The organism is Pseudomonas sp. NS1(2017) (assembly GCF_002269425.1).
GTDB lineage: Bacteria > Pseudomonadota > Gammaproteobacteria > Pseudomonadales > Pseudomonadaceae > Aquipseudomonas > Aquipseudomonas reactans.
On the sequence record NZ_CP022960.1, the window covers coordinates 1516021 to 1629648 of the forward strand.

Consider the following 113628-nt stretch of genomic DNA (forward strand, 5'->3'; position numbering starts at 1 on the left):
ATTGGCAGCGGTATGCGGGTAGTGAGCCCCGAGCGGTTGGGGCGGATGTTGTTAGCGGCGTTCCACAAGTGGTAGATCCGAAGTCCTTAATTGGAAGGCAGGGCCGAGATGAAATATCAGGTTCACAGGTGAAACGAATGACAAAGGACATGAAGGCCAATGGGTTTGATGCAAATCACCCTATCGAGGTGGCTAACGTGAACGGGAAGTTGATCATCCTTGATGGCCACCATCGCGCGGAGGCTGCTGCGAAAGCTGGGATTAAAGATGTACCTATCAATGTGCACAGCGTGACCAAGGAACAGGCTGATCAGCTCATGCGAGAAGCTGCTGAAGCTCGGGTGAGGTACTAATTTATGAGGCCAACTAATATGGATTATGCGTTTCTCTTTGCAACGCTTCAGAGTCAGTTGGTTCTTGCGTTCGCCGAACTGCACCCCAATGCAAAAGATTCTACCTGGCTCCTCGACTTCCCGAAGAGGGGAGACATGCTTGTTGATGGTGATCAATGGCAATTTCTCAGGCATGGTGCAGGTATTCGTTTTGAAAGAGTGTCGCGTAAACCCCATTGGGTCGTGGATGTTCATAAACGCTTTGATGAGCCGAAAATAATCGATAATTGGCGATTACTTCATTTTCTTGAATCGTGCGGGGTAAGCATGGATGAAGGCCAAGTGTCATCGTTATTAAATGAGTTGTGTTTAAACGGTCATTTGCTTGACCAAGGTAATGGGCAGTTTCTATTTGTCGACTGATCACGAGCAAGGAGTTCTTGATGAGTTTGAAAAACGACTTGAATGATGTGCTTCATGATATTTTTGAAGGGCAAAAAGAGGTGGCTTTATTTGTTGTAAGTGGGAAATATTATTATGTTGTTGATGATAAAGAAAATTATTGCATCGATGTTGGGATGGAGTACAAAGCCTATATAGATTCGGGTGACATGAATGCGGATCTTTATGACGAGGCAGTCGCTAATTTCAGAAGTAGCATCCCTGTGCTGGATGTCAATACCTTTTCTCAGTACGTAGATGCTGGAAGTGTGATTGAGTTCTCTGTTGAGGACATGCGGGGCTTTTTCCATTTTGGCTATTCCCCGGAATATCTTCTTGAGATTTATCGGCATGTCGGAGCTATTGTGTCTAATGACGCGGAGGGGCGGCTGGATGAACTTGGCAAGTTGAGAATGAGGCTTCCGAAATTCTTTATCGATCTTGATAATAAGGTGCTGCGGCATACTGATTGGGATAGAGCTCATGAGGATTATGCTACTTTAGGTTGGGATGCAAAGGCATCCAGCGATTTTGATAAGTTAATCCCAGCTGAAAATAAATACTGGGTGGTCAATGATATGGATTTCTGGATTCTCTACTCATAAGATTTTGATGAAGTAAGGGGCGGCGAAACAAGGGGCGGATTTATTTAAGTGTGGCGCTGGCCTGTCACACTTGGTTTTTTAGGATTGACACGATACGTTTAAATTTTTTTACTGACACGCGATGCTTTTTACCCTCACAAGGATGATCAATGAAATCCGCAAAATTCTCGCTCCTGGCGTTCCTCATGTCCTGCCTGGTGGCCGGTTGGGGCTTGGTGTATGTCGGCCGTATCAAGTGGGGTATCTGGGTCGCCGTGTTGTTGTATGGCGGGTTCGCGCTACTGGGGGCGCTGGGTCTGGTTGCTACCCCCTTTGGGCTGTATGGGCTCTTCGCCTTCTTGATCACCGTCAAGCTGGGCTCAGCCATCCTGTCCGCCGTGCTGGCGCGTCGCTACAACGGACCGCCCAATGTGCCACGCAAGCGTTTCCACGTTCTTTACGTCGGTGTGATGGTGATTGCGGTACTGATGCTCGATGTATTGCGGGTACCCGTGCTGGGGTTCAAGAATTACTACATCCCATCCGGATCGATGGTGCCGACGCTGTCCATTGGCGACTACATCCTGACGGACCTGCGGGCCGGTCCGCCCAGGGTGGGGGATATCGTGGTGTACCGCTGGAATGGCACTGAAGCGGTCAAGCGCGTGGCCGGTGTTGCCGGGGATACGTTAGCCCTGGTGAACGGTGAACTGATCCACAACGGCGAAAACCTCGGGTTGTTTCACGCACCGGCCGACCGCGTAAAAGGACCTGAATCCCTTGAAATGGCACCGGTCACGGTCGAGCCAGGGCACCTCTTTTTGCTGGGCGACAACCGCTGGAGCAGCAACGACAGCCGCTTCATGGGCCAGGTCGCGGTTAAGGACGTGGTGGGCAAGGTGACGGGCATCTGGTTCTCAAATGAGCGGGCGCGTATCGGGACGACGTTCCCATGAGCCTTTCGAGTGGGGCGTGTCGGGTTGTGCAGTGGCTGTGCCTGCTGGTGATGTGCTGCAGCGCCAGCGCATTCATGGGGGCCTGGCTCTATCTCGATCGCAGTTCGTCGATGCTGGGCGTGGCGGCCGGCGCCTTTGTGTGGTGCGGCATTGGCCTGTTGTTCGCGTTTGTGTTTGAGCGGTCTCGCACTGCCGCAGCCACGCTCCGGTTTATGTTGACTCGGACAGTGGCGCTGCTGATGCTTGCGGCGGGTGCGACCTACCTGGTTGGCCTGCTGTGGGTCGAGCCGGAACATGATTTTATGGAGGCTCAGTTAAAAGGGGCATCGTGCGGCAAGTACACAGGTGTGATTGAAAAAGGGTGGGAGCAAATTTGCGCTGATTCAAGGCAGCCGCAAACGCCTTGAAGCTGGCTGTGCTTGGATAGGCAGTCGGTTTGGCCCTTTTGATTTTTTCAATGTTCATTGAGCGTTTTTTGATGATGAATCGATATGCAGGAAAGCCCTTTCTCCGACTTCTTGAATGCTACGTCCTGTCGGCCATTGGTGCGCTGTCCGACCAGCAACGCGCCGATTTGACGGCACTCGAACCCAAGTTGCACGAGCTGTATGGGACGCAGGGCAGTTGGTCTGATGTCGTCGCCTCTCAGATGGATTTTCCGCCCTCGTTGGAGGAAAAAATTCGAGCCGTGTGGCGCACAAATTCGGAAAAATTCGCCCAGGCCGGTGTGCCAATAATCGCCGAAGACTTTGCCAGAAACTTTGTAGACACCAATTTTCCTTCTTAAAGCTGGAGCAACACCGCATGGACGCAAGCAACACCGCTAAACGCCCGACCATTCTGGCCAGCATCGGCCACCGCCTGGCCGACATGTTCGCCAAGACCATCGTGATCCAGACCGGCAACCTGACGAGCGTGCGCGGCCTGGCGCATATTTATGACAACGGCAGGGGGTAAGCACGTCATGAGCGATTCAGTATCGGCTGCACAAACCTGGGACCTCGCCAGCCCGTTCAGACGTTTGCTCGGCTATTTCATTGATATGGCCGTTGTGTTTTTCCTGCTGTTTTTGCTGCGCAATCTGGACTACGCGTATCTCTATTTGCACTCGGTGGCAGGTCCGAAGTTGTTTGAAGGCTTGCGCTATGTGCTGTTGTTTTCAGCCTTCGGGTACTTTTTGTTTTGCGATGCCTTACCCAACGGCCAGAGCCTGGGTAAACGGGTGTGCCGCACGGCGGTGGTGGGTTACCCGTATCCTACGAACTGCACGCTGTTCCAGTCGTTTCTGCGCAATGTGCCGAAGCTGTTGTTCAGTGTTCTGGACGGTCTTTTTGCACTGTTCGGTTTGCGCCGTCGCTTGGGCGATATGTTGGCCAAGACGATTGTGATCAACACGTGAGCAGGGCGGGGAGGGTGCAGCCGTGGCCGGTTAGTAGAATGAGGCTGATTGGCGAACCTTTTTATTTATTACGTAAAGGCCAATAGCCACTATCGTTTTTGTTTCCCTGACAAAGCCTTAGGAGATTTCGCCAGAGGCTTGCACGCAAGCGCCAGTAAAACGGCGCTGCCAGGGCGTCAAAACAACTTGAGAACGGCTTTCAACTCCGTAAAATGCCGCGATTGTTTAAAGCACGATACTTTTCAGGGACGAATTCATACATGCGTGTGTTTGCCATATTTCTCGCGGCCTGCCTCATGGCGGGCTGTGCCTCCAAGCCGGATTACTACATCTCCCCGGCGCCGGTGACCATTCCCAAGACTGCGACCTACTGGCTCGACACTTTCGACGTAGAGGTGGTGGGCAAGAACGAACGTTTCCTGCCGGATGACAAAGTGCGCCAGCAACTCGGTGTCGATCTGGTCGACCGCCTGCTCAAGTCCAAGCGCTATGCCACCAGCAAGGACAAAGCCGATTACCTGCTGGATGTGAACGTCATCTATACCCGGCGCATACAAGACACCCAAGGCGGTTTCATGACGGCCATCGTCGATGACAAGACCATCCTCGCCAGTGTCGACTTCAACTACCAGGTCAAGGTCAAGAAAGCCGGCGCCGAAGTGCTGCATTTCTCTCAGGCTCGCCAAGGGCTGATGCCAGGCGGGTACAAGGGCGACTGGCAGAACATGAAAACGATGGCCGGGGTGCTGACCAACTCTGGCAACTCCAGCGTCGAGACCTTCTACACCGGTTTGTTGAGCCGATTCATCGTTGACGACCTGCGCGGCATTCCGTCCCGCTAGCGTTAGCTGCAGCACCCGATTTCCCACTTAGGAGCACCCTGTGAAAATACTGTCCAAAATCCTGCTGTCCGGCCTCACCGCCGCAGCGCTGTTGACCGTGGCCGGTTGCGCCACGGAGAGCAACCGCGCCATGCCGGTGGAGCAAGTCGCCAGCGCCAACGTCGCCTATTCCGGCGTACGGGTACCGATTGCCGTGGGCAAGTTCGACAACCGCTCCAGCTACATGCGCGGCATCTTCTCCGACGGCGTTGACCGTCTTGGCGGCCAGGCCAAGACCATCCTGATCACCCACCTGCAGCAGACCAACCGCTTCAGCGTGCTGGACCGCGACAACATGGGCGAGATCTCCCAGGAAGCCGCGATCAAAGGCACCGTGCAGAAGCTCAAGGGCGCTGACTACGTGGTGACGGGCGACGTGACCGAGTTCGGTCGCAAAGAAACCGGCGACCGCCAGCTGTTCGGCATCCTCGGCCGTGGCAAGACCCAAGTGGCCTACGCCAAAGTCGCGTTGAATATCGTCAACATCAGCACCTCCGAAGTGGTGTATTCCACCCAGGGCGCCGGTGAGTACGCGTTGTCCAACCGTGAAGTGATCGGCTTCGGCGGCACCGCCAGCTACGACTCCACCCTCAACGGCAAGGTCCTCGACCTGGCCATGCGTGAAGCCATCAACCGCCTTGTCGACGGCATCAACGCCGGCGCCTGGAACCCACGCAACTGATCAGCAGCACCTCAAGGAGCAGTACAAGGATGAGCAAGGCAGTCAAGTTGGCGCTGGTGCTGACAGCAGTGGCGACGGTCGCGGGGTGCCAGACGGCGCCCCAACCCCTGTATCAGTGGGAAAGCTACCAGCCGCAGGTTTACGAGTACTTCAAGGGCGAGCCCAAGGAGGCGCAGGTCGAGGCGCTGGAGCGGGATCTGCAGAAGATCAACGCCAGTGGCCGCAAGGCCCCGCCGGGTTACCACGCCCACCTGGGTATGCTGTACCTGAGCATGGGCAAGGATGACCAGATGGTGCAGGAATTCCGCACCGAGAAAGCGCTGTTCCCTGAGTCCGCCTCGTACATGGACTTTTTGCTGAAAAACGCCAAGACCGGAGTCGCCACCAAATGAGCCTGTTGAAACTCACTGGCGCCTTGCTGGCCCTGGCCTTGCTCGGCGGTTGTGCAGCCCCCAAGACCATCGATTACACGGCCTATAAACAGGCACGACCGAAGTCGATCCTGGTCCTGCCGCCGATCAATGAATCGCCCGAAGTGCAAGCGTCCTACAGCATGGTCTCGCAAGTGACCTACCCGCTGGCCGAAGCCGGCTACTACGTGTTGCCGATCGCTCTGGTCGACGAAACCTTCCGCCAGAACGGGCTGACCACCGCCAATGATATCCAGGCGGTGCCACCGGCCAAGCTGCATGACATCTTTGGTGCGGATTCGGCGCTGTACATCACCGTGACCAATTACGGCACCAAGTACATGCTGATCTCCAGCGACACCTCCGTGACGGCCTCGGCCAAACTGGTCGACCTGCGCACCGGCACCACCCTGTGGACCGGCTCAGCGCATGCGTCCAGCGAGGAAGGCAACAACAACGGCGGCGGTATCGTCGGCATGCTGATCACGGCGGCGGTCAAGCAAGTGATCAACAGCTCTACCGACGCGGCGCACCCGATTGCCGGTATCACCAGTGCGCGCTTGCTGTCTCCGGGCCAGCGTGCGGGGATTCTGTACGGTCCGCGCAACCCGAAATACGGTACTGACTAAGCCAGTACGCTGCACAGCTTGAAAAGGGCCCTCCGCGACCAGGCTGTCGGGGAGGGTTTTTTGGTTCAATCCCTGTACGCATCCTGCTTTACCAGACCATCGACATCTTCGGGTTTAATCGGTCGGGTGCTCTTCACCAGGAAATCGGTTCTACCGTTGCCGGTGAGGTCCACGCCAATGAAGTAACGGCCCGTTTGAGTGTTGTACTTCACCACCGTATCGCCGATACGACCGGTGTAGGCCTTAACCAATGTGAACGGCGAGCCAGCATCTTTGCTCACACTGGTCAGGTCGATCCTGTCCGTGCCACTGACAAAGTCCTTGAGCACTCGGGCGTTGTGGTAGGTCGAGTCACTGGCTTTTTCAAAGGAGAACCGTGCGTTGCTCGGCGTGGGGGCCGGCGTTGGAGTGACGGGCGGCGTTACCTGCGTGTCGGGGTCTATGCGGGTGTCACGCCTGTGGCGCGTTTGCGTTGGGGTGCTGACAATATCCCCTGCCTTGACCTGCCCTTGGGTCTTGATCAGCAAATCGGCTTTGCCATCGCCGGTCAGGTCGATGGAGACCGAGCCGGTCTGGCTCTTTTCATCGTAGGTCAGCACCGTGTCGCCGGCTTTGCCGCTAAAGCTGTCGACAAATGCCAGTGCCGGCGTGTTGGCGCTCTTTAAGGCGGCATGTACGTTGATAGTGTCGGTGCCGCTGGTGAAATCACTGATCGTATCGGGTGCTTGTGGCGTGGAGTCGCTGGCTTGGTTGTAAATGAAGGTATTCGCGCCCCCGCCGCCTCGCAGCCGGTCAGCGCCCCCACCCCCGGTGAGCTGGTTATTGGTGGAGTTGCCGATCAGCGTGTCCTGGCCTGAACCACCAATGGCATTTTCGATGATGCAGTCACGGGCGATGGAAAGATTTCCCTGTAGCCCGCCGACATCGGAAAACGAGCCGGCTTTGAGGTTGATCACTTGGTTAGCGTTGTAGCCTGACATATCCACAGTGTCGTTGCCTGCGCCGTCCCAAATGCAACCGACGAATTTGTCCCGGCTGGAACCGAGTGTGTAGTAGTCGCGCTGGGTGTTGGAATTGAAACCGTACGTGTTGTCTTCCTTGCGAGTCTCTCGATTGACACCGTATTTTTTTTGGATGGCGGTGATGTCATCCATCATGGGGGCCTTGGGTTTGGCTCCGAGATTTTTTCCGCTGCTGCGATCGCCGAAGTAACTCATTACCGTGTGTGCGGTAGAGTCCTGGGCATAGGCGCGTTGGCTTTCACTAGCGCTGCCATTGTAGTTGCCGGGGTGGCTCAACCCCAGGGCATGTCCGATCTCATGGGTGATGACCACCCGTGTCGCCATCCGCCGGCTATAACGGGTCCTGCCACCGCCACGGCCATTGGGCGTTGGGTAGGTCCCGTCTGCGGTTGGGACGTTGGCAATCTCAAACGTTAACCGGCCCTCTGCTGCACCGCCGTTTTCGGTGAAGGCCAGGTTGGCCACATCACCCCAGGATTCAATGGAGCGCCGCGCTTCCTGCTTCTGGGCTTCGTTAAAACCGCCATTGTTGAACGAGTAGGAAATTTCGGTCTGGTTGTTTTTGTTCTTGTCTTGCCAGGAGGATGTTCTTTGAGTCAGTTGCGCGATCATTTTTTGTTCGTTGAATGATTGCTTTCTGATCTTGGCAATATAGGGGTCGTCTGGACGCTGGGTCGTGTCATCGGTATAGCTGTTGCGGGGGAGTGAGGCGTATTCGTTCCTGCTGTTACGAGGGGGGGCGAATGTGACGGAGTGCCAACGCGGTGCGGCGTCATGGGGCGGCGCGGTGTCCTGATGTTTAGGCACGGGTATGTCGGGTGGGAGAAGCGTGGAGGGGGCAGCCTGTATTTTCATTGTCGTGAGTCTCTAGGCGTGGCTCGGCTTTATCCTTGTTCAATGTCTGTAGGCAATGTCCGTTTGCTGATCGCTAAGTTCGCATTGGCGTTATTGCCCTGCCAATTGCCCATGTGTTTCCTGATCAGCGTCAACTGAACGCATTCATATGGCGTTGCGACGATTAGTTTGTTGGTTCGTGTGTGGCTTCCACCCAAGGCCTGAGCCAGAGCGGGTGTGTTTTTGTTTAGGTAGCAATTGGTTTCTAAAAAGCCATACGGACAAGTAAAGAAAGACTTATGGGGTTACTTGGGAACATATTTTCTTTCCAATTGAAAAAAATCTTCGCTGAACCCGAATACGACATGTCGTGCGTCTGATGCTATGAACGCATCATTCATGCCTGAGGTTCAGCCCTATGTTCCGTCCTACTTCGCACCTCATATGCCGTGTAGCACAAGGCGTTGCTGTGACCGCACTGGTGACGCTGGCCGGGTGTGAGCGGCCCTCGTCACGGGACACAGTCAGTGCAGACGCCCTTACTGTCGAGTCGCAAGACTTGCCCGCTACCACCGAAGGCGCTTTGGTCAAACGCGCTGCGCCGCCCGCGCCCCTGTCGTCGCGCCTGATGCTGAATGAACTGGTGGCCAGGGAATACCGCAGCGAACCCCGCGAACAGTACGAAAACCTGCCAGACAACCCGGTGCATCGCGTGGCTGAAACGCCGGTGTCAACCCTCAGTGTGGACGTCGACACCGGAAGCTACGCCAACGTAAGACGCTTCCTCAATCAAGGTAGCCTGCCGCCCGAAGGCGCTGTGCGTCTGGAGGAAATGGTCAACTATTTCCCCTACCACTACGCACTACCCACCGACGGCTCGCCCTTTGGCGTAACCACCGAAGTGGCCGCCACACCGTGGAACCCTCACACCCAGTTGCTGCGCATCGGCATCAAGGCCTCCGACCGCGCTGTGGCGCAACTGGCGCCGGCCAACCTGGTGTTCTTGGTGGACGTGTCCGGCTCCATGGACCGTCGCGAAGGCTTGCCCCTGGTGAAAAGCACGCTGAAATTGCTGGTGGACCAGTTACGCGATCAAGACCGTGTTTCTTTGGTGGTCTACGCCGGGGAATCCCGTGTAGTGCTCAAGCCTACTTCGGGTCGTGACAAAGAGAAGATCCGCAACGCCATTGATCAACTCACTGCCGGCGGTTCAACGGCGGGTGCATCCGGCATTGAACTGGCCTACCAGATGGCCCGCGAAGGGTTCATCGACAAGGGCATCAACCGCATCCTGCTAGCGACCGACGGTGACTTCAACGTGGGCATCAGCGACTTCGACAGCCTCAAGCAAATGGCGGTGGAGCAGCGCAAAAGTGGCGTTTCCCTGACCACCCTCGGCTTTGGTGTGGATAACTACAACGAACACCTGATGGAACAACTGGCCGACGCCGGTGACGGCAACTACGCCTACATCGACAACCTGCGCGAAGCGCGCAAAGTACTGGTGGACCAACTCAGTTCGACCCTGGCGATCGTAGCCCGGGATGTGAAGTTGCAGGTGGAATTCAACCCGGCGCGTGTCAGCGAATATCGCCTGCTGGGCTATGAAAACCGCGCTTTGAAGCGTGAGGATTTCAACAACGACAAGGTCGACGCGGGTGAGATCGGTGCAGGGCATACGGTAACCGCGCTGTACGAAATTGTGCCCAAGGGCGAGAAGGGTTGGTTGGAACCTTTGCGTTACGCGGCTGTGCCGGCCGCCGAGGATAAATCCGCAGAGCTGGCGATGCTGCGTGTGCGCTACAAGCCGGCGGCGGGTGGCGACAGCCAGTTGATCGAGCGGCCCATCAGCACTGTGTCGAGCAAGGCCAGCGATGACCTGCGTTTCGCGGCAGCAGTGGCGGCCTTTGCCCAACAGCTCAAGGGCGATGGCCGCTACACTGGCAGCATGCGCCTGCAGGACACTGCCGCATTGGCCCGCTCGGCCCGCGGCGACGACCCGTTCGGGCTGCGCAATGAGTTTGTGCAACTGGTGGAATTGGCGCAGAGCCTTAAACCTGCGGCCAAATCCCCCCTGTAGGAGCGAGCTTGCTCGCGAAGAACTTAAGACCAACGCGGTAAACCAGGCTTGACCCAATAAGGAGTTCGCCACCTACATGCCCGCTCCAGACAATTTACCCAGCGACGAATCACTGCTGGCCCGCTACCGAACCGGCGACAGCGCCGCGTTCGAAGCCCTGTACGCCCGGCACCGCCAGGGCCTGTACCGATTCCTCGTGTCCTTGAGTAACAAGACCGAACTGGCCGAGGAAATCTATCAGGAAACCTGGCTCAGCCTGATCCGCAGCGCCACCCAGCCACAAGGCCGGGCGAGTTTTCGTACATGGTTGTTCCAGATCGCCCGCAACCGCTTGATCGATTACTGGCGCAAGCACGGCATCCACAACCCGCTGCACGACAGCTACGACGAGCAACTGCACGCCCAGGCCGACGACAGCGCCGGCCCCGAGCAGCAGCTGAGCCTGAGCCGCGACCAGGCGCGGCTCGACGCCGCGCTGCAAGACCTGCCCGAGGACCAGCGCGAAGTCTTCCTGCTGCGCTTGCACGGTGACCTCGAAGTCCCGCAAATCGCCGCCCTCACCGGCACCCCGCTGGAAACCGTCAAAAGCCGCCTGCGTTACGCCCAGCAGAAACTGCGCCGCCTGCTGGCCGAGGAGATACCCGCATGACCGACTCCCGACACACCCCGGACCCCGACGACGTGCTGCTCCAGCACATGCGTCAACACAGCACCGGCGAGCCGCCCGCGTCCCTCGACGCCTTCATCCTCAACGCCGCCCGCCGCGAAGCCCCGGCACCGCAGCCGAGCCTGTGGCAACGCTGGCTGCAAGCCTGCCAACGGCCACGCTGGCAGTTGGCATTCGCCACGGTTGCAGGCTTGGCGCTGATGATCGGCGTGGTGATGCGCTCGCCTGTGCCGCAGCCCGAAATCTCCACGGCGACCTTCTCTGCGCTGCATGAGCAAGCCGCCCCTGCCGCTGCGCCACCGATGTCCGCGCCGGCGCCCGTGGTCCGACTGGCCATCGCGCCTAAGGCCGAAAGTGCGCAAGTCATGGGCTCGATGGCGGATGAGTCGAGCGCCAAGCTGAGCAAGCGCGCGCCGGTGGCATTGCCTTCGTTGGAAGAGGGGTTGCAGGAGATTGTGAACCTGCGCCTGGCAGGGGAGAGCAAAGCGGCGGATGAAAAACTGCTGGCTCTGCACAGGCGCTTTCCCAATGAAGATTTGCCGGAGCGGTTGGAGGTGCTTAAACGGTAATGCTGAACAGCTGAATCTAAGCGACGGTTCGGTGTTGCCGTCTATTTGAAAACAGTCCTCACCCGCCTGCGTGGGCGAGTGAGGGGCCTCGGGCAATTGTTGCTGCATCGCGGGCTACTGTATCAGTGGCTCAAGATGGGATGTGCGGAGGCTTACGATGAATCAGATAAATTGGTTTTTCCTGTCATCCACGCGCTGGGGATCCAGAATATCGAGGACGTCGTCATAGCTTTTCGACAGTGGCACCTGGTCGTCGACCTCTGACAGTTCCGATACCTTCCTCCTGACTTGGTCCCAACCAAAGGAAAATCTGTCCACGTCAGCGGGAATCTCTTTCAGGAGATACTCCGGGGCAGACTGCCACAACAACACATAGGTCGCGGCATCTGCTAATTCGGGTGTTGTTCGGCCTGTATCTACCAGATGCTGTTTTAGCCGAGAGAACATATTGGTTGCTTTTGTGTCGGAGGGGGTTTGTCCTCGTGAGTTGAAATCAAATCCAGCTATTTCACCTGGGTCGCCATGTACCCCTTTGGTCAATAGAACAGTGAGTGCGGTGCCCGCCCAACTCAGTTCAGACTTGCCGGGGAAAAAATCGCCAAATTCCTCCCGCAGCTTTAGACCCATTTCCTTAGCCAGGGGAGTCTGAAGCAGTTCATCCAACCCATAGCTTGGTTGGCCTTGTTTGGCGTTCCAAGCATCGTCTGGTACCTGGGCGCGAATAGCATCAAGAGTAGGTGGCGGCTTCAACTGTTGAAGGGCGTTGTACATTTCCACGTACATTTCGTCGTGCATTTTGGCATTAAGAGGGGCCGCCGAATTACCCTGTACGTGTTGCGCTGTGCCTGTAGGGGCGTTTTCATGACGGCTCCTGGTGGTGGAATAATCCGGTAGTGAACGGGTTGGGAGCTGGCTGTGAATCGATGTCATTCGTGTAATTCCTGAGAAATGGGGAAGTGCGTGTTGGCGACCATTTGACTCGATGCTCGCTAACAGCAATTAGTCTGTGAGGATTAGACCTGCTTCGGTTCCTTCACCCATATCTCTAGATGTATGAGAATTAGACGATGAATGTTGTAGTTCCTATCTGTTTTTAATAAGGGAAGTACGGTGCTGAGGAGCGCCCACAAAAAAGCCCCAGGCCTTTCGACGTGGGGCTTTCTCATCATATGGTGCACCCGGCGGGATTCGAACCCACGACCCCTGCCTTCGGAGTCCTAAAAGTCGATGTTTAGATTCAAGACGTTAGCCGGGATGAGCTAGGAAATCAATGAGTTTTGATAGCTAGGGTTAGCGAAATTTCGCCATGTTTAGCGGGGCGAGTGTGGCAAATTTGTGGCATTAAAGTCGCACTGACCGTTAACCAAATCCCCCTGATGCTGATGATCCATATAAGTGAAGCTTCTAGTCGCTTCCCGATCTTTATTCGTGCGCCCCTTGCCGCCTGTACATCGATTTTTGCCATAGGTGAAGCGCTGTTGGAGGTCTGGCTCACCCAGGCATTTTTTCGCTGCTCACGTCATAGGAGCCTATTAGGCAAAAAAGTTGGTTAACTTATGGCTTAGGCCCGCAGATATGAGTTAATAACGTCGGATAGCTACCTCATTGGCTCGCTTACACCGACCTCCCGGTGACGACGCTACGGCTGACAGCGTATGGTGAAATACGGCGGCTGAAAGCTGGTCGGACGTTCTATATCACGAAGCTGCACCTTTGCGGCCTCCAAGCATCAGCACGTCGCGATACACCCGGACAGTGGCGGCACACATCTGTTCGGCTGTGAATAATTGGTCGAAGCGAGCCTTGGCCTGGGTGCCGAAGCTCTGGGCTTGGTCAGCGTTGTTCCACAACCTGCGGAGCGCTTCACGCAGCGCCAGCGGCGACGCGGGCGGCACTGCCAGTCCTGTTTTTTCGTGGATATTGACGTACGTAGTGCCGGTGCCTATCTCGCAGGAGATCAATGGCTTGCCATACATTGCCGCTTCGAGCAGCGAAATACCAAACGCTTCAGATCGCAAGTGGGACGGGAAAATTAGTGCATAGCACAATTGCAATAAGCAGGCTTTGTGTTCGTCGTCCAACCTGCCCAGAAAGTGAACATTGCGCAGCCTCAAGCGCTCAGCTTGGGCCTTGAGTGCCTGCTCTTCTGGCCCGCTGCCAATGATTACCAAAGGATAGTCCACGCTCTCGAGGGCGCTGAGCAAGCTGTCTAGGCCCTTGTAGTAACGCAACACGCCTACGAATAGGAAAAACTTTTCGGGAAGTAGCTTACGCCAGTGAGCCGTGCGTTGCTCCGACACCTGCGGATAAGCCGACCGATCCAACCCGTAGGGCACCACCACTGTTTTGTTGGCAAATGGCTTAAGTGCCTCACTTGTACGCTGATAGTTGGGCGATGCGACTAGGATGCGGTCCATGCTACCCAGCATTAGCTTCATCAGTGGCGTATAAAGCTTCAGCAGAGAGCGCTGCTTAATGACGTCTGAGTGATAGCTGAGTACAGTTGGTTTGCGATGGCGGGTAGCAAAATGAACGACGTCCATCCAAGGCCAGGGAAAGTGGAAGTGTATAAGATCCGCCTCCGCAGCCATGGCCTTGAACGTTGAAAACACTTGCGCTGAAAAGCCTGTAGACGCCAGGTGGAAGTTCTCGTTGGCCCGCGTAACCGTATGGTCGGCGATCTGGATGCGCGCTGGCGAGGGGGTCCTGCTCAGCGTGAGGACCTGACCCTCCACACCGAAAGCGCGACTGCCCTGGCAGAGTTGATACATCACCTGCTCGATTCCGCCCGTGGTGTCCGGATAATATGTCTTGAAGAAATGAAGAACGCGCATAGGGGCCCATTGGTAATGCTGAGGTCTTGCTGGTCGGGAATCAGACTGATTTTGTCAGGCTGCCTTCAGGCGTAAGCCTCACACCCGGCTAGAGGTACAGAGGAAACCCAGCGAATGTAACTTCCGGTGAGTATATCGCCAACAGTCATAAGAAAAAATTCTAAAAAAAGAACGTACAAACCACCCTTCATTTAGGCGGTTTTTTCATTTAACAAGTGAAAGCCAGTGTTACACTCCCGCGCCTTTCAATACCTGTGGCAGTTAGGTAACCATGCAAAAATCTCATGAAAACAGCTTGCAGGCTGCGCTGAAAGCTTGTAAGAGCAGTTTCATATCGGTCGGCATTTTCAGCATGTTTGTCAACGCCCTAATGCTAGTTCCTACCTTCTACATGTTGCAGGTTTATGGACGAGTCATAACCAGCGGCAGCTTGACCACGCTGTTGATGCTAACCCTTATCATGACCGTTCTGATGGTAACCATGGGTGCGCTTGAGCTGGTACGTTCGCGCATCATGGTGCGCGTCAGCACCAAGCTCGACATCCTGTTAAGCCGTAATTTGTACCGTGCCAGCTTTAAGCGCGCTCTGGAAAGCGGCGGCATGGACGCTTCAGCTCAGGCTATGAACGACTTGACTGGGCTGCGCCAGTTTATGACCGGGACTGGCCTTTTCGCTTTTTTCGACGCGCCTTGGCTGCCGATCTACATAGCCGTAATGTTTATGTTCCACCCATGGTTTGGCTGGATGGCTATAGGTTGCGCCATCATCCTCACGGTTCTGGCGGTCGTAAACGAGCGTCTTACCGGCAAGCCATTGGCCGCCGCCAACAAAGAAAACATCGCCGCCAGTCTGTACACCAGCAAGAACCTGCGCAATGCCGAAGTCATCGAGTCCATGGGGATGCTCGACACCCTCATCAATCGCTGGGCCCAGCGCCAGAAAAAGGTGTTGATCCTGCAGTCGGTCGCCAGTGATAAAGGCGGCGCAATGACCAACGTCTCCAAGACTTTCCGCATGTTGGTGCAATCACTGATCCTGGGGCTGGGCGCGTTTCTGGCGATCGAACACGAACTCAATCCCGGCTTGGTGATTGCTGGTTCCGTCCTGCTGGGGCGCGCCCTGGCGCCCTTGGATCAAATCATCGGCAGTTGGAAAGGTTTCATTGGCGCACGTGCCCAATACGCTCGTCTCAGTGAAGTGCTCGCCAAACAGCAAAGCGAACCTGAACGCATGGCATTGCCAGCGCCGTTGGGCAATATACTGGTGGATAACCTGTTCATCACCGCGCCAGGTGGCAAAACGCCAATTATCAAAGGTATGAGTTTCTCGGTGCCAGCAGGCCAAGTAGTCGGGATCGTGGGCCCCAGTGCTTCGGGTAAATCCACTCTTGCACGGGCGCTTATGGGGATCTGGCAACCGCAGCATGGCGTGGTCCGACTCGACGGTGCCGATATTGCCAACTGGGACAAAAGCCAGTTGGGGCCCTACGTAGGATACTTGCCCCAGGACATCGAACTGTTCGAGGGCAGCATCAGCGAAAACATCGCGCGTTTCTCTGAAATCGACCCGGAGGAAGTTATCAAGGCGGCCCGCATTGCCGGCGTGCATGAAATGATCCTGCTCCAGCCCGACGGGTATGACACGGTCATTGGCAGCGACGGTGTCAACCTGTCGGGCGGCCAGCGCCAGCGCGTTGGCCTGGCACGTGCCTTGTATGGCTCGCCGCGGCTGATCATCCTTGATGAGCCGAACTCTAACCTCGACGAAACGGGTGAGCAGGCGCTCGCGCAGGCAATCACTCAGATGAAAGCCACTGGCTCAACCGTTTTCGTCATTACCCATCGAACCAATATTCTCTCGCAGGTTGACCGGCTAATGGTGATGAGCGGTGGGGGTATCAGTCTGTACGGTCCGCGTGATCAGGTCATGGTTGAAATCAACAAGCAACATCTCGCCGCTCAACAACACACCGCCCCGGCGGCATCAGGCGCCGCGCCTATCCGCGCCTGACAGGAATAATGTCGATGACTTCGAATGCATCTGCTACAACCGCCCATCAATTTGACGGGGTCCCGGTATCGGACAAAAGTGTGCGCCGTGTAGGTTTCTGGATTGTTTTCCTGACCTTCGGCGTCTTCGGCTCTTGGGCCGCTTTCGCGCCGCTTGACAGCGCAGCCTACGCGCCAGGCGTGGTCACGGTGCAAAGCTACCGCAAGACCGTTGAGCACTTGGAAGGCGGTATCGTCAAAGATGTGTTGGCTCGTGATGGCGACATCGTCAAGCGCGGCGATCCGATCGTGATCCTGGACGATTCGCAGCTTAAGGCCGAGTACGAAACTACTTACAGCCAGCTAATCGCGTCGAAAGCCATGGAGGCCCGTCTACGCGCAGAGCGTGACAATCTGTCGACTATAGACTTTTCCGCCCTGCTGCCGGCCAGTACGCCGCGTGGGCAAGAAGCGCGCGACAGCGAAACCCAAGTCTTCAACGCCCGTCGCGGTGCGCGCTTGGGTGAGGTGGCAGTGCTCAAAGAGCGCATTGGCCAGTTGAACCAGCAGATCAAAGGCACCGAGGCCATGATCGGCACCAAGCAAAACTTGGGAAAATCCTACACCGGCGAGATCAGTGAGCTGGACGAGTTGCTCGCCCAGGGCTTCGTCGACAAACAGCGCTTGCTTGAACAACAACGCAAGCTCGACATGCTCAAATCGGAAATGGCCGACCACCGATCGTCCATTACCAAGACCCGATTGCAAATCAATGAGACCGAACTGCAGATACTGCAGATCAACAAAGACTTCAACTCCGATGTGGTCAAGCAACTGGCCGAGGTGCAAACCAAGGCCTATGACCTGCAGGAACGCACGACAGCTCTCAGAGACCGCCTGAGCCGGATTGTCATTCGCGCGCCTGAAGACGGCATGGTCATCGATATGAAAGTCCACACTATCGGCGGTGTGATCCGACCCGGCGCGCCCATCATGGACATCGTACCGTCGGTATCCAGGTTGATCGTCGAAGCTCACGTTCCGCCCGTGGATATCGACCGTATCGGCGTCGGCAAGCTGGCAGACATGCGTTTCAGCGCGTTCAGTGCTGCGACGACGCCGGTTATCGAGGGCGAAGTTATCCAGGTGTCTGCCGACCGTATGACCGAAGAGCGTACCGGCCAGCCGTATTATCTAGCTCGCGTGCAAGTAACGGAGGCAGGTCAGCACAAGCTGGGCGACCGCAAGCTGCTGCCCGGCATGCCCGCCGATGTACTGATCAAGACCGGCACGCGGACCATGCTGCAATACATTCTGCAGCCTGCACGCAACGCTATCTCCCAGTCGATGATCGAGGAGTGACCGTGCGCCTTTTGTCATGTTTGATATTGGGCATGCTTGCGGTGCAAGTGCAGGCGGCAGAGCCCAAAACGGCTGAGCCGAACAGTCCCAAACCTGAAGCGAAGAGCGTCAGTGCCAACCTCTACTCCGCTGACTTGTTGCAATTGTACGGCGAATCGCGCCTGGAAGACCCGCGCGTACTCGCCGCTTATGCCCGCAAGCAGCTTGGCGCGGAGCAGGAGCGGGAAGCGTTTGGTTCATTGTTGCCGCAAGTTACGGCCAGTGCGGGCGCCAATCGCATCAAGCAGGTCAATGAACAGGTAAACCAGATCTACAATAGCGAAAACTACAGCATCGGCCTCAGCCAAGTGCTGTACAACAAAGCCAGCTGGGAGAATTACAAGAAGTATCAGAGCATGGCAAAGCAATCGGCGTCAGAGGCAGATGAAGCTCAGGCCGAAGCCACCGTAGATTTGGCACAACGATATTTCGCAGCCCTTGCGGCGGATGACGAGCTGGAACTGGTCCAGGCCGAGCGTCGCGCCACCCAGAAAAACCTCGACCAGATCGAAGCGATGTATAAGCGACAATTGGCGATGATCACCGATCTGCTCGACTTGCGCGCGCGGGTCGATTCGCTGGCGGCCCAAGAGGTTGACGCAAGCAATCAGGTGCGTCTGAGCCGCGCTGCGCTCTCAGAAATTGTCGGCCGTCCGGTTACCGAGCGTCTGAGTCGTGTGCGCAACGATGTGCAATTGAAGGTGTCCGAGCAGAGCCTTGAAAGCTGGGTGCAATTGGCCCAGACCCAGAACCCCAATATCCAAGCCAACCTCAGCGCCGTTGAAGCTGCCGAAGCCGGTGTGCGCGGTGGCAAGGGCGGACACTACCCGACGTTGAGCCTGAACCTTAATGCTCAGAACACCAACGAAGGCTACAATAATTCCCTGGCTCCAAAAACGGACAGTTATGTAGCGGGGGTCCAGCTGTCTGTCCCTATCTACAGCGGCGGGTCTACCTCGGCGCGAGCCCGGGGGTTGTACCAACAGCAAGTCACCGCTGAGCAGCAACTGGAGGCGGCGCGGCGCCAGGTAGTCAAGGAAACCATTAATGCATACCTGACCGCAGATTCAAGCGTCGAAAAAATTCGTGCCAATCGCAACGCATTGGCATCGGCCGAGCAATCCAGAGTCGCGTCGGAAAAAGCCTTCAAGTACGGCGTAGTCAACGCCGTTGACGTGCTGACGAGCGTCCAAAACGAATTCAAGGCGCGCCGTGACCTGCTCAAAACGCAATATGACTTCATTACCAATTTGTTCATTCTCAATCGCTGGGCCGGGAAGCTGTCGTCCGAAAGCGTAAAGAGCGTGAATGTATGGCTGAGCAATAACAGTAAAACTGAGCCAGTCCTGGAGCGGGAAACTACACAATGACGAGCAATCAAAAGAAAGCCATCATCACTGGCATCACCGGGCAGGATGGCGCCTACCTGACCCAACTGCTGCTGGAAAAAGGCTACAAGGTCTGCGGCACATACCGTCGCACCAGCTCGGTTAATTTCTGGCGCCTGGAAGAAGTTGGCGTGCTGAACCACCCCGACCTGGAACTGGTCGAGCACGACCTTACCGACCTGTCTTCAAGCATCCGTCTGATACAGCACGCAGCCCCCGTCGAGGTTTATAATCTGGCGGCGCAGAGTTTCGTAGGTGTGTCCTTCGACCAGCCCCTGACCACCGGTGAAATCACCGGTCTGGGTGCCGTCAACTTGCTCGAGGCGATTCGCATCGTTGACCCCAAGATCCGCTTCTACCAGGCGTCCACCTCCGAAATGTTCGGCAAAGTCCAGCAGGTTCCCCAAACCGAAGCGACCGACTTCTACCCACGCAGCCCTTATGGAGTGGCCAAACTCTATGCGCATTGGATGACCATCAACTATCGCGAATCCTACGGCATCTTTGGTTCAAGCGGCATCCTGTTCAACCACGAATCACCGCTACGCGGCAAAGAGTTCGTGACACGCAAAATCACAGACGCGGTTGCACGGATCTCGCTTGGCATGCAGAAGGTGCTGGAGTTGGGCAACATGGATGCGAAGCGCGATTGGGGCTTCGCAAAGGAATACGTCGAAGGCATGTGGCGCATGTTGCAGGTCGACGATCCGGACACCTTCGTATTGGCTACCAATCGCACTGAGACTGTGCGTGATTTTGTAACGATGGCGTTCAAAGCCGTCGATATTAGCCTCGATTGGAAAGGCAGTGCCGACAACGAGCATGGTATAGATACCAAAACTGGTAAAACCGTCATCCAAGTCAATCCCAAGTTCTACCGTCCGGCTGAAGTTGAATTGCTGATAGGCGACCCGGAAAAAGCAAAGCGAGTTCTGGGCTGGCAAGCCCAGACCAATTTGGAGCAGTTGTGCCTATTGATGGTCGAAGCTGATCTTAAACGAGCCAAAAACGGCAACTCTTTCTGAGACGGCAACAGCGCGGGTAGACATGACTAAGTCCATTCTTCTTACAGGTTCTAACGGATTTACTGGCAAGGCGTTGAGTAGTGCTTTGTCCGCAAGAGGCTTCGTTGTCACTGAGCTTAGCGGACCTAAAAGCGAGGCTCCTGGGAAGATCTCATGTGACTTGAGTGACCGGGACGCACTTTTCCGGGCCTTGAACGAGGTGCAGGTAGACTGCGTCATTCATCTGGCCGCAATTTCGTTCGTTGCCAGCGCAGACGCTCAAGCGTTCTACCGCACCAATGTTGTTGGCACCTGCAATCTGCTGGACGTCATGGCCGACAAGCGACCTAAACAGGTAATCATTGCGAGCAGCGCCAATGTGTATGGCGTGCCGATCAGCAGCGCGCCGCTTTCAGAAGAGAGCCCGCTACTGCCGGTCAACCACTACGCTTGCAGCAAATTGGCCATGGAGCACATGGCGCGGACTTTCCAGGGTTTACTGCCCCTCGCCATCGTGCGCCCTTTCAATTACACCGGGGTCGGCCAGGAAGATCACTTCCTCATTCCCAAAATAGTCATGCATTTTGCCAAAAAAGCGCCGTTCATCGAACTGGGTAACCTGGATATCAGTCGCGACTTCACGGGCATAGACGATGTAGTAAGTGCCTACTTGACGCTCATTGATAGCCACGTTCATGGAGAAACCCTCAACATTAGCAGCGGCGTGTCTATTAGCCTGCGCGAGATCATTGATGAGTTGCGGCAGTTGAGCGGTCATGATCTTGAGGTTCGCAGCAACCCTGGTTTTGTGCGTAGCACTGATATCAGAACGTTATGTGGTGATTCTGGGAAACTTCAGAGTCTGACCGGTTGGAAGATCACCCAACCGATTCGTACAATCTTGAAAAGCATGCTTGATGCTGCCTCCGGACGCTGATCGGCAATGGGTTTATTGAGATTCCTATTGGCCAGTTTAGTGCTCATGAGCCATTTGAGTATCGGCTTTCATGGATACAATCTTGGCGTTATGGCGGTGATTGTCTTCTATCTGCTGGCTGGCCAAGTAGTGGTACGGCTCTGGGCGCGTATGCGCACGCTGCCCAACTGCATAGCCGTATTCGCCCGCGATCGTCTACTTCGCATACTGCCGCAGTACTTTGTAGGCATCGGGCTTTCCACGCTAGTCTGGCTCTATTTTGGCCCGAGTTCGGAGTTTTTGCCGCTTCACCCTTCCGTCTGGGACTGGTTAGCAAATCTTACTGTGATTCCGCTTAACTTCTTCATGTACACCGGACTGACGAGCTTTATGCTGATCCCGCCCGCTTGGTCGCTGGGTGCGGAGTTACAGTTTTATCTGCTTACGCCGATGTTGTTCAGCTGGGGCACCTGTCGCTTGGGACTGATTTTCCTGGGCAGTTTTGCCGTATTTCTCTTGGCCCAGACCGGTACGCTACATACTGACTACTATGGCTACAGGCTTTTGCCTGGCATTTTGTTCATTTTTCTCCTGGGGTCGGCGCTTGCTGAGCAGTCGCCGTTGTACCCCCAAAATTCCCGTCACTGGGCGGGGTTGTGTGTGGCATGGGTGGTGATGGGCTTTTACGCTCTTGCGCTGCTGGTGACTCGCGATCACCAACCATTCCGGCTTGAAGTGGCGCTAGGGCTGGTGGTGGGTTTGCCGCTGATCCTGATGCTACAAAAAAAAACCAGTCCCCGTCCGTGGCTCAAGCTGCTTAATAGAAGGGCCGGGGAGCTGTCATTCGGCATCTTTCTTTATCACTTCCCAGTGATCTGGACCCTTGAGTCGCTTGGCCAGCCTCATACCGGGTTGGCCGCATTTCCCTCCGTCATGGTATTCAGCACCCTGCTTGCAGCGGCGGGTCATTGGTGCGTTGAGCGACCTTTGTGGCGATACTTGCGCCCACGGGTACTTGTCTGAACTTTATTAGGAAGCAAACGTTGACAAACGCACTGCAAGAACTGTGGCGAACACGGCACTTTATAAAAAGCGCGGTTCGAAACGAGTTTGCCACCCGTTTTGCCCGCAGCCGGCTGGGCGGGTTATGGATGATCATTTATCCTCTCGCCCAGATCGTTATCTACGCGTTCATTTTGTCGGCCGTTATGGCGGCACGCCTGCCCGGTATCGCCGGTACTTACTCTTATGCGATCTACCTGACCGCGGGAATTCTAGGGTGGTCATTGTTTACCGAGGTCTTGAGCCGAAGCCTGGGCGTCTTTATCGATAACGGCAACCTGCTCAAGAAGATGGCGTTTCCCCGGCTTGCTCTGCCGGTTATCCTTGCAGGCAGCTGCCTCATCAACAATCTGCTTTTGCTGCTCGTCAGTCTTGCGGTGTTCGCCTGCCTTGGTCATTGGCCGGGTATGAGCATTTTCTGGCTGCCCCTGCTCACGCTGCTCACCCTGTTTCTGGCCTTAGGTCTGGGGTTGAGTTTGGGCATTATCAATGTGTTTTTGCGCGATGTGGGCCAGGTCATTCCCATATTCATTCAATTCGGTTTCTGGCTGACGCCTATCGTCTACGTCATGGCTATGATTCCACAAAAATTTCAGTTCATTCTCTACCTCAATCCCATGACTGGCATTATTCAGGCGTATCAAAGCGTGATGGTATTCGGCCGTATGCCGGACTTGATGCTATTGATATATCCCGTTGTATTCACCTTGGTCATGGGTGCTCTTGCCGCCCAGTTGTACCGCCGCGCGGGTGATGAAATGGTGGATGCGTTATGAGTGCTGTATTAAAAGTAGAAGGTGTGGGCAAGGCATACCGCACCTACCATCGGGAGCTTCACCGTGTGTTGTCATGGTTCGGCTGGCGCGTCAAGCCGAAGGCCGAGGTATGGGTGCTGCAAGACATCAACTTTGAAGTCCAGGCCGGTGAGGCCGTGGGTATCATCGGTCAAAACGGTGCAGGCAAAAGCACGCTGCTCAAAATCATCACCGGCACGTTGAAAGCCAGTGCCGGCCATGTTGAAGTCCAGGGTAAGATTGCCGCCATCCTCGAGCTGGGCATGGGGTTTCACCCGGATCTGACCGGTCGCCAAAATGCTTATCATGCAGCTAGCCTGCTCGGATACACCACTGAGCAGATCACCGCTATCATCGAAGAAATCAAAGAGTTTGCCGAAATCGGCGATTACTTCGACCATCCGGTGCGCACTTACAGCAGCGGCATGCAGATGCGTGTGGCGTTCGCGGTGGCGACCGCTTACCGGCCGGAAATCCTGATCGTCGACGAAGCACTGTCGGTAGGAGATGCCTACTTTCAACACAAGTGCTTCAGCCTGATTCGCGATTTTCAAGCGCAAGGTACCTCGCTTCTGTTTGTCTCCCATGACAGCGCAAGTATCCAGTCGCTATGCAATCGCGCCGTTCTGTTGCACAAGGGCAAGTTGCTGAAGGTGGGCGCGCCGCAGCAGATCATTGACCTGTACAATGCCAGTCTGGCTGATCCAGACTTGAAGCATACACGTCTAAGTGGCGACGCCAACGGTGGCGGCATCCGTTCTGGTACGGGCGAGGCGTTAATTGATACGGTTCGACTGCTGGACGCTCAAGAGCAGCCACTGGATACCGTCGCCACCGGTGAGCCGGTCAAACTATGCATCGTCATTGATGTACACAAAGCCATTGACGAGTTGGTATGCGGTTTTGTCATTCGTGACCGCGCGGGTAACTGGATTTTCGGGATCAACTCCAAGGATTATGGCAAAGACTTGGCAGGCTTGCAGCCAGGACAAAAGCTGGTCCTATCCTTCGGCTTCGACCTCAACTTGGGCGAAGGCACCTATAGCGTCAGCGTTGCGCTTACCCGCTCGCACCGCTCCCATGTTGAGAAGAACTACGACTGGTTGGACCTAGCCCACGTGTTTAAAGTAGTCAACGTGCACAAAAAACACTTTGCCGGCCTTGCTTGGCTGGATGCCCATGTCGAACTGACTTCGTTGTCAGATGGCCCCAATAAAACTTTGGATCATGTCAATCCATGAAAAAGCTGTTGAGAACGATCTATTTGAAAATTCGCGACCTGCCTGTCATTGGCGCATTGGCGCAGCAAGTGCTTGCTTTCGTCCGTAATCGCAATCAGGGTGCCACGCGAGCAGTGAACTGGGAACAGGCTCAACAGGTTGGCAGCCTTGCCGAGCGTCTTGAAGTCGTCGAACAATTGGTCAAGGCTCAGGCGAATGCCATCGCGGGGCTCAATAACGCAAGCAAAAACCTTAAGCGCGAGCAGCTTGAGTGGAAGTCTGCGTTGGGCAAGTCTGAACGGCATCAAAGTGCGCGAACAGAGTTCGTGCGCGACGAGATCATGTTCGAGCTGCGCAAGGTGCTCAAGGTCAAACCCTCCGCAGCCCCAGGTGAAGGTGCGAAGCAGTCAACAATCCCGGCGCGCATCCTGCCCCATGTACAACTTGGCAATCAGCCCGTTCGGATTAACGTGGGTTGCGGGCACATTCCTCATCCGGACAAGCTCAATGTCGATGTGCGTGAATTGCCTGGCGTGGACATTGTTTCTGGCGCCGAAAATCTGCCATTTGAACCCGACACAGTGGAACTGATTTACGCCGCACACCTGCTGGAGCATTTCCCGCGCCGCTACCTGCTCGATGTGCTGCTGCCGCACTGGCATAGCATTCTCAAAAGCGACGGCACGCTGCAGTTGGTGGTGCCGGATTCTCAGGCCATGCTTGCCAGCTACCAACGTGGCGAGATGAGCTTTGATACCTTTGCCGAAGTCACCTTTGGCAAGCAGGACTACGACGGCGATTTTCATTACGCCATGTACAGCCCGGACACTCTGAGCCAACTGTTGCGTGAGGCGGGTTTTGGACACTTGGAAGTGCTGGCGGCTGATCGAGTTAATGGTGATTGCCGAGAAATGGAAGTCACTGCGAGGAAGTTGGGCGCATGAAAATCAGCTTGGTCGTCAACACTTACAACCGCATGCACACGCTGCCCAATACATTGGATGCCCTGCAGTATCTGCGCTATCCCGATCTTGAAGTCATCGTTGTGGATGGGCCTAGCACCGACGGCACGCTGAGCTATCTTAACGACAACTGGAAAGGCAAAGTCAAAATTGCCACGTGCCCCGCGGCCAACCTGTCCATGTCACGTAACATCGGCATTGACCAAGCCTCGGGCGACATCGTCGCGTTTATTGATGACGATGGCATTCCTGAACCCGACTGGCTGAATGAGCTGTCCCATGCCTACATCGACCGCACGGTCGGGGCGGCGGGCGGCTTCGTGCGCAACCACACCGGCGTTGAGTTCCAAACCCGCTACATCGTCAGTGGTCGTAACGGCGAATCCGAAGTGCTGCTCAACCATCCAACCGATGTGCCTCACGCTAAGGCCGGCGCGTTCAAAGTACCGGGCATGATCGGCGTGAACTCCAGCTTTCGGCGTAGCGCATTGCATGAGGTGGGCGGTTTCGATGAGCAGTACGCCTACTTCCTCGACGAAACCGATGTAATTTTCCGTATGGTCGACGCCGGGTACGACATCAAGATGATGCCAAGCGCCGAAGTCCATCACAAATACGCACCCAGCCACATACGTAACGAAAAAGGAATCGCCCGCACCTGGCTGACCATCGCCCGCAGCACTGCTTACTTCTGCTTGCAGAATGCCACGCCCGACATGGCGCTGGGCGAAACGTTCTACACCGTCGAGAAACACCGTCGCAAACTTCGCACCCATACACGCTGGGCAGAAGAAACCGGGCTGCTGCCGCCAGTAGAAGCCAAGCGCATGTTCCAGGAAATCGAAGACGGTTTCGACGCCGGCATCCAAGATGCCTTCAGTCATCCGTGGCGCAAAGTCGTGACGTTCAATCCCGACCAAGCCTGGCAAGCGTTTCTGCCGCTGCTGGCTCCAAAGCAACGGTTGCACCTCGCCTTCACCACCACCCTTTACCCGCCTAGCGACTGCGGCGGTGTGGGCGTAATAATTTACCAGATGGCCACCGAACTGGCGCGTCAAGGACATGAAGTTACTGTCATGACCTCCGCACAGGTGGGCATGCCGCATACCGTGGATTTCGAAGAAGGCGTGTGGGTCCATCGTCTTCCGGGCGGCGCGAGCGCTATTACACCGCCCGATGGCATGCCATACATGCCGCCGGGTGTTAGCCACAATGCCGTGAATATCCTCGCCGAGTTGGAACGGGTTAGTGCCCGCCGCCGCTTTGACTGGGTGGTCGGCACCATTTGGGACCTCGACACTGCGGCGATCATCGCCAGTAAGCGGTTCAAAGTTGCGCTGTACCTGGTGACCAGCTACCGCTTGATGCAAGACAGCAAACCGGAATGGACCCCTGACAGCAGCTACTTTAAAAACCACGTTCAGCCGATGATCGAAGCCGAGAAGTGGGCGCTGAACAATGCTGACCTGATTCTCACCAGCACACAGGCCATCCGCCGCGATGTGGAGCAAGCCTATGCCTTGCAATTGGCCGATGAGCGAGTGCAACTGCATCCGTTTGGCATGCGCGCAGGTACTGCAACTCCAACAGTTGGGGATGGCAACATCGTTAAACTGTTGTACCTGGGTCGGTTCGAAACGCGCAAAGGGATCGACATTCTGATGCAGGCATTGCCGGCGCTGCTGGAGGCGCACCCAGAAGTGCACGTCACACTCGCCGGTGACAACCGTTTGCTGGGACCAGACGGTCGTACGTATCTACAGGCGTTCCAGCAGGAAAACGCTGGTGCTGCGTGGATGTCTCGGGTCGAAATACCTGGTCTAATCGACGAGCAACGGCTGCAACAGGTCTATGCCGACTGCGACATTTTCGTTGCGCCGAGCCGATACGAAAGTTTCGGCTTGATTTACCTGGAAGCCATGCGTTATGGCAAAGCATGCGTCGGTTGCAGCAGCGGCGGTGTTGTCGAGATCGTGCAGCACGGTGAAACCGGCTTGCTGGTGCCGCCGGAAGATGTTCATGCCTTGCACGATGCACTTAAGCAGCTAGTGCAGTCGGCCGAACTGCGTCGCCAATACGGTGAAGCCGGTTTGCGTAGATTCGAAGAAAGCTTCACCCTAAGCGCTTTCGCCACTCGTTTGGGTCTGGCCCTACAAGAGCGTCTTGAAGATCGGAAATCCCGCTCAGGAATCTAAGGTGCAAAGAAGCCTCTTGTTCCCTTACCTCAGATGAGCCGGATTAATGCCACTCGGATGAGGTGCGATCATTTCTATCAAAGCGCGTGCGATGCTAAAGATAGGCGACTACTCGTGGCGATTTGACAGTATTTGTAGAAAAAATTTGCGCCGTGAAAGAACCGCATAGTGGCCGAATACCAGCAGCCGACAAACGGGAAAGTCGCCACGAGTTCGCCTGAACCCCTTGTTTTTCGGGGGGCATTGCGCTTGCGATGGAGGCTTATGGTTATTTAAAAGCCTATCAAAAGCTTTTTTTTAATGAATCTTCCTACTTCCAAGCCGCTCATAGACTACGGATTGATTGGTTGCAGGCTACATAACCTGTGGGCATAATCCTACATGCTTCGGCTACGGTCGGGCTACTGAGCTCAGTATTGCAGTGAACCTTAAGGAGTTACATTTTCATGGCTACCGCTACTAACGCACAAAAAATTGCTGGTCTGTACGCTGCTTTTTTCGAACGCGCTCCAGATGCAGCCGGTCTGTCCTACTGGGAAGGCCAGTTCACAGGTAACGCTACCGTTAACACCATCGCTGTTCAATTCGCAGCCAACCCAGTGTTCGCAGCCACCTACGGCTCGCTGACCGACGTTCAATTCGTAAACGCTGTTTACCAGAACGTATTGGGCGCTGCCGGCGACGCTGCTGGTGTTGACTACTGGGTAAGCCAGCTGAAAACTGGTGGTGCTGACGCTCGCGCTAACTTCGTTGCGCAGTTCGTTAACGACGCACTGACCGTTGACGTTGCTTCCTTCACCAACCTGACCGCCGAAGAGCGTGCTGTTGCCCAGGGTCGTCAAGACACCCTGACCAACAAAGCCAACGTTGGCCTGCACTTCGCTGAGAAGTTCGGTGCTGCTTCGAACATCACCGCTACCGGTGACATCACCCAAGATCCTGCGTACCTTGCCGCTCAAGCAGCTATCAAGAACGTAACTGCTGATCCGGCTACTGCCGCTGCTGCTGAAGGTCGTATCGACATCGCTGTCGGCACTTCTGATCCAGTAGGCTCGCTGGTAGGTCAGAACTCGGCTCTGACCGCTGCCCTGTTTGACTTGCAAGCTAAAACTGTTGCTGAAGCACAAGCGCTTGAAGCTCTGGCTCTGGCCGATAACGCTGCTGACGCCGCCCCAATCACTGACGCTGCTTTGCTCGAAAAGTTCGTTACTGATTTTGACGATGCTGCCGCACTGGCCGCAGTTAGCGACGCTAACTCTTCGGTAGCTGATGCTCAGAAAGACGTTGCAGATTCTACCAATGCTCTGACAGCCGCTCGTGCTTTGAACAGCGACGTGGCTCTGAAAACTGCTGCTACCCAGGCGCAAACAGCTGTCGATAATGACTCCGCTGTCAAGGCTCTGCAGGTTACTGCTAACAACGCTAAGACTGCACTGGCTTCGACTACCGATCTGGCTGTACTGACTGCGGTACAGGACGCTCTGAGCGCCTATGTTAAGGCAGGTGGTCTGGTTAGCACTGAGCTGAACGACACCACTAATGTCACTGTTGGTGATCTGGTCAACCAGGTTAACGCAGTATTGAACTTGAAAGTTGGCGTTGACGGTGATGCAGCCTTTATCGCGGCTGCTCAGAAAACGCTGGTCGAGAATTTCCTCGATGGCGCCGACAATGCTTTTGTAGTTCCTGTTAGCACTCCTGCTACAGCCTCTGAAACCGCTCTGCAAACCGCTATCACCAAAGCTGAAGCTCGCGACGCGGCTTATGATGCTTCTGTGAAAGCTGACCTCGCATTTTCCACCGAAGGTTCTGGCAAAGGCGCTGCACTGCTGGCCGCTGAAGCTGCAGTCACTGCACGTGATGGTCAGATCAAAGCTGTAGCTGATGCGGCTGCTGCCGTGACGAAAGAGCAAGCTGATCAAGTCAAGGTCGTTGCTGCTTACGACGCGCACACTGCTGCTTCGGATAAAGTTGTTGCTGCTGAAAAAGCTATCGCTGACCTTGGCTACAACGTCGGCACGCTGACCCCCGGTAAAGACCTGTTCGTAGCTGATGCTGCAAAAGTTGGCGTTGCTGGCACCGTTACTATTGGTGCTGGCTTCGCCACCGGCGACGAGCTGTTCATCGGTACTCAGTACAAGTTCGGCGGCGCCACTGACGCTACCAAAACTATTAGTGACCTGTACGCAGCCGGTAACGCTAGCGCTCTGGAAGTATTCTTCGAGCAGAGCGGTGCTAACACCATCGTTCACGTCGAAGCCAAGGCTTTCGCCAACGCCGGTGCTGCACCTGCTAACGATGTTGCAAACATCGTACTGACTGGTGTTAACGCCAACACCCTGACCTTCGAGAACGGTTTCGTTCACGTAGCGTAAGGATTTCTCGCTGACCTTCGGGTTTGCTTGAAATAAAAAACCCCGGCTTCGGCCGGGGTTTTTTGTGGGCGGTTATCACGTGTCGGTGTCAGGGATAACCCGTCGGGTTTTGGCGAGTCCAGCGCCATGTATCCGTCATCATGTCTGCCAGGCCACGCGTGGCTTGCCATCCCAGCTCTCGATTGGCCTTGCCGCTATCGGCCCAACACTCGGCAGTGTCGCCAGGGCGCCTTGCCGCTAGCCGGTATGGGATCTTACATCCGCTGGCCTTCTCAAACGCTTCGATGATTTGCAATACGCTATAGCCGACCCCCGTGCCCAGATTCCACACCGCAACACCGGTAGCGGCTTCAATGGCATGCAACGCTTTTAGGTGCCCATCCGCCAAGTCCACCACATGGATGTAATCGCGAACGCCGGTGCCATCAACGGTCTGGTAGTCATTGCCATACACCGCCAGCTCCGCCAGCTTGCCCGCAGCCACTTGGCTGATATACGGCAAGAGGTTGTTGGGCAGCCCGTTGGGGTTCTCCCCAATCAAACCGCTGCTGTGCGCGCCTATCGGGTTGAAATAGCGCAACAGCGCGATGCTCCAGCGTGGGTCAGCAGCGCCCAAATCGCTGAGGCAACGCTCTACCATGACCTTCGATTGCCCGTATGGGTTGGTCGCTGAGCCGGTTGGCAGTTGCTCGTGCAGCGGCATCTCGCCAGGCTCGCCATACACCGTGGCCGATGAGCTGAACACAAGTTTGAAAACGTTGGCGACGGCCATGGCTTCGCACAGGGTGAGCGTGCCGGCGACGTTGTTGCGGTAATACAGCAACGGTTCGGCAACGCTTTCGCCCACTGCTTTGAGGCCGGCGAAGTGCATGACCGCGTCGATGCTGTGGTCGGCGAAAACACGATCGAGCAAAGCGCGGTCATTGATATCGCCCTCTACGAATGTCAGTGCGCGGGCGGCTAACTCCTCTACGCGCGAAAGCGAGACTGGCGAACTGTTACAGAGGTTGTCCAGCACCACCACGTCAAGTCCAGCTTCCAGCAGGGCCAATGTAGTGTGCGAGCCGATATAGCCCGCACCTCCGGTTACCAATATTTTCATATCAGTCGAATACTCCTTTATGTAATAGGTGGGAATCCTTACCCTTCCGCGTTTGAAGGGCGGGCAAAGGCAGCTTAACCCAGCACCTTTGTATACACCTCCAAGGTTTGCCGGGCACATTCATGCCAGGTGTAATGCCGTGCGCGCTGCAGACCGCTGCGCACTTTGTGCTCGCGCAGTGGCGCATCGGTCAACACAGCCTGCAGCGCTGCGTGGATGCTGTCCACGCAGTGTGGGTCTACCTCCCACGCGGCACCGGCAGCCACTTCCGGCAACGAGCTGCTATTGGACGCGATCACTGGGCACTGCGCCGCGAACGCTTCAATCACCGGCAGTCCGAAACCTTCATATAAAGAAGGAAACACCAGCGCACTGGCGCTTTGCAGCAGCGCGAACACATCGCTCTGTGGCAAATAACGCAGCCAGCGCCCTTCGCCGGCTCGTTCTAGCGCTTCCAATTGAGGCAGCAGGTCGCCGTTATTCCAGCCGTCTCGTCCCACAATCACCAGCGGATGGGCCTTGCGCACATTGGCCGGAAGCTGTTTAAACGCCTGAAGTGTGCGCAGCAGGTTTTTTCTCGGTTGCAACGTGCCTATGAACAGAAAAAACCCCGGTGGCAACTCATGCTTCGTCAGCACGATCTCGCGTTGTTCCGGATCGACGCGCTGAAAATAGGCGGGGTCAACACCCAGCGGTGTGACGCTGATGCGCTCGGGTGCAATGTTCAGATGATGAATCATGTCCTGACGGCTGTGCTGCGAAATGGTGATGATGTGGTCTGCCTTGAAAATCGACTGTTTGAACAGCCAACTCTTGAGCGGACGCAGGTTGTTCTTGATCCACTCCGGGTGCAGCAATGGAATCAGGTCCATGATAGTGGCGATCGTGGGCACGCCAGCGATATTGGGTATCAGATGATCGGTGGCGTGAAACAGGTCTATGCTGCCGGCAATCGCTTTTGAGCTAGGCAAGGTGAGACCCATGCTTCCACTGAGCAGGGCATGCACTGGAAAGTTTTTGGCCAGCCGTCGCGGAGCGCCGCAGGGAAGCGGCGGCCAGTCACGACCAAATGCATACGGCTGCACGTGAATAGCGTCCGGTGAGAGTTCGTTCAGCCCCTGCCAGAGCGCGCTAGTATAAGTACCGATACCATCATGATGGCCAGCACGTGCGCCATTTGCCCAGACGGTACAACCATAGCCAAGTTTCATATCCAAGCTGTCTCGTCTTGTCGAGGATTGAGCCCATAGCGCTCAGCCCTCAAGTTGGGTAGGTCGGTTAATACAGTACCGATGTTGGGCGCTGAGGTTACCATATTTGCGTGTAACTGAGCGCAAAGCGTAATCGTTAACTAATGGCTGGAGATATATAACTAACTACAATTAAATTCGGCTATAAAATCCATTGTTGATTTATATTTTAATGTTAACTTTGGATTAATATACCAGCTGCGTGGACATCGTTTTCGGTCATTAGTAATCAGGTTGCATTCGTGGGAAACCAATTGGATAATGCCAGCATCGTTCGCGCCTGCGGCGAAAAGCATGGAGTTCCCGATGTTTACCCCTGTAATCCTGGCTGGCGGTAATGGTTCGCGCCTTTGGCCGCTTTCGCGCCAGAGTTTTCCCAAGCAATTTCTGGCTCTGGATGGCCAAGATCAGGGTACCATGTTCCAGCGCACGTTGGCCCGTCTGCGGGGCCTGGATCATTCGCCTGCTGTGATAGTCAGTAATGAAAAACATCGCTTTATTGTGGCCGAGCAATTGCGAGTGGCCAATGTTGCTAGTCGTCGTATTATCTTAGAACCGCTGGCGCGCAATACTGCTCCGGCCATCGCCTTGGCGGCACTGGAGGCTATGGCAGATGGTAGTGACCCGATTTTGCTGGTGCTGTCGGCGGACCATCATATTCATGATGAAGACGCTTTTCGTGAAGCCGTGCGCGTAGCTCAGATCCATGCTGAAGCTGGCCGCCTGGTGACATTTGGGATTACTCCTACTAGCGCAGAAACCGGCTTTGGTTACATCCAGTGCGGTCAGGCAGTGGAAAGGGGCGGCTTTGCCATTGGGGCATTCAAGGAAAAGCCATCTCCGGAATTGGCCGCCCAATACCTGAATTCAGGAGAATACCTGTGGAACAGTGGAATGTTTATGTTTCGGGGCTCGGTGTTCCTAGGAGAGCTAGAGCGGCACCGCCCTGATATATTGAGCGCTTGTCGGGTCGCCATGGAGCATGCGCAGATCGACAGACACTTCACTCATGTGCAGGCCGAACAGTTCTCATTATGCGAGGAGGAGTCGGTAGATTACGCTGTGATGGAGCGCACTACTGCCGGCCTTGTCGTCCCGCTAAATGCAGGCTGGAACGACTTGGGTAGCTGGTCGGCGATCTGGGATGTGGGGCCCCATGATGCCAACTCCAATCGCCTTGAGGGCGACGTGATAGCCCTGGGCACACGAGATTGCCTTGTACAGTCTCATCACCGACTGGTCGCGGCGGTTGGCGTTGAAAATCTTATCATCATCGAGACCAAGGATGCGGTGCTGATTGCTAGCAAGCATGACAGTCAACAGGTCAGGGATGTAGTCAGGCACCTGCAGGCCGGAGATCGTTCGGAGTTCGTCAGTCATCCATTGGTCAACCGCCCTTGGGGGCATTACGACACAGTGGACAAGGGCGAGCGTTACCAAGTCAAGCGCATTAGCGTGTTACCTGGAGAATCTCTATCTTTGCAGCTGCACTATCACCGAGCTGAACATTGGATTGTGGTATCAGGTACCGCACGTGTCATCTGCGGCGAGCAAGAGCTGATCCTGTCGGAAAACCAATCTACATACATCCCGCTGGGCGTCCGGCATTCGCTGTCTAACCCGGGCAAGGTGCCGTTGGAGCTAATTGAAGTGCAATCGGGTGTTTACTTGGGAGAGGACGACATCGTGCGCTTCGAAGACCGCTACGGGCGTCTGGAAAATAGTTAGCCATTACTCGTGTGGCTGTAGGATTAATTATCTAAGGTAGTCGTGCGTTCACGCGGGATTATCGAACCTCTGATTGCCTCATTCTCGCTGATCGGTCATGGGTGCATCTGCGGGTCGGCGGCTCAGAAAGGAATACGAAATAAATGCTGGCGCCGGCTTGCCTCTTCCGGCGTAGGGGGAACGTAATCGTACGGGGTGTATGAAGTGCTGGTGCGTTTGCGCAGTGAGGAGGCGTAGCTGGATGTTGACCCACTGTAGTATGCGCCAGGAATGCGCCGGAGCGTATTGTTGATGTTGATATTAATGCTTGCGTGTCTCTGAAGAGTATTCTAAGACTATAAAATTTGCGGAGCGGTATTCAGTTAATGCGTTGTTACGTTGCTTGGGTTGGGCGCGTTACGTTGCGCCGCAACAACACTACTTGCTTGAGATTTCAGTCCAATCGACGTATATCGTTAAGGTAGTCGGATTAGGAGCTTGTCAGCGAGAGCGCCTGCCAAGCGAATGATTTATGTCATGAAGTCTACCTATACCGACACGACCGAAATCACTTCGATAAATTTAAATTTTTTCCTTGCCTTTCGAGTAGCATCTTGCTCCGCTACCAGTGAGCTCAGCGTATCAGCCTCATGTATTAGCTCATACATTTCGCCTTCAAATTCATTCCCCACCCGCAGCGTAACCCTTATTCTGGGAGTAAAGCCCGTTAACACTGTCTTCTTTTTTGCGAGTTTTGGCAGCTCTGCGATGGTGGCGTTCGTGCCGAGCTTTCTTTCATTCGCAGTCGCCGGACTCGTAGCCTCAAGCCCTCCAAACAGTGCGCGTCGCATCTCTTCTTCTGTCAGTTCTGTAGCCATATTATTTCTCAACAAAGACATTGTTTGTAAAGTTATTCATCGCAATTGATCCCGCTGGGAAAAGTATTTACGATGAATTAAAAAATTTTTTATTAAGTATTCTCTCTACCGTGTGTTGAAAAAATATACCAAAAACTATGAGCGGTGAAATACGCGCTAATTGTTGGCACTACAGGCCGAAATTAACGTCGAAGTAACTGAGTGGGCTGGGAATACGTGTAGGATTGGATCTAATGCTATTCCCAGTCAGTAAGCTCAGCATATCGTTGGCGCGTTTCGCCGCTCTCTCTGCTTCGTAAGGCGTTCAGCCGTCATTTTTAGGTTATATTCTTGGTCTAACCGAGACAGTAGACCTTCCTCGAGCCGTAAGCGGCAGGTAAATGAAATTCCGCCGCTGCGCCTAATTTTGCCGGAGTCGCAGCGAAAGGCGTCGGCGCTTCATGGTGATATGCCGTTTGCCCGGAGAGCGGTAATACTGCTAATCCGTCTAGCGCAAAATGCGGTTGAAGGATGCATGTAAGATCGCATAGCTTCCTTCATCAAATAGCTGCAGGTAACTATGGTGCTAATCTGACTTGGCGGCAGATTGGCATTGGATTTTCTTTCACGCGATCCGCAGTGCTTGTCGCTCAAGTGCACTAAGAGCGTCGCGCGGTTTTGGCATGAAAGCTCTGCGAATATAACGTGGCGGTCCTAACGGTAACCGTTGCGGCAGACGCTGCTCCTACTTCTATTAGGTCGAATTTTTTCTACGCCATCCGTCCCTCGGAATAGCCTGTCAGCCGATCTTCATCCGCACGAAGCACTGCACACATTCGCAACAAAGCTTGGGCATCTGCCTCGTTGCCTGCAAGACTCAAGCGCTCGGCAATTCTCCTAAGCTCTACAGCGGACCACTTGAGGTCAGAGGCGATGCCTTGCAAGTCGCGCTTTATGTCTAGGCTGGGAGCATTGGTTTTCATTTTTAACCTAATATCGTCGGCTAGTCTCTGGCTTATATATTCTACCGGTATGGCAGTGAGTTTGAAAATTGCCTGCGCCACATCAAGGCTGGATTTAAATCGCCTTCAAGCAAGAGCCATCTATAATCCGCGGCACGCAGACTGGCGAAGCTGCGACTGGGCCTCCTGATATTCCTGCTGTGTCATAGGCATATTGCCTTTAGGAAAAAAGTGCGGTTCTGATGTTCTAGTCGCGCAACCCATAAGCATTAACGGTAATAATAGAACAATTATCTTCGACATGTCTATCCTTGGAGTAGGTGAGCTTTCTGATTTCCAATTCGTAGCAGCCCTCTGCTGATGCACAGTTATTGTTTGGTCTGATAAGCGGCACCGTCTCATAATCTTGTGAGGAAACGTCATCTAGTCCACGCACCGGCATTCAAATGACCACAGCTCTTATCAAAGTTAACAGTCGAAGAGTCCGGTTCAGCGGTTTCAAAAAAAGCTTCGCTCCGCCACATTCAAGCTTTTTGAGTGTCGCAACCTTACTATTGGTAGCTTGATTACGTCCAGCACTCCCCAAGTGCGGCATCATCGTGGGTATCAACAACAATCAGGGGCCCGTGCGCGATGCTGTAACCTACGGAGGAGGTTCTGGAATCAATTTTTATCTCACGCCACACGTCCCGTCTTTGAATCATACCTCAAATAGTCGTATCGGTCAGAATACCGGGAAGGTGGGGCTACTGGCTTATGATGTCATGTAAAAATAATTTTTGCACCCCATCCAACTGCGACCGTGGCAAAGTCACATGTATCTTCATCTGGTAGGCCGCGCAGCAGGAGGGTGCGAAGCAACATAAGGCGTTCCTCTGCGTATCGTTGAGCACGAGCCCTCAACCAACTGAATTCACATCCCTATAACTGAAACCCATAAAATGTATATCTACCCCGTTAGATAATGACGCTCGAAGGTAAGTGGCTGGTGGTCTTAGATAACATGCGCAAAGCTTGTGTTTTGTGTGCGATCGTTTCGTACTGGGCCTCGCGATAGAAAATCGATGAGCGTTGTGCGCAGGTTAAGCGATTATGGGGGGATCTGCAATTTCGTGGTCAATTTGACCAGGGGAGTCACTGGACAATGACTGCTTCTGGTCCGGAGTGTGTATAAACGCAGTTCGGTGTTCTTGATGTTTTGTTATCGCGATCGGTCAACCGCTCATGTGCTGCGCATTGCCTTTCGAATGGGGCTGCCGCTGTCAACTGCTATCGAGGCACTGTCGACCGCAGGCAAAGCCTCAAAACATCTATAAAAAGACGACAGTTTCTATGCTGCGAGCGCTTTCAGCAGGCTCGTATTGCCAATGATTTTATCACCCGTTTCAAGTTGCGGGCGAGCACGTTCAGGCTCATCTGTGCACTCGCCCCGATCAGCTTTTGCGTCATGAAATGCGTCGCACATCTATTGTTTAAGCGCTTCGAAGGGATGCTACACCGTCCGTTTTCGGTCCGCATCATCTCCGACGCATTGCTCAGCCGGTTCTGCATTTTCTCCAATACGGCGTCATGCTCCCATCGCCGAACTCGCCGTTGGGTGCTCGGTGTACGCTTCGATTTCAGCACGCATCCCTGGAAATTAGAACTACAGTAACGGTGGACGTCAGGCTTTTGGGAATATTGGTATAGCGCCGAAACAATATCTCTCCAGCGGGCAAACGCATTCGTTTTTGCCGCATCTTAGATGAAGGCATGCAATTGAAATGCCCGTCTGCTTTGGCTCCAGCGATCATCGGCTTGGGCACATCGGCGGTGATTCCCGCATCGTGACAAGCCAGGATTTGCTCACTACTGGAGTAAACTCGGTCAGCCACGAACGACACTGCCTGAAGCTATAGCGTCGCGAGCCTGCTTGGCCATCGAACTGAGTTGATCGCGCGAAACCGGCGTTGGTCCTCTCATGTGCAGCGATCAAATAGTGTTGAATATCGGCGGCTGTCTGCACGGTAGCCGAGGATTCCCGTACTGCGGATCATCACGGAACGGCTATCTGAATAGCTTAATGAGACCTTTTTATCCCGGCGAGTCATTGAGCTGGATTTCGATGGCTTGAAGCTTTTTTATTTGAATTGAGCTTTGGCGATTTCCTCTTCCCGCCGCCCGGCGCTGGGCTCGAAAGCTGTAGGTTCTTGCTGATCGGCCGCACCGAGTGCGGCTAGTTCATAGTTGATGGTCGATACAATCTCTTCCATTCGCCGCTTCAATTTGGCGCGGGTGGCATTGCGGTCGCGGTTGTTGACTGCTTGGAATTTACTATCATCGATGTCGGCCAGATTCTTTCCAAACATTCCCAACTGTTGACATAGCACAACGAACTGGCGGCAAACGCCTCGGGTGTCCGAATGAACGTTGAACGGGTGTCCGGATGTTGGTGGCCTGAATATCCGGGTAGCGTCGAATCCGCACACAAAGGCCTTATTGAGCGCATCAGTCGTGGTGGGGACGACTCGCCCACACGCCGAGCGCGGCAAATCCTTGAGCAACTGGATAGTTTTTGGCGAAAGCGGGATGGTTTTCGGCAGCCCGTTCTTCGTTGTAGGCAGGTGTGCTGTCCTACGACCCGGGTTCACATGCTTCTAGCGCAGCTCGAAATTTCGCCACGGTGCATGGCTGTCTCAAACGCCAGTTGGACAATGGGCCGTATCCATGGATTATCGTGTGAGGCGTCGGCATCGGTGCCGTAAGCACGGCGCTCACGAAGTTTTAAAGCGTTGAGGATGTAATACGTGCCCAGGCTTGGGCATCGGATTTGGTTTCGAAGGTTTTGCGCTGGGCTGGGTAGCCCTTACGGCGGATTTGCGCTTCCCACTGATACTCGCCGCGATTCCTGATTGTTGCCATTTCGACCATTCCCGCCACTTTTGAGTGTGGCAAATTTGTGGCAAAAACGACTTTCAGAACTAGGACAGGTTTCTGTCAGGAGCGCTATCCCCTTGTAATACAAGGTGTTGCCGCTGACCGAAAACTGACCCAGTAGAGGCTGTTCTGCCGACTGAAAACTGACCCAGGTGTTCAACTGCTTCTGCTCACTTTTCGAGCAGGAGATCACAGGGTGATCAGCATGGAAATGTTGGGAAAAATCCGGCGGATGTACTTCCGCGACAAGCTCTCGCTGCATCAGATAGCCAAGCGTACCGGGCTGTCTAGAAACACCATCCGAAAATGGGTCAGAGCGCCCGAAGCCACTCAGCCAGCGTACCAACGGTGCGCAACCTTCAATAAGCTCAGCCCTTTTCGCGAGACCCTGGAGCAGGCGCTCAAGGCCGATTCGTTCCGGCCAAAACACAACCGCAGGAGCGCCAAAGCACTTTTTGAGCAGATCAAGGCCGAGGGTTATGACGGCGGTTACAGCCAGCTCACGGCGTTTGTGCGCTCTTGGCGAGGCGAGCAAGGCAAGTCTTTACGCGCTTTTGTACCGCTGACGTTTGCGCTCGGTGAGGCCTTTCAATTTGACTGGAGCGAAGAAGGTCTGCTGATCGGTGGTCTTTTTCGACGTATCCAGGTCTCCCACATGAAGCTGTGCGCAAGCCGCGCATTCTGGTTGGTTGCGTACCCCAGCCAAGGCCACGAGATGCTGTTTGATGCCCACACCCGTTCGTTTAGAGCGTTGGGTGGTGTGCCGCGTCGCGGCATCTACGACAACATGAAAACGGCTGTCGACAAGGTTAACAAAGGCAAAGGCCGCACGGTCAACGCCCGGTTTTCCGTGATGTGCGCGCACTATCTGTTCGATCCGGACTTCTGCAACGTGGCCTCTGGCTGGGAGAAAGGCATCGTCGAAAAGAACGTGCAGGACAATCTGGCTCGATGCTCAAAATTGCATGTTCCATACCTTTGAGGAACTGAATGTCTGGCTCGGCCAGCGTTGCCGGTCGCTCTGGAGCGAACTGGTGCATCCGCAGTACAACGGGCTGACGGTGGCCGAGGTCTTGGAGCTGGAGCAGGTCGAAATGATGCCAATGCCGACGGCATTTGAGGGCTACGTCGAGCGTACCGTGCGGGTCTCCAGCACCTGTCTGATCAGCGTGGCGCGAAATCGCTATTCAGTGCCATGTGAGCGAGTCGGCCAGTGGGTCAGCAGCCGTTTGTACCCTTCGCGGATCGTGGTCATTACCGACGAAACGGTGATCGCCAGCCATGAGCGCCTCTTTGATCGAGATCAGGTCAGTTTTGACTGGCAGCACTACATCCCACTCATCGAACGCAAGCCTGGTGCATTGCGCAATGGCGCGCCATTTGCCGACCTGCCAAAACCGTTACGGCTTCTCAAACGAGGACTGAGGCGTCACACCAAGGGTGATCGAATCATGATGCAGGTACTGGCTGCTGTGCCAATTGCGGGTCTCGAACCAGTGCTGGTGGCGGTGGAGCTGGTACTTGAATCGGGAAGTCTGAGCGCCGATCACATCCTAAATGTCGTTGCCCGCCTGACCTCCACCGCACCGCCTCCCTGTGTAGAAACCAGCCTGCAACTCAAGGTCGCGCCTGTTGCCAATACGGCACGCTACGACCGGCTCCGTGCGACCGATGAGGAGAATCGCAATGCGTGACCTAATGACTGAACTCAAAGAACTTCGCCTGCACGGCATGGCCAGTGCCTGGGAAGAACTGGTCTCTCAAGGAACAGCGTCGACGGCTTCATCGAAATGGCTGCTGGAACATCTGCTTCAGCAGGAACATGCGGATCGCGCGGTGCGCTCGGTGAATCATCAGATGAACATGGCAAAACTCCCCATGCACCGTGACCTAGCTGGCTTTGACTTCAGCGCTTCCAGCGCTGATGCCCGGCTGGTCAGCGATCTATCCAGCTTGGCGTTCACTGAAACGGCGCAGAATGTCGTGTTCATCGGCGGCCCTGGAACCGGGAAAACACACCTGGCCAGTGCCTTGGCTGTATCCGGAATCACGGCCCACAACAAACGCCTGCGCTTCTTTTCCACGGTGGATCTGGTGAATCTGCTGGAGCGTGAGAAGTACGATGGCAAGGCAGGGCGAATCGCCCAGACCTGGTGATACTGGATGAGCTGAGATATTTGCCCTTTAGCCAAAGCGGCGGTGCCCTGTTATTTCACCTGCTGTCCAAACTGTACGAACACACCAGCGTGGTCATCACCACCAACCTCAGCTTCTCGGAATCGTCGAGTGTGTTTGGCGACGCCAAGATGACCACCGCGTTGTTGGATCGGCTGACACATCACTGCCACATCGTCGAAAAGGGCAACGAGTCCTATCGCCTACAACACAGCACCTTGGCCGCCCAGACAAAGATCAAGTCACGGGAACGAAAGCGCAAGGACGGAGATGATGTCGAGGACGATGAGCCATTTTGATCCGCACCATAAATGCCCTGCTGCATGCGGTGGGGCTTGATGCGTCTTCAATCGGACTACTGCTGCTAAGCTTATCCACAATTGCTGGGGCAAAAATCAGCAATCCGTCCTGGGTCAATTTTCAATCGGCAGGGTGGGTCACTTTTCAATCAGCGCCAACACAATATTGATTTCGACAAACTACGCGAAGAGTTCAAGCAAACTACTTATAAGAATATTGAAATCGCCGATCTGCGTGGATTTCTGGAAAGAAAGGTGGCGCAGATGCTAGCCGCCAATAAAACCCGTAGCGACTTTGCCCAACGCTTGCGGGAGATCATTGACCGTTATAACTCCGGTGGTTCTGCTACTGAAGACTATCACGAGGAGTTGATGCTTTATCTCGAAGCACTCAGCTCCGAGGCAGAGCGTCATACTCAAGAGGGACTGAGCGAAGACGAATTGGAGCTATTTGATCTTCTGAAGAAAGAAAATATGACGATTGAGGAAAATCAAAAGGTTAAACTAGCAGCCAAGTCTCTTTTGATTCGACTTTTAGAAGGCCAACCTAAAGTTTTAGTGCAGGATTGGTTTAAGGACGGTCAAAGCAAGCGTGTGGTTAGAACTACAGTGGAACAGGTTCTACACAGTAATCTTCCTGATAGCTATGATCGCGTGACGTTTAAAGAGAAGTGCGACAATGTATTCGAGTTGATAGTGGGCTATGCGAGCGAGGGGCGAAAGTGGGCTGCTTGATTTTGGCTGCGGATACTATCTGAAGCGCCACCAAAGAAGGAACGCCCGTTGTCCTGGGCCCGTCAATTTGTACCTGTTTTCCGCGTCCCTTCATGAGCCCTCCCTAAGGGTGGCCTCGAACGCGGCGGCGAAGCTTACGAGGTCACTATTCAGAACAAGGCACAAGTCACGAAGCTGAACCGTATCCAGCCGTCTTACCCCTCTCTCGACATCACTCATGAACGACTGCGGCCTTCCTAGCGCTGCGGAGCACTGGGCCTGGGTCATCCCTGATTCAACGCGCATACGCTTTAGCACCCGCAGAAAGATCACGTGTTCGCGTCGGTAAATAGCCTTGGTCATAGCCGTTTCCAGGCAAGGAATGGCTAATCAAGCTATATCTGCTTTTGGGATATCTGACTTTCAGTTATTTTGTTTGCATTCGCTTGGTTTAGGAGGCTGTATGAGACTGGTCTGGGAGTTATTTCGGGTGGCATGGGCCGTCGGGTGTCTGCCGGTGGGTGCGCTTTTGCTAGTCGTGGTGGTTTTTTCTGGCTTCAACCTGCCTTTCTTTCTGGGTTTAACCAGTAGCGAAGACCCGGCGATTCGTTGGCTGTTCTGGGTCTTGGTTCTCTACTTCGTCGGTGGCGGATGGATGTTCTCCAGAATCAACCAACGCTATGCCGAAAAGCTTAGGAGAATGGTCGCGGGCTATCAGGCTGAAGGGTTCCGCCCTCAAGTCGAAGTGTTCGCGAAGATCAATGACGCCTACGTTGGTGTCGACCTGCAATCACAAATGTTGCTGGCCTACCCCGTTGGTCAGGACGGTCATCTCTTCCGTTTGGACGAGATTCGCTCCTGGCGCATCCTTCCAGTCGGCAAGAGCAACCATCGGTTGGAGCTGTTGACCAGCGATTTGGCAATTCCGACGTTTAGCCTCGCGCTTAAAACGACCGACGTGACCAATACGGAGGCACGGCTGCATTCAATCTTCAGCACTTAGCTGGATGATGGAGCCTTCACTTAGCTATTCGGAGTGGCCCGATGACCGACGTAACCGCAGGCAGTGTTTGGCAGCTAGATATCGCTCAACTGAAGCAAGCCAACGCCACTATGCGTTTGGCCAATCAAGCGCTGGCCGCTGACGATGTTGCCGTCCTATCCACTCTCAGTTTTTCGCTCGCTCACATTCGAGAGCTAAGAAGCAAAGGCGGCTTCAGAACCTCTTCCATTGCGCAGAATACACGAATGATCAATTGCCTAAAACAAAGGGAATCTGCCCATGCTGATTAACCACACGCCATTGAGAATCGCGTCCGGCGTCTTGGCGGCTACGACCATCGATTCTGTCCGCCGATCGACTTCGTATCATGCCTGCGGCTGGCAGATTCTTGACCGTTGGGCGTTTAATTCTCCCGAGCAGCTTCGCGCACTTGAAGCACAGGGAGAGCTGCTGCTTTTAGGGCGGTTGCTTGAACAGCAAATCGTCGAGCATGAGGCGCTCATTTCGCCCCTCGGATTGACGCAGCGGAGGCAAGGGCTTGCAGAGCATGAGGTTCTTGCGCTGTCAGGCATCTCTACCGAGTTGTGAGCCATCGACGGCAGCGCGTTTTACCAAAACTTTCGGCCATTGGCCGCAGTGGGGTCTCGGGGCTTGCCCTGAGCAGGGACGGTAGGCGAAGCAAAGAAGTGAAACGACTGCCGCGTTGCCTGTTGTACGTACGCCATTCATGGCGGGAGTACAAACCCTACCCTGTCCCAGTCCTTATCCTCCAAATGGTTGCAGCCTTTGTGCACGATGTTGGTGACTAAAAGTTGTCTGTCCGTTGGTCCTGGATTTCTTAGCCCTCGATGAATAAAAGCATCGTTGGGGAGGGTGCAGAGGGAATCGTCCAATGACTCGACAGACACAAGAATCAGACGCCATCGGCCTAACAAAATTGATCATCAAAATATTTTGTGAAGTGAGCGCGGTAATTTTCAGAAAACACCGCAACACGACGCTGTACGAAGCAGGGCGTTGCCTGTGATGGTGTCAGTATTTTGAAGTGCGCGCGTTTGCCGTTGGTGACTGTGCGTGGATTGCTCGGGTAAGAAAAGAAAAACATCTGGCAGCACAGGGAAAGGTCAATCTGGTGATGCTGAGGGAGGCATGAGGTAGGCAAATCTGGGCACGTCATCCACAACTGGAGTAAACACTATGAGTGAAACCTGGCTGAAGAAAATGTGCTCGCTTGCACTGCGACGGAAATCTGTAGGCGCGATGAACGGTGGTAAGCCGTTTACCAGGTGCGGAACCCTCATGGTCTATGCGGGAGAGCTCAAGCTGATACCTGAGCTCATTCCCGAGTCAAAACCTTCCAGACGCTCCACGCCGCCCGATTCAAATTAGGTGCAGCATCTCAGGGCGGCTGAACGCATGTCAGTAAAAGTGGAACGCCTTAACTGATACGAACCTTGTGTAGCCGGTGCGCAGGGCTAGCTGCTCAGACTACCTTCCTGATCAAACAGAGCTCTGGCAGAGGGGCCATAGGTCGCGATGACATTCTCGATGGTATCCCGGTCGTTACAGTTCAAACTGCGCGTCAGGTCGAAGAGGGTGTTCCGTTCTGCTTTCCACTGGCTGATGATTTCAAAATTCGGTTGGGCTTTCTTCCGCTCGTAGAAAATCGACTCGGAACGCAACGCTATCAAGCAACCCAAGACGTCCTGGGCGATTTCCAGTCTATGAGCATCTGATGGTTGGTTCATCGTTGAGACCTCCTGCTGATCAGTACCAGTACGTCGCGTGGTAGTTTCTGGATTTTTGAATGCTTCGTAATCGATGCTCATCGTGACTGTCGCTCGGCTGTTGGGGACTGCGTCGACTGTCAGCTGGGAGGCATCCCGAGATCCAGGATACGTTTTTGACAGGCGCTGCTGTTAGCTGAAGAATGGTTGCATGCAAAAAACAGAATCTGAAACCTTGGGTGTTGAGGAGTATGAAGCATTCGAGCTTATGGCTCGGGAGCTCCACACCCATTTTTTAAGCGAGCGGAAAAATTTCGCGGTTCGAGTGCCACTCAGTCTAGTGAGCTATTTGTTCACTGGGATTTTGCGGAAATCACGGTTGCCGAAAATTCAGCTTGAATGTGCCATAGCGGAATTAGAATTTGCTGTCGAGGCCAGGACATTTCGCCGATACATCAGCGGTCATACCCGGATGTCATGGAGGACGTTTCAGCGATTGGTTTTCTGGGCGCTGGGGCAGCAGTGGATCAGCGCGTGGATGTGCCGCGATTTGATGTCAAAAGCCCATCTATGCGAGGTCGCTCAAATCAGTGCACGCGAGCTATTGAACGAACGTAAGCGCCTCGTATCAGCGACTGAAATACACAGAGAGGAAATGGTTAGGCGCTTTTATGAAAACCTAGCACTCAAGGACTTGGAACGAGAGGAAGAAGCAATCGTTTCTATTCGAAGAAACGATGAAGCGAGGGAGCTCGCACGTTCCCTAGCATTGGATATAGCTGATTAGCCTCAGGCCTGCTTGGCCACCAGCGCTTCGGTCCTAATGTTGTAGTAGCCCTCCAACGTGTTTATCTCGCAATGCCCGGTGACACTGGCAAGCTCGGTCACACTCGGTAGCTTGGTAGCAAGCCATCAAGTCGCTTCATCGCGCCATGACTTACATTTAGGATAGCTGCCGCGATCAAGCTAATGCCATTACCAATCAGGCTCCAGCTCTGTGCTGAGGTGAATGCCCATGATCCTGGCCTTACGGTACCTCAACGGCTCTGCATTGATCTCCAAGGCGACGAGACGATTTGCAGCGACCACTAGACTGTTGAATCGCTCGTTGTGAATAGCTACATACGCAACCAGACTTTTGCCTGACGCCTGCATTGAGCCGATGCAGCGAGGTGCCGCCTTCTCGTCTAGGAGTAGCGGGTCAACGTATAGGCAGCATTCCAATATCGGGTATTTGAACACTTCGGGATATCGGATGGAGCCGTGCAGCTTTATCGAAGCATGCTCTGAATAATGGTCACCGATTAGCCTGGTATCGGCATGCGTGGCCATTCCAAAGGACCACGACATATCCCATTGCCAAATCCGGGCTTGTACGATTATTCGATCAATGACTGCATGGCTTCGACCTGCCATAGCATTCTTCCTCTCGAATTGGACTGACTTCTGCCATGACCCTATACCTGCTGCTTACGGTGAACCGGATCTATTCAGATGTTCAGCCAAATACATGGTTAGCGCCATGGCGTCCTGCGGTTTACCCGATGCGGAACGAAACCTTTCTGCCATCGCACTGACGACAAGCTGAGCCCCATTTCGAAGCTTTCCCGTGGTCTTCGCCTTTACAAGCGCTCTATGAACATCCGTCTGATATTCTGCGGGGATTCCGGACATGTCCAGTTCATAGGAAGAGCTAGTGGTCGTTTTGGTTTCAGTTGATGGTTTAGGTTGAGGTTTGGTGTTATGCCGACCCTGGTCCGATACGGTATCGATACCGCATGCTTGTGGTATCGATACATCTCCTACCGCTGAGTTTGGCCGCGGGAAGAGGGCATCGTTGATCAAGCGTTGCTGACCATCATCCAGTCTGTCGTTAAAATCGCGTAGGAAATCATCAAGCCATTCGCTCGGGACACGGCGAATTTCCTCAATTGCTCTTGCTCTTAGCTTCGGCCCTGTCACCTGCGTGGCGGTGTGGTGGTCCCACCATATACGTACCCAAACAATATATTTCGCCTGATCGTATCTAGCGAGGCCTTCATCCTGCAGGCGATGCATGACTTGCAACCATTGTTCTGCCGTCCAGCCAATCTCAGCTCCTGCAATGCGAGGCACGAGGGGATACACGCCCGTGATATTGCTGTCGGGACCTGTTAGTAGATGCAGCAATGCGACCTTGTCCTCAGTGCTGCAATTCAACAGGCGCGGCGAGCGCCAAAAATTTTGATCCCTGATGGTTCGTTGTCTGCCCATCCTCACCGCTCCTGGTGCAAAGTTAGGGCGATGACGTACGGGACGATCATTGTCGCGCCTCCACCTGCGTTTTCTTGGTGGGCCTCCCTGTACGTTTTGAACTTGATGAGGCATTTGGCATGGATGGGCGATGAAGGCTTTCAGTGTTGCCGGTGCGCATCCATGCTCTTAGGTCGCCTAGTCTCCATCGTAGCCGTGACAGGCCCGGTACAGGCTCCAGTCCCGGCAACTTACGCTGACGGACCGTAAGCACGCTGAATCCCGTCAATGCGGCAACCTCAGATACGCCGATCAGGACGTCGTCGCCAAGCTTCTGTATTTTTTGGATAGTTTCATAATCTACTGGCATCGGGTTATCGCTCGATTGATCTGGTCGACACAGACTTCGCCAATTGAGCTTCTTGTAGCTAGGACATCTTTTTAACAGAGGCCTGTAAGTACCTCACCTTGCGGAGTTTATAGGCGCCTCTTTGAATTGGTTACGAAATTCGTACTAGAAAGCGGAGATTTGTAGTAATCCTCATCAAGAAAGCGAAGAACTTTTTTGAGCTCTGCTTTTTGAAGTGGTAAGATTAGTTGCTCAACCCCGCCAGCGGCAGTAATGGTGTTGAAGGGTACATTGAATTCTTGCGCAGCTGGCTTCATCGTTCCTATGGGTATTGATTGCAGTATGCCACTTTGCTGGATTAGCGAAATCTTTCTGCGCACCCAAGAGTCAGCTATCATTAGCAACTCCGGCGCGCTAGCTACTGACAAAGTTGGAATTAGAGCGAAGCCGTTTACGTCCTCATCTGTAGCGGTCTTGTAATATTCGCTAAGGTCAAAGATCTGGCGAGCAGCATGAAAGCTGAAGAATTTAAGCCTGCCTCCATCTAGAATCGCTGTAAGTTTATAGTCGAGAGTAAGCCCGATTCCTTCTATTTTTTTTATAGACGTTAGCTGCGTGGAATATTGATAGGCCTCGTGTCGATATTATTCTTCGTTTATCAAAGTTTTGAAGTGGTATGCGTACTCCACCTCCGTCAGCTGCATAACCTGAAAATAGAGCTTTTATTAACGTGAAAAACTCCTCCGTTGGTTCAACTTCTGCGATGGCTAGCGGGTTCCCAATAGCAGCCGCTAGATCGTCGATATCGTCAAAATCGTCAATGAATAAGACCTCGTCATCGTCTGGCTTATAACTTCGATCAAATTCAATTTCTTGGTCAGCTTCGTCAAACTCTGCCTCTTGTGTATGTAGAAGATCGGTAAGTTCGGTTTGCACAGGCTGAGATAGCGCAAAGCGGACGATGCGTTGGGCAGGGTCTTTAGTTAAGGCAAACAGATGCAGTATTTCATTACTCTATTAGCATACTGTCGGATATTTTCTTGACGGAAGTCACCGGCCTAGGAGACTTCAGACGTGACTTTGTTAGGAGGGTATAAACCATGCCATCCTCGGACTCGACTTTATAGAAGTGGTAGCCCACGAAGAATAGAAAAGGGTGTACAGGGATATTGGAGACAAACCATCCAGTGATCATAAGTGCCACAAAGATTGAACACGTCCACGTGGCGTCGAACGCGGTTATTTTTGTGACTAAAGGCATTAGGTAGCTGATAAGAAAAACTAAAATAAAATAATCATTCGACTCTACCTTCTTAGCCTTAAATGGGAAGATCTCGCCCTGAGAGTGAATGAGTCGTAGGATCAAAAGTGGGAGAAAGGTGCCGATTGTCCCTACAATGATCAACTGCCACGTAAAAAGGGTCATTGCATGTGTACTAAAAATTTCGATAGCTGCTGCGACCAACAACGTCGGTGCCGCTGAAGAAATCAACAGGACTGTCTTGAGGATATTGCGCATCTTGGTTCCGTCCATGGATTTCATCAGTTAACATTCGCTGATTCTGAGGCCCTGAGTCAACAGTAGGCTCAGCACTCGACTATCGGAGGTGGTTAAAACTGGCTATTGCAGGAGAATTGATTCGCGAGCGGCCAGCGAACACATTTTGCGTCGATCAAGCAGGCATCCACTGATGCGGCAGCTGCTCGATCTATCGGGCTCGCTGCTTCGGTAGCCGCGTGAGCACATCCTTGAAATGGGCACGTCGTATATCCATTGTTGCGCGCCGATTTGATCGACGCCCGCTTGCCGCTGCGCAGCGACCTGGAATACATCCAGGTCGACCGTCTAAGCGCCCACGGCCGGATGAATCGCCCCTAGCTCGTAGACGGTCCGAACGTTTGCATTGGGCCAACTTTTACTGGTCAAAATCCTAAGCTGTGCTGGTCGAGCCCCAATGCAAATCAAAGTCTGATGTAATTGAGGCCGGTCTATACAGCACCCACAAACGGGCGGGTCCTATCAGGCCAGCTTTGCTGCCAGCTCCTCCGCAGTAATGTTGTAATACCGCTTCAGCATGTTCACCTCCCGATGCCCCGTCACGCTGGCCAGCTCGATCAAATTCGGCAGCTTGGTCGCAAGCCGACAAGTTGCTTCATGCCGCAGATCGTGAAAGCGTAGATTGATCAGGAAGTCTTCCTGAGGCGTTACCTGCGCTGCCCCGCAATCCCCCAGGTATTTCAGCCTTGCTCGCTCCAGGCCTCGCACAAAGGCCTTCTTGAGAGCGTCAGCGGTGGTGGGGAAGACTCGACCGCACAGCGAGCGCGGCAAGTCCTTCAACAGTTGAATAGCCTTTGGTGAAAGCGGGACGGTTCTGGGCAGTCCGTTCTTAGTCGCTGGAAGATGCGCGGTCCTGCGATCTAGGTTCACATGCTTCCAGCGCAGCTCGAAAATTTCGCCACGGCGCATGGCTGTCTCAATCGCGAGTTGGACGATGGGCCGTATCCATGGATTGTGTGAGGAGTCGGCATAGGTGCCGTCAGCACGGCGCTCACGAAGCTCCAGGGCGTTGAGAATGTATTCCTCTTCAACTGGGTCGAGCCGCCGCGAGCGTTCGTCGTTGTAGCTGGGACGGCTGACCATCCTGACTGGGTTCTCGGCAAGATGAATTCCCCACTCGCGGCGAGCAACCTCGATCACACACTGAAACAATGCGAGTTCGCGCTTAACCGTGTTGCCCTTGCGGATTTTCAGGCGCTCATCACGGTAGCGGGCAAAATCGGAGGAGGTGAGGGTGGCGACGATGCGTGTCGCCAACGGGTGCCGCTTTAGCGCTTCCAGGCGTTTAATTTCCGAATAGGCGCCTTTGTGCTTTGGAGCGATCTCGGAGATGTAGCGATCAATAAGTTGATGAAAGGCGGTGCGTTCAGCCTCGACGCGAGAGACAAAAATCCCCCGGTCGATTTCGCTTTCGATCATGCGTGCCCAGGCCTGGGCATCGGATTTGGTTTCGAAGGTTTTGCGCTGGGCTGGGTAGCCCTTACGGCGGATTTGCGCTTCCCACTGATACTCGCCGCGATTCCTGATTGTTGCCATTTCGACCATTCCCGCCACTTTTGAGTGTGGCAAATTTGTGGCAAAAACGACTTTCAGGACTAGGACAGGTTTCTGTCAGGAGCGCTATCCCCTTGTAATACAAGGGAAAGAAGATGGTGCACCCGGCGGGATTCGAACCCACGACCCCTGCCTTCGGAGGGCAGTACTCTATCCAGCTGAGCTACGGATGCTTGTGCGGGCGACATCATACCCATGTCGACCTTGGGCGTCCATGCCGCTCTTTGGCCGTTCAAGTGTAGGAATCTGCTGCACAGAGGCCCTACGTCGGGCGCCGCCGATCAGAAGGTCGGAACCCGGCCTCTTAACGCTGATCAGAAAGATTCGGTAAATGCGCCGTTTTCGTTCTTTTTTTCGAACAGACTATTGCCCTGCACCCCCATTGATCCTAGGATTCGTTTGAGATTTCAAACGCTCTGTCTCCCGCGCGCGCTTCCACTTCTCTGCGTGCTGGGGCTGATTTCCCTGACGGCAGCCCACAAGGCGCCTTTCAACAACTCTAATTCGCTCCGCGTGCGCGCGGTGCTGTTAAGGAAAGCCGACATGCAGCTTAAAGATGCCCAGTTGTTCCGCCAGCAAGCCTTTATCGATGGCGCTTGGGTCGATGCGGACAACGGTCAGACCATCAAGGTCAATAACCCTGCCACGGGCGAGATTCTCGGCACCGTGCCAAAGATGGGCGCCGCCGAAACCCGCCGCGCCATCGAAGCCGCCGACAAGGCGCTGCCAGCCTGGCGTGCACTGACCGCCAAAGAGCGCGCCAACAAGCTGCGCCGCTGGTTCGAACTGTTGATCGAAAACCAGGACGACCTCGGTCGCCTGATGACCCTCGAACAAGGCAAGCCGCTGGCCGAAGCCAAGGGCGAAATTGTCTATGCCGCGTCCTTTATTGAGTGGTTTGCCGAAGAAGCCAAGCGTATCTACGGCGACGTAATCCCTGGGCACCAGCCTGACAAGCGCCTGATCGTGATCAAGCAGCCGATCGGCGTGACCGCCGCGATCACCCCGTGGAACTTCCCGGCCGCGATGATCACCCGTAAAGCCGGCCCGGCCCTGGCCGCTGGTTGCACCATGGTGATCAAGCCGGCTTCGCAAACCCCGTTTTCGGCCCTGGCCCTGGTTGAGCTGGCGCACCGCGCCGGTATTCCAAAAGGCGTGCTGAGTGTGGTCACCGGCAGCGCCGGCGACATCGGTGGCGAGCTGACCAGCAACCCGATCGTGCGTAAATTGTCCTTCACCGGCTCGACAGAAATCGGTCGCCAACTGATGGCCGAGTGCGCCAAGGACATCAAGAAGGTTTCCCTGGAGCTGGGCGGCAACGCACCGTTCATCGTGTTCGACGACGCGGACCTGGATAAGGCCGTCGAAGGCGCGATCATCTCCAAGTACCGCAACAACGGCCAGACCTGCGTCTGCGCCAACCGTCTGTACATCCAGGATTCGGTCTACGACGCGTTCGCCGAAAAACTCAAAGTGGCAGTCGCCAAGTTGAAGATCGGCAACGGTCTGGAAGACGGCACTACCACTGGTCCGCTGATCGACGAAAAAGCCGTGGCCAAGGTCCAGGAACACATTGCTGATGCCCTGAGCAAAGGCGCCAAGTTGTTGGCCGGTGGCAAGGTGATGGAAGGCAACTTCTTCGAGCCGACTATCCTGGTCGATGTGCCGAAGGACGCTGCCGTGGCGAAGGAAGAAACCTTCGGCCCACTGGCGCCGCTGTTCCGATTCAAGGACGAAGCCGAAGTGATCGCGATGTCCAACGACACCGAGTTCGGCCTGGCCTCCTACTTCTATGCCCGCGACCTGGGCCGTGTGTTCCGTGTGGCCGAAGCCCTGGAATACGGCATGGTCGGCGTCAACACCGGGTTGATCTCCAACGAAGTGGCGCCGTTTGGCGGCATCAAGGCCTCGGGCCTGGGCCGTGAAGGCTCCAAGTATGGGATCGAGGATTACCTGGAAATCAAATACCTCTGCCTGGGCATCTAAGCCGCGAAGGGATCGCAGTAACGCAGAGGGCACGAGAGCGCTGACCCTTTGCGTGTTTCACCCCGTAATTCGTAGTGGCCGGGAAAGCTGTGGCAGTCGATCATCGCATGCTGCCGCAGTTGCCTCCCCGCCACGTATTCCTTGGACCACGCCACCCGATGAGTGGCGAATGAGGACTTTATGAGCAAGACCAACGCATCCCTGATGAAACGCCGCGAAGCCGCTGTACCCCGCGGTGTTGGCCAGATTCACCCGATCTTCGCCGAATCCGCGAAGAACGCCACCGTGACCGACGTTGAAGGTCGCGAGTTCATCGACTTCGCCGGCGGTATCGCCGTGCTGAACACCGGCCACGTGCACCCGAAAATCATCGCGGCCGTGACCGAGCAACTGAACAAGCTGACGCACACCTGCTTCCAGGTACTGGCCTACGAGCCTTACGTGGAACTGTGCGAAAAAATCAACGCCAAGGTCCCAGGTGATTTCGCCAAGAAAACCCTGCTGGTCACTACCGGTTCCGAAGCCGTCGAAAACGCCGTGAAAATCGCCCGTGCCGCCACTGGCCGTGCTGGCGTGATCGCCTTCACTGGCGCCTACCACGGTCGCACCATGATGACCCTGGGCCTGACCGGTAAAGTCGTGCCTTACTCGGCCGGCATGGGCCTGATGCCAGGCGGCGTGTTCCGCGCGCTGTTCCCGAACGAACTGCACGGTGTGAGCGACGACGACTCCATCGCCAGCATCGAACGCATCTTCAAGAACGATGCCGAGCCGCGTGATATCGCTGCCATCATCATCGAGCCGGTGCAGGGCGAAGGCGGTTTCTACGTCGCGCCTAAATCCTTCATGAAGCGCCTGCGTGAACTGTGCGACAAGCACGGCATCCTGCTGATCGCTGACGAAGTGCAAACCGGTGCCGGTCGTACGGGCACCTTCTTCGCCATGGAGCAGATGGGCGTTGCCGCCGACCTGACCACCTTCGCCAAGTCCATCGCTGGCGGCTTCCCGCTGGCCGGTGTGTGCGGCAAGGCCGAGTACATGGACGCCATCGCGCCCGGCGGCCTGGGCGGCACCTATGCCGGTAGCCCGATCGCTTGCGCCGCGGCCCTGGCCGTGATGGAAGTGTTCGAAGAAGAGCACCTGCTGGACCGCTGCAAGGCTGTCGGCGAGCGTCTGGTGACCGGTCTGAAAGCCATTCAGGCCAAGTACCCGGTGATCGGCGAAGTACGTGCTCTGGGCGCAATGATTGCGGTCGAGCTGTTCGAAGGTGGCGACAGCCACAAACCAAACGCTGCAGCGGTTGCCGCCGTGGTGGCCAAGGCGCGTGACAAGGGCCTGATCCTGCTGAGCTGCGGCACCTACGGCAACGTGTTGCGCGTACTGGTCCCGCTGACTTCGCCGGACGAGCAGTTGGACAAAGGCCTGGCGATCATCGAAGAGTGCTTCTCCGAGCTGTAAGCGGATGCTGACCTGATCGACAGAAAAAACCCGCTTCGGCGGGTTTTTTTATGCCCATTGCCGCACATTCAGGCCGTGTTCATTGTACGTAGGCGTCTGCATTGTCTAAGGTGCAAGCATTGCCGATGGAGCGTGCTGGATGACTGCTGTTGATTTACCCGCTGTACCCCGTGTGCTGATTGCCGAGGCGGATCCTTGGTCGCGGGACCTGCTCAAGCAAGTGTTGTTGAATGTGCGCTGCGACGCACGGCTGGATGTGTGTGCGGACGGGCAGCAAGCAGCGACGTTGCTGCGAGAAAAAGCCTACGACCTGATCCTGGCCGATTGGGAGCTTCCGGGCGTCGATGGTCTGAGCCTGCTGCGCAGCGTGCGCCAGAAGCGCCGCTCGCCCGCGTTGCCGTTCATTCTGCTGAGCAGTCGCAACGACAGCGCCAGCGTGCGTGAAGCCTTGCCCCTGGCGCCCACGGCGTACCTGACCAAACCCTTGAATATGGAAGGCCTGACCCAGCGCCTGCAAGACCTGCTGCTCAACGAAGGTGAAACGGTGTACTGCGAGATTCCGCCGCTGGCGCCGGGCATGACCTTGCCGGTGTTCCTTGAGCGCCGCCGCGAAGCGTCCGATGGCGCGCCGTTGCGAGTCGATGTGAAAGCCGCCGTGCAACACAGTCTCGGCCCCGATGGCTTGGACCTCAAGCGCCTGGAAGACCAGGTACGCACGGACCCGCAAATCACCGCTGTGCTTATTGCGGCCGCGAACAGCGCCGGCCATCACGGCACTCCCGTTCAATCCTTGCCAGCGGCGTTGCAAAAGCTGGTGCCGGGGCAAAGCATGAACCTGATTCTCGGCCTGGCGCTCAAGCACAACGTGGTGCTGGGTGACCCGGCCCTGGTGGCTTATGCCGAGCGCCACTGGCAGTTGTCCCAGGACACCGCCGACTACGCTCGGCGGTTGGCACGCATGTTGGAGCTGGACCACGAACGCTGTTACAGCGCCGGTATCCTCCACCGGCTTGGTGACCTGGCGCTGTTGCGCTGCCTGGAAGACTGGCGCCAGGGCGGCGGTGCGCTGGATGACGAAGCGATTGGCGAGTCTCTCTACACCTTCGGCGCCGCCTATGGTTCGGCACTGCGCGCGCGTTGGCGTTTGCCGCTGGAACTGCGCCAGTTGATCGCGGCGATTTACTCGTTGGAGGGCGGTGTGTATGCCAGGGATGCATTGGTGGTGAACTTGGCGGCGCAGATGGCGCGCTTGACTGAGCATGAAGGTTTGGAAGAGCTGGCCCGGGGCAAGACTGCGCGATTGCTTAAGGTTGGCTTGTCGGAACTGATGCGGGTACGCAAGGCCTGAAGTCCACACCGATCACCCTGTAGGAGCTGGCTTGCCAGCGATGGCGGTGTATCAGCCTCCACCGCTATCGCTGGCAAGCCAGCTCCTACAAGGGTTCGGTGTTAACCCGCGATGACGCGGTTTTTCCCCTGGCGCTTGGCCTCGTACATCGCCGCATCGGCGCGGGCGAACAGGCTGTCCAGTGTCGAGTCTTGTTCGGTGAGGCTGGCCAGTCCCTGACTGATAGTCACGCTGAAAACCTGGCCTTCATAGCTGAAACTCAGTTCCTGAATTTCCCTGCCCAGCCGCTCCGCCACTTGCAAGGCCATCTCCGGCGCGCAGCCGGGCAGGACGGCGGCGAACTCTTCGCCGCCAATGCGTCCGAACAGATCGCCACGGCGTAATACCCCGCGGCCGCTCTCGGCGATACGTCGCAACACCTGATCACCTTCCAGGTGGCCATAGCTGTCGTTGACGTCCTTGAAGTCGTCGATGTCCAGTAGCAGGAAGGCCAGCGGCGCACCTTGGGCACAGGCCGTATGGAAGGCCTGGTTGGCACATTCGAAGAAGTGCCGGCGGTTGCTGCTCTGGGTCAACACGTCGGTGGTCGCCAGGCGGTGCAGCTCCAACTCCAGCTGTTTCTTTTCCGTGATGTCTTCGGCCATCCCCACCACGATCAGCGGTTCGCCGGGCTCGACCTGCTGGTTGATGTAGCACTTGTCACTCAGCCAGCGGATCTGCCCGTCGGCGGTGATGATGCGGTATTCGCGGTCTTCCACGGCGCCTTGTTCCAGCACGCGGGCCAGGCTGTGTTCGGCGTAGTCGAGGTCTTCGGGGTGAATACTGTTGCGCCATTCCCGATGGTCGGCCAGCAGCAGTCCTGCGGAACGTCCGAAAACGCGTTCATAGGCCGGGCTCACGTACAGCACACGGCGGGTTTCCCAATCGATGGCCCACAGCACGGCGTTCACGCTCACCAGCATCGAACTCAGCAGTTGCTCGCGCTCGCTCAACCGCTCGACTTCACCCTGGGCATGCACCAGCGCCAACAGGGTCGCAGCGGCAGCCGGACGCGGATGTTCAGCGGTGGGAGGATCGGGCAAGTAAGGATTTTCGTGAACCATCGGCACAACTCTCTCTGGGCGCGCCGCAGGTTGGAGCAGCGGTCGCTACAAGGGGCCACCATGATGGCGAAGTGTTCATTGAGAGAGGGTAATTACGGTGAAGTTCCGTCAACAGGACCGATTGCCGGTGCCCGGTAAATGACGCCAAAAAGCTGATAGGTGGGAGAGCAAGCCCTCCCACCGCACCATCAGGCTGCCGCAGGACGCAGTGAATAAGTCTTCAATTGGTGAGCGAAATCCCGCAGGGACTGGATACCGCTGGCCTCGGCTTCATGCACCCATTCCTTGATGGCCGCCAGCATATCGTGGCCATTGGAGCTGGTCTTGAGCCAGATCTGCTGCAACGCCAGACGCTTCTCGTAGATCACTTTCAGCGCCTGGCTGTGTTCCAGCATGCTCTGGATACGCACATGGTGGCGGTCATCCAGCAAACTGGTTTCCCGCGACAGCAGGCGCTTGGCACGGTGGAATTGGTGGCGAACGGAGTGATCGACCTTTTCCAGCTCCTGCTTGACCAGCGGGCCGATGACCAACTTGCGGTACTGGGCCATGATCTGGAAACGGTTATTGAGGATCGCCATGGCGGTGTCCATGTCCAGATGGCCCTTGCCTTCCACACGGTGGGCGATGGGCGCGACGCGTTGCACCTTGGCCAGGCGCAGGAAGCTGAAGACTTTGATCCATGCCCAGCCCATGTCGAATTCCCACTTCTTCACCGACAGCTTGGCGGAGTTGGGGTAGGTGTGGTGGTTGTTATGCAGCTCTTCGCCACCGACGATGATGCCCCACGGCACCAGGTTGGTCGCCGCGTCACGGCATTCGAAATTGCGATAACCCACTGCATGGCCGAGGCCGTTGATCACGCCCGCGGCCCAGAACGGAATCCACATCATCTGGATCGCCCAGATGGTGATGCCGATGGTGCCGAACAGCAGCAGGTCGATCACGCCCATGATCGCCACGCCCAGCAGCGGGTAGGGCGTGTAGATTTTGCGTTCGATCCAGTCTTCCGGGCAGTTCTTGCCGTAGATGCGCAGGGTCTCGGGGTTTTCGGCCTCGGCGCGGTACAACTCGGCACCTTTGCGCATCACGGTGGACAGGCCCTTGATGACCGGGCTGTGCGGGTCGTCGACGGTTTCGCACTTGGCGTGGTGCTTGCGGTGGATGGCGGTCCACTCGCGGGTGTTCTGCGCCGTGGTCAACCACAGCCAGAAGCGGAAAAAGTGTTTCAGACCGGCATTGAGCTCCAGGGAGCGATGGGCTGAATAGCGATGCAGATAGACTGTGACCGCAACGATGGTCACGTGGGTCATCAACAGAGTGACCGCCACCAGTTGCCAGGCTGACAGGTCAAGAAAACCGTTGTACCACATAGGCTGTATGGCCCTCAGATAAAGAAAAGAACAGCTCACGCATTATCACTAAGCCTACAGAGAAAACCAGCCGCCCTTTCAGATAGGAGTGACTGGATGTTTCTTATTCTATAATCCGCAGCCTTTGTAGGGCGATTCTGTTTTTTTGGTAAGGATTACTGACCATATGCTGTTTTCATACCGAGGTGCCCTGCGTGCGGGGCTGGTATACCTGCTGGTTTCCGTTCTGTGGATCGGCGTCACTCAGCGCGTATTGATCGAGTTTCTCGATAACCAGAGTGAGCTGAACCACTGGCTGCAGGTGTGCGGCTATGTGTGGGTGGCGCTTAGCGCCCTGTTGATTTATCTGATCTGCGCCCGATTTGCCCGTACCCATCAACGGCAACAGCCGCTGAAAGAAAACCGCGAACGCCTGCGCCAAGCCGCTGCCGTGTTCGATTGCACCCGCGAAGGAGTGTTGGTGACTGACGCACAGGGGTTGATCGTGCACGTCAACCGGGCTTTCATGGAGATCACCGGCTACAGCCGCGAAGACGTCATGGGCCGCCCGCCCAGCCTGTTCAAGTCCGGGCGCCATTCGTCGAATTTCTATCAACAGATGTTCCAGAGCCTGGAGCGCACCGGCGAATGGAGTGGTGAAATCTGGAACCGCCGCAAAAGCGGTGAAATTTATCCACAGTGGCAAACCATTCGCGTGATTCACGATGACCAGGGCCAGGTCAGCCATTACGTCGCGGTGTTTTCCGACATCAGCGCCATCAAGGACTCCGAGCACGAACTGGCCCACCTCGCGCACCACGACCCGTTGACCGACCTGCCCAACCGCCTCCTGTTCACCGACCGCGCCGAGCAGGCGCTGGCCTCGGCACAGATCCACAAGCGTGGTTGTGCCTTGCTGCTGCTGGACCTGGACCACTTCAAGATCATCAACGACAGCCTGGGCCATAACGTTGGTGACCAGTTGCTCAAGTTGGTGGGCGAACGGCTCAAGGCGCTGTTTGGCCCTGGCGTGACCCTGGCGCGACTGGGGGGAGATGAGTTCGCGGTGCTGGCGGAAAGTTGTCCACAGGTCGCCCAGGCTGCAGGCCTGGCGCAGCGCATGCTGGACGCGATGAAGCAGCCTTTCATCTTTGACGGCCACCAGCTATTTATCAGCGCGAGCATTGGCATCAGCCTCTTCCCCAACGACGCGCTGAGCGCCGAGCAGTTGCTGCGTAACGCCGACTCCGCGTTGTTCAAGGCCAAGAGCGCCGGGCGTGAAGGCTACGCCTTGTACACGGAGGAGCTGACCGCCCACGCGCAGAATCGCGTGGAAGTCGCCAGCGAGCTGCGCCGCGCCCTCGAACAGCAGGAGCTCTGCGTCTATTACCAACCCGTGCACGACCTGCACAGCAGCCGTCTGATCGGCGTCGAAGCGCTGGTGCGCTGGCAGCACCCGGAACGCGGCCTGGTGCCGCCAGGGGAATTTATCCCGATCGCTGAGCGCACCGGGTTGATTGCCGAGATCGATGCGTGGGTGATGGACCAGGCGTGTCGGCAGATGTGCCAATGGCTGGCTGATGGCGCCCCGCTGAGTTTTATCGCCATCAATGTGTCCAGCCGTCTGTTTGCCAGGCGTGAGCTGTATGAACAGGTCGCCCAGGTGCTGCATGACACGGGCCTGGATCCGGCCTTCCTGGAGTTGGAGGTCACCGAGAGCGCGGTGATGGAAGACCCGGAGGTCGCGTTGGAGCAGATGCATCGTCTGCGGGAGCTGGGTTTGCGCCTGGCGATCGATGATTTTGGTACGGGTTATTCGTCGCTCCTGCGCCTTAAGCGCCTGCCGGTGCAGAAGCTCAAGATCGACCAGGGCTTTGTTGCCGGGCTGCCCTGGGATGAAGATGACGCGGCCATCGTGCGCGTGGTGATCGCCCTGGCTAAAAGCATGGGCATGCAGGTGCATGCCGAGGGGATCGAGCAGGTCGAACAGGCGCGGTTTTTGTTGGATCAGGACTGCGATATGGGGCAGGGGTATTGGTTTGGCCGGCCGATGCCGGCGCAGGAAATTGATTGGTCGCGGGCCCCCGTTATCGGACAGGCATGACGCGATCAATGTGGGAGCCGGGCAAGCCAGGCTCCCACAGGGTTCAGTGGCACCCATAAAGAAGTATTTTCGAGCTGAAAGCTGTTGCAACCCCACGCCCCACCAGAAAATTCTTTCTGGTTATATAAACATTCTTAAATAGTATTTTTAAGAATATCCGCGCTTATCTACTATCGCTCTCACGCCGCAAGCAGTGCCGCCACTGCGAGGCACTATTCATTTCAGGAGCGAGACCATGAGCGCATCTCTACGTAGCGTCGACGGCCAGGACGAAGCAGCCATTTTGCGTGAGATCCAGAGCGCCTTGCGCGATCTGCGGTTTGGCGCGGTGGAAATCACTGTGCACAACGCGCAAGTGGTACAGATCGAACGCAAAGAAAAATTCCGTTTGCAGAACCCGGGTAACAAACCCAGCTAAGCACTGACGGCGATAGACCCGCACTTAATAAGAAAAAGCCAACACCCCAGAATTTTCAGGAGCTTCTATGTCGTCGATTCGCCGTTATGCCCTGGCCGCCCTGGCCAGCGCCGTGTTTGCAGGTTCCGCCGTTGCCAAGGACTACGAGTTGCTCAACGTCTCGTACGATCCGACCCGTGAGCTGTACCAGGACTACAACGCTGAGTTCACCAACTTCTGGAAACAGTCCCACCCCGGCGACACCGTCAAGATCCAGCAATCCCACGGTGGTTCGGGTAAACAAGGCCGTGCGGTGATCGACGGCCTGCGCGCCGACGTGGTCACCCTGGCCCTGGCCGGTGACATCGACGAAATCGCCAAACTGGGCAAGACCCTGCCGGAAAACTGGCAGACTCGCCTGCCGGACGCCAGCACCCCGTACACTTCGACCATCGTGTTCCTGGTGCGCAAGGGCAACCCTAAAGGCATCAAGGATTGGGGCGACCTGATCAAGAAAGACGTGTCCGTGATCACCCCGAACCCGAAAACCTCCGGCGGCGCCCGCTGGAACTTCCTCGCCGCCTGGGCCTACGGCCTGAAAACCGGTGGCAGCGAAGCCAAGGCCCAGGAATACGTGAAAGAACTGTTCAAGCACGTGCCTGTGCTGGACACCGGCGCTCGCGGTTCGACCATTACCTTCGTCAACAACGGTCAGGGTGACGTATTGCTGGCCTGGGAAAACGAAGCTTTCCTGGCCCTGAAAGAAGACGGCGGTGCTGACAAGTTCGATATCGTCGTGCCTTCCCTGTCGATCCTCGCGGAGCCGCCAGTGGCCGTGGTCGACAAGAACGCCGAGAAAAAGGGCAACACCGAAATCGCCACCGAATACCTGAAACACCTGTACAGCCCGGCTGGCCAGGAGATTGCGGCGAAGAACTTCTACCGCCCACGCGATGCAAAAGTCGCCGCCAAATACGCCCAGCAGTTCCCGAAACTGGACCTGGTGACTATCGACAAAGACTTCGGCGGCTGGAAAACTGCCCAACCGAAATTCTTTAACGACGGTGGCGTGTTCGACCAGATTTACACCGCGCAGTAACGCCAACCCCACTGTAGGAGCGAGCTTGCTCGCGAAAAACTTCAAGACACCGCGTGCATCCAGACAGCTCGCGTTCTCGTTGACGATCTTCGCGGGCAAGCCCGCTCCTACAGAGGGTCAGGAAAGCCCGCATTCGTTTGCGGGTTTTGCATGTCTGTTCCGCTAACCAAGGACTCTTATGTCGCGTCGTATCTCCCCCGTCATACCCGGCTTCGGGCTGACGCTGGGCTACACCGTGGTGTACCTCAGCCTGATCGTACTCATCCCCCTCGCGGCGATGTTTGTGCACGCCGCTCAACTCACCTGGGATCAGTTCTGGAACATCATCTCCGCACCACGCGTGCTGGCGGCGTTGCAACTGAGCTTCAGCACCGCGCTGTACGCCGCTTTGATCAACGGCGTAATCGGTACGCTGCTGGCCTGGGTGCTGGTGCGCTACACCTTCCCCGGCCGCAAGGTCATCGATGCGATGATCGACCTGCCGTTCGCCCTGCCCACCGCCGTCGCCGGTATCGCGCTGACCGCGCTGTACACGCCTAACGGCCTGGTTGGCCAGTTCGCCGCCGACCTGGGCTTCAAGATCGCCTACACCCCGTTGGGTATCACCCTGGCGCTGACCTTCGTCACGCTGCCGTTCGTGGTGCGTACGGTGCAGCCGGTACTGGCCGATATCCCCCGGGAAGTCGAAGAAGCTGCCGCTTGCCTGGGCGCCAAGCCGTTGCAGGTGTTCCGTCACATCCTGGTGCCCGCATTGCTGCCCGCCTGGTTGACCGGTTTCGCCCTGGCGTTCGCGCGTGGCGTCGGTGAGTACGGCTCGGTGATCTTCATCGCCGGCAACATGCCGATGAAAACCGAGATCCTGCCGCTGCTGATCATGGTCAAGCTCGATCAATACGACTACCGCGGCGCCACGTCCATCGGCGTGCTGATGCTGGTGGTTTCCTTTGTCCTGCTGCTGCTGATCAACTTGTTGCAGCGGCGCATCGAACGTCCATAAGGAGGCGCGGAACATGTCCCAATCGTCTATTTCCGCCGCGTCCTCGGCCAACGCTGCCCGTCGTGGCAGCGCGGCATCGCGACGTATCCTGATCGGCCTTGGCTGGCTGGTGTTTGCGCTGTTCCTGCTGTTGCCGCTGTTTATCGTGGTGACCCAGGGCTTGAAGAACGGCCTCGGCGCGTTCTTCACCGCGATCCTCGAACCCGATGCGTTATCGGCGTTGAAACTCACGGTGATCGCCGTGGTGATTTCGGTGCCGCTCAACCTGGTGTTCGGCGTCAGCGCCGCGTGGTGCGTGAGCAAGTACTCGTTCCGTGGCAAAAGCATCCTGGTCACGCTCATCGATTTGCCGTTCTCGGTGTCGCCGGTGATCGCCGGCCTGGTCTATGTGCTGATGTTTGGCGCGCAGGGCTTCTTTGGCCCGTGGCTGCAGGACCATGACATCCAGATCGTGTTCGCCTTGCCCGGCATCGTGCTGGCGACCATCTTTGTCACCGTGCCCTTTGTGGCCCGTGAGCTGATCCCGCTGATGCAGGAGCAGGGCACCCAGGAAGAAGAGGCTGCGCGCCTGCTCGGTGCCAATGGCTGGCAGATGTTCTGGCATGTGACTGTGCCGAACATCAAATGGGGTTTGATCTACGGCGTGGTGCTGTGTACCGCGCGGGCCATGGGTGAGTTCGGCGCGGTGTCGGTGGTGTCCGGCCACATTCGCGGCGTGACCAACACCTTGCCGCTGCACGTCGAGATTCTCTACAACGAATACAACCACGTTGCCGCGTTTGCGGTGGCGAGTCTGTTGCTGATCCTGGCGCTCTTCATCCTGCTGCTCAAGCAGTGGAGCGAGAACCGTATAAATCGCCTGCGCGCCGGTGCGGCTGAGGAATAAGTCATGTCGATCGAAGTCCGTAATGTCAGCAAGAACTTCAATGCCTTCAAGGCCCTGAACAGCATCAACCTGGACATCCAGAGTGGCGAGCTGGTGGCGTTGCTTGGCCCGTCCGGCTGCGGCAAGACCACCTTGCTGCGCATCATCGCCGGCCTGGAAACCCCGGATGACGGCAGCATCGTGTTTCACGGTGAAGACGTCTCCGGCCACGACGTGCGTGATCGCAACGTCGGCTTTGTGTTCCAGCACTACGCGCTGTTCCGCCACATGACCGTGTTCGACAACGTGGCGTTCGGCCTGCGCATGAAACCGAAGAACCAGCGCCCGAACGAAAGCCAGATCGCGGTCAAGGTGCATGAGCTGTTGAACATGGTGCAGCTGGATTGGCTGTCGGATCGCTACCCGGAGCAGTTGTCCGGTGGTCAGCGCCAACGTATCGCCCTGGCCCGCGCCCTGGCGGTCGAACCCAAAGTGCTGCTGCTGGACGAACCGTTCGGCGCCCTCGACGCCAAGGTGCGTAAAGAACTGCGTCGCTGGCTGGCGCGCCTGCACGAAGACATCAACCTGACGTCGGTGTTCGTGACCCACGACCAGGAAGAGGCCATGGAAGTCGCCGACCGCATCGTGGTGATGAACAAGGGCGTGATCGAGCAGATCGGTTCACCGGGTGACGTCTACGAAAACCCGGCGAGCGACTTCGTTTATCACTTCCTCGGTGATTCGAACCGGCTGCACCTGGGTGAAGACAAACACGTGCTGTTCCGCCCGCACGAAGTGTCGCTGTCGCGGCATGAGCTGGAAGACCATCACGCGGCGGAAGTACGTGATATTCGCCCGCTGGGCGCGACCACGCGTGTGACCTTGAAGGTCGAAGGCCAGAGCGAATTGATCGAAGCCGAAGTGGTGAAAGACCACGACAGCCTGACCAACTTGGCACGCGGCGAGACGCTGTTCTTCAAGCCAAAGGTCTGGCAAAAAGCCTAAGAACCCGCCACCACGCTAAATGTGGAATGGGATCAAACTGTGGGAGCGAGCAAGCCCGCTCCCACATTCAGACCTTACTAGGCTTTAGATCGCGGCGTGCCATGGGCCCTGACCGGTCTTCAATCTGCTGCTTGAGCGCATGCCGCAGCCCCAGCAGAAACGCCAACTCCGCCACCACAAACAACGGCCCCACGATCAGCCCCGACACGTCATCCACAAACGCTGGCTTCTTGCCTTCGTAGTAATGCCCGACGAACTGAATCACCCAACCCACCACAAACATCCCAATGCCGCTGCTGAGCCATACCAACGTGCTCTGCGCCGCCAGCACATGCCCGGCCCATACCGACAGGCCCATCAATACCGTCATCAGCACGCCCAGTGCCAACTCCAGGCGCAGGTAAAACCACGCCGAAAACAGCGCTAGAAGAACGGCCGGTGAGATCCACAGCCCACCGACAGCCCATTCAGGGCGGGACAGAAGCACGGCTACCGCGACGACAATCAGCGGGATGCCGACAAAGTGGCTGGCGATGTTGCGCGGGTCGCGATGGTAGGCAGCGTATTGACTGAGGTGGTCGACGAGGCTTTTCATTGTTGTTCCTCCTGTAGGATGCTTGATCATGCCTTGTCAGCCGGTGGCGAACTGTCAGTTGGGCGACAATCTTAGGAGTTCACATGGACGCGGAACAATGGCGCTCGCGGTTGGCCACCGGTCATTGGTTCAGCCACCTGCCCGCGCCTTTTCAGCATAGCTTGCTGGCTAATTCCCGCGTGAGACAGCTCGCGGCGGGAGAGTATCTGTTCAAGCGCGGCGATCCGCCCTGCGGCTTGTATGCGGTGCTGGAAGGTGCCGTGCGGATCAGCGCGGTCAATGCCCAAGGCAAGGAAGCGGTACTGAGCCTGGTTGAATCACCTTACTGGTTCGGTGAGATATGCCTGTTTGACAGCTTGCCGCGCACGCACGATGCGCTGGCAATGGGTCCGTGCACACTGTTGCAGATACCGCAGGCGCTGATGCTCGAAATCCTCGACAAACACCCTGTGTACTGGCGGGATGTGGCGCTGCTGATGAGCCACAAATTGCGCCTGTCGTTGATCAATATCGAACAGATAAGCCTGATGCCCACGTCGGTGCGCCTGGCCCATCGATTGCTGATGATCGCCGAAGGCTACGGTGAAATAGCCCAGACGCGCCGCGTCCTGCAGTTGCCGCAGGAAGATTTGGCGGCGATGTTGGGCCTGTCGCGCCAGACCATCAACAGTCTGCTCAAGGCGCTGGAGCAGCAGGGCATCCTCGGCTTGAGTTACGGTGCGATTGAGGTGCTCGACCTGCAACGCCTGCGGCAAGCCGCAGGCGTCGACGGTTGAACTAGGAGCCGCGATACGTGGAGAACCCGTAAGGGCTGAGTAGCAGTGGAATGTGGTAGTGCTGGTCGGCCTGCTTGACCTGGAAAATGACCGGCACTTCGGGGAAAAATGTCTCGCGACCGGCTTTTTTGTAGTAATCGCCGGTCTTGAACACCACGCGGTACTCGCCGGGCTTCATGGCTTGGTTGGCCGGGAACAGTTCGGCGATGCGCCCCTGCTGGTTGGTGACACCTTCGGACAGCGACTGCCAGTGATCGCCTACGTGTTGCTCCAGGGTGACGCTGACACCGGCAGACGGCAGGCCGTTTTCCAGGTTGAGCACGTGCACGCTCAGGGGGTTGCCGTCCGCGAATGCCAGATTGCACAGGCTGCTCAGGCTGAGGGCGGCGAGGGTCATGCTTAGGGTTTTCATCGAGAGGTCCTTTCGAGGTGGAGTCAGGGGGTGATGCGCAAGCCCAGTTGCTCGGCAGCCTTGATGGCACAGGCTTCGTCCTGCGCAGCGCCGCCGGCACCGGCGATGCCGAGTGCACCGACCAGTTCAGCGTCGGCGAACAACGGCACGCCGCCACCGAGCAACAGCAATTCGGGCAAGCTGTTAAGGTTGGCCGCTTCGGGGTTGTTGCGGGCGCGCTCGGCAAACAAGCGAGTCGGGGTTTTTGTCGATAGCGCGGTGTATGCCTTGCGTTGGCTGGCGAGACTGTTGTGCGGGCCAACGCCATCGGCTCGCAGGCTCAGCAATGGATTACCGCCCCGGTCGAGTACGGTAAGTGCCGCCGTGCACTGCGCCAGGCTGGCGTCTGCCAGTTGGCGTGCGGTGTGCAAATCCAGGTCGGCGTGGCGCGGCAGCGGTGGTGCTGCCAGGACGCTGGCGCTGATGGCGAAGCTCAAGAACAAGGCATTGCGGTACATGGGAACGGCTCCAGAAAGCAGGCCGCTACCTTAGCCAGCGGTCTCGCTCAAAAGCCGAACAATTCGATTACAGGTTTGTAATGAACCAAGAGGTAGGCATGCAGGTGTTGTTAGTGGAAGACCAGCCGAAATTGGCGCAACTCATGGCCCAGGGCTTGAGTGAGGCCGGCTTCGCCGTAGAAGTCGCAGCCAATGGCATGGCAGCTCAGCGGTTTGTGGAAAGCACTGACTATGACTTGGTGATCCTGGATGTAATGTTGCCGGGTTTGAATGCCTGGAAGTTGCAGCAGGCGATTCGCAAGAAGGGCGAGACGCCGGTGTTGTTCTTGACGACCCCGGAAGGGATCGAGGACCGTCTGCGCGGGTTGGAACTGCATGAGGATGATTACTTGCTCAAGCCGTTTGAAGCCAAGGCCTTGGTGGCGCGGGTGAAGAAGGTGTTGCGGCGTGATCGTGGGCGCTAGCCTGTAAGTAGGCTCGTACCTGTCAAGTTTGACAGTAGATTGGGTGTTTAAGGGAGCGCAGACTTTGATCGTCAATTGTGACATTCAAGGAGTGAGCACTCATGTCATCTAAACCCGCAACAAAGGACGTTCCAGAAAATACTGCAATAGAGCCTCCAGTGGTAAGTACCCCGCAGGGCGGTAAAACTTACTCGAACCCTGTCAAGTTTTCAGGCACTGGCCTTCCTGGTTGGCGGGTTTATTTTTTCACTGTCCCGACTAATGGCGATGATTTTGGCAGTGCCGAAGTGAGAGAGCACGGGGGCTGGGAGTTTGACGCTTATCTGGGGCCTGGTACTTTTAAAGTGTTCGGCTGGCAAACAGATAACCGGCTGCGCTCGCCTTGGACACCTTTTATTGAATTTACAGTGACATCTTGAAGCCGTACGCCCTTTTTTCGCTGACAAGTTTCGGGAGGTCGGTACTGCTAGCGCAAACCCTCCCGAAACTGCCCCGGCGTCATCCCCGTCCAGCGCTTGAACGCGCGGTTGAAACTGCTGGTGTCGGCGAACCCAAGTAAATGGCTGATCTCGGCCAACGAGCACTGCGGATCACGCAAATGCAGCAACGCCAGGTTCTCCCGGCACTCATTGAGCAGCGCATCAAACCGGCAGCCCTCATCCGCCAGATGCCGTTGCAGGCTGCGCAGGCTCAGGTGCAGCGCCTGCGCAACCCGCTCGGCGCTGGGTTCGCCGTCGGGCAACTGCGCTTCGATCACCCGGCGGACCTTGCGCTCCCAGGTCAGCGGTTGCAGTTGGGCGAGGGTGCGCTTGAGCACGGTTTCGTTGTGTTCGGCCAGTTCGGGGTTGGCATCGTCCAGGTGGCTGTCGAAATCCTGGGCGGCGAACTCCAGGCGGTCTTCCTCAGCGCCGAAAAACACCGGCGCGCGAAACACCGTGTGCCATGGCTTGGGATCTGCCGGTTCCGGCCTTCGCAGGTACACCGCCAGCGGCGCGTACTCGCGGCCCAGGCGATTGCGACAGGTACGCACATAGATCGCCGCAAACGCGTCGATGGCCTCGAACGCTGGCGCGGGGCTGTCCGCTAGTTGCAGCAGGCGAAACCGATAGCGTTCGCCATCGCCGCTCAGCTCCAGGCTCAAGGCATCGCTGACCACCTGGTGATAGCGCACGATGCGCTCGAACACTTCCCGCAAGCTGCCACTGGCCACCAGCGCATACCCCAACGCATGAAACGTGGTGGGGCTGACGAACCGCGACACCCGCAGCCCAATCGCTGGATCGCCGCTGGCCTGCACCGCCAGCTCCCACAAGCGCGTGGTGGCCGACAGCGGGTAGCGTGCGTTGGGATCGTCCATCTGCTGCGGGTCGAGCCCGGCTTGCTGGCACAACGCGGCGCTGTCGAGGCCCAGGGCGTCGAGCTGCTTGCGCAGGGCGCGGGTCCAACTGGCGAGGGAGGTGGGTTCGGTCATGGCAATTGGCGCTTGCGGTCAACAGGTTGGCGTCCGGGGCTAGCATCCTGATTGATCGCTTGGGGCAGGATGTGAGCATCAATAAACAAGAGGATGGAAGCATGGACGGTACTTCTGCAAGTCCCCAGCAGATGAACGCGCAACAGCGCTCGGCGCATATCCGTGAAGTGGTGCTGGCCGAAGGCGTGCGACTGCGCCAGCAACACCCTTGGCTGCTGCATCAGGACGCGCTGGGCGCGGGCATCCTGGCGTTTGCACTGCTCGGCATGCTGGGCTCGGCGGCGCTCTACATCACGGGTCATATGGCCTGGTGGGTGTGCCTGCTGCTCAATGCGTTCCTGGCTTCACTGACCCACGAGCTGGAACACGACCTGATCCACAGCATGTACTTTCGCAAGCAGCGCCTGCCCCACAACCTGATGATGGGCCTGGTGTGGCTGGCGCGGCCGAGCACGATCAACCCGTGGGTGCGCCGGCACCTGCATCTCAACCATCACAAGGTCTCCGGCACCGAGACCGATATGGAAGAGCGCGCCATCACCAACGGCGAGCCCTGGGGCTTTGCGCGGTTGCTGATGGTCGGCGACAACGTGATGTCGGCCTTCATCCGTATCCTGCGGGCCAAGACCTGGAAGCACAAACTGACGATCCTCAAGCGTTCGCTGCTGGTGTATGCACCGCTGGCGCTGCTGCATTGGGGCACGTGGTACGTGTTCCTCGGTTTTCATGCCGCCAATGGCATTGCCAGTCTGCTCGGTGCGCCCATCGCGTGGTCAGCCGGCACCTTGCAGATGATGCAGGTGATTGATATCGCTGCCGTGGTGATCATCGGCCCTAATGTGTTGCGTACGTTTTGCCTGCACTTTGTCAGCTCCAACATGCACTACTACGGCGATGTGGAACTGGGCAATGTGATCCAGCAGACCCAGGTGTTGAACCCGTGGTGGATGTGGCCTCTGCAGGCGTTCTGCTTCAACTTCGGCAGCACCCACGGCATCCACCATTTTGTGGTGAAGGAACCGTTTTACATCCGCCAGATGACCGCCAGGGTGGCGCACAAAGTGATGGCTGAGATGGGTGTGCGCTTCAATGATTTCGGGACGTTCGCGCGGGCCAATCGGCTGGGTTTTCCACCGCCAGCAGGGTTTCGATCAACGCCTTCGCCGCAGGCGACAAACGCACCCCAGCGCGGCTGATCACCCCGCAACGGTTGCTGAGGCTGTCCAACGCGTGTGGCAGATTGCGCCAATGCAGCACGTGTAATTGACCACTGGCAAATGCCTCGACGAAAGCCTCTTCGGCGCCAAGGCCGATGGCGTCGGATTGCCGCACGATGGTGGCCAGCGCCGCGAACTGTTCAAGCTCGATGGCGGGCGCAAAGTCGACGCGCCCACTGAGGTTGGCCAGCAGCTTGCGAATGCCGGGCGCAATCAGTGGCGTGGCCAGCGGGTAGCTGAACAGGTCGTTGGTGGACAGGCTGTCCTTGGCCAGTAGCGGGTGCCCGGCGCGGCAGAAAAACACGCTGCGCCGAGACGTCAGGGCCTGGGTCTGAAAGTTCGGGTCAGCCTCGAAGTGACGCACATCGGCGATAAAGAATTCGATCTCTTCACGGTTCAGGCTGCGTCCGAGTTTTTCCCAGTTATCCACCTGCAACGCAGTGCGCACCTTGGGGTAGGTGGAGACAAAGCGCGCCATCGTCTGGGGCACCAGGTTCACGGCGGCCACGGCGTCGCTGCCGAAGCGTACTTCGCCGGCGTCGAGTTTGGTCATGCGCGTGACTTCATGGCTCAGCAACGCCGCGCCTTGCACCAGGCTCAATGCGTGTTGCAACACCACCTGGCCTTCGGGAGTGGGACGCAGGTCTTTGTTCGCGCGGTCCACCAGCACACAGCCGAATTCCTGTTCCAGGCCCTGGATGCTGCGGCTGAACGCTGGTTGCGTGATGCCCATGGCGTCCGCCGCGCGCACGAAACTGCGGTGCTCGTTGAGCGCGATGAAGTAGCGCAGTTGACGAAGGTCCATGGTGTGCCCGGCATCCTATAGGGGAACCGGGATTTTAAGCGGGCCGCTTATTCCGTCAATGAAGCATTTTTGTTTTATCTAGATCTTAAATGCATATCTATAGAGCGGGTGCCGTGCGGTAAGTGGCGGGGTTGAACACGCGGGTCACCACCAGCATCGCCACCGCTGTCACCGTCAGCACCACCCAGGCACTGACAAAGCTGCCGGTGAGTTCACGCAGCCAGCCGGTCAGCCACGGCGAAATCGCATTGATCAAAAAGCCCACGCCTTGCACGAACGCCGCCAGTTGCCCGGCCTGGCGCGGGTCGCGGTGGTGGTCGAGAGTCAGCAACAGGCTCAGGGCAAAGCAGGCACCCAGGCCGAATCCGCACAGCGCCACCCACAGATGAGGAAACTGCAACGGCGCCATCAGCAGGCCGAGGTAACCGATGGTCTGGGCCAATAGGCTGACCCACAGCAGCGGCCGACGGTCGACCCCGCGTTGTGCCAATACTGGCATCACCAGCGCGGCGATCACCTGAAAGATCGTCATGAAGGCCAGCAACGAACCACTGGGCAGTACGCCCCAACCCAGTTGCTGATAGTAGGCCGGCAGCCACGCCACCATGCTCATGTAGCCGCAATTCACCAAGCCAAAATACAGTGCCAGCAGCCACGCACGGCGATTACGCAGGCCTTTGAAGGCCGGGATGACTGTCGCGCTTTTTGCCGCGCCCAGGGGCAACCAGGCCCATAACAACAGTGCGGCCAACGCCGGCAGCAACCACACACCGAGCCCGGCTTCCCATTGCTGGAAATGCGTGGCCACCACTGGGCTGATCAGCGCCGCCAGCCCACCACCGGCCATTAGCGAGGCAGAGTAAACCCCCATCGCCACCGGCACGCGGTGGTGAAATTCGCGCTTGATCATCGCTGGCACCAACGCCTGGATCAACGCGACACCGGCGCCACCGAGCAACGCGGTCACCAGCAGCGTCGAACCCTGGCCCATCAGCCAGCGGGCCAGGCACGCCAGCAGGATCATCATCAAGCCCAGGGCAATGCCACGGCGTTCACCCAGTTGCGCTTCAACCCGCACGCCCACCAGCGCCACCAGGCCCATGCACACCACGGGCAGGCTGGTGAGCAGGGCGCTGCTCTGGAAGCTCAAGCCGGTAGCCAGGCGAATCTCACCGAGCAACGGGCTGATGGAGCTGAGGATCGGCCGCAGGTTGAGGCCCAGGACCACCAACAGGCCCCAGCCAGCGAGGGATTTATTCAGGGGCATGCAGGTTTTTCCAGTGCTGGTACAGCGTGGTCATGGCCGCATCAGGCAGATGCAGGATCGGCAGGCGCTGCTCACTCACTGGCAGGCCCACCTGCTGGCCGATCGCCGCCGTCGACAGGCCAAATGGCTCGGCCATCTCGTTGCTGGCGGCAAACACCACCCGTTCCACACCGCACAGGTACATGGCACTCAGACACATCGGGCAGGGTTGGCCGCTGGCGTAGATGACGCAACCGTCCAGACGCGCGCCGAGTTGCCGGCTGGCAGCGCGGATCGCTAACAATTCGGCGTGGGCGGTAGGGTCCTGGGTCAGGTGGATTTCATTCACCGCTTCAACCAGCACGTTGCCGCCTTGCGTCAACACCGCGCCAAACGGTCGGCCACCCTGGGCGACGTTGGTCTGGGCAAGTTGGATCGCGCGTTGCAGGTGCTGGTGATCGTCGGTCATGGAAATCCCTCCGGGCATGATTGGAGGGTGAAGTATGGGCAGCCGTCGGGGTATTCTGAAATTAAATATAACCATGCCAACCAGTGGCAAATGGAATGGTAAGCGGCCATGTTCGATCCCGTGTTGTTGCGCAGTTTTGTCGCCGTAGTGGATTGCGGCAATTTCACCCGCGCCGCCGAGCGCCTGCACTTGACCCAATCCACGGTGAGCCAGCAGATCCGCCGACTGGAAGAGGCGGTGGCGTGTCAGTTGCTGGACCGGGATCAGCGCCGGGTGGTCGCTACTGCGGAAGGCGAGCGCTTGCTGGCCTATGCACGGCGCATCCTGGCGCTGCATGAAGAAGCCGCCGATGTGTTGATCAGCCAGCAAAGCGACGGAGTGCTGCGCCTTGGTGTGCCGGAGGATTTTGCATCCGAACGGCTGATGCCGCTGCTGTCGGCGTTTGTGCAGGCTTTCCCAAGGGTGCGCCTGGAGGTCACCAGCGGCCTCGGTCCCGAGTTGCAGCGCCAGTACCGCAGCGGAGAGTTCGACGTCTTGCTGGTCAAGCAGATGGGCGACAGCGACGACTGCCTGGCCTCATGGCCGGAGCCTTTGTGCTGGGTGGATAGCCACAGCACGCCGTCCTTGGGACGCGTCCCGTTGCCGTTGGTGGCATTTCCCGTAGGCGGCCTGTACCGCAATGAAATGCTGCAGCACTTGGAAGTCGGCGGCTGGCGCTGGCGCATCGGGTATTCCAGTGCGAGCCTGGCGAGCGTGTGTGCGGCGGTGGCGGCGGGGTTGGGCATCAGTTTGCTGCCCCGTCGAGTCGTACAGCCAGGGCACAGCGTATTGGGTCCGGACAGCGGCTTGCCTAGGGTGGAAGGTGTGCGGCTGGCACTGTATGGCCGCAGTGGCTTGGGTGCGGCAGGGCAAAGTCTGCAACGCCAGTTGCTCGATTTGTGTGCGAACAGCCCTGTCTGAGCAATGCCTTTTCTGAATATTTTTTATGCCTGAAAGGCATTCAAATACAACGCCTTTGCGCAAGCCCGCGTAGGACGGGGCTTTGCCGTTTCTGAGTGTTTCATTTATTCAATTTAGATCTATGTATAACTTTAAAGATTACTTTAAGAGATAAGCGTCTGGCCCCGATGATTCAGCCCTCGACGGCCTCCCATGCAGGCCTGTCGGTTTTTTGTGTCAAAAACCGTAGGGAGTGAATCAATGGGCAATGTCCAGACCGCCGCCAGTGCACACGAGGCGCAATGGCGCCAGGCACCGGGTGGTGAGTTGGTCGACCTTGGCCGGCCGCATCGCGCGCCGTTGGGGCAGTCGCGCACGCAGAAAACGCCGAAGCGTTTCTCTAGCCGTCGCGAAGGGATCCTGCTGGGTTTGCTGGTGCTGGCCCTGCACGGCGCGGTGATCTACTGGGTGAGCCAGAAGCCGACCCCGGTGCTGCCGATTGTGCCACCGGAAATTCCGCCGATGACCATCGAATTCTCCCAGCCGGCACCTCCCGTGGTGGAACCGCCGCCTCCCGTGCCGCCACCACCACCGCCGCCTGTGGTCGAGCCACCGCCGCCGGTGGTGGATGAATTGGCCGCCAAGCCAGCGCCGCCTAAACCGATTCCGAAACCCAAGCCCAAGCCGGTTCCAAAGCCTGAGCCCAAGCCCGCACCGAAGCCGGTCGAGCAGCCGCCCGCGCCACCGACACCGGCACCACCTGCGCCTCCTGCACCACCAGCGCCGGCCCCGGTTACACCCGCTTCGGCCAACGCCGCGTACCTGAAGAACCCGGCGCCGGAATACCCGTCACTGGCTCAGCGGCGCGGTTGGGAAGGCACGGTGCTGCTCAGGGTGCAGGTACTGGCCAGCGGCAAACCGGGTGAGATCCAGATCCAGAAAAGCAGCGGTCGCCAGCAACTCGACGACGCTGCGCTGGCCGCGGTGAAACGCTGGAGTTTCGTGCCGGCCAAGCAGGGCGATGTGGCCCAGGACGGCTGGGTCAGCGTACCGATCGATTTCAAGATTCACTAACTATTCGGCTGCGGTGTGTTGCACACGCCGCGACCTGCACAGAGGGAACACATCATGGCATTAGCATCTCCACTTGAATCCATCGAAAGCGCGGTGATCTGGCTGCTGGTGGTCTTTTCGGTCGCCACCTGGGGCCTGGCGTTGCTCAAGGGCGTGCAGTTCGGCCGCCTCAAGGCGCAGGATCGCAAGTTCCATAAACAGTTCTGGGCGGCGTCGAGTCTCGACTCGGCTGCCGAGCTGGCCGAAACCCAGCCGGGCGCCGCTGCCCGCGTGGCCCAGGCCGGTTACGCGGCGATTCAGGTGGGCGAAACCCCGCACGCGGCGGACCTGAGCCAGGCGATTAACCACCAGGACCGCCTCGAACGGGCCCTGCGCCAGCAGATCGTGCGTGAGCGCCGCTCCCTGGAAACAGGTCTGGCTGTGGTTGCCAGTATCGGCAGCACCTCGCCGTTCATCGGTCTGTTCGGCACTGTGTGGGGCATCATGGAAGCGCTCAAGGGCATCAGCGCTGCGGGCTCCGCCAGCCTCGAAACCGTGGCCGGCCCGATTGGTGCGGCGCTGGTCGCGACCGGTGTGGGTATCGCCGTCGCGGTGCCTGCGGTGCTGGTCTACAACTATTTCCTGCGTCGCCTGAAGCTGACGGCTGCGGACCTGGACGACTTTGCCCACGACTTCTATAGCCTGGCCCAGAAGAATTCCTTCCGCGTACTGTTGCACCCGACCCTGAACAAAACCGCTGCCGGCAGCCCGCAGAAAGTGAAGGAGGCGTCCTGACATGGCCTTCTCCACGCAAGACAGCGATGAGGTGCTGAGCGAGATCAACGTCACGCCACTGGTGGACGTGATGCTGGTGCTGCTGGTGGTATTCATCGTCACCGCGCCGCTGCTGACCAACGCAATCCCGATCAACCTGCCCAAGACCGAGGCTGTGGCCCCGGTGGAGCAGAAAGACCCGCTGGTGGTGAGCATCGACGGCGCCGGCAAACTGTTTATCAACAAGGACGAAATCCAGCCGGACCTACTGGAATTCAATCTGCAGGCGGCCAAGGCCAAGGACCCCGATGTGCGGGTGCAACTGCAGGCTGACGATGGCGTGAACTACGGCGAAGTGGCGCGAGCCATGGCGTCTATCGAGCGCGCGGGGATTACCAAGTTGTCGGTGATTACCGCACGTTAATTGCAAAAGCCTCGACAATTTTTTGGCCGTCTCCTTGGCAGGGTGCGGCCTTTTTTTTGCGTAAAATCCTTTTGTGATTTTGGTTATTAATAAATAGCTTCTTATTCCTTAACGAATATAACCCCCGTCCCTATACTGTTCAGCAACGTTAAACGCTGCAGGAGGGCACACCCATGCACAGCGAGTCGATTCGTTACCTGATCGTGCCGGGCTGGCAAGGATCGCCAGAAGATCATTGGCAAAGTCACTGGCAGAACAGCCTGCCCAACAGCGCCCGTGTGGAGCAGGCCGACTGGCTGACCCCACGCCGCGAAGACTGGGTCGCCGCGCTGGCCGAGGCCATTGCGGCCGACAGCACGCCAGTGATCCTGATCGCCCATAGCCTGGGCTGCATCACGGTGGCGCATTGGGCGGCCACTGCGCCGGTGCAGTTCCTGCGCCAGGTGCGTGGTGCTTTGCTGGTGGCCCCGGCGGATGTCGAACGACCTGCTTGCTCGCCTGCCTTGCGTAATTTCGCGCCCATTCCAACCGACCTGCTGCCGTTCCCAAGCCAGGTGGTCAGTTCCGACAACGACAGTGCCGTCAGCGCGCCTCGGGCGCTGGAGCTGGCACGCAATTGGGGCGCCGAAGCCGGGATTCTGTCCGGTGCCGGGCATATCAATGTGAAGTCCGGCCACCAACGTTGGGAACAGGGCTTCGCTTATCTCTATCGCCTGCAAAGCCGCCTTGAGCATCACGCCCGGCGCACTGCCTAAAGCCAATCATGTAGGAGCGAGCTTGCTCGCGAAGAATGCAAAGGCGACGTGGATTCACAGGTAGCGCTGCATCATCGTTGACGTTTTTCGCGAGCAAGCTCGCTCCTACACTTTTTCAACGCCCCGTCCCTTAAGTGGATTGGGGGCGGGAGCCTGCCATGAGTCTGCATGAAACCTACGGTCAGCCATTGCTGACCTTCCCCGACGCCGAAAAAAGCCCGCTGAGCATCCGCGCCAAAGCGCTGGTGTTTGTCGACCCCCGTTCGCGCCAACTGCGCGAAGACCTCGAAAGCCTCGCGCCGCGCGCCTTGCCCGTATTGATTCGCGGCGAGACCGGCAGTGGTAAAGAGCTGTTGGCGCGGCATATCCACCGTGGCAGCGACCGTACCGGTTTGTTTGTCTCGGTCAATTGCGGGGCGATCAGCCCGACTTATGCCGATGCTGAATTGTTCGGTTATGCCGCCGGCAGCCACAGTGGCGCGGCCAGCAGCCGGGCCGGGTGGTTTGGTTCCGCGAATGGCGGCACCTTGTACCTCGATGAGATCGGCGATTTGCCGCTGCCGATCCAGGTGAAGCTGTTGGCCGCGCTGGAAAATCACGAAGTCACCCGCGTCGGCGCTCATCAGCCCAGCCCGGTGGATGTGCGCCTGGTCGCCGCCACCAGCATCGACCTGGCCCAGGCCGTGGCAGCCGGCAAGTTTCATGAGCGCTTGTTCCACTACTTGAGTGAAGGGCGGCTGGACTTGCCCGCACTGCGCGAGCGCGTGGGTGACATCCTGTCCCTGGCCGAGTACTTCCTGGGTATCTACAGCCAGCGTCTGGACCTGCCGGTGCCGCTGATCAGCGATGCCGCCCAGCGCGTGCTGGAGCTCCATAGCTGGCCGGGCAATACCCGTGAGCTGGAAAACGTCATTCACTTCGCGTTGCTGGTGAGCAGCGGCGACGAGATCCTGCCCGAGCATCTGAACCTGCCGGTCGCAGGTTCGCCGTTGGAACAGGTGCAGCGCATTTTCCAGAGTGCCAGCCCCGCCGAGCAGGAAACTCTGCGTAAATTCCTACATGAACAAAATGGAATATCAACGTGAATAAAAGATATTGTTCGGGAATAAAAAATCTAGGTATTGTCCCTTCCATGCCGCGATAGCACTTCGCTGGCACATCACATAAAAAACGGTCGTCAGAGACGCCCCGCAATTCCGATAAGGACACTGCATGAAAAAGGTTCTGTTGTTTACCGCACTGGCGGCTGCCCTGACTGCCGGCCTGGCCCAGGCCAACGAGAAACTGGTCGTTGCCGCGACCCCGATCCCCCACGCCGAGATCCTTGAGCTGATCAAGCCGACCCTGGCCAAAGAAGGCGTGGACCTGCAGATCAAAGTCTTCACCGACTACGTTCAACCCAACACGCAGGTGGCCGAAAAGCGCCTCGATGCCAACTACTTCCAGACCCTGCCGTACCTGGAAAACTTCAACAAGGGCAAGGGTACCAACCTGGTGACCGTGGTCGGCGTGCACGTTGAACCCATCGGCGGTTACTCGAAAAAGATCAAGAACATCTCTGAGCTCAAGGATGGCGCCACTGTGGCCATCCCGAACGAAGGCTCCAACAGCGGCCGTGCCCTGTTGCTGCTGCAAAAGAACGGTCTGATTACGCTGAAAGACCCGACCAATGCTCTGTCCACGCCGAAAGACATTGCCAGCAACCCGAAAAACCTGAAGTTCAAGGAGCTGGAATCGGCGCTGCTGCCACGCGTGCTGGACCAGGTTGACCTTGATGTCATCAACACCAACTACGCCCTGGAAGCTGGCCTGAACCCGGCCAAAGATGCGCTGATCATCGAAGACGCCAAGTCGCCGTACGTGAACTTCCTGGTGGCTCGCCCGGACAACAAGGACAGCGACGCTATCCAGAAACTGTCCAAGGCCCTGACCAGCCCGGAAGTCAAAGCGTTCATCGAGAAGAAGTACAACGGCGCGGTCGTGCCTGCGTTCTGATGTAACTCAAAACCCCCTTCAAGGTTTGAACGCCGACGGCTGTTACAGCGTCGGCGTTTTTTTATGACGTGCTATTAATCGCCCTGCGCAGCGCCATCAACCACTTCACCAACTCCTGCGGATCCATCGGTTTCACTTCCTGCATGGTTCAATCCCTCGAATCTCAGACCCTCCAACCATAGCTGCCACTCGCCAAACCCGCGAACCCGGGGGTTATCTTTTTGGGTGATATCAATATGCTATTTTGGTATTTAAATTTTCTTTTTTATACCTTTAAAGTTCGCGCTACCCGGCGTTACCCACACCGGATCGGATTGCGCTCGCTGCATTATCCTGCGGCGTCATGGACTGGAAATGACCTTCGATTTCGCTTTTATCCTCAGCACGCTCCCGGCGTTTCTGAAAGCCGTGGGCGTGACACTTCAAGTGGGCCTGATCGCCATTGCCACCTCGTTGCTGGTGGCGCTGATCAACGCGGCGCTGCTGGTGTTCCGCACGCCCTACCTGTCGCGCCTGGTGGCGCTCTATGTGGAGCTGGCGCGTAATACGCCGCTGCTGATCCAGCTGTTCTTCGTGTACTTCGCGCTGCCGGCCCTGGGCTTCAATATTTCCGGGTTCTGGGCGGCGATCATTACCATGACTTTCCTCGGCGGCGCCTACCTCACCGAAGTGCTGCGTGCCGGTGTGGAAGCGGTGCCGCTGGCGCAGATCGAGTCGGGCAAGTCCATCGGCCTGTCCGACTGGCAACTGCTGCGCCATGTGATCCTGCCTCAGGCCGGCATCCTCAGCCTGCCGGCGTTGTTCGCCAATTTCATCTTCTTGCTCAAGGAGACCACCGTGGTTTCCGCCGTGGCGGTGCCGGAGATTCTCTACACCACCAAGAGCTACATCGCCCTCTACTACAAGACCTACGAAATGCTCGCCGTGCTGACGTTGATCTGCGTGTTGCTGTTCTTGCCGCTGTCGCTGTTGCTCAGCCGCCTGGAAAGGAGGCTCCAGCATGGCCAGTTCGGGTCTTGAGTTGCTGTGGGTGTCGTTGCCGCAACTGGGCAAGGGCGCTGCGCAAACCCTGTCGATTTCATTCTTGAGCATCGCTTTCAGCACGGTGGGCGGGGTGCTGTACGGCGTGCTGCGCACCTTGAACAACCGGCTGATCAACGCGGTGCTGCGGGTGTACCTGGAACTGTTCCGCGCGATCCCGGTGCTGGTGTGGTTGTACTTGCTGTTTTTCGGGCTGCCGATTTTCTTCGGCCTGAGCATTCCGAGTTTCTGGTGCGTGGTGCTGGTGCTGTCACTGTGGGGCGCCAGCGAGGTGGGCGAAGTGGTGCGCGGTGCCTTGCATTCGCTGCCACGCGGGCAACGTGAAGCGGGGTTGTCGATTGGTCTCTCGGACCCGCAGCTCTACGGCTACGTGCTGCTGCCCCAAGCCTTGAAACGCATGACGCCGCCGACCATCAACGTCTACACGCGCATCATCAAGACCAGCTCCCTGGCGGTGCTGATCGGCGTGGTGGACGTGATCAAGGTCGGCCAGCAAATCATCGAACGCACCTATGAGTCGGTATTGATCTACGGCGTGCTGTTCCTGTTTTTCTTCTTTATCTGCTACCCGTTGTCGGCCGTCTCCAAGGTGCTGGAACGGCGCTGGGCCCAAGCATGAGTGCATTGATCGAGTTCCAGGGTTTCAACAAATTCTTCGGCGAGGCGCAGGTGCTCAAGGGCATCGACTTGCGCGTGCAAAGCGGCGAAGTGGTGGTGATCCTCGGCCCCAGCGGTTGCGGCAAAAGCACCTTGCTGCGTTGCCTCAACGGCCTGGAAGTGGCCCACAGCGGCAGCCTGCGTTTTGCCGGCAACGAGCTGTTGGACAAGAAAACCGATTGGCGCCACGTGCGCCAGGACATCGGCATGGTGTTCCAGAGCTACCACCTGTTTCCGCACATGAGCGTGCTCGACAACCTCCTGCTCGGCCCGTTGAAAGTGCAAAAGCGCGACCCGCGCGAAGCCCGCGAACAGGCCGAGAAATTGTTGGAACGCGTGGGCTTGGCCGACAAGCGCGACGCCTTCCCGCGCCAGCTCTCCGGTGGCCAGCAGCAACGCATCGCTATCGTCCGCTCGTTGTGCATGAACCCTCAGGTCATGCTGTTTGACGAAGTCACCGCAGCCCTCGACCCGGAAATGGTCAAGGAAGTGCTGGAAGTGATCCAGGGCCTGGCCCGCGATGGCATGACCTTGCTGATCGTTACCCACGAAATGGCCTTTGCCCGCGCCGTCGCCGACCGCGTGGTCTTCATGGAGGCCGGTCGCATCCTCGAACAGAACACCCCCGAGGCATTCTTTACGAACCCGCAAACCGCACGTGCGCAGCAGTTCCTGGAGAAGTTCTCCTTTGTTTCAACACTGCCCAAGAAAACCAAGGAACTGGAGCTGATATGAAAAAGTTACTGCTGCCACTGTTTGCCGTCGCACTGCTGGCCGGCTGCGATAAAAAGGCCGAAGAGCCTGTAAAACCTGCCGCTGTCAGTTACATCGATAAGATCAAGGCTCGCGACAAGCTGATCGTCGGTGTATTCACCGACAAACCACCGTTTGGTTTTGTGAACGAAGCCGGCCGCTACGTTGGTTTCGATACCGACATCGGCCGCCAATTCGCCAAGGACCTGCTGGGCGATGAAAACAAAGTCGAGTTCGTTGCCGTCGAGCCCGCCAGCCGCATTCCGTTCCTGCAAAGCGACAAGGTCGACCTGATCCTCGCCAACATGACCGTGACCCCGGAACGCAAGGACGCCGTCGATTTCACCAACCCCAACCTGAAAGTCGCGGTACAGGCCCTGGTGCCGAACGACAGCGCCGTCAAAAGCCTGGATGACCTGGCCACCCGCACCACCATCGTTACCACCGGCACCACCGCCGATATCTGGCTGACCAAAAACCACCCGGACTGGAAACTGCTCAAGTTCGAGAAAAACTCCGAGTCGTTGCAGGCGTTGTCTGCCGGCCGTGGTGATGCGTATGCCCAGGACAACCTGGTGCTGTTCAGCTGGGCCAAGCAGAACCCGGGCTACCGTGTGCTGGAAGAAAAACTTGGCGATGAAGCGCCGATTGCACCGGCCGTGAAGAAGGGCAACATCGAACTGCGTGACTGGGTGAATGCCGAGTTGGCCAAGTTGGGCGAGGAGAAATTCCTGCTCAAGCTGTACGACCAATATGTGCGTAAGGAGCTGAGCGATGACACCAAGCCGGAGAGTGTGATTGTTGAAGGCGGGAAGTGGCAGGGCTGATCAGCTAATAACTGAGTGACTGATCCACCGCTATCGCAGGCAAGCCAGCTCCTACAGTTGAAAGTATTCACACATCAAAACTGTGGGAGCCGGGCTTGCCCGCGATGAGGCCCTGAAGGACACCGCCTATTCTGGCCAATGCCACGCGGGCACATCCAAAATTCCCTGCCCGACGATCCGCGTCTCCCCCAACACCTTCTCCAGCACAATCGAATTGCACCCCTCATCCTGCTGCAACGCCGCAATCAAGCGGCTGGCATGCGACACCACCCACACCTGGCATTGTCGGGACGCCTGGATAATCAAGCGCGCCAACGCCGGCAGCAGGTCCGGATGCAGGCTGGTTTCCGGCTCGTTCAGCACCATCATGGTCGGCGGTCGAGGTGTGAGCAGCGCCGCGATCAGCAGCAGGTAACGCAAGGTGCCGTCGGACAGCTCCGCCGCCGATAACGGTCGCAGCAACCCTTCCTGATAAAACTCAATCGCAAAGCGCCCGCCCTGCAAGGGCTCGATATTCAGGCGCGCGCCGGGAAACGCATCGCTGACTGCCCGCTGCAAGGCCTCGGGATCGCCAATTTCATGGATCGTCTGCAACGCCGCTGCCAGGTCGCGCCCGTCGTGATGGAGCACTGGCGTGCGTGTGCCTAGTTGTGGCTGACGCACTGGCGCGTCCACATCGCTGCGAAAGTGATCGTAAAAGCGCCAGCCACGGATGCTTTCGCGCAGCAGCAACACCTCCGGTGAACCGCGCAGGCTGCCGACCTGATCGAACAGGCTGTGGTAGTTCGGCGTGTGCTGGGCCAGCACATCCCAGGCGCGGCCCTCACGTGCCCGCACCATCGGCCCGGAACGCTGTACCAGCAGGCTGGCCGGGCGGTAGATGGGGCCGGCCCAGATGCATTCCTTCTTGACCTCGGGATCGAGGGAGAAAAACGACTCGCTCGGTTCAGGCAACCCCAAGGAAATGGCGTAGCTGAAATCCTCCCCGGCAAACCCCAGGCGCAGGCGTTTCACACCTTGGCGCACGGTGGACTCAATCGGCACTTCGCCGTTGTGCATGCGTCGGCTGATAGTCTCGGGCCCCGCCCAGAAGGTCGAATCCAGCCCACCCTCACGGGCCAGCGCATTGATCACCCCACCCTGGGCGGTTTCCGCCAGCAGGCGCAGGGCGCGGTACAAGTTGGATTTTCCGCTGCCATTGGGCCCTGTCACCAGGTTCAGCCGGTCCAGGGGCACTACCAATTTGTTGATCGAGCGGTAATTGGCCACCGCGAGGGTCTTGAGCATGGGCATTCAGTCGGCGTGGGAACCATTGGAGTATGGGAGCCTCCATGCAGATAAGGAACCCTGAACTAAGCTCACAGTCGCATACACACTGGCACGTCGGCATCACGCACAAGGAGCCTGCATGGGCGGTCGCATTTTCACCTGTATTTTCGGACTTGGCCTACTGGCGCTGCTGAGCGGCTGTGGCGAGGAAAAGGCTGAGCCCAAGCAGCACTCGCGTGTGTTCGTGCAGACCGTGCAGCCAGCGGATTTTGCCGCAGCAGTCACGCTGACCGGCGATATCCAGGCCCGTGTGCAAACCGATCTGTCCTTTCGCGTGGGCGGCAAGATCATTCAGCGCATGGTGGACGTGGGCGATCGCGTCAGCGCCAAGCAAGTGCTGGCCAAGCTCGATCCCAAAGACTTGCAGACCAACGTCGATTCCGCCCAGGCCCAGGTCGTGGCCGAGCAGGCACGGGTCAAACAGACGGCCGCCGCTTTCGTGCGCCAGGAAAAGCTCCTGCCCAAGGGCTACACCAGCCGCAGCGAATACGATTCCGCCCAGGCCGCGCTGCGCAGCAGCCAAAGCGCCTTGGCCGCCGCTCAGGCCCAACTGGCCAACGCCCGTGAACAACTCGGCTATACGGCACTGATCGCCGAAGCCCCCGGCGTGATTACCGCGCGCCAAGCCGAAGTCGGCCAGGTAGTGCAGGCCACCGTGCCGATTTTCAGCCTGGCCCGCGATGGCGAGCGCGATGCAGTGTTCAACGTTTATGAGTCGCTGCTGGTGGAGCCGCCGCCGGAAGCGCCGATTACCGTCAGCCTCTTGGATAACCCGAATATCAAGGCCGTGGGCAAAGTGCGTGAAGTCACGCCCGCCGTGGCCGCCAATACCGGCACCGTGCAGGTGAAGATCGCCCTGCAAGCACTGCCCAAAGGCATGGAACTCGGTTCGGTGGTCAGCGCTACCGCCAACGGCCCGGCCAAGGCCAGTATCGAATTGCCTTGGGCCGCGCTCACCAAGGACCTCAGTGAACCCGCCGTGTGGCTGATCGACAGCGACGGCAAGGCGCAATTGCACAACGTCACGGTGGCACGTTACCTCACCGGCAAAGTCATCATTGGCGACGGCCTTAAAGGTGGCGAAAAAGTCGTGGTGGCCGGCGGGCAATTGCTGCACCCCGGCATGATCGTCGAGATCGCCCAGCAAGGAGCCCAGCCATGAAGCGCCTGACGGTGTTGCTCGCCGCCAGCCTGTTGCTGGTGGCTTGTTCGAAGGAAGAGCCGCCACCCGAACCGGTGCGCCCCGTGCTGTCCATGGAAGTGAAGGCCGAGGACCAGGAAAACCTCGGCCGTTTCGCCGGCACCATCCAGGCTCGTTATGAAAGCAACCTGGGTTTCCGTGTGCCCGGCCGCATTGCCCGCCGCGCCGTGGATGTGGGCGCCGAGGTGGAGAAGGGCGCCTTGCTCGCCATCCTCGACCCTACCGATCAACAGAACCAATTGCGCGCCGCCCAGGGCGACCTGGCGCGCGTGCAGGCGCAATTTATCAACGCCCAGGCCAACGCCCGGCGCCAGCAGGAGCTGTTCAACCGCGGCGTCGGCGCCCAGGCCCAGCTGGATATTGCCCAGACGGACCTGAAAACCACCCAGGCCTCTCTTGACCAGGCGCAAGCCTCAGTCAACCAAGCCAAGGACCAACTCAACTACGCCGAATTGCGCACCGATCACGCCGGCATCGTCACCGCGTGGAATGCCGAGGCCGGCCAGGTGGTCAGCGCCGGCCAGCAAGTAGTGACCCTGGCCCGCCCGGACATCAAGGAAGCGGTGATCGACCTGCCCGCCGGCCTGGCCGAGCGCCTGCCCCATGACGTGGTGTTCCTGGTCGCCGGGCAACTCGACCCCAGCGTCAACACCACCGCCATCGTGCGCGAGATCGAACCCCAGGCCCAGAGCGCCACACGCACCCGTCGTGCGCGCCTGACCCTGGCCGAAACACCGCCCGCGTTCCGCCTTGGCACGGCGATCAGCGTGACCTTGAGCACCGCCATCGCGCCGCGCATCGAAGTGCCCCTGAGTGCCTTGCAGGAGGTCGACGGCAAGACCCGCATCTGGCTGCTCGACACCCAAAGCCAGACCGTGCAACCGCGCGACATCACGGTGATCAGCCGTGACGCCAACAGCGCCTTGCTCAACGGCGGCGTCAAACCCGGCGAGCGTATCGTCACCGCCGGCGTGAACAGCCTGAAACCCGGGCAAAAAGTCAAAATCGACGAGGACAGCCCGCGATGAAAGGGAGCTTCAACTTATCCGACTGGGCCCTCAAGCATCAGTCCTTCGTCTGGTACCTGATGTTCGTCGCGCTGTTGATGGGCGTGTTCTCGTACATGAACCTGGGTCGCGAGGAAGACCCTTCGTTCACCATCAAGACCATGGTGATCCAGACCCGCTGGCCAGGCGCGACCCAGGAAGAAACCCTCAAGCAGGTCACCGACCGCATCGAGAAAAAACTCGAAGAGCTGGACTCCCTCGACTACGTGAAAAGCTACACCCGGCCGGGCGAGTCCACGGTGTTCGTGTTCCTCAAGGACACCACCAGTGCCAAGGCCATCCCGGAGATCTGGTACCAGGTCCGCAAGAAGATCGACGACATTCGCGGCACCTTCCCCCAGGGCTTGCAGGGGCCGTCGTTCAACGATGAGTTCGGTGACGTGTTCGGCTCGGTGTACGCCTTTACCGGCGACGGCCTGTCGATGCGTCAGTTGCGTGACTATGTGGAGCAGGTGCGCGCCGAGATCCGTTCGGTGCCGGGGCTGGGCAAGGTCGAGATGATCGGCCAGCAGGACGAAGTGATTTACCTGAACTTCTCCACGCGCAAACTGGCGGCCTTGGGGATTGACCAGCGCCAGGTGGTGCAGAGCCTGCAATCGCAGAACGCGGTGACGCCGGCCGGGGTGATCGAGGCCGGGCCGGAGCGGATTTCGGTGCGTACTTCTGGGCAATTCGCCTCGGAGAAAGACCTGGCCAATGTGAATCTGCGGCTCAATGACCGCTTTTATCGCCTGGCAGACATTGCCGATATCAGTCGTGGCTATGTGGACCCGGCGCGACCGATGTTCCGCTTCAACGGCAAGCCGGCCATCGGCCTGGCGATTGCCATGCAGAAGGGCGGCAATATCCAGTCGTTCGGCAAGGCCCTGCACGGGCGCATGGATGAACTGACCGCCGACCTGCCGGTGGGCGTCGGCGTGCACAAGGTGTCCGACCAGGCGGAAGTGGTGGAAGAGGCCGTCGGCGGCTTTACCAGTGCGCTGTTCGAAGCGGTGATCATTGTGCTGGTGGTGAGCTTCATCAGCCTCGGCATGCGTGCCGGGTTGGTGGTGGCGTGCTCGATTCCGTTGGTGCTGGCGCTGGTATTCGTGTTCATGGAATACAGCGGCATCACCATGCAGCGGGTGTCGTTGGGCGCGTTGATCATCGCCCTCGGCCTGTTGGTGGATGACGCGATGATCACCGTCGAGATGATGATCACGCGCCTGGAGAAAGGCGAAACCAAGGAGCAGGCGGCGACCTACGCCTACACCTCTACGGCGTTCCCGATGCTCACCGGTACCCTGGTGACGGTCGCCGGTTTTGTGCCGATCGGTCTCAATGCCAGCTCGGCGGGCGAGTACACCTTCACCCTGTTCGCGGTGATTGCCGTGGCGATGCTGGTGTCGTGGGTGGTGGCGGTGCTGTTTGCGCCGGTGATCGGTGTGCATATCCTCAGCGCCAAGGTGAAGCCTCACGATGCCGAGCCGGGGCGAATTGGCCGGGCGTTTAATGGCGGCATGCTGTGGGCCATGCGTAATCGCTGGTGGGCGATTGGCATCACCGTGGCGCTGTTTGTGGCGTCGGTGTTCTCCATGCAGTTCGTGCAGAACCAGTTCTTCCCATCGTCGGACCGCCCGGAAATCCTGGTTGATTTGAACCTGCCGCAAAACGCCTCGATCAACGAGACGCGCAAGGCCGTCGACCGCCTGGAAGCAATCATCAAGGACGACCCGGACATTGCACGCTGGAGCACCTACATTGGCCAGGGCGCGATCCGTTTCTACCTGCCCCTCGACCAGCAACTGGAAAACCCCTACTACGCGCAGTTGGTCATCGTGAGCAAGGGCCTGGAAGAGCGCGGCGAGTTGATCGCGCGCCTGCAGAAGCGCCTGCGCGATGACTTCGTCGGCATCGGCAGCTTTGTGCAGCCGCTGGAAATGGGCCCGCCGGTGGGCAGGCCGATTCAGTATCGTGTGTCGGGCAAAGACACTGATCAAGTGCGCAAACACGCCATCGAACTGGCGACCTTGCTGGACAAGAACACCCACCTGGGCGAGATCATCTACGACTGGAACGAGCCGGGCAAAGTGCTGCGTATCGACATCGCCCAGGACAAGGCGCGTCAACTGGGGCTGTCGTCGGAAGACGTGGCGCAGTTGATGAACAGCGTGGTCAGCGGCGCCTCGGTGACCCAGGTGCATGACGATATCTACCTGATCAACGTGGTCGGCCGCGCCGAAGACGCCGAACGCGGCACGCCGGAAACCTTGCAGAACTTGCAGATTGTCACGCCTAACGGCACTTCTATTCCGCTGCTGGCGTTCGCCACGGTGCGCTATGAACTGGAGCAGCCTTTGGTGTGGCGTCGCGACCGTAAACCGACGATCACCATCAAGGCGTCGGTGCGTGACGAGATGCAGCCGACGGACCTGGTGAAACAGCTCAAGCCGGAGATCGATAAGTTCAGCGCCGGCTTGCCGGTGGGCTATAAGGTCGCCACTGGCGGCACCGTGGAAGAAAGTGGCAAGGCCCAGGGCCCGATTGCCAGCGTGGTACCGTTGATGCTGTTCCTCATGGCGACCTTCCTGATGATCCAGCTGCACAGTGTGCAGAAGATGTTCCTGGTGGCGAGTGTCGCGCCGCTCGGTTTGATTGGCGTGGTGTTGGCGCTGATCCCCACCGGCACGCCCATGGGCTTTGTGGCGATCCTGGGGATCCTGGCGCTGATCGGCATCATCATCCGTAACTCGGTGATCCTGGTGACGCAGATTCATGAATACGAGGTGGCAGGCTATACGCCGTGGGATGCGGTGGTGGAAGCCACCGAGCATCGTCGCCGGCCGATCCTGCTGACGGCGGCGGCGGCGAGCCTGGGCATGATCCCCATCGCCCGTGAGGTGTTCTGGGGGCCGATGGCCTACGCGATGATTGGTGGGATCATCATTGCGACGTTGCTGACGTTGTTGTTCCTGCCGGCGTTGTATGTGGCGTGGTACAAGATTCGCGAGCCGAAAAAAGAACAGGCTTGATAGGGCTGTGGTGATTGTGAAATCGCTATCGCCGCGGTGCGACGCATCGACAAGCCGGCTCCTACAGTTGCAATGCGGTCACCTGTAGGAGCCGGCTTGCCGGCGATGAGTCCGGTCCATACGCTGAATATCTAGCGTTTACGCCAGACGCTGGCCAACCAAGGCTGTTGATCCCTCGGCAATCCTGCCGGCCGGTAGTAATGTTCCAACTCCACAAAACCCGCTTCGGCCAACAACGCCTGCCACGCCGCCAAGTCGTGATAAGACCCATACCGCGGCCCATTCCAACCTTCCTGGTTCTCTCCCCGAGGATTGGAGCTGAACAACACGCCCCCAGGCTTCAACGCTCCCTGCAATTGCTTCAGCACACGCGGTAATTCCTGCTTGGGAATATGAAACAGCACCGCATTGGCGAAGATCCCGTCGAAACGTTCGGCGGGCAGGTCCAGCTTCAGGAAGTCCTGCTGCAACACCTCGCAACCACTGTCTTCCCGCGCCATCTGCGCAAACCGCTCCGAGCCGTCCAGCCCGACAGCGATATGCCCCATGCGCGTAAACGTCTGCAAATCCCGCCCCGGACCGCAGCCAAAATCCAGCACGGTAAACGGTGCCGTACTCTGGATATGCCGCAACAAGGCGTCGATGTTCTGGCTCACATCGTGATCACGGGTGCCTTCGCGGAAGTCCTCGGCCACCTTGTTGTAGTGGCCAAGGGTGGTGGAGGTGATCTGGTCAAGGTCGTCAGGAGCAAGTTTCATGGCAGGGCGCACTAAGGCTGAGATCGTTGGACTATACCCCAGGGCACCGTCTGATTCAGTTGAAAGACGCGTGCGCTGTGTAGGGCGATTCAGTGCGTATTCAGTGTAAGCATCCGACATCCTGGCCGCAGGATTCTGGGTACCATGCGCTTCTCACTTAAAGAGGCGTTATATACCGATGGATCAGGCACCCCAATCCACTGCTGATGAAACCGCTCAGCCAAACAAAATGGACCGATACGCCAATGTCTTGAGTAACGGACTGTTATGGCTCAATGAGCGCGCATGGCCTTTGACTGTGGGCATTTTGTCTGTAGCCGGCCTGTACCTGTACCAATACATCCAAGTGGAAAAGGTGCCGCTGAGTATTTTGTCGGCCGCCGCGTTCACCGCATTGCCGGCGATGTTCGCCATGTTGGTATTTGTCATCGGCATGATGGGGGCGTCGATCCTGATGCCGACGTTCATCTTGTTCCTGCGCCTGAACGCTAAGGGCGTTCGGCTCAGCGATCAACTCAACCTTAGTCGGCAATCGCCCGAGATGACGGCTCAACATCGTCGATTATTGATGCATTGGGCTGCCAGTCTTGTGGTATTGGCGGTGTTCTGGTTGTCGGCGGTGTATCTGTCTGCGAACGCCGAAAGTGGGCCGTTTCAGACTGCTTGCTGGGTAATGGCGATCGCTGTGACGGTATTGGCCTACACCTGCATCATCATTCACGCCCGACCGGCCAACATCACGCGGCGCGAGCTTTCCATCGAGTTCTGGATCGCAAGTGCCAGTGCCGGCGTCATTCAGATGCTGGTCGTTCTCATGGTCACTGTGCCTGTCTCGCGCGCGTTCGGTGAATACTCAGACAGCGTCGTGCTGTTTGCCCCAGTCATGTTTGTCGAAATAGTGGTGCTATTTCTGATTCAGGGGCTTGGGGCGTGTCTTGTGGCGTATATGAACGATCATAAGAATCCGGTCGCATTGGCGTCTTTGGCTGCCCTTGGACTTCTGGTCGCACTGGGGCTTTTCCCGGTGACAGGCGCTAAATTGGGAGGCCTGCCGCTGCAAGCCTCCGCATCGGGAGGGCGGATGTGTACCGTCATGACCTGGTCAGAAGGCGCCAAGGTTCCCGGCACGCTGGTGGACGCCAAAAAACCTGAGGGCAGCATCAAGCTGCGCGTCCTGGCGGACTCGGACGGCAGTTACATCGTGCGCCCTTGGCAGGCCAAGGAAAAAACCGTGACTTTCGTCCCCCACTCCAGCGTCGCCCAACTGGATGAGTGCCCATAACCTCAACGCTTGTTCAGCACCCGCGCCAACCGATCACCCCCCAACTGAATCACCGCCACCAGAATCACCAGCAACACGATCACCGTGAGCATGATCTGCGTATCAAAGCGCTGATACCCATAGCGGTACGCAATGTCGCCCAACCCACCCGCGCCAATCGCCCCGGCCATGGCCGACGAGTTGATCATGGTGACTAGCGTGATGGTGAATCCGCCGACAATTCCCGGCAGCGCTTCCGGCAGCAGCACATGCCAGATGATGTGCCAGCGGCGGCAGCCCATGGCCTGCGCAGCTTCGATGAGACCGTGGTCGACCTCACGCAAACTCACCTCGGCAATCCGCGCAAAGAACGGCGTGGCGGCAATGGTCAGCGGCACGACGGCGGCCCATACGCCATAGGTAGTGCCAACGATCAGTCGAGTGAACGGGATCAGCGCCACCATCAGGATCAGGAATGGAATCGAGCGGAACAGATTGACGAATGCCCCCAGCACGCGGTTAAGCGCCGGGGCTTGGTAGATGCCGCCTTTGTCGCTGGTGACCAGGAACACCGCGAGCGGAATGCCCACCAGCAGCGCGATCAGCGACGACACGCCGACCATCAACAAGGTGTCGATGGCGCCCTGTACTAAACGATCAAACCACATAGCCCAGCACCTCCGCCTGTTGTGCCCAATTGCCGGCGCGGTTGCGCAACTCGTCGGCATTGTGCGGCGAGCCACTCACCGCCAACAGCAGTTGCCCGAGGACATGTCCCTGGATGCGTTCCACGCCGCCTTGCAGCAAGCGCACGCGCCCGCCGAGGGCGCTGAACAGCGCGGCCAGGTCCGGCTCGTCGGTGTCGCTGCCGGTGAACTGCAAGCGCAGCACCACGGCGGCGTCGGCGGATGCCGGTGTGTCTTGCAAACGGCTCTGTAACTCGTCCGGCAACCCGTGTTGCAGTGGCGCCAACAGGGTTTTGCTGACGTCATGCTGTGGGTTGCCGAACACTTGCCACACCGGGCCTTGTTCAACGATGCGCCCGTGCTCCAACACCACCACGCGGTCGCAGATTTCGCGGATTACCGCCATCTCATGGGTGATCAATACGATGGTCAAACCCAGGCGCTTGTTGATCTCGCGCAGCAGGCCGAGGATCGACTGGGTGGTTTCCGGATCCAGGGCCGACGTGGCCTCGTCACACAGCAGAATCTGCGGGTCATGCACCAGCGATCGGGCGATGCCCACCCGCTGTTTCTGCCCGCCGGACAGCTGCGCCGGGTAAGACTTGTGCTTGTCCTGCAAACCTACCAGCTCCAGCAGCTCGCGCACCTTCTGCTCGCGTTGCAGCTTCGGCACACCCGCCACTTTCAACGGCAACTCGACGTTCTGCCACACCGTCTTGGCCGACATCAGGTTGAAGTGCTGGAAGATCATGCCGATGCGCCGACGCAGCCCCACCAGACGGTCTTCATCGAAGTCGCCGATGTCGACCTGATCGATCAGCACGCGCCCGCTGCTGGGTTGCTCCAGGCGGTTGATGGTGCGGATCAGCGACGACTTGCCCGCGCCGCTGCGGCCGATGATGCCGAACACTTCACCGCGCTGGATCGCGAGGTCGATGCCTTGCAAGGCATGCACAGTGCCGTCGTAGGTCTTGCCCAGGTTGATAAAGCGCACATGGGCGCGGTTCAGGTCAGGGTGCAGTTCGGTCTGCTCGGCGTCCCTGGGCGGCAAGCCCAGGTCGCGCAGTTGGGCGTTGGCGGCGGTCATTTTTTATCTTCCCAGCCGACTTGGTAGAGCTTGCCCAGGGATTTATCCAGCGCGGCGCGCACGACCGGCGAATGTTGGTAGATGTCGACGAACTTGATCACTCGAGGGTCGGTTTTGCTTTTCGGCTGGATCACGAACTGGATCACGTATTCCGGGTGGTCGAGGCCATCGAACAGCAGCGCCGACTCGGCATCGAAGGTCTTGGACAGGCGGATATACGCTGGGTAACCCTGCACCAGGTCGGCGTCGTCATAGGCGCGTACCAGTTGCACCGCTTCGACTTGCAGGATCTTGATCTTCTTCGGATTGGAAACGATGTCCTCTTCGGTGGCCTTGTAGCCCACGCCCGGCTTGAGGGTGATCAGCCCAGCCTTGGCCAGCAGTTGCAGGCCGCGACCGCTGTTGATCGGGTCGTTGGCAATCGCCACGCTGGCGCCTTGGGGCAGGTCGTTGATGCTCTTGTACTTCTTCGAATACAGGCCGACGTTGTTGATGATCCCCGGCGCGTACGGCACCAGGTCAAAACCGGCGGCGGCCTTGGCGTTTTCCAGGAACGGGATGTGCTGGAAGTAGTTCACGTCGATATCGCCGGCCGCGAGGCTGACGTTCGGCGCGATCCAGTCGGTGAATTCCACCAGTTCGACTTTCAGGCCTTGCTTGCCGGCTTCGGCGACGGCGGCTTCGAGGGGAATAGCAAAGGCCGCCGTGGTGCCGATTTTCAACGGCGCATCGGCGGCGAATACCGCCGAGCTGAACAGTCCGAAAGCCAGGGCCAGTGCTTTGACTGGGTGAGCGAGCAATGTCTTTTTCATAATGGGCTTCCAATTGTAGGAGCGAGCTTGCTCGCGAAAAACCTGAGGGCGCCTCGGGAAATCAGGCGCCCCGCGTTATCGTTAACGATCTTCGCGAGCAAGCTCGCTCCTACAGGGGTTAGTGGCGGTAGGTGGATCCGGTGTGTTGTTCGGGAAGGCGGGCGTTGCCTTGAAAGACTTTTTCCCGCAGCGTTCCTTGTTCATATTCAGTCTTGTACGACCCGCGCTTTTGCAGCTCCGGTACTACCAGGTCGATGAAGTCCACATAGCTTTCCGGCGTGACGATTCGCGTGAGGTTGAAGCCGTCCAGGCCGGTTTCGCTGATCCAGGATTCCAGCTCGTCGGCGACCTGCTCAGGCGAGCCGACCAGGGTGATATAGCGCCCGCCCAGGGCGTGCTGTTCCAGCAATTTGCGGCGGGTCCAGTCGTTGTTCTGCAGGTTCTTGGTGGCCGACTGGATTGCGTTGCTCTTCACGTACTGGATCGGTTCGTCCAGCTCGTATTGGGCGAAATCAATCGCAGTAGACGCCGAGAAATGCGCCACGCCCGCCTCCGGACTGGCATAGCTCAGGTACTCGGCGTGCTTCTCCCAGGCCAACGCTTCGGTGGCGCCCACGATCACGTTGAGGCCCATGAACACCTTGATGTCATCCGGGTTGCGTCCGGCTTGCAGGGCGCTGGCGCGTACCTTGTCCACTTGGACCTTGGTCGCTGCCTTGTTCTGCCCGCTGATAAACACGCACTCGGCATGCCGGCCGGCGAACAGCAATCCCCGATCCGAACTGCCGGCCTGGAACAGCACTGGCGTACGTTGCGGCGAGGGCTCGCACAGGTGATAACCCTCCACCTGGTAGAACTCGCCGTGGTGCTCGACCTTGTGCACCTTGCCCGGCTGCGCATACACCCGCGCCTGTGGATCGTTGAGCACCGCACCGTCTTCCCAGCTGCCTTCCCAGAGCTTGTACAGCACCTCCAGGTACTCGTCGGCCTGGTCGTAGCGACGGTCATGCTCGACCTGCTCAGTCAGGCCCATGGCCTTGGCGGCGCTGTCGAGGTAGCCGGTAACGATGTTCCAGCCGACCCGGCCACGGCTCAGGTGGTCCAGCGTGGACATGCGCCGGGCGAACAGATACGGCGGCTCGTAGGTGAGGTTGGCGGTGAGGCCAAAGCCGAGGTTTTTAGTGACGGCCGCCATAGCCGAGACCAGCAGCAACGGGTCATTCACCGGCAACTGGATCGACTCTTTGAGCGGTACGTCTATCGAGTTCTGATAAACGTCATACACGCCGACGATATCGGCGATGAACAAACCATCGAACAGCCCGCGTTCCAGCGTCTTGGCCAGCTCGGTCCAGTACTCGATGGTCTTGTATTGGGTGGACGTATCCCGAGGGTGCGTCCACAGACCGTGGTTGATATGCCCGATGCAGTTCATGTTGAAGGCATTGAGCAGAATCTTTTTCTTGGCCATCAGATGGTCCCCCGCAGTGGCGGGTTTGCATCGTTGAGGTAGTAATTGCCGACCGCGTGGTACTTCCAGCGCACCGGGTCGTGCAGGGTGTGCACGCGGGCGTTGCGCCAGTGACGGTCCAGGTCATGCTCGGCCAGGGTCGCCTGGCTGCCGGCAAGTTCGAACAAGGTGCTGCCGGCGACCAGGGATATTTCGGTACTCAAGGCGCGTACTTCAGCGACGGCGATCGAGGCGGCCGCAACCGTCTCGGCATTGCTGTCGGCCTGGGCGCGGTCGAGGAATTCAGCCGAGCGTTCCAGCAGCGCCTCGGCGGCGTGCAGGCGGATGCTCAGGTGCCCGAAGCTTTTCAGGGTCAGAGGGTCTTCGGTGGCTTTGTCGTTGCCGGAGTCGATCCATGGGCGGGTCTTGGTGCGCACAAAGTGCAACGCATCCTCAAAGGCCGCGCGGGCAATGCCGGTGTCGATGGCGGCGTGAAGGATCTGCGCCAGCGGACCGACGGTTGTGGGGCGTTCAAAGGCGCTCTGGAACGCAATCACGTCCTGCGCGGCGACCCACACGTTGTCGAACACCACCGAACCGCTGCCGGTGGTGCGCTGGCCGAAGCCGCTCCAGTCGTCGATCACGCTCAGGCCTTCACTGTCGCGCGGCACAAAGGCGAGTTGCTGCACGCCCTGTTCATCCACCACTGACGTGGGGATGCGTTGTGCGTAGATCGCGCCGGTGGAGTAGAACTTGCGACCGCTGATACGGAAGCCGTCACCGTCGCGGGTGATGGAGGTAACGCGGTCGTGGGCGGTTTTGGTGCCCAGTTCCGCCAGCGCGTTGCCGAAGCGTTGGCCGGCCAATACCTCGGCGTACAGGCGTTTTTGCTGCGTCGGGCTGCCGTTTACGCGCAGCACTTCCAGGGCATAAAAGTGGTTTTGCGGAATCTGGCCCAGGGAAGCATCCGCCTGGGCGATCAGCGCAATGACCTTGGCCAGGGTGACGTTGGACACGCCAGCGCCACCGTACTCCTTGGGCACGCTGATACCCCACAGGCCGGAGCGCGAGAACACATCCAGCTCAGGCAGCGGCAGGCGGCGCTCGCGGTCGCGCTGGGCGCTGTCGCGGCGGAAGTCTTCGGCCAGGTCGCTGGCGACAATAAGGGCTTGTTCGTCGCTGGTGATAACCGCGACGTGAGTAGAGACAGTCATTGTGTTCTCCAGAGGTCTGGTCGGTTAAATCCAGGAGTGACGAGCCGGCAACGTGCCGTTCAGTCGATAGGCGCCGATGGCGTGATATTTCCAGCGCACCGGATCGTGCAGGGTGTGCACGCGGGCATTGCGCCAGTGGCGGTCGAGGTTGAATTCGGCGAGGGTCGCGCGGCTACCGGCCAGCTCGAAGAGTTTTTCGCTGACCAGCAGCGATACCTCGGTCGTCAGCACCTTGGCCTCGGCCACGGCAATCGACGCACGGGCCGCGGACTGCGCAGTGATCGGCGCAGCGCTGACCTGGTCCAGCACTTGGCCGGCCTTGCGCAGCAGGGCTTCGGCGGCGTGCAGTTCGATCTTCAATTTGCCGATGTCGGCGATCACATACAGGTCATCGCTGGCGCGTTCGACCTTGGCATCGATCCATGGGCGTGAGCGTTCACGTACGAAGGCGATGGTGTCATCCAGCGCGCCGCGTGCGATGCCGGCGTCGATGGCCGCCTGGATCAATTGGGAGACGGCGCCCTGGATATTCGGGGTTTCGCCGATGCGCCAGTTTTCCACGACCAACTCGGCATCGACCGGCACCTGGTCCAGCAACACGGTGCCGCTGGCGGTGGTGCGTTGGCCAAAGCCGGACCAGTCATCGACGATGCGCAGGCCGTCGGCACCACGGCGCACGAAGGCCATGACCTGCTTGCCGTCATCGTTGAGTGCCTTGACGGCGACCCAGTGGGCGAAGAGCGCGCCGGTGGAATAGAACTTCTGGCCGCTGATCACATAGCCGTCACCCTCAGCGGTGATACGCGCTTTCAGTTCCAGGGTGTTTTTGGTGCCGCGTTCCGGGCCGCCATTGCCGATGCGCCAACCGTCGAGGACGCTCTGGAACAGCTGCTTTTTCTGGCGCTCGGTGGCTGCACCCTGCAACAGGTGCAGGATGCCGAAGTGGTTCTGCGGGATCTGCCCAAGGGCCGGGTCTGCCGCGCTGATGATCGCGAACACGTCGGCCAGGGTCACGAAAGACACCTGCGGGCCGCCGTATTCACGGGGAATGGAAATACTGCCCAACCCACTGCGGGTGAACTGTTCGATCTGCGCCCATGGCAGCTTGCGTTGCTGGTCGCGCTTGGCGGCTTGCAGGCGCGCAGCCTGGGCGAGTTCATGGGCAGCCTTCAGCGCCTCTGCATCGTTGCGCAGCACGGCGGCTGGCAACAGCAGGGGGGCAATGTCCAGATCGCTCTGGGGGGGTGTTTGAGCCAAGTTAGACATCAGCGCCGCTCCTTGGCTGCACGTAATGCCCTGGCGTTGTGCACCGGGGTAATCCTGACCATACCGACCTCGCATTCAATGAAATAAAAACAGAAAAATCAGCGATGTCCGGTGGTCCGGTGCATATACCCTAAGCGTGTTAAATATTTAAATAAACTAACTTTTGGGAATATGCATAGAAGGTCTGTCACCCAGGCTCGCAGGGCGATCCCAGTGGACGCGGTTGATAGGTCAGCGCCGCCCCGGCCTGGCGGGGCGGCGCCTCGGCAGCAATGCGTAATGTACGGGCGGGCGCCCAGCGTGAGTTGTTGCCGACGCGATCCAGAATGCAGTACGTCACCTCCAACCGACAGTCGTCGCCGGCTTCGGTGATGATCGAGGAGGGCACCCATACCTGCACCGCCAGGCCGACCTCAAGGGCCTGGATCTTCGGCAGGTCCAGGCGCACATCGCCCCAGCGCAGGGTGATCGCATCGCCAGTGTCCATGTTCAGGTATGGCGCGATGGTCAGCGGGATACCGCGCCGCACCTGGCTGGCGTTGACACCGAAGCGGCGGATGGTGTCGGGCAAACCCACGGGGGCGAGGTTCTGGTTTTCGTCGCGGTACAGGGGTGAGGGCTGGCCGCCCGGGCAACAGGTCTTCACACGTACCCGCCTGACGGCAGAGCGGGCCGCGCAGTGGCCGACTTGCATCACCTGGTAATGCACCCGAGCCGGGCCATCCAGCACGAAACTTTCCGGCACCCGCAGGTGAGTGAACGCGCCGACCTTGCAGGCGGTTATCCGGCGCGAAGCGGCAAAACAGTTGTTCCAGAACAGCTCGATCAAGTCGCCTTCATCCATGCCGGGATACGGTGCAATGTCGACCTGCAGATGGGTGGCGGCCAGGGCATTGATGCCATTGCCGGTGGCCTGGGGCAGTGTCGGGGCGGTGAGCAGGGGGTGCGTCATAAATAATCTCCTTGATGCAGCCAGCAGCAATCGCTCCGGACCCTTGGCGCAGGCAAGCGCGGTGGGCCGAACAGAACGATTCAGTGAATAGCCGGGATAGGATCCAATCCTCTGGACGCTAGATAAGAGGGTTGGGCACGGAGCGTCAATGGCGGCAAAGGGCTAAACGGCGGGCTTGGAGATATTCAGAAGGGTCTGACTGGCGCGGGGATTTTTGCTTGAGTGCGGCGGAGTGTTTTACGCGTGCCTGCGAGGAATTCCTGTAGGAGGAGCTTGTTGTGGCGAGGGAGCTTGCTCCCTCGCCACATTCAAGCGTTTCCAAGGGATGTCAGTGGGCGAGAAACTTGCTCAGGAACTGTTTGGTACGCTCTTCCTTGGGGTTGGCGAACAGTGCCTTGGCTTCGCCTTGCTCCACGATCACGCCCTTGTCGAAGAAGATCACCCGGTTGGCTACGTCGCGGGCAAAGCTCATCTCGTGGGTGACGATCACCATGGTGCGGTTTTCTTCGGCGAGGCTGCGGATGGTTGCCAGCACTTCACCCACCAGTTCCGGGTCGAGGGCCGAGGTGGGTTCGTCGAACAGAATCACCTCCGGCTCCATGGCCAACGCACGGGCAATCGCCACGCGCTGTTGCTGGCCGCCCGACAGGCGCCGTGGGTACGCGTCTTCCTTGCCCGCCAGGCCTACCCTAGCCAGCAGCTTGCGACCCAGGGCGTCAGCGGCTTCCCGTGGCATCTTCTTGACCACGGTGGGCCCTTCGATGACATTTTCCAGCGCAGTACGGTGGGGGAACAGGTTGAAGCTCTGGAACACAAAGCCCACGTGCTGGCGCAGGCGCCGCACCAGGCTGGCCTGCTGGTTGATCGGCTTGCTGCTGTCGATCTCGATGTCGCCCACCTTGATGCGACCGCTGGTGGGTTGTTCGAGGAAATTCAGGCAGCGCAGGAAGGTGGTCTTGCCGGAACCGCTGGGGCCGATGATGGCGATGACTTCGCCTTCCTTGACCTCCAGGTCGATGCCGTTGAGCACCACTTGACCCTTGAATTGTTTGGTCAGTTTTTCAACCACGATCATGCTTCAGGACTCCAGGTCATGCCGGTTGACCCGGTCTTCCAGGCGATTCTGCAAATGCGCCAGGATGCTCGCCAAAATCCAGTAGATCAGGGCAGCGGAGAGATACATGGTGAAGATTTCGAAGGTCCGCGCCGACACCAATTGCGCCTGGCGAAACAGCTCGGGCACCTGAATAGTGGCGGCCAGCGCCGTGTCCTTGACCAGCGAAATAAAGCTGTTGCCCAGCGGCGGCAAGGCCGTGCGCATGGCCTGCGGCAGGATGGCCCGGCGCAGGGTCTGCGCACGGGTCATGCCGATACTGGCCGCAGCTTCCCATTGGCCGCGCTCGATGGAACCGATGGCGGCGCGCAGGATTTCACAGGCGTAGGCGGCCATGTTCAGCGAAAAGCCGATCATGGCCGCCGGGATCGGATCCAGCTCGATGCCCACTTGCGGCAAACCGTAGTAGATCAAGAACAGCTGTACCAGCAAGGGCGTGCCGCGAAAGAACGACACGTAGACTCGGGCAAGCCAGCTCACCAGCTTGAAGCGCGACAGGCGCATCAAGGCCAGGCCGAAGCCCAGCAGCAAACCGAAAAACATCCCGCCGAGGCTGAGGATCACCGTGTAGTACGCGCCCTTGAGCAGAAAGGGCGCGGAGTCCAGCGCGAGTTGGAAACCTGCTTCCATTATTGAGTGACGTCAGCGTTGAAGTACTTCTCGGACAGCTTCTTCAAGGTGCCGTCGGCGCGCAGTTTGTCGAGGGCCTTGTTCACCGCGTCGAGCAGTTCTGGCTCGCCTTTGCGCAGGGCAATACCGGCTTCCTGACGGGAGAAGGCGTCGCCGGCTGCGGCGGTATCTGGCGCTTTCTTGGCGTATTCCAGGGCGGCCAGACGGTCGATCAGGATGGCGTCGATACGGCCGATGCGCAGATCCTGGAACTTGGTCGGGTCGTCGTTGTAAGTCTTGATGAGGGCTTTAGGTTGGTTGTCCTTGAGCCATTGTTCGTAGTTGGTGCCCAGGCCCACACCGACTTTCTTGCCGGCCAGGTCGTCGGCGGTCTTGATCGCGTCAACGTTCTTCTTCAGGACCAGTGCCTGGATACCGGACACGGTGTAAGGCTTGGAGAAGTCGTACTTTTTCTTGCGCTCTTCAGAGATGGTCACTTGGTTGACCACCGCGTCCAGACGCTTGGATTCCAGGGCGGCGAGGATGCCATCCCATGGGGTGGCCTGCAGCTTGACCTTCACGCCCAGCTCCTTGGCCAGCGCTTCGGACAGCTCCACTTCGAAACCGCTGAGCTTGCCGCTTTCATCGACGAAGCTGAACGGTGGGTAGGTGCCTTCCAGGCCGATCTTGATCTCGCCTGCTTTCTTGATGTTGTCCAGCTGTTCACCCGCGACTGCTTGGCCGATCAGGCCAGCCCCGAGTGCCAGGCCCAAAGTGCCAACCAACAACGTGCGACGGAATACAGAAATAGTCATGAAGAGCCCCTGTGTTTTTTATGTTGAGCGAAGCAGGTGACGCAGTAGTCGTATCCTGCCTTAAAGCGCGTAGCGCGTCTTCGCCTACGGCGCGACTATAAAGCGGGTTTTTAAGACTTGAAAATAATATAAAATTAATCCTTTATTCTTTTTAAGAATATAAGGCGATCAACTGTAGGAGCCGGCTTGCCGGCGATGAGGCCATTAGCCCTGCGGTGATTTAGAGACCGCCATCGCCGGCAAGCCGGCTCCTACAGGGGGTGTATTGGATCTGTCAGAACGCCGAGTTGTAAGCGAACAACGCCGGTGCCCCACCGGTATGCAGGAAAATGATCGGCCCGTCCTCAATCCGCTGACGTCCGATGCCATCCAGCAAGCCGGCCATGGCCTTGCCAGTGTAGACCGGGTCCAGCAGCAGGCCTTCCTGGCTAGCCAACAGCTTGACCGCCGCCAGGGTGCCGGCGTTCGGTTCGCCATAACGCGGACCGAAGTATTCGTCCCACAGGATCACCTTGAAGGCTTCGGGAATATCCACACCCAGCAACTCGGCGGTGCGTTCGGCCAGGCCCTCTACTTTCGGGCGCTGGGCTTCTTCAGTACGTGAGACGGTGACGCCAATCACGGGCAGGTTTGGCAATACTTCGCTCAAGGCCAGCGCCAATCCACTGTGCGTTCCCGCACTGCCGGAGGCCAAGACCACGGCGGCGAACTCGATGCCACTGTCTTCGATCTGCCCGGCCAGCTCCAGCCCGGCGCGTACATAACCCAATGCACCGAGGGCATTGGAGCCGCCAATAGGCACCAAATACGGTTTTTTGCCGTTGCTGCGCAGGCGGTCGGCGAGGGCGTTGAGCTGGTCGTCGACGTTGTCGAGGTTCTCCACCAGCTCCACCTTGGCGTCGAACAACTCCAGCAGCAGGCGGTTGCCGTTGCCCAGGTAATTGGGGTCTTCGGTGCCGGTGGGGTTTTCCAGCAGGGCGACGCAGCCCAGGCCGAGCTTGGCGGCCAGCGCGGCGGTCTGGCGCACGTGGTTGGACTGGATCGCGCCGGCTGTTACCAGGGTGTCGGCGCCTTGGGCGATGGCATCTGCGGCGAGGTATTCAAGTTTGCGCAGCTTGTTGCCGCCCATGGCCAGCGGCGTGGTGTCGTCGCGCTTGACGTAGATGTCCCTGCCCAACCAGGCCGACAGCCGCTCGAGTTTTTCCAGGGCAGTGGCGCCGCCCAGCAGTTCCAGGCGGTTAAAACGGTCGAGCTGTTGTTTGATCATGGCTACGCACGGTTGATGAGTATGGGGCGACTATAGGCAGGCACTTTTCATCGGGCAACCGTCAATCGCTTATTCCGGACGGTTCTTAGCATCACACCATTGGTTCTTAAGGGCGGCGAGTGTGCATACCGTAAAGTGATGGCCATTTCGTCAGGAGTGAATACCGTGAGTGAGCGTTCCAGTCATTGGCAATTACAGACCATCGTCAGCCAACTGCGCAGCGCCCGGGATCAGTGGCGAACGCGCAATGGGCGCTTGAGTGGCGAGCATGGCGGGCGCGAATTGCCGTCCCGCGAGGCGGTGGCGCAGATTCTGGAGTCCTTGTGCGGTGCACTGTTTCCCATGCGCCTTGGGCCAGTGGATCTGCGTGAAGAGAGTGAAGATTTTTACGTCGGGCATACCCTCGACGTCGCCTTGAATGCCTTGCTCGGCCAGGCCCGTCTGGAGCTGCGCTACGCCGCACGGCAAGGCGCCAAGGATGACAGTGAAGTTGATGCGCTCGCCATCCGCCTGATCCAGGATTTCGCCCTGGCCCTGCCGTCCCTGCGCAGCCTGTTGGACACCGACGTGCTGGCCGCCTATCACGGCGACCCGGCCGCGCGCAGCGTGGATGAAGTGCTGTTGTGCTACCCCGGCATCCTGGCGGTGATCCATCATCGGCTGGCCCACCACCTGTATCGCGCCGGCCTGCCGCTGTTGGCGCGGATCAGCGCAGAGATCGCCCACTCGGCCACCGGGATCGATATCCACCCCGGCGCACAAATAGGCCCAAGCTTCTTTATCGACCACGGGACCGGTGTGGTGATCGGCGAAACCGCGATCATCGGTGAGCGCGTGCGCATCTACCAAGCCGTAACGTTGGGCGCCAAACGCTTCCCTGCGGACGAAGACGGGCAGTTGCAGAAAGGCCACCCTCGTCACCCGATCGTCGAGGATGACGTGGTGATCTACGCCGGGGCGACGATCCTGGGGCGCATCACCATCGGCCAGGGCTCGACCATTGGCGGTAACGTGTGGCTGACCCGCAGCGTGCCGGCGGGGGCGAATATCACCCAGGCCAATCTGCAGCATGATGATGGCACGCAAAAATGATGGCACTTCCCGTGAGCGCTGAGGACTAAGCTTGCCTTGGGCTGGCGTAGGAAATGTCTACCACTCAGCCCTGCGATTAGTCCCAGACCGCCTATCCATGTTTAACTTGAATGCTCGTTCAAGTTAAACCCGGTGGTTCGCTGCCCGCTCACAACAGGAGGCTTACCTTTGCTGAGTCCGTTATTTACAGCCACATCCCATACCCTCGGGGTGCATCGTTCATGAGTGCATCGTCCACCCCTACCAGCGGCCAGGTGCGCATGAATGCGCCGGTCTTCTACTTCGCCGCGACGTTTATCCTGCTGTTCGGCATCACTGTCATCGCTATCCCGCAACAGGCGGGTGCCTGGCTGCTGGCAGCGCAAAACTGGGCGGCCAATACGGTCGGCTGGTACTACATGCTGGCGATGACCCTGTATCTGGTCTTCGTGGTGGTCACCGCGTTATCGGGCTACGGCAAGATAAAACTCGGTGCCGACCACGACGAGCCCGAATTCAGTTACTTGTCCTGGGCCGGCATGCTGTTCGCGGCCGGGATCAGCATCACGCTGTTTTTCTTCTGCGTTTCCGAACCGCTCACGCACCTGGTGCAACCGCCCCAGGGCGCGCCAATGAACGCCGATGCCGCACGCCAGGCCATGCAGATCCTGTTTCTGCACTGGGGCCTGCACGGTTGGGGCGTGTTCGCCTTTGTCGGCATGGCCCTGGCGTATTTCGCCTACCGGCATAACCTGCCGCTGGCGCTGCGTTCGGCGCTGTACCCGTTGATCGGCAAGCGGATCAACGGCCCCATCGGTTACGCGGTGGATGGCTTTGGCATCATTGCCACGGTGTTCGGCCTTGGTGCCGACATGGGCTTTGGCGTGCTGCACCTCAACTCCGGTCTCGACTACCTGTTCGGCATCGCCCATACCCAGTGGATCCAGGTGGGTCTGATCACGCTGATGATGGGCGCCGCGATCATCGTCGCAGTGGCCGGTGTCGATAAAGGCGTGCGCGTAATGTCCGATATCAACATGCTGCTGGCCTGTGCGCTGCTACTGTTCGTGTTGTTCGCCGGGCCCACCCAGCATTTGCTCAACACCCTGATCCAGAACATCGGCGACTACCTGGGCGCCTTGCCGACCAAGAGTTTCGACGTGTACGCCTACGACAAACCCAGCGACTGGCTGGGCGGTTGGACGGTGTTCTACTGGGCTTGGTGGATCGCATGGTCGCCGTTCGTGGGCCTGTTCATCGCACGTATCTCCCGTGGTCGTACCATCCGTGAGTTCGTGTTTGGCGTGCTGCTGATCCCGCTGGGTTTCACCCTGGCGTGGATGTCGATCTTCGGCAACAGCGCCATCGACCAGGTACTCAACCACGGTATGGCCGCGCTCGGTCAGTCGGCCATCGATAACCCGTCGATGAGCCTCTACCTGCTGCTGGAAACCTACCCGTGGAGCAAAACGGTTATCGCGGTCACGGTGTTTATCAGCTTCGTGTTCTTCGTGACCTCGGCCGACTCCGGCACCGTGGTGCTGTCCACCCTGTCGTCCAAAGGCGGTAACGCCGATGAAGACGGGCCGAAATGGCTGCGGGTGTTCTGGGGCGCGATGACGGCACTGGTCACCAGTGCATTGTTGTTTGCCGGCAGTATCGATTCGCTCAAGTCGGCGGTGGTGCTGACCTCGTTGCCGTTCTCGATGATCCTGCTGCTGATGATGTGGGGCCTGCACAAGGCGTTCTATCTGGAGTCGCAAAAGCAGATCGCCCAGTTGCATTCATTGGCACCGATTTCGACGGCTCGCAAAGGGCGCGGCGGCTGGCGCCAGCGTTTGAGCCAGGCCGTGCACTTCCCGTCTCGAGACGAGGTGTACCGTTTCCTTGACTCGACGGTGCGCCCGGCGATTGAAGAAGTGACGGCGGTATTTGTCGAGAAGGGTTTGAACGTGGTGACGCAACCTGACCCCGCCAACGACAGCGTCAGCCTGGAAATCGGCCATGGCGAGGAGCGTCCATTTATCTACCAGGTGCAGATGCGCGGCTACTTCACGCCGTCATTTGCCCGCGGCGGGATGGGCTCCAAGGAGCTTAACAACCGTCGCTACTACCGGGCGGAAGTGCACTTGGCCGAGGGGAGCCAGGACTATGACTTGGTGGGCTACACCAAGGAACAGATCATCAACGACATCCTCGACCAGTACGAGCGCCACCTGCAGTTCCTGCACCTGGTGCGCTGAGGCTCAGGCCCTGAGGTACAGGGCCAGTGCCACCAGGGGCACGCCGAATACGCCACTGCCGATCACCAGCTCCGACACCAGGGGCTGGCCGGCAGTGACGACCCCTACAGCGCCATTGACCACCGCCACCCCCAACCAGGTCGCCACAAAGCTGTAGGTCAGAATGTGCCGGCTCACGCCGAGCTTCTGCCCGATCAACAGCATCAGTACCAGCAGGATCAAGCCTGCGGTGATCACCAGGGTGGTGTGCATGTTCAGACCAGCCCGCCATTGGCGCGCAGGATTTGCCCATTGATCCAAGCACCGGCCGGGCTCACCAGAAACGCCACCACGCGGGCGATATCTTCCGGTTGGCCAAGGCGTTCCAGCGGCGGCATCTTGGCCATGCCCTGGATCTGCTCTTCGCTCTTGCCGTGCAGGAACAACTCGGTGGCGACCGGGCCTGGCGCCACGGCGTTGACGGTAATCCGACGCCCGCGCATCTCTTTGGCGAACACTTGGGTCAGGGACTCCACTGCCGCCTTGCTGGCGATGTACACCGCGTAACCGGGGAAGTTGAGGCCGACGGTGCTGCTGGAGAAGTTGACGATGCGTCCACCGTCATTCAGGCGGGTGGCGGCTTCGCGCAGGGCGTTGAAGGTGCCACGGGTGTGGATATCGAAGTTCTGGTCGTAGAGTTCATCGCTGTGCTGGGCCAGGGGCAGCGTCTTGAGGATGCCGGCGTTGTTGATCAGCACATCCACCTTGCCCAATTGCGCCTCGGTTTCGTCGAACAGGCGCTTGATGTCGGCGGGTTTGGCGACGTCGCCTTGGATCGCTATGGCTTGGTGGCCGGCCTGGCGCAGTTCCACCACCAGCTTCGACGCCTCGGTGGCGCTGCTGGCGTAGTTGATGGCCACGGCGTAACCGTCGGCAGCGAGTTGCTTGGCGATGACGGCGCCAATGCCACGGGAGGCGCCGGTGATGATTGCTACTTGAGTCGTCATGATCTGGGTTCCTTGAACGGGGTGTGCAACCAGATTCACATGTTTACCCAGGCCGATAAATGCGCCAGAGTTGCCTTGACTGTTCAATAATCGCCAACAATCAAGCCGTGGGAGTTCAGCGTGGATCAAGTCAAAGCCATGAAGGTTTTCGTGCGGATTTACGAGCGTTCCAGCTTCACCCTGGCGGCTGATGACTTGAATCTGCCCCGTGCGACCCTGACTCACACCCTCAATCAATTCGAAGCCTGGCTCGGCACGCGCTTGTTGGAGCGCAGCACCCGGCGTGTACGCCCGACCCTCGATGGCGAGGCGTACTACCAGCGCTGCGTGCAGCTACTCGCGGAGCTGGAAGAAGCCGAGTTGGCGTTCCGCAGCGTGGCGCCCAAGGGGCGTTTGCGCGTGGACCTGCACGGCACGTTGGCCAAGTATTTCGTGGTGCCGGCGCTGCCGCAATTCATGGCGCGATACCCGGATATCGAGCTGTCCATCAGTGAGGCGGATCGCTTTGTCGACCTGATCGCCGAGGGCGTCGATTGCGTGCTGCGTGCGGGCACCCTGGGGGATTCCGCGTTGATTGGTCGGCGCGTCGCCAACCTGCGCCAAGTGACCTGCGCGAGCCCCGCTTATCTGCGCAAATACGGCGAACCCAAGAGCCTTGCCGAGCTGAGTGAGCACCGCGCGGTGAACTACGTTTCGCGCACCACGGCCAAGCTGTTTCCGTTCGAATTCATGGTCGATGGCGAGTTGCGGGAAGTGAGTATCGAAGGTGCGCTGTCGGTGTTCGGCGCGGAGATTTACTCCGCCAGTGCGGTGGCCGGGTTGGGGATTATCCAGTGCCCGCATTACCGCATGGCCGAGCTGATCGAGCAGGGCGTGATGCGCGAAATTCTCCAGGAAACACCGCCACCTTTGATGCCGGTGTCGGTGCTTTATCCACAGAACCGACACATGTCACCGAGGGTGCGTGTGTTCGTCGACTGGCTCGCGGAAATCTTCGAAAACGCCCGCTAACCCGCGTGGTTAAAGGGTTTCATGAATTTAATTTCATCCGTCTGCATCGGGTTTTGACGCGGAACTGTCATCTGGCCACTGCGTAATTGTGTGAAGCGTTTGACGCTTTCATTTCAGAACAGTGACGGAGACCGGTAACAATGAAGACGTTGATAAGCCCTATGGTGGGTGCCGCCATGGCGAGCTTTATGCTGTCCGCCCACGCCGATTTTATCGATGACAGCCACGCCGATGTGACCCTGCTCAACCGCTACCTCAACCAGCAGGGGCGTGATGTGGTGAACAGCAACGCCAAGGCCCACAGCATTCGTGATTGGGGCCAGGGGTTCGAGTTCAACTTCAAGTCCGGCTACACCGAAGGTCCAGTGGGTTTTGGCCTGGACTTGCAGGCGTTCTACGGGTTGAAGCTGGACTCCGGCGGCGACCTCAATGACAAGGATCACCAGGGCCGCTACCCCGGCAGCATGTTCCCGCTGGATAACGGCAAATCCGCCGACCAGTTCGGTGTGTTGAGCCCGACGTTCAAGATGCGTTTCGCCAAGGATGAACTGCGTGTCGGCACGCTCTACGGCAACAACCCGATACTCGCCAACACCGACGGGCGCCTGTACCAACAGACCAATACCGGTGTGCAACTGGTGTCCAAGGACCTCAGCGACTTCACCTTCACCGGCGGCGATATCTTCAAGACCAAGATCCGCAACGAAACCGGCGACCAGGGCATGATCACCGCCGGCGGCACCAAAGAGAGCGATCGCTTCCTGTTCGGCGGTGCGGATTACACCGGCATCCAGAACACCACGGTCAGCCTGTGGTATTCCAACCTTGAGGATTACTACCAGCAGTTCTTCCTCGGCGCCAAACGTCATGACGCGTTATCCGTGGGTGCCATCGACACCGACGTGCGTGTGTTCCGCAGCCTGGGGGTGGGCGGTAACGCCGACGGTGACAAGGACTACGCCGCGAGTGGTCTGTACGGCGACGGCGTGAACAAAGGCCGCATCAACCAGACCACCGCCAGCTTGCTTGAGAGCTACAGCCTCGACGGCCATACCGTCGGCCTGGGTATCCAGAAAAACAGCGGCGACAGCGACTTCCCGTACCTGGATTCCGGCCTGAACAGCGGCGACAACCGCCAGGGCCCAGGCTCAGGCGCCGACACCCCGGCGCTGACCAACATGCAGTTGAATAAATTTCAACACGCCGGTGAGCGCACTTGGCTTGCGCAGTACAAGTATGACTTCGGTAAGCTTGGCCTCACGGGCCTGACGTTCTCCGCTGCCTATGCCCACGGTGATGACATCCGCACGGCGCAAGGCACCACCAGCGAATGGGAACGTAACGTCGCCGTGGCGTATCAAGTGCCCACCGGCACCCTCAAAGGCCTGGGTGTGACCTGGAAAAACGCCCACGCCAGCCCCGACATCAGCGGTGCCACCGTGCAAGATGAAAACCGCTTCTATGTGAGTTATGTCGTTCCACTCTGGTAGGCAATTGCTGTAGAACGGAACGGCAGACTTAAGCGATTCAGCTGGTTAAAAGGCCTGGGAATAAGCTTATTCCCAGGCCTTATTTGCCGACGTCCAAGAGAGGATTCGATGACTTACATTGCTGCCGAAAACCGCTATGAATCTATTCCGTACCGCCGCGTAGGCCGCAGTGGATTGGTGCTGCCGGCACTGTCCCTGGGCCTGTGGCACAACTTTGGCGACAGCACCCCGATCGACACCCAGCGCGCCCTGCTGCGCACCGCGTTCGACCTGGGCATCAACCACTTCGACCTGGCCAACAACTACGGCCCGCCCTACGGCAGCGCCGAGATCAACTTCGGCCGTTTACTGCGCGAAGACTTCAAGCACTACCGCGATGAACTGATCATCTCCAGCAAAGCCGGCTGGGACATGTGGCCCGGCCCTTACGGCCAGGGCGGCGGCTCACGCAAGTACGTGCTGGCCAGCCTGGACCAGAGCCTGCAACGCCTGGGCGTCGACTACGTGGATATCTTCTACTCCCACCGTTTTGACGCCGACACTCCCCTGGAAGAAACCGCCAGCGCCCTCGCGACTGCCGTGCAGCAAGGCAAGGCGTTGTACATCGGGATCTCGTCCTACTCGGGCGTGAAAACCCGCGAAATCGCCGCGCTGCTCAAAGAGTGGAAAGTACCGCTGCTGATTCACCAACCGGCCTACAACCTGCTCAACCGGTGGGTGGAAAAAGACCTGCTGGACACCACCGAAGAACTCGGCGCCGGGGTGATCGCGTTCACACCGCTGGCCCAGGGTCTGCTGACCGACAAATACCTCAACGGCGTACCGGCGGACGCACGAGTGAATCGTCCGGGTGGCGGTTCATTGCAGGCCAAGCACCTGTCCGAAGCCAACATCGCCCACGTGCGCGCGCTGAATGAAATCGCCCAGCGCCGTGGCCAGAGCCTGGCGCAACTGGCATTGGCCTGGACATTGCGAGATCCACGGGTGACCAGCGCGCTGATCGGTGCGAGCCGGCCGGAGCAGATTATCGAGAACGTTGGTGCGTTGAAGAACTTGAGCTTCAGTGCGGAAGAACTGGCGGAGATTGATCGATTTGCGCAGGAAGGTGGGATTAACCTGTGGGAAAAGCCATCCACCGCTGAATAACCTGACCGATCCAACCTGTAGGAGCCGGCTTGCCGGCGATGGCGGCCTCAACATCAGCGCAAGGCTAATGGCCTCATCGCCGGCAAGCCGGCTCCTACAGTAGTTGGTGAGGTTAGAAGGGGACGTCGCCCAAAATCGTCGCCCGGTGCATCACCCGCCGCTGCGGCCGGTAATCATCCACCGCGTAGTGCTGCGTCACGCGGTTATCCCAGAACGCCACGTCATTCTCTTGCCAGCGCCAGCGGATGGTGAACTCCGGGCGTGTCGCATGGGCGAACAACAGCTTCAGAATCGCCTCACTCTCCGCCGGCTCCAGTTCGTTGATCCTGGTGGTAAACCCATCACTGACAAACAGCGACTTACGCCCACTCACCGGGTGCGTGCGCACCACCGGATGCGACAACGGCGGGTTCTTCTTGCGGGTTTCTTCCCAGCGCGCCAGGTCTTCGGCGGTGTTGCCAAAGCGCTCCAGCGGGAAGGATTTGGTGAAGTCGTGGGTCGCGGTCAGCCCGTCGAGCAGGCGCTTCAACGGCTCGGACAACGCCTCATACGCCGCAATCCCGCTGGCCCACAGCGTGTCGCCGCCAAACGCCGGCAGCAGCTTGGCGCTGAGTACCGCGCCCAACGCCGGCGTCGGCAGAAAGGTCACGTCGGTGTGCCATACGGCGTTGTCGCGCACGTCGGTAACGGCGGTGTCGAGGATCAGCACTTCGGGCTGTTCCGGCACGTTGGGGTAGATCGGGTGAATATGCAGGTCACCAAAATTCGCCGCGAACCGTGCTTGCTGTTGCGGATTGATCGGTTGATCACGGAAGAACAGCACCGAGTGGGTGAGCAACGCCTGTTCAATGGCATCGCGCTCTTCAATGTTCAACGGCTGGGTGATATCGACGCCACTGATCAGGGCACCCAATGCGGTGCTGAGGGGGGTAACGGTCAGGCTGCTCATGCGGTTCTCACTCAATGTGCCTGGCCATGCCAGGGCACCAATTTACGCTGCAGGGCACGCAGGCCCATTTCCATGGCGAAGGCGATCAGGGCGATGACGAGGATGCCCAGCACCACCACGTCAGTGACCAGGAACTGCGCCGCCGACTGCACCATGAACCCCAGGCCGCTGGTGGCCGCGATCAGCTCGGCGGCGACCAATGTCGACCAGCCCACGCCCAGGCCGATGCGCACGCCGGTGAGGATGTCGGGCAGGGCGCTCGGCAGGATCACATGGCGAATCAGCTGTGCGCGGGTAGCGCCCAACGACTGCGCCGCGCGCAGCTTGGCCGGGTCGACCGTGCGCACGCCGGTCGCGGTGGCGATGGCAATCGGCGCGAAGATCGCCAGGTAAATCAGCAGCACTTTGGACAACTCGCCAATGCCGCACCAGATCACAATCAACGGCAGGTAAGCCAGCGGCGGTATCGGGCGATAGAACTCGATCAGCGGGTCGAGAATGCCACGGGCGATACGGTTGGCGCCGATGGCGATCCCCACCGGCACGGCAGTCAGCACGGCAAAACCCAAGCCCAGGCCGATACGGCTGAGGCTCGCGCCCAGGTGTTGCCACAAGGTGGAATCCATGTAGCCCGTGGTCGCCAGCAGCCAGCCTTTTTGCAGCACGGCGGATGGCGGTGGCAGAAACAGCGGTTCAATCAAACCGGTGGCGGTCACGGCCCACCAAATGACCAACAAGGCGACCAGGGTCAGCAGGCTGATCCAGCGGGTGCTCACGCTGCGTCGCACCGGGGCAACTGCGTGCGCCACCGGCTTGGTGGCCGTGACGGGAAGTTCGTAGCTGCTCATGCGGACACCTGCCGTTGGGAGAACACTTTGCCCAGCACGTGTTCGCGGGTTTCGATAAAGCGCGGGTCGGACTTGATTGCCCGCGCCGACTCACCGGCGGCGTAGCGTTGGCCGAAGTCCAGGCTCAGGCGTTCGACGATCTGGCCAGGGTTGGGCGCCAGCAGGATCAGGTCAGTGGCCAGGAAGACCGCTTCTTCGATGTCGTGGGTAATCAGGAACACCGGCTTGGCCGTGCGCCGCCAGACTTGCAGCAGCAGCTCCTGCATCTGTTCGCGGGTGAAGGCATCGAGGGCGCCGAAGGGTTCGTCCATCAGCAACACGCGAGGGTCGGCCGCCAGCGCACGGGCCAGGCCGACGCGTTGCTTCTGCCCACCGGAAAGTTGCCAGATACGGCGGCTGTCGAAACCGGCCAGGTCGACCAGTGCCAGCATTTCCCGGGCACGCACTTCACGTTGCGCCCTGGGAACGCCGGCCAGTTCGAGACCGAAACCGACGTTGGCCAGCACGTCCTGCCAGGGCAGCAGGGCGTCGTCCTGGAACACCACGCCGCGCTCGGCGCTCGGGCCTTTGACCGGCACGCCATCAAGCGTAATGCGCCCGGCGGAGGGTTCGACAAAGCCGGCAATCAGGTTCAACAGCGAAGTCTTGCCACTGCCGGACGGGCCGAGGGCCACCAGCAATTGCTGGGGCCCCAGGTCGATTGAAATGTCTGACAGTACCGGTTCTGTGGCGCCTGGGTACTGTGCGCTGATGCGCTCCAGTTGTAGCAAGGCCATCGCAATGAACTCCTGATCAGTTGGTAATGAACTTGGCGCTGACGTAAGGGGCGTAGTCCGGCAGCACGGCGTCGACCTTGCCTTGCTCCTTGAGGAACGCGGCGGTATCGGTCACGGCCTTGGTGGTTGGCGCGCCCAGCAGGGTCACTTGGTCAGCGGCCAGCGGGTAGACGTTGCCTTGCAGCAGCAGTGGGATGTCGCTGGCCTTGGCGCCGGAGAGCTTCACCAGCTTGTCGACGTTGCCTTTGTCTGCGAGCCATGCTTGTGGGTCTTTACGGTAGGCGGCGTAGGCATCCAGAGTGACTTTGGCAAATGCCGTGACGATTTCCGGATGCTTCTCGGCAAAATCCTTACGCACGATCCAGGCATCGAAGGTTGGCGCGCCGAACTTGGCCAGTTCGCCGGAGGTGATCAGTACCTTGCCGTTTTCCTTGGCCACGCCCAGGGCGGGGTCCCATACGTAAGTGGCGTCGATATCACCGCGCTTCCAGGCGGCAATGATCGCCGGGGGGGCGAGGTTGAGGATGGTCACTTTGGACGGGTCGATGTTCCAGTGTTTCAACGCGGCCAACAGGCTGTAATGGCCGGTGGACACGAAGGGCACGGCGATTTTTTTGCCGATCAGGTCCTGCGGGCCGTTAATCCCCGCGCCGTTGCGCGCCACCAGGGCTTCGGCGCCGCCGATCTGGGTGGCGACAAGGAAGGTTTCCACTGGCACTTTGCGGGTGATCGCAGCGGTCAGCGGGCTCGAACCGAGGTAGCCGATCTGCACATCGCCGGACGCGATGGCGGCGATGATGTCGGCGCCATTGTCGAATTTGCGCCAGTTGATCTTGGCGTTGGTGGCTTTTTCATAGGCGCCGTCGGCCTGGGCGACTTTGGCCGGGTCCACGGTGGTCTGGTAAGCGATGGTCACATCCGCCGCCTGGGCAAACAGGCTGGCACCGGCCAGGGACAATGCGGCCAAGAGGCGCAGAGGGGTAAGCAGTTTCAAGGGGAAGCTCCTCAATCAGGCGGCCGAGGGTCGGCGTGTGAGGAGACTAAATGATCTAAGAATCCGAAAATAAATAACATTTTCGAATTAGCTTAAAACTGTAGGAGCGAGCTTGCTCGCGAAAATCGCAGGGGCGGCGCGGGTTGCCTGATAGCGCTGCGTTTTCGTTAACGTTTTTCGCGAGCAAGCTCGCTCCTACAGTTGATTGTGCTAGTTGCTGATGGCGAGGATGCTGGCCTGATACGAGCCAACAAACACGTCAAAATCACCTACTTCGTTCTGCTCCAGCTCTGCCTGCTGTGCCAGCGACTTACGCGCCAGCTCTTCAAAGTGTGCCTGCTCTTGCGCCGGCAACGGCTCCTTACGGAAATGCTCGGCGTGCAACTGGCTCTGGTGCAGGGAGAACTGCGCAAAACTTTCCTTACGCTCGGCCATCGCCGCCAACACCTGGGCTGACGGGGTCAGGGACGAATCCTTGACCTTCGCCAACTGAGCATCCAGCGCCTGGCTATGCTCGGTGATGCCGTGGCTCTCATCCAGCATGGCGGCCAGTGGCGCAATCTGCTCCAGCAGTTCGGCAGCCCATTCCTTCATGTCCACAGGCTGGCCCTGACGCTGCAATTGCAGGCCGGGACGACGACCTTCCTTGACCACGCTGAGGAAGTTGGAGGTGGCGTTGCCGCACTCGTTGTCGGCGAACAGCGGGCTGTCGTTCAACGCGCAGTACAGCAGGAAGGCGTCGAGGAAACGCGACTCCGGCAGGTCGATGCCCATCGGCAGGAACGGGTTGATGTCCAGGCAGCGCACTTCGATGTACTGGATGCCACGGGCCATCAGCGCCTGGATCGGCCGTTCGCCGGTGTAGGTCACACGCTTGGGGCGGATGTTGGAGTAGTACTCGTTTTCGATCTGCAGGATGTTGGTGTTGAGCTGCACCCACTCACCGTCCTGATGCGTGCCGATTTCCACGTACGGCGCGTAGGGCGTTGCCACCGCTTCGCGCAGGCTGTCGGTGTAGCTGCTCAAATCGTTGTAGCAAGGCGTGAGGCCAGCCTGGGCGTTGCTCTGATAACCCAGGTCGCTCATGCGCAGGCTGGTGGCGTAAGGCAGGTACAGCGTGTCGGCGTCGAGCACTTCCAACTGGTGCGAACGACCGCGCAGGAAACCGGCGTCCAGGGCCGGGGATGCACCGAACAGGTACATCAGCAGCCAGCTGTAACGGCGGAAGTTACGGATCAGAGCGATATAGGCGGTGGACTGGTAGTCGCGGTCAGTGCCGACAAATCCCTCCGTCTCTTTA

106 protein-coding genes, 1 tRNA gene and 4 pseudogenes (2 of these 111 cut by a window edge) are annotated in these 113628 nt (G+C 58.1%); 67 read left to right on the forward strand and 44 right to left on the reverse strand.

The features are described from left to right. From CI807_RS07235 to CI807_RS07285, 12 genes are all read left to right on the forward strand, one after another. Window positions 1-353, forward strand: partial view of a hemagglutinin repeat-containing protein gene (locus CI807_RS07235; RefSeq protein WP_095014193.1) — the final stretch only. Its footprint begins 8140 nt before the window's first position; 353 of the gene's 8493 nt are visible here — the last part of the coding sequence; its start codon lies beyond the left edge, outside the window; its stop codon occupies window positions 351-353. 18 nt (window positions 354-371) lie between these two features. Further along, window positions 372-755, forward strand: a complete 384-nt coding sequence (locus tag CI807_RS07240) for a hypothetical protein (RefSeq protein WP_095014194.1) — start codon at window positions 372-374, stop codon at window positions 753-755. A gap of 20 nt (window positions 756-775) precedes the next feature. Further along, on the forward strand, window positions 776-1378 hold the full coding sequence (locus CI807_RS07245; protein WP_095014195.1) for a hypothetical protein: 603 nt from the start codon (window positions 776-778) through the stop codon (window positions 1376-1378). Window positions 1379-1527: 149 nt separating this feature from the next. After that, complete coding sequence (lepB, locus tag CI807_RS07250; protein WP_095014196.1) at window positions 1528-2313, forward strand: signal peptidase I; 786 nt, start codon at window positions 1528-1530, stop codon at window positions 2311-2313. Next, window positions 2310-2720 (forward strand): hypothetical protein, encoded by a 411-nt coding sequence (locus CI807_RS07255; protein WP_256578727.1) that lies wholly within the window; start codon window positions 2310-2312, stop codon window positions 2718-2720. The genes lepB and CI807_RS07255 overlap by 4 nt, the downstream gene beginning before the upstream one ends. Before the next feature lie 29 nt (window positions 2721-2749). Continuing rightward, complete coding sequence (locus CI807_RS07260; protein ID WP_256578728.1) at window positions 2750-3100, forward strand: hypothetical protein; 351 nt, start codon at window positions 2750-2752, stop codon at window positions 3098-3100. Between the two features lie 17 nt (window positions 3101-3117). Then, window positions 3118-3270, forward strand: a complete 153-nt coding sequence (locus tag CI807_RS31255; protein ID WP_157742000.1) for a hypothetical protein — start codon at window positions 3118-3120, stop codon at window positions 3268-3270. A gap of 7 nt (window positions 3271-3277) precedes the next feature. Further along, window positions 3278-3712 (forward strand): RDD family protein, encoded by a 435-nt coding sequence (locus CI807_RS07265; protein WP_095014197.1) that lies wholly within the window; start codon window positions 3278-3280, stop codon window positions 3710-3712. A gap of 260 nt (window positions 3713-3972) precedes the next feature. Next, on the forward strand, window positions 3973-4554 hold the full coding sequence (locus CI807_RS07270; protein WP_095014198.1) for a hypothetical protein: 582 nt from the start codon (window positions 3973-3975) through the stop codon (window positions 4552-4554). Between the two features lie 40 nt (window positions 4555-4594). Then, complete coding sequence (locus tag CI807_RS07275; protein WP_095014199.1) at window positions 4595-5275, forward strand: CsgG/HfaB family protein; 681 nt, start codon at window positions 4595-4597, stop codon at window positions 5273-5275. Between the two features lie 29 nt (window positions 5276-5304). After that, window positions 5305-5667, forward strand: coding sequence for a DUF4810 domain-containing protein (locus CI807_RS07280; protein WP_016976662.1), 363 nt, complete (start codon window positions 5305-5307; stop codon window positions 5665-5667). Beyond that, entirely contained in the window at window positions 5664-6314 is a 651-nt protein-coding gene (locus tag CI807_RS07285) for a DUF799 domain-containing protein (RefSeq protein WP_016976661.1), read from the forward strand. The genes CI807_RS07280 and CI807_RS07285 overlap by 4 nt, the downstream gene beginning before the upstream one ends. A gap of 65 nt (window positions 6315-6379) precedes the next feature. Here the strand turns inward: CI807_RS07285 and CI807_RS07290 are convergent, their stop codons facing one another. After that, entirely contained in the window at window positions 6380-8143 is a 1764-nt protein-coding gene (locus tag CI807_RS07290) for a M10 family metallopeptidase C-terminal domain-containing protein (protein WP_256578729.1), read from the reverse strand. A gap of 445 nt (window positions 8144-8588) precedes the next feature. Here CI807_RS07290 and CI807_RS07295 point away from each other — a divergent pair, with 445 nt between their 5' ends. The 3 genes from CI807_RS07295 (at window position 8589) to CI807_RS07305 (ending at window position 11486) form a co-directional block, all read left to right on the forward strand. After that, complete coding sequence (locus CI807_RS07295; RefSeq protein WP_095014201.1) at window positions 8589-10250, forward strand: VWA domain-containing protein; 1662 nt, start codon at window positions 8589-8591, stop codon at window positions 10248-10250. A 76-nt stretch (window positions 10251-10326) separates the two neighbouring features. Next, window positions 10327-10899: an RNA polymerase sigma factor gene (locus CI807_RS07300; protein WP_095014202.1), complete on the forward strand. Its 573-nt coding sequence runs from the start codon at window positions 10327-10329 to the stop codon at window positions 10897-10899. Continuing rightward, on the forward strand, window positions 10896-11486 hold the full coding sequence (locus tag CI807_RS07305; RefSeq protein WP_095014203.1) for a hypothetical protein: 591 nt from the start codon (window positions 10896-10898) through the stop codon (window positions 11484-11486). Before CI807_RS07300 ends, CI807_RS07305 begins: the two co-directional genes overlap by 4 nt. A gap of 162 nt (window positions 11487-11648) precedes the next feature. On the opposite strand, the gene CI807_RS07310 is transcribed toward CI807_RS07305, so the two are convergent. Together CI807_RS07310 and CI807_RS07315 are read right to left on the reverse strand one after the other, a co-directional pair. Then, window positions 11649-12416, reverse strand: coding sequence for a hypothetical protein (locus CI807_RS07310; protein WP_095014204.1), 768 nt, complete (start codon window positions 12414-12416; stop codon window positions 11649-11651). A gap of 767 nt (window positions 12417-13183) precedes the next feature. Further along, window positions 13184-14320, reverse strand: a complete 1137-nt coding sequence (locus CI807_RS07315; protein WP_095014205.1) for a glycosyltransferase family 4 protein — start codon at window positions 14318-14320, stop codon at window positions 13184-13186. 271 nt (window positions 14321-14591) lie between these two features. On the opposite strand from CI807_RS07315, the gene CI807_RS07320 reads away from it, so the two are divergent. The 11 genes from CI807_RS07320 (at window position 14592) to CI807_RS07370 (ending at window position 29626) form a co-directional block, all read left to right on the forward strand. Continuing rightward, the gene (locus tag CI807_RS07320) at window positions 14592-16331 is read left to right on the forward strand and encodes a type I secretion system permease/ATPase (protein ID WP_095014206.1); all 1740 of its coding nucleotides are present in this window, start codon (window positions 14592-14594) and stop codon (window positions 16329-16331) included. 14 nt (window positions 16332-16345) lie between these two features. Continuing rightward, entirely contained in the window at window positions 16346-17671 is a 1326-nt protein-coding gene (locus tag CI807_RS07325) for an HlyD family type I secretion periplasmic adaptor subunit (RefSeq protein ID WP_095014207.1), read from the forward strand. A 32-nt stretch (window positions 17672-17703) separates the two neighbouring features. Further along, window positions 17704-19080, forward strand: coding sequence for a TolC family outer membrane protein (locus tag CI807_RS07330; protein ID WP_095014208.1), 1377 nt, complete (start codon window positions 17704-17706; stop codon window positions 19078-19080). After that, entirely contained in the window at window positions 19077-20123 is a 1047-nt protein-coding gene (gene gmd / locus CI807_RS07335; RefSeq protein WP_095014209.1) for a GDP-mannose 4,6-dehydratase, read from the forward strand. Before CI807_RS07330 ends, gmd begins: the two co-directional genes overlap by 4 nt. Before the next feature lie 22 nt (window positions 20124-20145). Next, window positions 20146-21039, forward strand: a complete 894-nt coding sequence (locus tag CI807_RS07340) for an NAD(P)-dependent oxidoreductase (protein ID WP_095014210.1) — start codon at window positions 20146-20148, stop codon at window positions 21037-21039. Window positions 21040-21045: 6 nt separating this feature from the next. Next, window positions 21046-22041, forward strand: a complete 996-nt coding sequence (locus tag CI807_RS07345) for an acyltransferase (protein WP_095014211.1) — start codon at window positions 21046-21048, stop codon at window positions 22039-22041. 20 nt (window positions 22042-22061) lie between these two features. Then, window positions 22062-22856 carry an ABC transporter permease gene (locus tag CI807_RS07350; RefSeq protein ID WP_095014212.1) on the forward strand — a complete coding sequence of 265 codons (795 nt, stop codon included), beginning with the start codon at window positions 22062-22064 and terminating at the stop codon, window positions 22854-22856. Next, window positions 22853-24115: an ABC transporter ATP-binding protein gene (locus CI807_RS07355; RefSeq protein ID WP_095014213.1), complete on the forward strand. Its 1263-nt coding sequence runs from the start codon at window positions 22853-22855 to the stop codon at window positions 24113-24115. The genes CI807_RS07350 and CI807_RS07355 overlap by 4 nt, the downstream gene beginning before the upstream one ends. Then, entirely contained in the window at window positions 24112-25038 is a 927-nt protein-coding gene (locus CI807_RS07360; protein ID WP_095014214.1) for a hypothetical protein, read from the forward strand. Before CI807_RS07355 ends, CI807_RS07360 begins: the two co-directional genes overlap by 4 nt. Continuing rightward, entirely contained in the window at window positions 25035-27251 is a 2217-nt protein-coding gene (locus tag CI807_RS07365; protein ID WP_095014215.1) for a glycosyltransferase, read from the forward strand. The genes CI807_RS07360 and CI807_RS07365 overlap by 4 nt, the downstream gene beginning before the upstream one ends. A 446-nt stretch (window positions 27252-27697) precedes the next feature. Further along, complete coding sequence (locus CI807_RS07370) at window positions 27698-29626, forward strand: DUF4214 domain-containing protein (RefSeq protein ID WP_095014216.1); 1929 nt, start codon at window positions 27698-27700, stop codon at window positions 29624-29626. 88 nt (window positions 29627-29714) lie between these two features. Here CI807_RS07370 and galE read toward each other — a convergent pair whose 3' ends face one another. Then, window positions 29715-30728, reverse strand: a complete 1014-nt coding sequence (gene galE, locus CI807_RS07375) for a UDP-glucose 4-epimerase GalE (protein WP_095014217.1) — start codon at window positions 30726-30728, stop codon at window positions 29715-29717. A gap of 74 nt (window positions 30729-30802) precedes the next feature. Beyond that, entirely contained in the window at window positions 30803-31939 is a 1137-nt protein-coding gene (locus tag CI807_RS07380; protein WP_095014218.1) for a glycosyltransferase family 1 protein, read from the reverse strand. 345 nt (window positions 31940-32284) lie between these two features. Between CI807_RS07380 and CI807_RS07385 the strand changes: the two genes are divergently transcribed. Then, entirely contained in the window at window positions 32285-33706 is a 1422-nt protein-coding gene (locus CI807_RS07385; RefSeq protein ID WP_095014219.1) for a mannose-1-phosphate guanylyltransferase/mannose-6-phosphate isomerase, read from the forward strand. A 527-nt stretch (window positions 33707-34233) separates the two neighbouring features. Here the strand turns inward: CI807_RS07385 and CI807_RS07390 are convergent. The 3 genes and pseudogenes from CI807_RS07390 to CI807_RS31730 all read right to left on the reverse strand — a co-directional run. After that, window positions 34234-34563, reverse strand: coding sequence for a hypothetical protein (locus CI807_RS07390; protein ID WP_095014220.1), 330 nt, complete (start codon window positions 34561-34563; stop codon window positions 34234-34236). 749 nt (window positions 34564-35312) lie between these two features. Then, window positions 35313-35525: a hypothetical protein gene (locus CI807_RS31725; protein WP_095017517.1), complete on the reverse strand. Its 213-nt coding sequence runs from the start codon at window positions 35523-35525 to the stop codon at window positions 35313-35315. A gap of 1309 nt (window positions 35526-36834) precedes the next feature. Further along, window positions 36835-37897, reverse strand: a pseudogene (locus CI807_RS31730) (IS5/IS1182 family transposase); the annotation flags it as partial. A 728-nt stretch (window positions 37898-38625) separates the two neighbouring features. Here CI807_RS31730 and istA point away from each other — a divergent pair. From istA to CI807_RS07420, 3 genes and pseudogenes are all read left to right on the forward strand, one after another. Next, window positions 38626-40114, forward strand: a pseudogene (gene istA / locus CI807_RS07410) (IS21 family transposase). Continuing rightward, a pseudogene (istB, locus tag CI807_RS07415) lies at window positions 40107-40894 on the forward strand (IS21-like element ISPsy20 family helper ATPase IstB). The pseudogenes istA and istB overlap by 8 nt, the downstream one beginning before the upstream one ends. Window positions 40895-40975: 81 nt before the next feature. Beyond that, window positions 40976-41629, forward strand: a complete 654-nt coding sequence (locus CI807_RS07420; RefSeq protein ID WP_095014221.1) for a type I restriction enzyme endonuclease domain-containing protein — start codon at window positions 40976-40978, stop codon at window positions 41627-41629. Between the two features lie 90 nt (window positions 41630-41719). Here the strand turns inward: CI807_RS07420 and CI807_RS07425 are convergent, their stop codons facing one another. Continuing rightward, entirely contained in the window at window positions 41720-41971 is a 252-nt protein-coding gene (locus CI807_RS07425) for a helix-turn-helix domain-containing protein (RefSeq protein WP_095014222.1), read from the reverse strand. A gap of 100 nt (window positions 41972-42071) precedes the next feature. Here CI807_RS07425 and CI807_RS07430 point away from each other — a divergent pair, with 100 nt between their 5' ends. The 3 genes from CI807_RS07430 to CI807_RS07440 are packed head-to-tail and all read left to right on the forward strand — an operon-like array spanning window position 42072 to window position 43199. Then, window positions 42072-42611 carry a hypothetical protein gene (locus CI807_RS07430; protein ID WP_095014223.1) on the forward strand — a complete coding sequence of 180 codons (540 nt, stop codon included), beginning with the start codon at window positions 42072-42074 and terminating at the stop codon, window positions 42609-42611. A gap of 41 nt (window positions 42612-42652) precedes the next feature. Next, window positions 42653-42901: a hypothetical protein gene (locus CI807_RS07435; RefSeq protein ID WP_095014224.1), complete on the forward strand. Its 249-nt coding sequence runs from the start codon at window positions 42653-42655 to the stop codon at window positions 42899-42901. Continuing rightward, on the forward strand, window positions 42891-43199 hold the full coding sequence (locus tag CI807_RS07440) for a hypothetical protein (protein WP_095014225.1): 309 nt from the start codon (window positions 42891-42893) through the stop codon (window positions 43197-43199). Before CI807_RS07435 ends, CI807_RS07440 begins: the two co-directional genes overlap by 11 nt. 887 nt (window positions 43200-44086) lie before the next feature. On the opposite strand, the gene CI807_RS07450 is transcribed toward CI807_RS07440, so the two are convergent. Further along, on the reverse strand, window positions 44087-44440 hold the full coding sequence (locus CI807_RS07450; RefSeq protein ID WP_238704547.1) for a hypothetical protein: 354 nt from the start codon (window positions 44438-44440) through the stop codon (window positions 44087-44089). Window positions 44441-44549: 109 nt separating this feature from the next. Between CI807_RS07450 and CI807_RS07455 the strand changes: the two genes are divergently transcribed. Further along, a complete protein-coding gene (locus CI807_RS07455) occupies window positions 44550-45125 on the forward strand; it encodes a hypothetical protein (RefSeq protein WP_095014228.1) in 576 nt (191 codons plus the stop codon). A 683-nt stretch (window positions 45126-45808) separates the two neighbouring features. Here CI807_RS07455 and CI807_RS07465 read toward each other — a convergent pair. The 4 genes from CI807_RS07465 to CI807_RS07490 all read right to left on the reverse strand — a co-directional run bounded on the left by CI807_RS07465 (window position 45809) and on the right by CI807_RS07490 (window position 50204). Then, the gene (locus CI807_RS07465; RefSeq protein WP_095014230.1) at window positions 45809-46591 is read right to left on the reverse strand and encodes a hypothetical protein; all 783 of its coding nucleotides are present in this window, start codon (window positions 46589-46591) and stop codon (window positions 45809-45811) included. Window positions 46592-47928: 1337 nt separating this feature from the next. Beyond that, window positions 47929-48462: a hypothetical protein gene (locus tag CI807_RS07480; RefSeq protein WP_177409566.1), complete on the reverse strand. Its 534-nt coding sequence runs from the start codon at window positions 48460-48462 to the stop codon at window positions 47929-47931. Between the two features lie 477 nt (window positions 48463-48939). After that, on the reverse strand, window positions 48940-50022 hold the full coding sequence (locus CI807_RS07485; RefSeq protein ID WP_238704548.1) for a site-specific integrase: 1083 nt from the start codon (window positions 50020-50022) through the stop codon (window positions 48940-48942). Between the two features lie 105 nt (window positions 50023-50127). After that, window positions 50128-50204, reverse strand: a tRNA-Arg gene (locus CI807_RS07490). A 370-nt stretch (window positions 50205-50574) separates the two neighbouring features. Between CI807_RS07490 and gabD the strand changes: the two genes are divergently transcribed. The 3 genes from gabD to CI807_RS07505 all read left to right on the forward strand — a co-directional run bounded on the left by gabD (window position 50575) and on the right by CI807_RS07505 (window position 54823). After that, window positions 50575-52017, forward strand: coding sequence for an NADP-dependent succinate-semialdehyde dehydrogenase (gabD, locus tag CI807_RS07495; protein WP_028615249.1), 1443 nt, complete (start codon window positions 50575-50577; stop codon window positions 52015-52017). A gap of 180 nt (window positions 52018-52197) precedes the next feature. Next, window positions 52198-53475 (forward strand): 4-aminobutyrate--2-oxoglutarate transaminase, encoded by a 1278-nt coding sequence (gabT, locus tag CI807_RS07500; RefSeq protein ID WP_033898922.1) that lies wholly within the window; start codon window positions 52198-52200, stop codon window positions 53473-53475. A gap of 139 nt (window positions 53476-53614) precedes the next feature. Then, window positions 53615-54823: an HDOD domain-containing protein gene (locus CI807_RS07505; protein WP_095014233.1), complete on the forward strand. Its 1209-nt coding sequence runs from the start codon at window positions 53615-53617 to the stop codon at window positions 54821-54823. Window positions 54824-54924: 101 nt separating this feature from the next. On the opposite strand, the gene CI807_RS07510 is transcribed toward CI807_RS07505, so the two are convergent. Together CI807_RS07510 and desA are read right to left on the reverse strand one after the other, a co-directional pair. Beyond that, window positions 54925-55926: a sensor domain-containing diguanylate cyclase gene (locus tag CI807_RS07510; RefSeq protein WP_095014234.1), complete on the reverse strand. Its 1002-nt coding sequence runs from the start codon at window positions 55924-55926 to the stop codon at window positions 54925-54927. 188 nt (window positions 55927-56114) lie between these two features. Further along, a complete protein-coding gene (desA, locus tag CI807_RS07515; protein ID WP_095014235.1) occupies window positions 56115-57299 on the reverse strand; it encodes a delta-9 fatty acid desaturase DesA in 1185 nt (394 codons plus the stop codon). Window positions 57300-57465: 166 nt separating this feature from the next. On the opposite strand from desA, the gene dibA reads away from it, so the two are divergent. From dibA to CI807_RS07545, 6 genes are all read left to right on the forward strand, one after another. Then, on the forward strand, window positions 57466-59382 hold the full coding sequence (dibA, locus tag CI807_RS07520) for a phosphodiesterase DibA (RefSeq protein WP_095014236.1): 1917 nt from the start codon (window positions 57466-57468) through the stop codon (window positions 59380-59382). 235 nt (window positions 59383-59617) lie between these two features. Beyond that, entirely contained in the window at window positions 59618-59800 is a 183-nt protein-coding gene (oscA, locus tag CI807_RS07525) for a sulfur starvation response protein OscA (RefSeq protein WP_003170956.1), read from the forward strand. A gap of 67 nt (window positions 59801-59867) precedes the next feature. Next, the gene (locus tag CI807_RS07530; RefSeq protein WP_095014237.1) at window positions 59868-60878 is read left to right on the forward strand and encodes a sulfate ABC transporter substrate-binding protein; all 1011 of its coding nucleotides are present in this window, start codon (window positions 59868-59870) and stop codon (window positions 60876-60878) included. A gap of 178 nt (window positions 60879-61056) precedes the next feature. Next, window positions 61057-61875, forward strand: a complete 819-nt coding sequence (gene cysT, locus CI807_RS07535) for a sulfate ABC transporter permease subunit CysT (RefSeq protein WP_016975029.1) — start codon at window positions 61057-61059, stop codon at window positions 61873-61875. A gap of 13 nt (window positions 61876-61888) precedes the next feature. Then, window positions 61889-62761: a sulfate ABC transporter permease subunit CysW gene (cysW, locus tag CI807_RS07540; RefSeq protein ID WP_010214166.1), complete on the forward strand. Its 873-nt coding sequence runs from the start codon at window positions 61889-61891 to the stop codon at window positions 62759-62761. Between the two features lie 3 nt (window positions 62762-62764). Further along, a complete protein-coding gene (locus CI807_RS07545; protein ID WP_016975028.1) occupies window positions 62765-63745 on the forward strand; it encodes a sulfate/molybdate ABC transporter ATP-binding protein in 981 nt (326 codons plus the stop codon). Between the two features lie 67 nt (window positions 63746-63812). On the opposite strand, the gene CI807_RS07550 is transcribed toward CI807_RS07545, so the two are convergent. Beyond that, complete coding sequence (locus CI807_RS07550; protein WP_095014238.1) at window positions 63813-64340, reverse strand: DUF962 domain-containing protein; 528 nt, start codon at window positions 64338-64340, stop codon at window positions 63813-63815. An 83-nt stretch (window positions 64341-64423) separates the two neighbouring features. Between CI807_RS07550 and CI807_RS07555 the strand changes: the two genes are divergently transcribed. After that, a complete protein-coding gene (locus tag CI807_RS07555; RefSeq protein ID WP_095014239.1) occupies window positions 64424-65116 on the forward strand; it encodes a Crp/Fnr family transcriptional regulator in 693 nt (230 codons plus the stop codon). 1 nt (window position 65117) lies between these two features. Here CI807_RS07555 and uraH read toward each other — a convergent pair whose 3' ends face one another. Both uraH and CI807_RS07565 read right to left on the reverse strand, forming a co-directional pair. Continuing rightward, window positions 65118-65528, reverse strand: a complete 411-nt coding sequence (gene uraH, locus CI807_RS07560) for a hydroxyisourate hydrolase (RefSeq protein ID WP_095014240.1) — start codon at window positions 65526-65528, stop codon at window positions 65118-65120. 23 nt (window positions 65529-65551) lie between these two features. Next, window positions 65552-66025: a heme-binding protein gene (locus tag CI807_RS07565; protein ID WP_016975024.1), complete on the reverse strand. Its 474-nt coding sequence runs from the start codon at window positions 66023-66025 to the stop codon at window positions 65552-65554. Between the two features lie 98 nt (window positions 66026-66123). Here CI807_RS07565 and CI807_RS07570 point away from each other — a divergent pair, with 98 nt between their 5' ends. Next, complete coding sequence (locus tag CI807_RS07570) at window positions 66124-66489, forward strand: response regulator (protein WP_095014241.1); 366 nt, start codon at window positions 66124-66126, stop codon at window positions 66487-66489. 101 nt (window positions 66490-66590) lie between these two features. After that, a complete protein-coding gene (locus tag CI807_RS31265) occupies window positions 66591-66908 on the forward strand; it encodes a hypothetical protein (protein ID WP_157742006.1) in 318 nt (105 codons plus the stop codon). Between the two features lie 47 nt (window positions 66909-66955). Here CI807_RS31265 and CI807_RS07575 read toward each other — a convergent pair whose 3' ends face one another. Continuing rightward, a complete protein-coding gene (locus tag CI807_RS07575) occupies window positions 66956-67960 on the reverse strand; it encodes an AraC family transcriptional regulator (RefSeq protein ID WP_095014242.1) in 1005 nt (334 codons plus the stop codon). Window positions 67961-68061: 101 nt separating this feature from the next. Between CI807_RS07575 and CI807_RS07580 the strand changes: the two genes are divergently transcribed. After that, window positions 68062-69156, forward strand: coding sequence for a fatty acid desaturase (locus tag CI807_RS07580; protein WP_095014243.1), 1095 nt, complete (start codon window positions 68062-68064; stop codon window positions 69154-69156). On the opposite strand, the gene CI807_RS07585 is transcribed toward CI807_RS07580, so the two are convergent. The 3 genes from CI807_RS07585 to CI807_RS07595 form a co-directional block, all read right to left on the reverse strand. Continuing rightward, a complete protein-coding gene (locus CI807_RS07585) occupies window positions 69047-69982 on the reverse strand; it encodes a LysR family transcriptional regulator (RefSeq protein ID WP_095014244.1) in 936 nt (311 codons plus the stop codon). The genes CI807_RS07580 and CI807_RS07585 overlap by 110 nt on opposite strands. A gap of 97 nt (window positions 69983-70079) precedes the next feature. After that, window positions 70080-71249 carry a CynX/NimT family MFS transporter gene (locus CI807_RS07590; RefSeq protein WP_095014245.1) on the reverse strand — a complete coding sequence of 390 codons (1170 nt, stop codon included), beginning with the start codon at window positions 71247-71249 and terminating at the stop codon, window positions 70080-70082. Then, on the reverse strand, window positions 71236-71697 hold the full coding sequence (locus tag CI807_RS07595; RefSeq protein ID WP_095014246.1) for a nucleoside deaminase: 462 nt from the start codon (window positions 71695-71697) through the stop codon (window positions 71236-71238). The genes CI807_RS07590 and CI807_RS07595 overlap by 14 nt, the downstream gene beginning before the upstream one ends. Window positions 71698-71805: 108 nt before the next feature. On the opposite strand from CI807_RS07595, the gene CI807_RS07600 reads away from it, so the two are divergent. From CI807_RS07600 to CI807_RS07650, 11 genes are all read left to right on the forward strand, one after another. Beyond that, window positions 71806-72657 carry a LysR family transcriptional regulator gene (locus CI807_RS07600; protein WP_095014247.1) on the forward strand — a complete coding sequence of 284 codons (852 nt, stop codon included), beginning with the start codon at window positions 71806-71808 and terminating at the stop codon, window positions 72655-72657. A gap of 240 nt (window positions 72658-72897) precedes the next feature. Continuing rightward, window positions 72898-73710, forward strand: a complete 813-nt coding sequence (locus CI807_RS07605) for an energy transducer TonB (protein WP_095014248.1) — start codon at window positions 72898-72900, stop codon at window positions 73708-73710. A gap of 51 nt (window positions 73711-73761) precedes the next feature. Then, window positions 73762-74484 carry a MotA/TolQ/ExbB proton channel family protein gene (locus CI807_RS07610; RefSeq protein ID WP_095017519.1) on the forward strand — a complete coding sequence of 241 codons (723 nt, stop codon included), beginning with the start codon at window positions 73762-73764 and terminating at the stop codon, window positions 74482-74484. Window position 74485: 1 nt separating this feature from the next. Then, window positions 74486-74887 (forward strand): biopolymer transporter ExbD, encoded by a 402-nt coding sequence (locus CI807_RS07615; protein WP_010565408.1) that lies wholly within the window; start codon window positions 74486-74488, stop codon window positions 74885-74887. A 173-nt stretch (window positions 74888-75060) separates the two neighbouring features. Beyond that, the gene (locus CI807_RS07620; RefSeq protein ID WP_016975008.1) at window positions 75061-75642 is read left to right on the forward strand and encodes an alpha/beta hydrolase; all 582 of its coding nucleotides are present in this window, start codon (window positions 75061-75063) and stop codon (window positions 75640-75642) included. A gap of 158 nt (window positions 75643-75800) precedes the next feature. Further along, the gene (locus CI807_RS07625) at window positions 75801-76727 is read left to right on the forward strand and encodes a sigma 54-interacting transcriptional regulator (RefSeq protein ID WP_095014249.1); all 927 of its coding nucleotides are present in this window, start codon (window positions 75801-75803) and stop codon (window positions 76725-76727) included. 127 nt (window positions 76728-76854) lie between these two features. After that, on the forward strand, window positions 76855-77637 hold the full coding sequence (locus tag CI807_RS07630) for a MetQ/NlpA family ABC transporter substrate-binding protein (RefSeq protein WP_095014250.1): 783 nt from the start codon (window positions 76855-76857) through the stop codon (window positions 77635-77637). Window positions 77638-77991: 354 nt separating this feature from the next. Further along, window positions 77992-78657 (forward strand): amino acid ABC transporter permease, encoded by a 666-nt coding sequence (locus tag CI807_RS07635; RefSeq protein WP_003187615.1) that lies wholly within the window; start codon window positions 77992-77994, stop codon window positions 78655-78657. Beyond that, window positions 78638-79297, forward strand: a complete 660-nt coding sequence (locus CI807_RS07640; protein WP_095014251.1) for an amino acid ABC transporter permease — start codon at window positions 78638-78640, stop codon at window positions 79295-79297. Before CI807_RS07635 ends, CI807_RS07640 begins: the two co-directional genes overlap by 20 nt. Next, on the forward strand, window positions 79294-80070 hold the full coding sequence (locus CI807_RS07645) for an amino acid ABC transporter ATP-binding protein (protein ID WP_095014252.1): 777 nt from the start codon (window positions 79294-79296) through the stop codon (window positions 80068-80070). The genes CI807_RS07640 and CI807_RS07645 overlap by 4 nt, the downstream gene beginning before the upstream one ends. Next, window positions 80067-80915, forward strand: coding sequence for a transporter substrate-binding domain-containing protein (locus CI807_RS07650; protein ID WP_095014253.1), 849 nt, complete (start codon window positions 80067-80069; stop codon window positions 80913-80915). The genes CI807_RS07645 and CI807_RS07650 overlap by 4 nt, the downstream gene beginning before the upstream one ends. Before the next feature lie 126 nt (window positions 80916-81041). On the opposite strand, the gene CI807_RS07655 is transcribed toward CI807_RS07650, so the two are convergent. Next, the gene (locus CI807_RS07655; protein ID WP_095017520.1) at window positions 81042-82202 is read right to left on the reverse strand and encodes an AAA family ATPase; all 1161 of its coding nucleotides are present in this window, start codon (window positions 82200-82202) and stop codon (window positions 81042-81044) included. 121 nt (window positions 82203-82323) lie between these two features. Between CI807_RS07655 and CI807_RS07660 the strand changes: the two genes are divergently transcribed. Genes CI807_RS07660 through CI807_RS07670 form a run of 3 tightly spaced genes read left to right on the forward strand, consistent with a single transcriptional unit; the run spans window position 82324 to window position 87523 of the window. Beyond that, window positions 82324-83406: an efflux RND transporter periplasmic adaptor subunit gene (locus CI807_RS07660; protein ID WP_095014254.1), complete on the forward strand. Its 1083-nt coding sequence runs from the start codon at window positions 82324-82326 to the stop codon at window positions 83404-83406. Beyond that, on the forward strand, window positions 83403-84473 hold the full coding sequence (locus tag CI807_RS07665; protein ID WP_095014255.1) for an efflux RND transporter periplasmic adaptor subunit: 1071 nt from the start codon (window positions 83403-83405) through the stop codon (window positions 84471-84473). Before CI807_RS07660 ends, CI807_RS07665 begins: the two co-directional genes overlap by 4 nt. Beyond that, window positions 84470-87523, forward strand: coding sequence for an efflux RND transporter permease subunit (locus tag CI807_RS07670; protein ID WP_095014256.1), 3054 nt, complete (start codon window positions 84470-84472; stop codon window positions 87521-87523). Before CI807_RS07665 ends, CI807_RS07670 begins: the two co-directional genes overlap by 4 nt. Before the next feature lie 131 nt (window positions 87524-87654). Here the strand turns inward: CI807_RS07670 and CI807_RS07675 are convergent, their stop codons facing one another. Then, window positions 87655-88281, reverse strand: coding sequence for a bifunctional 2-polyprenyl-6-hydroxyphenol methylase/3-demethylubiquinol 3-O-methyltransferase UbiG (locus tag CI807_RS07675; RefSeq protein ID WP_095014257.1), 627 nt, complete (start codon window positions 88279-88281; stop codon window positions 87655-87657). A 178-nt stretch (window positions 88282-88459) separates the two neighbouring features. On the opposite strand from CI807_RS07675, the gene CI807_RS07680 reads away from it, so the two are divergent. Next, a complete protein-coding gene (locus tag CI807_RS07680) occupies window positions 88460-89563 on the forward strand; it encodes a hypothetical protein (RefSeq protein ID WP_095014258.1) in 1104 nt (367 codons plus the stop codon). A 2-nt stretch (window positions 89564-89565) separates the two neighbouring features. Here the strand turns inward: CI807_RS07680 and CI807_RS07685 are convergent, their stop codons facing one another. The 12 genes and pseudogenes from CI807_RS07685 to CI807_RS07735 form a co-directional block, all read right to left on the reverse strand. Beyond that, a complete protein-coding gene (locus CI807_RS07685; RefSeq protein ID WP_016974994.1) occupies window positions 89566-90210 on the reverse strand; it encodes a methionine ABC transporter permease in 645 nt (214 codons plus the stop codon). Beyond that, entirely contained in the window at window positions 90200-91315 is a 1116-nt protein-coding gene (locus tag CI807_RS07690; protein ID WP_095014259.1) for a methionine ABC transporter ATP-binding protein, read from the reverse strand. Before CI807_RS07690 ends, CI807_RS07685 begins: the two co-directional genes overlap by 11 nt. Then, the gene (locus CI807_RS07695; protein ID WP_016974992.1) at window positions 91312-92127 is read right to left on the reverse strand and encodes a MetQ/NlpA family ABC transporter substrate-binding protein; all 816 of its coding nucleotides are present in this window, start codon (window positions 92125-92127) and stop codon (window positions 91312-91314) included. Before CI807_RS07695 ends, CI807_RS07690 begins: the two co-directional genes overlap by 4 nt. A gap of 11 nt (window positions 92128-92138) precedes the next feature. Next, window positions 92139-92228: pseudogene (locus CI807_RS31740) on the reverse strand (outer membrane lipoprotein carrier protein LolA); the annotation flags it as partial. Window positions 92229-92245: 17 nt separating this feature from the next. After that, window positions 92246-93598, reverse strand: a complete 1353-nt coding sequence (locus tag CI807_RS07700) for an LLM class flavin-dependent oxidoreductase (RefSeq protein WP_095014260.1) — start codon at window positions 93596-93598, stop codon at window positions 92246-92248. Beyond that, window positions 93598-94791, reverse strand: coding sequence for an SfnB family sulfur acquisition oxidoreductase (locus CI807_RS07705; protein WP_095014261.1), 1194 nt, complete (start codon window positions 94789-94791; stop codon window positions 93598-93600). Before CI807_RS07705 ends, CI807_RS07700 begins: the two co-directional genes overlap by 1 nt. A 24-nt stretch (window positions 94792-94815) precedes the next feature. Next, on the reverse strand, window positions 94816-96057 hold the full coding sequence (locus CI807_RS07710; RefSeq protein ID WP_095014262.1) for an SfnB family sulfur acquisition oxidoreductase: 1242 nt from the start codon (window positions 96055-96057) through the stop codon (window positions 94816-94818). Between the two features lie 187 nt (window positions 96058-96244). After that, entirely contained in the window at window positions 96245-97009 is a 765-nt protein-coding gene (locus tag CI807_RS07715; RefSeq protein WP_095014263.1) for a hypothetical protein, read from the reverse strand. Between the two features lie 328 nt (window positions 97010-97337). Next, window positions 97338-98084 carry an L-cystine ABC transporter ATP-binding protein TcyN gene (tcyN, locus tag CI807_RS07720; RefSeq protein ID WP_016974987.1) on the reverse strand — a complete coding sequence of 249 codons (747 nt, stop codon included), beginning with the start codon at window positions 98082-98084 and terminating at the stop codon, window positions 97338-97340. Window positions 98085-98087: 3 nt separating this feature from the next. Further along, window positions 98088-98753 (reverse strand): cystine ABC transporter permease, encoded by a 666-nt coding sequence (gene tcyL, locus CI807_RS07725; protein WP_010214112.1) that lies wholly within the window; start codon window positions 98751-98753, stop codon window positions 98088-98090. Further along, the gene (gene tcyJ / locus CI807_RS07730; protein WP_033898803.1) at window positions 98753-99547 is read right to left on the reverse strand and encodes a cystine ABC transporter substrate-binding protein; all 795 of its coding nucleotides are present in this window, start codon (window positions 99545-99547) and stop codon (window positions 98753-98755) included. The genes tcyL and tcyJ overlap by 1 nt, the downstream gene beginning before the upstream one ends. Before the next feature lie 274 nt (window positions 99548-99821). Next, window positions 99822-100814, reverse strand: coding sequence for a D-cysteine desulfhydrase (locus tag CI807_RS07735; RefSeq protein WP_095014264.1), 993 nt, complete (start codon window positions 100812-100814; stop codon window positions 99822-99824). Between the two features lie 165 nt (window positions 100815-100979). Here CI807_RS07735 and epsC point away from each other — a divergent pair, with 165 nt between their 5' ends. Together epsC and betT are read left to right on the forward strand one after the other, a co-directional pair. After that, window positions 100980-101906 (forward strand): serine O-acetyltransferase EpsC, encoded by a 927-nt coding sequence (gene epsC / locus CI807_RS07740; protein WP_016974984.1) that lies wholly within the window; start codon window positions 100980-100982, stop codon window positions 101904-101906. 260 nt (window positions 101907-102166) lie between these two features. Then, window positions 102167-104128, forward strand: a complete 1962-nt coding sequence (betT, locus tag CI807_RS07745) for a choline transporter BetT (RefSeq protein WP_162834914.1) — start codon at window positions 102167-102169, stop codon at window positions 104126-104128. Between the two features lie 3 nt (window positions 104129-104131). Here the strand turns inward: betT and CI807_RS07750 are convergent, their stop codons facing one another. Continuing rightward, window positions 104132-104380, reverse strand: coding sequence for a hypothetical protein (locus CI807_RS07750; protein ID WP_095014265.1), 249 nt, complete (start codon window positions 104378-104380; stop codon window positions 104132-104134). 2 nt (window positions 104381-104382) lie between these two features. Further along, window positions 104383-105114, reverse strand: a complete 732-nt coding sequence (locus CI807_RS07755; RefSeq protein ID WP_095014266.1) for an SDR family oxidoreductase — start codon at window positions 105112-105114, stop codon at window positions 104383-104385. Between the two features lie 120 nt (window positions 105115-105234). Here CI807_RS07755 and CI807_RS07760 point away from each other — a divergent pair, with 120 nt between their 5' ends. The 3 genes from CI807_RS07760 to mgrA all read left to right on the forward strand — a co-directional run bounded on the left by CI807_RS07760 (window position 105235) and on the right by mgrA (window position 108761). Further along, window positions 105235-106125 carry a LysR family transcriptional regulator gene (locus CI807_RS07760; RefSeq protein ID WP_095014267.1) on the forward strand — a complete coding sequence of 297 codons (891 nt, stop codon included), beginning with the start codon at window positions 105235-105237 and terminating at the stop codon, window positions 106123-106125. Between the two features lie 161 nt (window positions 106126-106286). Further along, the gene (locus CI807_RS07765) at window positions 106287-107615 is read left to right on the forward strand and encodes an OprD family outer membrane porin (protein WP_095014268.1); all 1329 of its coding nucleotides are present in this window, start codon (window positions 106287-106289) and stop codon (window positions 107613-107615) included. Between the two features lie 108 nt (window positions 107616-107723). Then, the gene (gene mgrA / locus CI807_RS07770) at window positions 107724-108761 is read left to right on the forward strand and encodes an L-glyceraldehyde 3-phosphate reductase (protein WP_010214105.1); all 1038 of its coding nucleotides are present in this window, start codon (window positions 107724-107726) and stop codon (window positions 108759-108761) included. Between the two features lie 112 nt (window positions 108762-108873). Here mgrA and tauD read toward each other — a convergent pair whose 3' ends face one another. The 5 genes from tauD to gshA form a co-directional block, all read right to left on the reverse strand. After that, window positions 108874-109710 (reverse strand): taurine dioxygenase, encoded by an 837-nt coding sequence (gene tauD, locus CI807_RS07775; RefSeq protein WP_095014269.1) that lies wholly within the window; start codon window positions 109708-109710, stop codon window positions 108874-108876. 11 nt (window positions 109711-109721) lie between these two features. Beyond that, window positions 109722-110558, reverse strand: coding sequence for a taurine ABC transporter permease TauC (gene tauC, locus CI807_RS07780; protein ID WP_095014270.1), 837 nt, complete (start codon window positions 110556-110558; stop codon window positions 109722-109724). Further along, window positions 110555-111334, reverse strand: a complete 780-nt coding sequence (tauB, locus tag CI807_RS07785) for a taurine ABC transporter ATP-binding subunit (protein ID WP_095014271.1) — start codon at window positions 111332-111334, stop codon at window positions 110555-110557. The genes tauC and tauB overlap by 4 nt, the downstream gene beginning before the upstream one ends. A gap of 16 nt (window positions 111335-111350) precedes the next feature. After that, a complete protein-coding gene (gene tauA / locus CI807_RS07790; protein ID WP_095014272.1) occupies window positions 111351-112328 on the reverse strand; it encodes a taurine ABC transporter substrate-binding protein in 978 nt (325 codons plus the stop codon). Window positions 112329-112538: 210 nt separating this feature from the next. Beyond that, a protein-coding gene (gene gshA, locus CI807_RS07795; RefSeq protein WP_095014273.1) for a glutamate--cysteine ligase crosses the window boundary here: on the reverse strand, window positions 112539-113628 show its 3' portion. 494 nt of this gene lie beyond the right edge of the window; 1090 of the gene's 1584 nt are visible here — the last part of the coding sequence; the start codon falls outside the window, past its right edge; it ends in the stop codon at window positions 112539-112541.

What these genes read in the sequence shown, in the direction of transcription:
- CI807_RS07240 (WP_095014194.1), top strand. Translation starts at nt 372, where the DNA reads ATGGATTATGCGTTTCTCTTTGCAACGCTTCAGAGTCAGTTGGTTCTT.
- CI807_RS07245 (WP_095014195.1), top strand. Translation starts at nt 776, where the DNA reads ATGAGTTTGAAAAACGACTTGAATGATGTGCTTCATGATATTTTTGAA.
- lepB (WP_095014196.1), top strand. Translation starts at nt 1,528, where the DNA reads ATGAAATCCGCAAAATTCTCGCTCCTGGCGTTCCTCATGTCCTGCCTG.
- CI807_RS07255 (WP_256578727.1), top strand. Translation starts at nt 2,310, where the DNA reads ATGAGCCTTTCGAGTGGGGCGTGTCGGGTTGTGCAGTGGCTGTGCCTG.
- CI807_RS31255 (WP_157742000.1), top strand. Translation starts at nt 3,118, where the DNA reads ATGGACGCAAGCAACACCGCTAAACGCCCGACCATTCTGGCCAGCATC.
- CI807_RS07265 (WP_095014197.1), top strand. Translation starts at nt 3,278, where the DNA reads ATGAGCGATTCAGTATCGGCTGCACAAACCTGGGACCTCGCCAGCCCG.
- CI807_RS07270 (WP_095014198.1), top strand. Translation starts at nt 3,973, where the DNA reads ATGCGTGTGTTTGCCATATTTCTCGCGGCCTGCCTCATGGCGGGCTGT.
- CI807_RS07280 (WP_016976662.1), top strand. Translation starts at nt 5,305, where the DNA reads ATGAGCAAGGCAGTCAAGTTGGCGCTGGTGCTGACAGCAGTGGCGACG.
- CI807_RS07285 (WP_016976661.1), top strand. Translation starts at nt 5,664, where the DNA reads ATGAGCCTGTTGAAACTCACTGGCGCCTTGCTGGCCCTGGCCTTGCTC.
- CI807_RS07295 (WP_095014201.1), top strand. Translation starts at nt 8,589, where the DNA reads ATGTTCCGTCCTACTTCGCACCTCATATGCCGTGTAGCACAAGGCGTT.
- CI807_RS07300 (WP_095014202.1), top strand. Translation starts at nt 10,327, where the DNA reads ATGCCCGCTCCAGACAATTTACCCAGCGACGAATCACTGCTGGCCCGC.
- CI807_RS07305 (WP_095014203.1), top strand. Translation starts at nt 10,896, where the DNA reads ATGACCGACTCCCGACACACCCCGGACCCCGACGACGTGCTGCTCCAG.
- CI807_RS07310 (WP_095014204.1), bottom strand. Translation starts at nt 12,416, where the DNA reads ATGACATCGATTCACAGCCAGCTCCCAACCCGTTCACTACCGGATTAT.
- CI807_RS07315 (WP_095014205.1), bottom strand. Translation starts at nt 14,320, where the DNA reads ATGCGCGTTCTTCATTTCTTCAAGACATATTATCCGGACACCACGGGC.
- CI807_RS07320 (WP_095014206.1), top strand. Translation starts at nt 14,592, where the DNA reads ATGCAAAAATCTCATGAAAACAGCTTGCAGGCTGCGCTGAAAGCTTGT.
- CI807_RS07325 (WP_095014207.1), top strand. Translation starts at nt 16,346, where the DNA reads ATGACTTCGAATGCATCTGCTACAACCGCCCATCAATTTGACGGGGTC.
- CI807_RS07330 (WP_095014208.1), top strand. Translation starts at nt 17,704, where the DNA reads ATGCTTGCGGTGCAAGTGCAGGCGGCAGAGCCCAAAACGGCTGAGCCG.
- gmd (WP_095014209.1), top strand. Translation starts at nt 19,077, where the DNA reads ATGACGAGCAATCAAAAGAAAGCCATCATCACTGGCATCACCGGGCAG.
- CI807_RS07340 (WP_095014210.1), top strand. Translation starts at nt 20,146, where the DNA reads ATGACTAAGTCCATTCTTCTTACAGGTTCTAACGGATTTACTGGCAAG.
- CI807_RS07345 (WP_095014211.1), top strand. Translation starts at nt 21,046, where the DNA reads ATGGGTTTATTGAGATTCCTATTGGCCAGTTTAGTGCTCATGAGCCAT.
- CI807_RS07355 (WP_095014213.1), top strand. Translation starts at nt 22,853, where the DNA reads ATGAGTGCTGTATTAAAAGTAGAAGGTGTGGGCAAGGCATACCGCACC.
- CI807_RS07360 (WP_095014214.1), top strand. Translation starts at nt 24,112, where the DNA reads ATGAAAAAGCTGTTGAGAACGATCTATTTGAAAATTCGCGACCTGCCT.
- CI807_RS07365 (WP_095014215.1), top strand. Translation starts at nt 25,035, where the DNA reads ATGAAAATCAGCTTGGTCGTCAACACTTACAACCGCATGCACACGCTG.
- CI807_RS07370 (WP_095014216.1), top strand. Translation starts at nt 27,698, where the DNA reads ATGGCTACCGCTACTAACGCACAAAAAATTGCTGGTCTGTACGCTGCT.
- galE (WP_095014217.1), bottom strand. Translation starts at nt 30,728, where the DNA reads ATGAAAATATTGGTAACCGGAGGTGCGGGCTATATCGGCTCGCACACT.
- CI807_RS07380 (WP_095014218.1), bottom strand. Translation starts at nt 31,939, where the DNA reads ATGAAACTTGGCTATGGTTGTACCGTCTGGGCAAATGGCGCACGTGCT.
- CI807_RS07385 (WP_095014219.1), top strand. Translation starts at nt 32,285, where the DNA reads ATGTTTACCCCTGTAATCCTGGCTGGCGGTAATGGTTCGCGCCTTTGG.
- CI807_RS07390 (WP_095014220.1), bottom strand. Translation starts at nt 34,563, where the DNA reads ATGGCTACAGAACTGACAGAAGAAGAGATGCGACGCGCACTGTTTGGA.
- CI807_RS31725 (WP_095017517.1), bottom strand. Translation starts at nt 35,525, where the DNA reads ATGAAAACCAATGCTCCCAGCCTAGACATAAAGCGCGACTTGCAAGGC.
- CI807_RS07425 (WP_095014222.1), bottom strand. Translation starts at nt 41,971, where the DNA reads ATGACCAAGGCTATTTACCGACGCGAACACGTGATCTTTCTGCGGGTG.
- CI807_RS07430 (WP_095014223.1), top strand. Translation starts at nt 42,072, where the DNA reads ATGAGACTGGTCTGGGAGTTATTTCGGGTGGCATGGGCCGTCGGGTGT.
- CI807_RS07435 (WP_095014224.1), top strand. Translation starts at nt 42,653, where the DNA reads ATGACCGACGTAACCGCAGGCAGTGTTTGGCAGCTAGATATCGCTCAA.
- CI807_RS07440 (WP_095014225.1), top strand. Translation starts at nt 42,891, where the DNA reads ATGCTGATTAACCACACGCCATTGAGAATCGCGTCCGGCGTCTTGGCG.
- CI807_RS07450 (WP_238704547.1), bottom strand. Translation starts at nt 44,440, where the DNA reads ATGAGCATCGATTACGAAGCATTCAAAAATCCAGAAACTACCACGCGA.
- CI807_RS07455 (WP_095014228.1), top strand. Translation starts at nt 44,550, where the DNA reads ATGCAAAAAACAGAATCTGAAACCTTGGGTGTTGAGGAGTATGAAGCA.
- CI807_RS07465 (WP_095014230.1), bottom strand. Translation starts at nt 46,591, where the DNA reads ATGGGCAGACAACGAACCATCAGGGATCAAAATTTTTGGCGCTCGCCG.
- CI807_RS07480 (WP_177409566.1), bottom strand. Translation starts at nt 48,462, where the DNA reads ATGAAATCCATGGACGGAACCAAGATGCGCAATATCCTCAAGACAGTC.
- CI807_RS07485 (WP_238704548.1), bottom strand. Translation starts at nt 50,022, where the DNA reads ATGGTCGAAATGGCAACAATCAGGAATCGCGGCGAGTATCAGTGGGAA.
- gabD (WP_028615249.1), top strand. Translation starts at nt 50,575, where the DNA reads ATGCAGCTTAAAGATGCCCAGTTGTTCCGCCAGCAAGCCTTTATCGAT.
- gabT (WP_033898922.1), top strand. Translation starts at nt 52,198, where the DNA reads ATGAGCAAGACCAACGCATCCCTGATGAAACGCCGCGAAGCCGCTGTA.
- CI807_RS07505 (WP_095014233.1), top strand. Translation starts at nt 53,615, where the DNA reads ATGACTGCTGTTGATTTACCCGCTGTACCCCGTGTGCTGATTGCCGAG.
- CI807_RS07510 (WP_095014234.1), bottom strand. Translation starts at nt 55,926, where the DNA reads ATGGTTCACGAAAATCCTTACTTGCCCGATCCTCCCACCGCTGAACAT.
- desA (WP_095014235.1), bottom strand. Translation starts at nt 57,299, where the DNA reads ATGTGGTACAACGGTTTTCTTGACCTGTCAGCCTGGCAACTGGTGGCG.
- dibA (WP_095014236.1), top strand. Translation starts at nt 57,466, where the DNA reads ATGCTGTTTTCATACCGAGGTGCCCTGCGTGCGGGGCTGGTATACCTG.
- oscA (WP_003170956.1), top strand. Translation starts at nt 59,618, where the DNA reads ATGAGCGCATCTCTACGTAGCGTCGACGGCCAGGACGAAGCAGCCATT.
- CI807_RS07530 (WP_095014237.1), top strand. Translation starts at nt 59,868, where the DNA reads ATGTCGTCGATTCGCCGTTATGCCCTGGCCGCCCTGGCCAGCGCCGTG.
- cysT (WP_016975029.1), top strand. Translation starts at nt 61,057, where the DNA reads ATGTCGCGTCGTATCTCCCCCGTCATACCCGGCTTCGGGCTGACGCTG.
- cysW (WP_010214166.1), top strand. Translation starts at nt 61,889, where the DNA reads ATGTCCCAATCGTCTATTTCCGCCGCGTCCTCGGCCAACGCTGCCCGT.
- CI807_RS07545 (WP_016975028.1), top strand. Translation starts at nt 62,765, where the DNA reads ATGTCGATCGAAGTCCGTAATGTCAGCAAGAACTTCAATGCCTTCAAG.
- CI807_RS07550 (WP_095014238.1), bottom strand. Translation starts at nt 64,340, where the DNA reads ATGAAAAGCCTCGTCGACCACCTCAGTCAATACGCTGCCTACCATCGC.
- CI807_RS07555 (WP_095014239.1), top strand. Translation starts at nt 64,424, where the DNA reads ATGGACGCGGAACAATGGCGCTCGCGGTTGGCCACCGGTCATTGGTTC.
- uraH (WP_095014240.1), bottom strand. Translation starts at nt 65,528, where the DNA reads ATGAAAACCCTAAGCATGACCCTCGCCGCCCTCAGCCTGAGCAGCCTG.
- CI807_RS07565 (WP_016975024.1), bottom strand. Translation starts at nt 66,025, where the DNA reads ATGTACCGCAATGCCTTGTTCTTGAGCTTCGCCATCAGCGCCAGCGTC.
- CI807_RS07570 (WP_095014241.1), top strand. Translation starts at nt 66,124, where the DNA reads ATGCAGGTGTTGTTAGTGGAAGACCAGCCGAAATTGGCGCAACTCATG.
- CI807_RS31265 (WP_157742006.1), top strand. Translation starts at nt 66,591, where the DNA reads ATGTCATCTAAACCCGCAACAAAGGACGTTCCAGAAAATACTGCAATA.
- CI807_RS07575 (WP_095014242.1), bottom strand. Translation starts at nt 67,960, where the DNA reads ATGACCGAACCCACCTCCCTCGCCAGTTGGACCCGCGCCCTGCGCAAG.
- CI807_RS07580 (WP_095014243.1), top strand. Translation starts at nt 68,062, where the DNA reads ATGGACGGTACTTCTGCAAGTCCCCAGCAGATGAACGCGCAACAGCGC.
- CI807_RS07585 (WP_095014244.1), bottom strand. Translation starts at nt 69,982, where the DNA reads ATGGACCTTCGTCAACTGCGCTACTTCATCGCGCTCAACGAGCACCGC.
- CI807_RS07590 (WP_095014245.1), bottom strand. Translation starts at nt 71,249, where the DNA reads ATGCCCCTGAATAAATCCCTCGCTGGCTGGGGCCTGTTGGTGGTCCTG.
- CI807_RS07595 (WP_095014246.1), bottom strand. Translation starts at nt 71,697, where the DNA reads ATGACCGACGATCACCAGCACCTGCAACGCGCGATCCAACTTGCCCAG.
- CI807_RS07600 (WP_095014247.1), top strand. Translation starts at nt 71,806, where the DNA reads ATGTTCGATCCCGTGTTGTTGCGCAGTTTTGTCGCCGTAGTGGATTGC.
- CI807_RS07605 (WP_095014248.1), top strand. Translation starts at nt 72,898, where the DNA reads ATGGGCAATGTCCAGACCGCCGCCAGTGCACACGAGGCGCAATGGCGC.
- CI807_RS07615 (WP_010565408.1), top strand. Translation starts at nt 74,486, where the DNA reads ATGGCCTTCTCCACGCAAGACAGCGATGAGGTGCTGAGCGAGATCAAC.
- CI807_RS07620 (WP_016975008.1), top strand. Translation starts at nt 75,061, where the DNA reads ATGCACAGCGAGTCGATTCGTTACCTGATCGTGCCGGGCTGGCAAGGA.
- CI807_RS07625 (WP_095014249.1), top strand. Translation starts at nt 75,801, where the DNA reads ATGAGTCTGCATGAAACCTACGGTCAGCCATTGCTGACCTTCCCCGAC.
- CI807_RS07630 (WP_095014250.1), top strand. Translation starts at nt 76,855, where the DNA reads ATGAAAAAGGTTCTGTTGTTTACCGCACTGGCGGCTGCCCTGACTGCC.
- CI807_RS07635 (WP_003187615.1), top strand. Translation starts at nt 77,992, where the DNA reads ATGACCTTCGATTTCGCTTTTATCCTCAGCACGCTCCCGGCGTTTCTG.
- CI807_RS07640 (WP_095014251.1), top strand. Translation starts at nt 78,638, where the DNA reads ATGGCCAGTTCGGGTCTTGAGTTGCTGTGGGTGTCGTTGCCGCAACTG.
- CI807_RS07645 (WP_095014252.1), top strand. Translation starts at nt 79,294, where the DNA reads ATGAGTGCATTGATCGAGTTCCAGGGTTTCAACAAATTCTTCGGCGAG.
- CI807_RS07650 (WP_095014253.1), top strand. Translation starts at nt 80,067, where the DNA reads ATGAAAAAGTTACTGCTGCCACTGTTTGCCGTCGCACTGCTGGCCGGC.
- CI807_RS07655 (WP_095017520.1), bottom strand. Translation starts at nt 82,202, where the DNA reads ATGCTCAAGACCCTCGCGGTGGCCAATTACCGCTCGATCAACAAATTG.
- CI807_RS07660 (WP_095014254.1), top strand. Translation starts at nt 82,324, where the DNA reads ATGGGCGGTCGCATTTTCACCTGTATTTTCGGACTTGGCCTACTGGCG.
- CI807_RS07665 (WP_095014255.1), top strand. Translation starts at nt 83,403, where the DNA reads ATGAAGCGCCTGACGGTGTTGCTCGCCGCCAGCCTGTTGCTGGTGGCT.
- CI807_RS07670 (WP_095014256.1), top strand. Translation starts at nt 84,470, where the DNA reads ATGAAAGGGAGCTTCAACTTATCCGACTGGGCCCTCAAGCATCAGTCC.
- CI807_RS07675 (WP_095014257.1), bottom strand. Translation starts at nt 88,281, where the DNA reads ATGAAACTTGCTCCTGACGACCTTGACCAGATCACCTCCACCACCCTT.
- CI807_RS07680 (WP_095014258.1), top strand. Translation starts at nt 88,460, where the DNA reads ATGGATCAGGCACCCCAATCCACTGCTGATGAAACCGCTCAGCCAAAC.
- CI807_RS07685 (WP_016974994.1), bottom strand. Translation starts at nt 90,210, where the DNA reads ATGTGGTTTGATCGTTTAGTACAGGGCGCCATCGACACCTTGTTGATG.
- CI807_RS07690 (WP_095014259.1), bottom strand. Translation starts at nt 91,315, where the DNA reads ATGACCGCCGCCAACGCCCAACTGCGCGACCTGGGCTTGCCGCCCAGG.
- CI807_RS07695 (WP_016974992.1), bottom strand. Translation starts at nt 92,127, where the DNA reads ATGAAAAAGACATTGCTCGCTCACCCAGTCAAAGCACTGGCCCTGGCT.
- CI807_RS07700 (WP_095014260.1), bottom strand. Translation starts at nt 93,598, where the DNA reads ATGGCCAAGAAAAAGATTCTGCTCAATGCCTTCAACATGAACTGCATC.
- CI807_RS07705 (WP_095014261.1), bottom strand. Translation starts at nt 94,791, where the DNA reads ATGACTGTCTCTACTCACGTCGCGGTTATCACCAGCGACGAACAAGCC.
- CI807_RS07710 (WP_095014262.1), bottom strand. Translation starts at nt 96,057, where the DNA reads ATGTCTAACTTGGCTCAAACACCCCCCCAGAGCGATCTGGACATTGCC.
- CI807_RS07715 (WP_095014263.1), bottom strand. Translation starts at nt 97,009, where the DNA reads ATGACGCACCCCCTGCTCACCGCCCCGACACTGCCCCAGGCCACCGGC.
- tcyN (WP_016974987.1), bottom strand. Translation starts at nt 98,084, where the DNA reads ATGATCGTGGTTGAAAAACTGACCAAACAATTCAAGGGTCAAGTGGTG.
- tcyL (WP_010214112.1), bottom strand. Translation starts at nt 98,753, where the DNA reads ATGGAAGCAGGTTTCCAACTCGCGCTGGACTCCGCGCCCTTTCTGCTC.
- tcyJ (WP_033898803.1), bottom strand. Translation starts at nt 99,547, where the DNA reads ATGACTATTTCTGTATTCCGTCGCACGTTGTTGGTTGGCACTTTGGGC.
- CI807_RS07735 (WP_095014264.1), bottom strand. Translation starts at nt 100,814, where the DNA reads ATGATCAAACAACAGCTCGACCGTTTTAACCGCCTGGAACTGCTGGGC.
- betT (WP_162834914.1), top strand. Translation starts at nt 102,167, where the DNA reads ATGAATGCGCCGGTCTTCTACTTCGCCGCGACGTTTATCCTGCTGTTC.
- CI807_RS07750 (WP_095014265.1), bottom strand. Translation starts at nt 104,380, where the DNA reads ATGCACACCACCCTGGTGATCACCGCAGGCTTGATCCTGCTGGTACTG.
- CI807_RS07755 (WP_095014266.1), bottom strand. Translation starts at nt 105,114, where the DNA reads ATGACGACTCAAGTAGCAATCATCACCGGCGCCTCCCGTGGCATTGGC.
- CI807_RS07765 (WP_095014268.1), top strand. Translation starts at nt 106,287, where the DNA reads ATGGTGGGTGCCGCCATGGCGAGCTTTATGCTGTCCGCCCACGCCGAT.
- mgrA (WP_010214105.1), top strand. Translation starts at nt 107,724, where the DNA reads ATGACTTACATTGCTGCCGAAAACCGCTATGAATCTATTCCGTACCGC.
- tauD (WP_095014269.1), bottom strand. Translation starts at nt 109,710, where the DNA reads ATGAGCAGCCTGACCGTTACCCCCCTCAGCACCGCATTGGGTGCCCTG.
- tauC (WP_095014270.1), bottom strand. Translation starts at nt 110,558, where the DNA reads ATGAGCAGCTACGAACTTCCCGTCACGGCCACCAAGCCGGTGGCGCAC.
- tauB (WP_095014271.1), bottom strand. Translation starts at nt 111,334, where the DNA reads ATGGCCTTGCTACAACTGGAGCGCATCAGCGCACAGTACCCAGGCGCC.